Origin of the sequence: Mesorhizobium sp. B2-9-1, from assembly GCF_006439455.1 — a bacterium.
GTDB lineage: Bacteria > Pseudomonadota > Alphaproteobacteria > Rhizobiales > Rhizobiaceae > Mesorhizobium.
Window position 1 is genome coordinate 1 of sequence record NZ_VFTP01000017.1, and the last position, 96,614, is coordinate 96,614.

The 96,614-nt window shown below is 64.2% G+C and carries 93 protein-coding genes and 1 pseudogene; 45 read left to right on the forward strand and 49 right to left on the reverse strand.

Annotated elements, in window-relative coordinates; translation table 11 throughout:
* Window positions 1-301 precede the first annotated feature (301 nt).
* The 5 genes from FJW05_RS22585 to mnmE form a co-directional block, all read right to left on the reverse strand.
* The gene (locus FJW05_RS22585) at window positions 302-1,195 is read right to left on the reverse strand and encodes a ParB/RepB/Spo0J family partition protein (protein WP_140546245.1); all 894 of its coding nucleotides are present in this window, start codon (window positions 1,193-1,195) and stop codon (window positions 302-304) included.
* Window positions 1,196-1,258: 63 nt separating this feature from the next.
* Window positions 1,259-2,056, reverse strand: coding sequence for a ParA family protein (locus tag FJW05_RS22590; protein WP_140635806.1), 798 nt, complete (start codon window positions 2,054-2,056; stop codon window positions 1,259-1,261).
* 17 nt (window positions 2,057-2,073) lie between these two features.
* Window positions 2,074-2,715, reverse strand: coding sequence for a 16S rRNA (guanine(527)-N(7))-methyltransferase RsmG (rsmG, locus tag FJW05_RS22595; RefSeq protein ID WP_140635808.1), 642 nt, complete (start codon window positions 2,713-2,715; stop codon window positions 2,074-2,076).
* Window positions 2,712-4,586, reverse strand: coding sequence for a tRNA uridine-5-carboxymethylaminomethyl(34) synthesis enzyme MnmG (gene mnmG / locus FJW05_RS22600; RefSeq protein WP_140635810.1), 1,875 nt, complete (start codon window positions 4,584-4,586; stop codon window positions 2,712-2,714). The genes rsmG and mnmG overlap by 4 nt, the downstream gene beginning before the upstream one ends.
* Before the next feature lie 368 nt (window positions 4,587-4,954).
* Window positions 4,955-6,262: a tRNA uridine-5-carboxymethylaminomethyl(34) synthesis GTPase MnmE gene (gene mnmE / locus FJW05_RS22605; protein WP_140635812.1), complete on the reverse strand. Its 1,308-nt coding sequence runs from the start codon at window positions 6,260-6,262 to the stop codon at window positions 4,955-4,957.
* A gap of 130 nt (window positions 6,263-6,392) precedes the next feature.
* Here mnmE and FJW05_RS22610 point away from each other — a divergent pair, with 130 nt between their 5' ends.
* Complete coding sequence (locus tag FJW05_RS22610) at window positions 6,393-8,408, forward strand: thioredoxin domain-containing protein (RefSeq protein WP_140635814.1); 2,016 nt, start codon at window positions 6,393-6,395, stop codon at window positions 8,406-8,408.
* A 173-nt stretch (window positions 8,409-8,581) separates the two neighbouring features.
* Here the strand turns inward: FJW05_RS22610 and rho are convergent, their stop codons facing one another.
* The 3 genes from rho to hemE form a co-directional block, all read right to left on the reverse strand.
* Window positions 8,582-9,847: a transcription termination factor Rho gene (rho, locus tag FJW05_RS22620; RefSeq protein ID WP_095769513.1), complete on the reverse strand. Its 1,266-nt coding sequence runs from the start codon at window positions 9,845-9,847 to the stop codon at window positions 8,582-8,584.
* A 179-nt stretch (window positions 9,848-10,026) separates the two neighbouring features.
* Entirely contained in the window at window positions 10,027-10,581 is a 555-nt protein-coding gene (gene hemJ / locus FJW05_RS22625) for a protoporphyrinogen oxidase HemJ (protein ID WP_140635818.1), read from the reverse strand.
* On the reverse strand, window positions 10,578-11,606 hold the full coding sequence (gene hemE, locus FJW05_RS22630; RefSeq protein ID WP_140635820.1) for a uroporphyrinogen decarboxylase: 1,029 nt from the start codon (window positions 11,604-11,606) through the stop codon (window positions 10,578-10,580). The genes hemJ and hemE overlap by 4 nt, the downstream gene beginning before the upstream one ends.
* 401 nt (window positions 11,607-12,007) lie before the next feature.
* On the opposite strand from hemE, the gene FJW05_RS22635 reads away from it, so the two are divergent.
* The 7 genes from FJW05_RS22635 (at window position 12,008) to yihA (ending at window position 17,535) form a co-directional block, all read left to right on the forward strand.
* Entirely contained in the window at window positions 12,008-12,829 is an 822-nt protein-coding gene (locus FJW05_RS22635) for a pyruvate, water dikinase regulatory protein (RefSeq protein WP_140635822.1), read from the forward strand.
* Between the two features lie 242 nt (window positions 12,830-13,071).
* Window positions 13,072-13,671, forward strand: coding sequence for a Maf-like protein (locus FJW05_RS22640; RefSeq protein WP_140635823.1), 600 nt, complete (start codon window positions 13,072-13,074; stop codon window positions 13,669-13,671).
* Complete coding sequence (locus tag FJW05_RS22645; RefSeq protein ID WP_140635825.1) at window positions 13,664-14,497, forward strand: shikimate dehydrogenase; 834 nt, start codon at window positions 13,664-13,666, stop codon at window positions 14,495-14,497. The genes FJW05_RS22640 and FJW05_RS22645 overlap by 8 nt, the downstream gene beginning before the upstream one ends.
* On the forward strand, window positions 14,497-15,102 hold the full coding sequence (gene coaE, locus FJW05_RS22650) for a dephospho-CoA kinase (RefSeq protein WP_140635827.1): 606 nt from the start codon (window positions 14,497-14,499) through the stop codon (window positions 15,100-15,102). The genes FJW05_RS22645 and coaE overlap by 1 nt, the downstream gene beginning before the upstream one ends.
* 183 nt (window positions 15,103-15,285) lie before the next feature.
* Window positions 15,286-15,990, forward strand: a complete 705-nt coding sequence (dnaQ, locus tag FJW05_RS22655; protein ID WP_140635829.1) for a DNA polymerase III subunit epsilon — start codon at window positions 15,286-15,288, stop codon at window positions 15,988-15,990.
* A 223-nt stretch (window positions 15,991-16,213) separates the two neighbouring features.
* Entirely contained in the window at window positions 16,214-16,852 is a 639-nt protein-coding gene (locus FJW05_RS22660; RefSeq protein WP_140635831.1) for a CatB-related O-acetyltransferase, read from the forward strand.
* A gap of 14 nt (window positions 16,853-16,866) precedes the next feature.
* Entirely contained in the window at window positions 16,867-17,535 is a 669-nt protein-coding gene (gene yihA / locus FJW05_RS22665) for a ribosome biogenesis GTP-binding protein YihA/YsxC (protein WP_140545564.1), read from the forward strand.
* Window positions 17,536-17,653: 118 nt separating this feature from the next.
* On the opposite strand, the gene FJW05_RS27815 is transcribed toward yihA, so the two are convergent.
* The gene (locus tag FJW05_RS27815; RefSeq protein WP_246673603.1) at window positions 17,654-19,234 is read right to left on the reverse strand and encodes a DNA translocase FtsK; all 1,581 of its coding nucleotides are present in this window, start codon (window positions 19,232-19,234) and stop codon (window positions 17,654-17,656) included.
* Here FJW05_RS27815 and FJW05_RS27820 point away from each other — a divergent pair.
* Window positions 19,233-19,391: a hypothetical protein gene (locus FJW05_RS27820; protein WP_246673604.1), complete on the forward strand. Its 159-nt coding sequence runs from the start codon at window positions 19,233-19,235 to the stop codon at window positions 19,389-19,391. The two genes, FJW05_RS27815 and FJW05_RS27820, sit on opposite strands and share 2 nt — an antisense overlap.
* 952 nt (window positions 19,392-20,343) lie before the next feature.
* Here FJW05_RS27820 and FJW05_RS22675 read toward each other — a convergent pair.
* On the reverse strand, window positions 20,344-21,042 hold the full coding sequence (locus FJW05_RS22675; RefSeq protein WP_140635835.1) for a TetR/AcrR family transcriptional regulator: 699 nt from the start codon (window positions 21,040-21,042) through the stop codon (window positions 20,344-20,346).
* Between the two features lie 132 nt (window positions 21,043-21,174).
* Between FJW05_RS22675 and FJW05_RS22680 the strand changes: the two genes are divergently transcribed.
* On the forward strand, window positions 21,175-22,368 hold the full coding sequence (locus FJW05_RS22680; RefSeq protein ID WP_140635837.1) for an HlyD family secretion protein: 1,194 nt from the start codon (window positions 21,175-21,177) through the stop codon (window positions 22,366-22,368).
* A 147-nt stretch (window positions 22,369-22,515) separates the two neighbouring features.
* Window positions 22,516-24,099: a DHA2 family efflux MFS transporter permease subunit gene (locus tag FJW05_RS22685; protein WP_246673606.1), complete on the forward strand. Its 1,584-nt coding sequence runs from the start codon at window positions 22,516-22,518 to the stop codon at window positions 24,097-24,099.
* A 239-nt stretch (window positions 24,100-24,338) separates the two neighbouring features.
* Here FJW05_RS22685 and msrB read toward each other — a convergent pair whose 3' ends face one another.
* The 4 genes from msrB to FJW05_RS22705 form a co-directional block, all read right to left on the reverse strand.
* Window positions 24,339-24,842: a peptide-methionine (R)-S-oxide reductase MsrB gene (gene msrB, locus FJW05_RS22690; protein WP_071069177.1), complete on the reverse strand. Its 504-nt coding sequence runs from the start codon at window positions 24,840-24,842 to the stop codon at window positions 24,339-24,341.
* Window positions 24,843-25,073: 231 nt separating this feature from the next.
* Window positions 25,074-25,631 carry a fasciclin domain-containing protein gene (locus tag FJW05_RS22695; RefSeq protein WP_140635841.1) on the reverse strand — a complete coding sequence of 186 codons (558 nt, stop codon included), beginning with the start codon at window positions 25,629-25,631 and terminating at the stop codon, window positions 25,074-25,076.
* A gap of 207 nt (window positions 25,632-25,838) precedes the next feature.
* On the reverse strand, window positions 25,839-26,552 hold the full coding sequence (locus FJW05_RS22700; protein ID WP_140635939.1) for an anti-sigma factor: 714 nt from the start codon (window positions 26,550-26,552) through the stop codon (window positions 25,839-25,841).
* On the reverse strand, window positions 26,549-27,088 hold the full coding sequence (locus tag FJW05_RS22705; RefSeq protein ID WP_140635843.1) for a sigma-70 family RNA polymerase sigma factor: 540 nt from the start codon (window positions 27,086-27,088) through the stop codon (window positions 26,549-26,551). The genes FJW05_RS22700 and FJW05_RS22705 overlap by 4 nt, the downstream gene beginning before the upstream one ends.
* Window positions 27,089-27,646: 558 nt before the next feature.
* On the opposite strand from FJW05_RS22705, the gene FJW05_RS22710 reads away from it, so the two are divergent.
* Window positions 27,647-29,161 (forward strand): amidase, encoded by a 1,515-nt coding sequence (locus FJW05_RS22710; RefSeq protein WP_140635845.1) that lies wholly within the window; start codon window positions 27,647-27,649, stop codon window positions 29,159-29,161.
* 716 nt (window positions 29,162-29,877) lie between these two features.
* Entirely contained in the window at window positions 29,878-30,771 is an 894-nt protein-coding gene (gene argB, locus FJW05_RS22715; RefSeq protein WP_140546855.1) for an acetylglutamate kinase, read from the forward strand.
* Window positions 30,772-30,815: 44 nt separating this feature from the next.
* On the opposite strand, the gene bchE is transcribed toward argB, so the two are convergent.
* Together bchE and FJW05_RS22725 are read right to left on the reverse strand one after the other, a co-directional pair.
* A complete protein-coding gene (gene bchE, locus FJW05_RS22720; RefSeq protein ID WP_140635847.1) occupies window positions 30,816-32,384 on the reverse strand; it encodes a magnesium-protoporphyrin IX monomethyl ester anaerobic oxidative cyclase in 1,569 nt (522 codons plus the stop codon).
* 102 nt (window positions 32,385-32,486) lie between these two features.
* Window positions 32,487-32,963: an Lrp/AsnC family transcriptional regulator gene (locus FJW05_RS22725; RefSeq protein WP_140635848.1), complete on the reverse strand. Its 477-nt coding sequence runs from the start codon at window positions 32,961-32,963 to the stop codon at window positions 32,487-32,489.
* A 135-nt stretch (window positions 32,964-33,098) separates the two neighbouring features.
* Between FJW05_RS22725 and phhA the strand changes: the two genes are divergently transcribed.
* Entirely contained in the window at window positions 33,099-33,935 is an 837-nt protein-coding gene (phhA, locus tag FJW05_RS22730) for a phenylalanine 4-monooxygenase (protein ID WP_140635850.1), read from the forward strand.
* A 640-nt stretch (window positions 33,936-34,575) separates the two neighbouring features.
* Here the strand turns inward: phhA and FJW05_RS22735 are convergent.
* From FJW05_RS22735 to FJW05_RS22740, 3 genes are all read right to left on the reverse strand, one after another.
* Window positions 34,576-36,015 carry a GMC family oxidoreductase gene (locus tag FJW05_RS22735; RefSeq protein ID WP_140635852.1) on the reverse strand — a complete coding sequence of 480 codons (1,440 nt, stop codon included), beginning with the start codon at window positions 36,013-36,015 and terminating at the stop codon, window positions 34,576-34,578.
* The gene (locus tag FJW05_RS27520) at window positions 36,012-36,170 is read right to left on the reverse strand and encodes a hypothetical protein (protein WP_181165043.1); all 159 of its coding nucleotides are present in this window, start codon (window positions 36,168-36,170) and stop codon (window positions 36,012-36,014) included. The genes FJW05_RS22735 and FJW05_RS27520 overlap by 4 nt, the downstream gene beginning before the upstream one ends.
* A gap of 278 nt (window positions 36,171-36,448) precedes the next feature.
* Window positions 36,449-37,210 carry a GGDEF domain-containing protein gene (locus tag FJW05_RS22740; protein WP_140546859.1) on the reverse strand — a complete coding sequence of 254 codons (762 nt, stop codon included), beginning with the start codon at window positions 37,208-37,210 and terminating at the stop codon, window positions 36,449-36,451.
* Between the two features lie 150 nt (window positions 37,211-37,360).
* On the opposite strand from FJW05_RS22740, the gene FJW05_RS22745 reads away from it, so the two are divergent.
* Entirely contained in the window at window positions 37,361-38,068 is a 708-nt protein-coding gene (locus FJW05_RS22745) for a pyrimidine 5'-nucleotidase (protein WP_140635853.1), read from the forward strand.
* A 687-nt stretch (window positions 38,069-38,755) separates the two neighbouring features.
* On the opposite strand, the gene FJW05_RS27525 is transcribed toward FJW05_RS22745, so the two are convergent.
* From FJW05_RS27525 to FJW05_RS27530, 3 genes are all read right to left on the reverse strand, one after another.
* Window positions 38,756-39,217: a hypothetical protein gene (locus FJW05_RS27525; protein WP_181165044.1), complete on the reverse strand. Its 462-nt coding sequence runs from the start codon at window positions 39,215-39,217 to the stop codon at window positions 38,756-38,758.
* Complete coding sequence (locus FJW05_RS22755) at window positions 39,217-39,669, reverse strand: hypothetical protein (protein WP_140547477.1); 453 nt, start codon at window positions 39,667-39,669, stop codon at window positions 39,217-39,219. The genes FJW05_RS27525 and FJW05_RS22755 overlap by 1 nt, the downstream gene beginning before the upstream one ends.
* 193 nt (window positions 39,670-39,862) lie before the next feature.
* Window positions 39,863-40,279, reverse strand: coding sequence for a hypothetical protein (locus FJW05_RS27530; protein ID WP_181165045.1), 417 nt, complete (start codon window positions 40,277-40,279; stop codon window positions 39,863-39,865).
* Window positions 40,280-40,502: 223 nt separating this feature from the next.
* Between FJW05_RS27530 and FJW05_RS22765 the strand changes: the two genes are divergently transcribed.
* Window positions 40,503-41,210, forward strand: a complete 708-nt coding sequence (locus tag FJW05_RS22765) for a sensor histidine kinase (protein WP_140635855.1) — start codon at window positions 40,503-40,505, stop codon at window positions 41,208-41,210.
* A gap of 292 nt (window positions 41,211-41,502) precedes the next feature.
* Window positions 41,503-42,126: a response regulator transcription factor gene (locus FJW05_RS22770; protein ID WP_246673605.1), complete on the forward strand. Its 624-nt coding sequence runs from the start codon at window positions 41,503-41,505 to the stop codon at window positions 42,124-42,126.
* Between the two features lie 137 nt (window positions 42,127-42,263).
* Here the strand turns inward: FJW05_RS22770 and FJW05_RS22775 are convergent, their stop codons facing one another.
* The gene (locus tag FJW05_RS22775; RefSeq protein ID WP_140635857.1) at window positions 42,264-43,109 is read right to left on the reverse strand and encodes an LOG family protein; all 846 of its coding nucleotides are present in this window, start codon (window positions 43,107-43,109) and stop codon (window positions 42,264-42,266) included.
* 144 nt (window positions 43,110-43,253) lie between these two features.
* Here FJW05_RS22775 and dapD point away from each other — a divergent pair, with 144 nt between their 5' ends.
* From dapD to FJW05_RS22790, 3 genes are read left to right on the forward strand one after another with little or no spacing between them, the layout of a single operon-like run.
* A complete protein-coding gene (dapD, locus tag FJW05_RS22780) occupies window positions 43,254-44,108 on the forward strand; it encodes a 2,3,4,5-tetrahydropyridine-2,6-dicarboxylate N-succinyltransferase (RefSeq protein ID WP_140635859.1) in 855 nt (284 codons plus the stop codon).
* Between the two features lie 24 nt (window positions 44,109-44,132).
* A complete protein-coding gene (locus tag FJW05_RS22785) occupies window positions 44,133-44,504 on the forward strand; it encodes a DUF805 domain-containing protein (RefSeq protein ID WP_140635861.1) in 372 nt (123 codons plus the stop codon).
* Window positions 44,505-44,510: 6 nt separating this feature from the next.
* Complete coding sequence (locus tag FJW05_RS22790) at window positions 44,511-45,278, forward strand: hypothetical protein (RefSeq protein ID WP_140635863.1); 768 nt, start codon at window positions 44,511-44,513, stop codon at window positions 45,276-45,278.
* Here the strand turns inward: FJW05_RS22790 and FJW05_RS22795 are convergent.
* Window positions 45,187-46,221, reverse strand: a complete 1,035-nt coding sequence (locus tag FJW05_RS22795; protein ID WP_140635865.1) for a 2-dehydropantoate 2-reductase — start codon at window positions 46,219-46,221, stop codon at window positions 45,187-45,189. The two genes, FJW05_RS22790 and FJW05_RS22795, sit on opposite strands and share 92 nt — an antisense overlap.
* Before the next feature lie 173 nt (window positions 46,222-46,394).
* Between FJW05_RS22795 and dapE the strand changes: the two genes are divergently transcribed.
* The 4 genes from dapE to FJW05_RS22815 all read left to right on the forward strand — a co-directional run bounded on the left by dapE (window position 46,395) and on the right by FJW05_RS22815 (window position 48,881).
* Window positions 46,395-47,594 (forward strand): succinyl-diaminopimelate desuccinylase, encoded by a 1,200-nt coding sequence (gene dapE / locus FJW05_RS22800; protein ID WP_140635867.1) that lies wholly within the window; start codon window positions 46,395-46,397, stop codon window positions 47,592-47,594.
* A 2-nt stretch (window positions 47,595-47,596) separates the two neighbouring features.
* Complete coding sequence (locus FJW05_RS22805) at window positions 47,597-48,202, forward strand: transporter (RefSeq protein WP_140635941.1); 606 nt, start codon at window positions 47,597-47,599, stop codon at window positions 48,200-48,202.
* Window positions 48,203-48,285: 83 nt separating this feature from the next.
* Window positions 48,286-48,567, forward strand: a complete 282-nt coding sequence (locus tag FJW05_RS22810) for a type II toxin-antitoxin system ParD family antitoxin (RefSeq protein WP_140544848.1) — start codon at window positions 48,286-48,288, stop codon at window positions 48,565-48,567.
* Entirely contained in the window at window positions 48,564-48,881 is a 318-nt protein-coding gene (locus tag FJW05_RS22815; protein WP_140544846.1) for a type II toxin-antitoxin system RelE/ParE family toxin, read from the forward strand. Before FJW05_RS22810 ends, FJW05_RS22815 begins: the two co-directional genes overlap by 4 nt.
* A 12-nt stretch (window positions 48,882-48,893) precedes the next feature.
* On the opposite strand, the gene truA is transcribed toward FJW05_RS22815, so the two are convergent.
* From truA to def, 6 genes and pseudogenes are all read right to left on the reverse strand, one after another.
* On the reverse strand, window positions 48,894-49,649 hold the full coding sequence (gene truA, locus FJW05_RS22820; RefSeq protein ID WP_140635869.1) for a tRNA pseudouridine(38-40) synthase TruA: 756 nt from the start codon (window positions 49,647-49,649) through the stop codon (window positions 48,894-48,896).
* 23 nt (window positions 49,650-49,672) lie between these two features.
* Window positions 49,673-50,179 carry an N-acetyltransferase gene (locus FJW05_RS22825; protein ID WP_140544842.1) on the reverse strand — a complete coding sequence of 169 codons (507 nt, stop codon included), beginning with the start codon at window positions 50,177-50,179 and terminating at the stop codon, window positions 49,673-49,675.
* On the reverse strand, window positions 50,176-51,111 hold the full coding sequence (gene fmt, locus FJW05_RS22830; RefSeq protein ID WP_140635871.1) for a methionyl-tRNA formyltransferase: 936 nt from the start codon (window positions 51,109-51,111) through the stop codon (window positions 50,176-50,178). Before fmt ends, FJW05_RS22825 begins: the two co-directional genes overlap by 4 nt.
* Before the next feature lie 49 nt (window positions 51,112-51,160).
* A pseudogene (locus tag FJW05_RS22835) lies at window positions 51,161-51,580 on the reverse strand (type II toxin-antitoxin system VapC family toxin); the annotation flags it as partial.
* Window positions 51,577-51,864 (reverse strand): plasmid stabilization protein, encoded by a 288-nt coding sequence (locus tag FJW05_RS22840; protein WP_140544836.1) that lies wholly within the window; start codon window positions 51,862-51,864, stop codon window positions 51,577-51,579. The pseudogene FJW05_RS22835 and the gene FJW05_RS22840, both read right to left, overlap by 4 nt.
* A 76-nt stretch (window positions 51,865-51,940) precedes the next feature.
* On the reverse strand, window positions 51,941-52,471 hold the full coding sequence (gene def / locus FJW05_RS22845) for a peptide deformylase (RefSeq protein WP_140635875.1): 531 nt from the start codon (window positions 52,469-52,471) through the stop codon (window positions 51,941-51,943).
* Between the two features lie 103 nt (window positions 52,472-52,574).
* Here def and FJW05_RS22850 point away from each other — a divergent pair, with 103 nt between their 5' ends.
* On the forward strand, window positions 52,575-53,828 hold the full coding sequence (locus FJW05_RS22850) for a DNA recombination protein RmuC (RefSeq protein ID WP_140635877.1): 1,254 nt from the start codon (window positions 52,575-52,577) through the stop codon (window positions 53,826-53,828).
* 302 nt (window positions 53,829-54,130) lie between these two features.
* On the opposite strand, the gene FJW05_RS22855 is transcribed toward FJW05_RS22850, so the two are convergent.
* Together FJW05_RS22855 and FJW05_RS22860 are read right to left on the reverse strand one after the other, a co-directional pair.
* Window positions 54,131-54,535, reverse strand: a complete 405-nt coding sequence (locus FJW05_RS22855) for a GFA family protein (RefSeq protein ID WP_140635879.1) — start codon at window positions 54,533-54,535, stop codon at window positions 54,131-54,133.
* Window positions 54,536-54,570: 35 nt separating this feature from the next.
* Complete coding sequence (locus tag FJW05_RS22860; RefSeq protein WP_140635881.1) at window positions 54,571-55,530, reverse strand: cation diffusion facilitator family transporter; 960 nt, start codon at window positions 55,528-55,530, stop codon at window positions 54,571-54,573.
* Between the two features lie 182 nt (window positions 55,531-55,712).
* Between FJW05_RS22860 and FJW05_RS27945 the strand changes: the two genes are divergently transcribed.
* Both FJW05_RS27945 and sugE read left to right on the forward strand, forming a co-directional pair.
* On the forward strand, window positions 55,713-55,838 hold the full coding sequence (locus tag FJW05_RS27945) for a hypothetical protein (RefSeq protein ID WP_095769470.1): 126 nt from the start codon (window positions 55,713-55,715) through the stop codon (window positions 55,836-55,838).
* A 186-nt stretch (window positions 55,839-56,024) separates the two neighbouring features.
* Window positions 56,025-56,339: a quaternary ammonium compound efflux SMR transporter SugE gene (gene sugE, locus FJW05_RS22870; RefSeq protein WP_140635883.1), complete on the forward strand. Its 315-nt coding sequence runs from the start codon at window positions 56,025-56,027 to the stop codon at window positions 56,337-56,339.
* A gap of 74 nt (window positions 56,340-56,413) precedes the next feature.
* Here the strand turns inward: sugE and FJW05_RS22875 are convergent, their stop codons facing one another.
* Window positions 56,414-56,842: a DUF6481 family protein gene (locus FJW05_RS22875; protein WP_140635884.1), complete on the reverse strand. Its 429-nt coding sequence runs from the start codon at window positions 56,840-56,842 to the stop codon at window positions 56,414-56,416.
* A gap of 228 nt (window positions 56,843-57,070) precedes the next feature.
* Between FJW05_RS22875 and FJW05_RS22880 the strand changes: the two genes are divergently transcribed.
* From FJW05_RS22880 to FJW05_RS22900, 5 genes are all read left to right on the forward strand, one after another.
* The gene (locus tag FJW05_RS22880) at window positions 57,071-58,132 is read left to right on the forward strand and encodes an LLM class flavin-dependent oxidoreductase (protein ID WP_140635886.1); all 1,062 of its coding nucleotides are present in this window, start codon (window positions 57,071-57,073) and stop codon (window positions 58,130-58,132) included.
* A 157-nt stretch (window positions 58,133-58,289) separates the two neighbouring features.
* The gene (locus tag FJW05_RS22885; RefSeq protein WP_140635888.1) at window positions 58,290-59,456 is read left to right on the forward strand and encodes an AI-2E family transporter; all 1,167 of its coding nucleotides are present in this window, start codon (window positions 58,290-58,292) and stop codon (window positions 59,454-59,456) included.
* A gap of 608 nt (window positions 59,457-60,064) precedes the next feature.
* Window positions 60,065-60,886, forward strand: a complete 822-nt coding sequence (locus tag FJW05_RS22890) for an arylamine N-acetyltransferase (protein WP_140635890.1) — start codon at window positions 60,065-60,067, stop codon at window positions 60,884-60,886.
* 3 nt (window positions 60,887-60,889) lie between these two features.
* Entirely contained in the window at window positions 60,890-61,888 is a 999-nt protein-coding gene (locus FJW05_RS22895; RefSeq protein WP_140635891.1) for an LLM class flavin-dependent oxidoreductase, read from the forward strand.
* Window positions 61,889-61,955: 67 nt separating this feature from the next.
* Complete coding sequence (locus tag FJW05_RS22900; protein ID WP_140635893.1) at window positions 61,956-62,756, forward strand: inositol monophosphatase family protein; 801 nt, start codon at window positions 61,956-61,958, stop codon at window positions 62,754-62,756.
* On the opposite strand, the gene FJW05_RS22905 is transcribed toward FJW05_RS22900, so the two are convergent.
* Window positions 62,746-63,765: a LacI family DNA-binding transcriptional regulator gene (locus FJW05_RS22905; protein ID WP_140635895.1), complete on the reverse strand. Its 1,020-nt coding sequence runs from the start codon at window positions 63,763-63,765 to the stop codon at window positions 62,746-62,748. The two genes, FJW05_RS22900 and FJW05_RS22905, sit on opposite strands and share 11 nt — an antisense overlap.
* Window positions 63,766-63,982: 217 nt before the next feature.
* On the opposite strand from FJW05_RS22905, the gene FJW05_RS22910 reads away from it, so the two are divergent.
* The 9 genes from FJW05_RS22910 to FJW05_RS22950 all read left to right on the forward strand — a co-directional run bounded on the left by FJW05_RS22910 (window position 63,983) and on the right by FJW05_RS22950 (window position 74,091).
* Complete coding sequence (locus tag FJW05_RS22910; protein WP_140635896.1) at window positions 63,983-65,578, forward strand: sugar ABC transporter ATP-binding protein; 1,596 nt, start codon at window positions 63,983-63,985, stop codon at window positions 65,576-65,578.
* Window positions 65,575-66,870 carry an ABC transporter permease gene (locus tag FJW05_RS22915; protein WP_140635898.1) on the forward strand — a complete coding sequence of 432 codons (1,296 nt, stop codon included), beginning with the start codon at window positions 65,575-65,577 and terminating at the stop codon, window positions 66,868-66,870. The genes FJW05_RS22910 and FJW05_RS22915 overlap by 4 nt, the downstream gene beginning before the upstream one ends.
* 18 nt (window positions 66,871-66,888) lie before the next feature.
* Window positions 66,889-67,857, forward strand: a complete 969-nt coding sequence (locus FJW05_RS22920) for a substrate-binding domain-containing protein (RefSeq protein WP_140635901.1) — start codon at window positions 66,889-66,891, stop codon at window positions 67,855-67,857.
* 522 nt (window positions 67,858-68,379) lie between these two features.
* A complete protein-coding gene (gene dnaK / locus FJW05_RS22925) occupies window positions 68,380-70,296 on the forward strand; it encodes a molecular chaperone DnaK (RefSeq protein ID WP_140544804.1) in 1,917 nt (638 codons plus the stop codon).
* 201 nt (window positions 70,297-70,497) lie between these two features.
* On the forward strand, window positions 70,498-71,625 hold the full coding sequence (dnaJ, locus tag FJW05_RS22930) for a molecular chaperone DnaJ (RefSeq protein WP_140544802.1): 1,128 nt from the start codon (window positions 70,498-70,500) through the stop codon (window positions 71,623-71,625).
* Between the two features lie 148 nt (window positions 71,626-71,773).
* A complete protein-coding gene (gene pmtA / locus FJW05_RS22935; RefSeq protein ID WP_140635903.1) occupies window positions 71,774-72,376 on the forward strand; it encodes a phospholipid N-methyltransferase PmtA in 603 nt (200 codons plus the stop codon).
* 86 nt (window positions 72,377-72,462) lie between these two features.
* The gene (locus FJW05_RS22940) at window positions 72,463-73,059 is read left to right on the forward strand and encodes an NADPH-dependent FMN reductase (protein ID WP_140635905.1); all 597 of its coding nucleotides are present in this window, start codon (window positions 72,463-72,465) and stop codon (window positions 73,057-73,059) included.
* Window positions 73,060-73,082: 23 nt separating this feature from the next.
* Window positions 73,083-73,766: an orotidine-5'-phosphate decarboxylase gene (gene pyrF / locus FJW05_RS22945; RefSeq protein WP_140635943.1), complete on the forward strand. Its 684-nt coding sequence runs from the start codon at window positions 73,083-73,085 to the stop codon at window positions 73,764-73,766.
* Between the two features lie 37 nt (window positions 73,767-73,803).
* Window positions 73,804-74,091, forward strand: coding sequence for a DUF1330 domain-containing protein (locus tag FJW05_RS22950; protein WP_140635907.1), 288 nt, complete (start codon window positions 73,804-73,806; stop codon window positions 74,089-74,091).
* A 232-nt stretch (window positions 74,092-74,323) separates the two neighbouring features.
* Here the strand turns inward: FJW05_RS22950 and FJW05_RS22955 are convergent, their stop codons facing one another.
* The 7 genes from FJW05_RS22955 to FJW05_RS22985 form a co-directional block, all read right to left on the reverse strand.
* Entirely contained in the window at window positions 74,324-75,376 is a 1,053-nt protein-coding gene (locus FJW05_RS22955) for a D-alanine:D-lactate ligase-like protein (protein WP_140635909.1), read from the reverse strand.
* A gap of 508 nt (window positions 75,377-75,884) precedes the next feature.
* The gene (locus FJW05_RS22960; RefSeq protein WP_140635911.1) at window positions 75,885-76,763 is read right to left on the reverse strand and encodes an SMP-30/gluconolactonase/LRE family protein; all 879 of its coding nucleotides are present in this window, start codon (window positions 76,761-76,763) and stop codon (window positions 75,885-75,887) included.
* Entirely contained in the window at window positions 76,760-77,395 is a 636-nt protein-coding gene (locus FJW05_RS22965; RefSeq protein WP_140635914.1) for a 2-dehydro-3-deoxy-6-phosphogalactonate aldolase, read from the reverse strand. Before FJW05_RS22965 ends, FJW05_RS22960 begins: the two co-directional genes overlap by 4 nt.
* Window positions 77,392-78,327, reverse strand: coding sequence for a 2-dehydro-3-deoxygalactonokinase (locus FJW05_RS22970; RefSeq protein WP_140635916.1), 936 nt, complete (start codon window positions 78,325-78,327; stop codon window positions 77,392-77,394). Before FJW05_RS22970 ends, FJW05_RS22965 begins: the two co-directional genes overlap by 4 nt.
* The gene (locus FJW05_RS22975; protein ID WP_140635918.1) at window positions 78,324-79,091 is read right to left on the reverse strand and encodes an SDR family oxidoreductase; all 768 of its coding nucleotides are present in this window, start codon (window positions 79,089-79,091) and stop codon (window positions 78,324-78,326) included. The genes FJW05_RS22970 and FJW05_RS22975 overlap by 4 nt, the downstream gene beginning before the upstream one ends.
* A gap of 539 nt (window positions 79,092-79,630) precedes the next feature.
* Window positions 79,631-80,980 (reverse strand): EAL domain-containing protein, encoded by a 1,350-nt coding sequence (locus FJW05_RS22980; protein WP_140635945.1) that lies wholly within the window; start codon window positions 80,978-80,980, stop codon window positions 79,631-79,633.
* 245 nt (window positions 80,981-81,225) lie between these two features.
* Window positions 81,226-83,022, reverse strand: coding sequence for a GtrA family protein (locus FJW05_RS22985; RefSeq protein ID WP_140635920.1), 1,797 nt, complete (start codon window positions 83,020-83,022; stop codon window positions 81,226-81,228).
* Between the two features lie 128 nt (window positions 83,023-83,150).
* Here FJW05_RS22985 and FJW05_RS22990 point away from each other — a divergent pair, with 128 nt between their 5' ends.
* The 3 genes from FJW05_RS22990 to gshB all read left to right on the forward strand — a co-directional run bounded on the left by FJW05_RS22990 (window position 83,151) and on the right by gshB (window position 85,796).
* Window positions 83,151-84,155, forward strand: a complete 1,005-nt coding sequence (locus tag FJW05_RS22990) for a glycosyltransferase (protein ID WP_140635922.1) — start codon at window positions 83,151-83,153, stop codon at window positions 84,153-84,155.
* Window positions 84,155-84,529: a GtrA family protein gene (locus FJW05_RS22995; protein WP_140635923.1), complete on the forward strand. Its 375-nt coding sequence runs from the start codon at window positions 84,155-84,157 to the stop codon at window positions 84,527-84,529. The genes FJW05_RS22990 and FJW05_RS22995 overlap by 1 nt, the downstream gene beginning before the upstream one ends.
* A gap of 325 nt (window positions 84,530-84,854) precedes the next feature.
* A complete protein-coding gene (gshB, locus tag FJW05_RS23005) occupies window positions 84,855-85,796 on the forward strand; it encodes a glutathione synthase (protein ID WP_140635925.1) in 942 nt (313 codons plus the stop codon).
* Between the two features lie 797 nt (window positions 85,797-86,593).
* Here gshB and FJW05_RS27535 read toward each other — a convergent pair.
* The 4 genes from FJW05_RS27535 to FJW05_RS23020 all read right to left on the reverse strand — a co-directional run bounded on the left by FJW05_RS27535 (window position 86,594) and on the right by FJW05_RS23020 (window position 89,191).
* Window positions 86,594-86,746: a hypothetical protein gene (locus tag FJW05_RS27535; protein ID WP_181165046.1), complete on the reverse strand. Its 153-nt coding sequence runs from the start codon at window positions 86,744-86,746 to the stop codon at window positions 86,594-86,596.
* Window positions 86,739-87,248 carry a PIN domain-containing protein gene (locus FJW05_RS23010; RefSeq protein ID WP_140635927.1) on the reverse strand — a complete coding sequence of 170 codons (510 nt, stop codon included), beginning with the start codon at window positions 87,246-87,248 and terminating at the stop codon, window positions 86,739-86,741. The genes FJW05_RS27535 and FJW05_RS23010 overlap by 8 nt, the downstream gene beginning before the upstream one ends.
* Window positions 87,249-88,103 carry a hypothetical protein gene (locus tag FJW05_RS23015; RefSeq protein ID WP_140635929.1) on the reverse strand — a complete coding sequence of 285 codons (855 nt, stop codon included), beginning with the start codon at window positions 88,101-88,103 and terminating at the stop codon, window positions 87,249-87,251.
* 149 nt (window positions 88,104-88,252) lie between these two features.
* On the reverse strand, window positions 88,253-89,191 hold the full coding sequence (locus FJW05_RS23020) for an IS1595 family transposase (RefSeq protein ID WP_140635930.1): 939 nt from the start codon (window positions 89,189-89,191) through the stop codon (window positions 88,253-88,255).
* A gap of 153 nt (window positions 89,192-89,344) precedes the next feature.
* On the opposite strand from FJW05_RS23020, the gene FJW05_RS23025 reads away from it, so the two are divergent.
* The gene (locus FJW05_RS23025) at window positions 89,345-90,874 is read left to right on the forward strand and encodes a YifB family Mg chelatase-like AAA ATPase (RefSeq protein ID WP_140635932.1); all 1,530 of its coding nucleotides are present in this window, start codon (window positions 89,345-89,347) and stop codon (window positions 90,872-90,874) included.
* Window positions 90,875-90,903: 29 nt separating this feature from the next.
* Here FJW05_RS23025 and FJW05_RS23030 read toward each other — a convergent pair whose 3' ends face one another.
* The 4 genes from FJW05_RS23030 to FJW05_RS23045 form a co-directional block, all read right to left on the reverse strand.
* Window positions 90,904-91,491 (reverse strand): TetR/AcrR family transcriptional regulator, encoded by a 588-nt coding sequence (locus tag FJW05_RS23030; protein WP_140543910.1) that lies wholly within the window; start codon window positions 91,489-91,491, stop codon window positions 90,904-90,906.
* A 13-nt stretch (window positions 91,492-91,504) separates the two neighbouring features.
* Complete coding sequence (locus FJW05_RS23035) at window positions 91,505-92,086, reverse strand: DUF308 domain-containing protein (RefSeq protein ID WP_140635934.1); 582 nt, start codon at window positions 92,084-92,086, stop codon at window positions 91,505-91,507.
* A 128-nt stretch (window positions 92,087-92,214) separates the two neighbouring features.
* Window positions 92,215-94,383 (reverse strand): malate synthase G, encoded by a 2,169-nt coding sequence (locus FJW05_RS23040; RefSeq protein ID WP_140635936.1) that lies wholly within the window; start codon window positions 94,381-94,383, stop codon window positions 92,215-92,217.
* A 123-nt stretch (window positions 94,384-94,506) separates the two neighbouring features.
* Window positions 94,507-96,528: a hydantoinase/oxoprolinase family protein gene (locus FJW05_RS23045; RefSeq protein ID WP_140635938.1), complete on the reverse strand. Its 2,022-nt coding sequence runs from the start codon at window positions 96,526-96,528 to the stop codon at window positions 94,507-94,509.
* Window positions 96,529-96,614: the final 86 nt, after the last annotated feature.

Here is a 96,614-nt window from a genome sequence, read left to right on the forward strand (position 1 = left end):
CCTCCGCTGGGGTTTCAACACGGCCAGTTTGGCACATTCGATGCCGCAAGGGGCCGTCCACCCATCATTCTAGGGCGAGCAAGGAGCGAAGCGACGCGCGCAGACCCCAGGATGACGATAGAGGGAACGGCGCTCCTTCACGGCCCGCTCTGCCCTTGCCGCCGCCTTCGCCATTTCAGCACCGCCAACAAAAAGGGCCGGCGCATCGCCAGCCCTTCGTTATCTATCACCGATATATCAGGCGTATCCAGCCTTGAGCTAAAACCTCAGCTACCGCCAAATACCATGGCGCCGCAGTCGCCTACCGCTCGTCCTTCAGCCGCCGGCAGAGCTCGTCGAGCTGTTCCAGCGAGCGATAATTGACCTTGAGCGTGCCGCCCTTGCCCTTGTGCTCGATGCTGACGATCATGCCGATCGTGTCGGTCATCAGCTTCTCGAGCGCCAGCGTGTCGGGGTCCTTGTCCGGAGTGCCGGCCGAGGTCTTGGTCTTGGCCGGCGTCGGGCCGGCGGGCATTTGCGCCAGCGCTTCGGCCTGGCGCACCGAAAGCCCTTCCTTGACGATGCGCTTGGCGAGCCCGGCCGGGTCTTCGGCGGTGACCAGCGTTCGGGCGTGGCCGGCCGACAAATCGCCGTCGACCAGCATGTCGTGAATGACGTTGGGCAGCTTCAACAGCCTCAGCGTGTTGGCGACATGGCTGCGGCTCTTGCCGATCACCTGGCCGAGATCGGCCTGCGTGTAGCCATGCTCGTCGATGAGCTGCTGGTAGCCTTGCGCCTCCTCGACCGGATTGAGGTCGGCGCGCTGGACGTTCTCGATGATCGCCAGTTCCAGCGCGGTGCGGTCGTTGACGTCGCGCACGATGATCGGGATCTCGGTCAGGCCGGCGCGCTGCGCCGCCCGCCAGCGCCGCTCGCCGGCGATGATCTCGTAGCGGCCGGGCTGCGAGGGCGAGGGGCGCGCCACGACCGGCTGCACCACGCCGTGCTCGCGGATCGACTGGGCCAGATCGGTTAGCTCGGCATCGCCGAAATGCCGACGCGGATTCTTCGGGTTCGGGCTGACGAACTCGATCGGCACCTTGCCGTCGGCCGGCACCGCCGCGCCGGGCTTTTCGGGCGCCGCCGGACGGTCGATCTCGCCGATCAGCGCCGCGAGGCCACGGCCCAGTCTTTTTCTCGATTGGTCTTCGCTCATGAGTTTGTCCAGATCGTTTCGGAATCGAATCGGCTAATTAACCAAGCCGTGCGATGATGTAGCTCAAGCGGCGCGAAGCTTGCGCTCGCGGCGGATCACCTCGGAGGCGAGCTGCAGATAGGCCTGGCTGCCCGAGCACTTCAGGTCGTAGAGGATCGCCGGCTTGCCGTAGGACGGCGCCTCCGACACGCGGACGTTGCGTGGGATGATCGTCTCATAGACCTTGTCGCCCATATGGGTGCGCACATCCTGCACCACCTGGTTGGCGAGGTTGTTGCGCCCGTCATACATGGTCAGCACGATACCCTGGATGGTGAGGTCCGGATTGATGGTGTTGCGCACCTGCTCGACGGTCTCCAGCAACTGGCTGAGACCCTCCAGCGCGAAGAACTCGCATTGCAGCGGCACGAGAACGGAATCGGCCGCCGCCATTGAATTCAAAGTCAAAAGATTGAGCGAGGGTGGACAGTCGATCAGCACGTAGCCGAACGGGGCCGAACGCTCGGAGGCGGCGCGCAGCGCATTGCGCAACTTGAGTACACGGTCGGGCGCCGAGGCGATTTCCATCTCGATGCCGAGAAGGTCCAGCGTCGAGGGTATGATGGAGAGGCCAGGCACGGCCGTCGGCACTGCCGCCCGCTCCAGCTCGAGCTCGCCGGTCAGCACGTCATAGGACGAGACCGTGCGATCCTTGCGGTCGATGCCGAGGCCGGTGCTGGCATTGCCCTGCGGGTCGAGGTCGACGATCAGCACGCGCTCGCCGATCGCGGCCAGAGCCGTGGCCAGGTTGATGGCCGTCGTCGTCTTGCCGACCCCGCCTTTCTGGTTGGCGACAGTGATGATACGCGGTCCGGTTTTCATGGATTTATGCCAGTAATTCATTGCTGTTTCGCTGGGCGCAAGTCGGTGATGTCGAGGATGACGCCTTCGGCGTCGGTCATGCTCGAATGTTCTACCAGATCGAAGCCCCAGCGGTGAGTGCTTTCTTCCACCTCGGCGCGGTAATCCCGGCCTTTGTGAAAGAGCGCGCGTGCGCGCTTGGTCAACCAGGTCGCCGAGAGGTCGAGCAGGTCCGGAAGCGCCGCCAGCGCCCTGGCCGTGACGATTTCCGGTGTGGAAACAAGCGCATAGCTATCATCGATGCGCCTGGCCACGACGCGCGCCGGCAAACCGAACTGGCCGATGACGGATTGCAGGAACGACGCCTTTTTGCGGTTGCTTTCGACCAGGGCGATCGATGCGCCGGGGCGCTCCGCCAACAGGAAAGCCAGCACCAGGCCGGGAAAACCGCCGCCCGAGCCGAGATCGACCCAGCGTGTCGCGGTAGGCGCGATTCGCGCAAGCTGGGCGCTGTCCAGGATATGGCGGCGCCAGACATCGTCCAGCGTCGACGGCGCCGCCAGATTGATGCTGCGGTTCCATTTCAGGAACAGCTGTTCGAAGGCCTGCAGCCGCTCGAATGTTTCACGTGAAACCGGACCCGCCGCCTTTTGCAGGTCGGCCCAGGCATCCGCGCTCACGCCACGTCCCTTCGCGCCGCGAACTCGGCGTTGCGGACATGCGCGACAATGATGGCAAGCGCGGCGGGCGTCATGCCTTCCATGCGCTGCGCATCGGCGATCGAACGCGGCTGGCGCGCCTTCATCTTCTGCTTCAGCTCGTTTGAAAGTCCCGGAACGTCCGTGAAATCAAGCGCCTCGGGGATGAGCCGCGATTCCTCATGCCTGATTTGCGCGGCGTCGGCCTGCTGGCGATCGAGGTAAACAGAATATTTCGCCTCCGTTTCGAGCCGCTCGGCCGTCTTGGTGTCCAGTTCGGCAAGGCGCGGCTCGACCCTTGTCAGCCAGGCCATGTCGACGCCCGGATGCGCCAAAAGCGCATAGGCCGAGCGGCGCACGCCGTCCTTGTTGATCTCCAGCCCGTGCCGCGCCGCTTCATTCGGCGTAAGCGTCACGGACTTTGCCAGCGCGCGGGCCTTGTCGAGCTTCTGCGCCATCGCGCCAAAACGCTGCAGCCGCTCCGATGACGCGATGCCGAGTTTTTCCGCCAGCGGCGTCAGCCGCTCGTCGGCGTTGTCGGCGCGCAGCGACAACCGGAACTCCGCGCGCGAGGTGAACATGCGATAGGGCTCCGCGATACCCCGGGTGGTCAGGTCATCGATCATCACGCCGATATAGGCCTCGGTGCGACTGAGCACGAACGGCTCATCGCCAGTTGCCGCCCGCGCGGCGTTGATGCCGGCGAGCAGGCCTTGCGCGCCGGCCTCTTCATAACCGGTCGTGCCGTTGATCTGCCCGGCCAGGAACAGGCCGGCGATTCGCTTCGTCTCCAGCGTCGTCTTCAGCTCGCGCGGATCGACATGGTCGTATTCGATGGCGTAGCCGGGCTGCAGCATCGTCGCCTTCTCCAGCCCCGGAATCGTCTTCAGCATGTCGAGCTGCACGTCCTCGGGCAACGAGGTCGAGATGCCGTTCGGATAGACGGTGTCGTCGTCGAGGCCTTCGGGCTCGAGGAATATCTGATGGCCCTCGCGGTCGCCGAACTTGACGATCTTGTCCTCGATCGACGGACAGTAGCGCGGCCCGATGCCTTCGATCGAGCCGGAATACATCGCCGAACGTCCGAGATTGGCGCGGATCAGCTCATGCGTTGCCGGCATGGTGCGTGTGATGCCGCAATGGATCTGCGGATTGGCGATTTTGTCCGTCATCAGCGAGAACGGCACCGGATCCTCGTCGGCCGCTTGGGCCTCCAGCGACGCCCAGTCGATGGCGCGGCCGTCGAGGCGAGGGGGCGTGCCGGTCTTCAGGCGCCCGAGCTTGAAACCCGCACGTGCCATAGTCGCCGACAGGCCGTGGCTTGCCTGCTCGTTCATGCGGCCGGCGACGATCTTCCTTTCGCCGATATGGATCAAACCGCGCAGGAACGTGCCGGTGGTCAGCACGACGGCACCGCAGGCCAAGCGCCGATCGCCCGAGATCAGCACGGCCGCGACGCGGCCGTCTTCGATCTCGAGATCGAGAACCTCGCCCTCGACCACGTCGAGATTGGCCTGCCCGCGGATCGCGGCCTGCATGGCAAGCCGGTAGAGCTTGCGGTCGGCCTGGGTGCGCGGACCGCGCACGGCCGGCCCCTTGCGGCGGTTGAGCAGGCGAAACTGGATGCCGGCGGCGTCGGCGATGCGGCCCATCAGCCCGTCCATGGCGTCGATCTCGCGCACGAGATGCCCCTTGCCGAGACCGCCGATCGCAGGATTGCACGACATGACGCCGATCGTCTCAAAACGCAGCGTCACCAGCGCGGTCCTGGCGCCGGCGCGCGCGGCAGCACTCGCCGCCTCGCACCCGGCATGGCCGCCGCCCACCACCACCACATCATAGTGATTGGTCATTTTCCAAGAATCCGCTTTCAGAGATTGGGTTGACAGATGTCCCTGCTCTGTCCCGCTGTCAAGTCGGACGGTCGCAATAGGCCGACGCAACGCCGTCATCCTCGGGTAAGCCTGGGACAATCGCATATGGGTTAATCGGCGACGGCCAACACAAGACCGTCATCCTCGGGCTTGCCCCGAGGATCCGCCGTCGCACGCGGATACAGCGTGACCAGTTCAGGGGGCCGGTAGATCCTCGGGACAAGCCCGAGGATGACACCAAGACACGCAGGGCAGGACTCGTTTCACGTGAAACATCGATCCGGTACATGATATTAATGTTTCACGTGAGTCACTGCCGCAAAAGGTGGCGCTATGTTTCACGTGAATCATTTGCCAATGCAGAACTGCGAAAAGATGATGTCGAGCAGATCCTCGACATCGACCGCGCCGGTGATCCGGCCGAGCCGGTCCGCCGCCAATCGCAGATCCTCGGCCCGCAATTCCTGGCTGTGTCCGGCCAGCGCCGCTCGCAGGAAGCCCGTCGTCTCCTTCAGCAATTCGACATGGCGCAACCTTGACGGGAGGACTTCGCTCGCGTCGCCGGCTGCCTTGGCGGCGCGTTCTCCGATCTCGTCGAGAAGCGCGCCGAGGCCGGTGCCGTCCCTGGAAGAGATCACCAAATCATAGTCGCCGGTGCCGGCTCTCGCGATATCCGACTTGGTCCCGATCCGCAGCAGCGGAGCGCCGCTCGCGACCTCGCCGACGGGAACCGGATCGACGATGTCCTCCAGCAACAGGATCAGGTCAGTCTTGCCGGCTTTGGCCATGGCGCGCTCGATGCCGATCGATTCGACCTTGCCCGCGGCGTCGCGCAGCCCGGCCGTATCGACAATGCGCACTTTCAGTCCGTTAAGGTCCATGACGACTTCGAGCAGATCGCGCGTCGTGCCGGGTTCGTCGGTGACGATCGCTGCTTCGCGCCTGGCCAGCGCGTTGAACAGGCTGGACTTGCCGGCATTCGGCGCACCCAGGATCACGACTTCGAAACCGTCGCGGATGATCTCCGCGGCCTTGAACCCTTCGACATGCCGTTCGATTTCGACGATCATCGTAGCGACGTCGGACCAAACCGCCTCCGAAACGGAGCCCGGCACGTCCTCTTCGTCGGCGAAATCGATCTCGGCCTCGATCATGGCTCGCGCATGGATCAGTCGGCGGCGCCAGCTCGAATAAAGCTCGCTCTGCGCGCCATCCGCATTGCGCAAGGCAAAGCGGCGCTGCGCCTCCGTCTCGGCATTGACCAGATCGGCGAGCGCCTCGGTCTCGACCAGGTCGAGCTTGCCGTTGAGAAAGGCGCGCCGGGTGAATTCTCCGGGCTCGGCATGCCGCACCCCATCGAACTGCGTGATCGTCTCCAGCATCTTGGCTGCGACGGCGCGGCTGCCATGGACTTGGAATTCAGCGACGTCCTCGCCGGTGAAACTGCCGGGACCTGGAAAGAACAGGACAAGCCCGTAGTCGATGATCGACCCGTCCGCCGCCCTGAGGGTCCGCAACGTGGTAAACCGATCCTTAATAGACCCCGCAATCGTTTCGACAACGAATCGAGTCTGGGGGCCGGAAACTCGGATGACGGCGATGCCCGCCGGCAAGCGGCCGCTCGACAGCGCAACGATCGAATCCTTCGAAGCCATTGGGGAAATCATTTGCCGGACCTGTCGAACCGCCTAGATTGAAAGAGAGAGCACGGCCGAAGGCCGCTTCACACTTTTCGGCATCATGCTCCAACGTTGATGCATCAGACCCAAAAATGAGCCGCCCATCGTGACCTTACCCGCGCGAAACCTGCTTGCCGAAGAGGCCAGCCCCTATCTGCAGCAGCACAGCGGCAATCCTGTCCATTGGCGCGGCTGGTCGCCTGCGGCCCTTGCCGAAGCGAAGCAGCTCGGGCGGCCGATCCTGCTCTCCATCGGCTACGCCGCCTGCCACTGGTGCCATGTCATGGCCCACGAAAGTTTTGAGAACGACGCCGTGGCCGCCGTCATGAACCGGCTCTACGTGAATATCAAGGTCGATCGCGAGGAGCGGCCCGACATCGACCAGATCTATATGGCCGCGCTCCATGCCATGGGCGAGCAGGGCGGCTGGCCGCTCACCATGTTTCTGACTCCCGACGGCAAGCCTTTCTGGGGCGGCACCTATTTCCCGCACGAGGCGCGTTACGGAAGGCCCGGCTTCATCCAGGTGCTGGAAGCGGTCGACAAGGCCTGGCGCGAGAAGCAGCAGAGCCTCGCCGAAAGCGCCGACGGGCTGACCGCCCATGTCGAGCAGCGGCTTGCCGGAGCCACAGGCAAGGGCGTGCTCGCCCGCGACACGCTGGCCGACCTCGCCACCCGCATCGACGGCATGATCGATCGCGATCTCGGCGGCTTGAAGGGGGCGCCGAAATTCCCCAACGCGTCCTTCATGCACACGCTTTGGCTGTCCTGGCTGCGTGACGGCGAGGCCGCGCATCGCGACGCGGTGCTCGCCAGCCTCGAAAAAATGCTCGCCGGCGGCATCTACGATCATGTCGGCGGCGGTCTCAGCCGCTACTCGACCGACGCCGAATGGCTGGTGCCGCATTTCGAGAAGATGCTTTACGACAACGCCCAGCTCATCCGCCTGTGCAACTGGGCCCACGCGGCCACGGGCAACGACTTGTTCCGGGTACGAATCGAAGAAACCGTCGGCTGGCTGCTGCGCGAGATGATGGTCGAGGGCGGCGCCTTCGCCGCCAGCCTCGATGCCGACAGCGAAGGCGAGGAGGGGCTTTTCTACACGTGGAACCGCGCGGAGATCGAAACCGCGCTCGGCGACGATACGTCGACCTTCTTCCGGTATTTCGAGCTCGCCGCGCCGCATGGCTGGGAAGGCAAGCCGATCATTCGCCAGAGCGAAGCCCAGCAAGCTCAAGGCATCGCCGACTATGCGCAATTGGCGTCTCTGAAGGCAAAGCTGTTGGGCGTCCGCGAAGGCCGGGTCAGGCCGGGCCGCGACGGCAAGGCGCTCACCGACTGGAACGGGCTGATGATCGCAGCGCTCGCCGAGGCGGGCCGCTCGCTTGGGCGGCGTAACTGGATCGACGCCGCCGCAAAAGCCTTCGGCCATATCGTCGAGCCGAGCCAGGACGGGCGCCTCCCGCATTCCATGCTAGGCGCGAAGAGACTTTTCCCGGCGTTGTCGAGCGATTACGCCGCCATGACCAATGCGGCGATCGCGCTGTTCGAGGCGACAGGCGATCCGGCCTATTCCGATCGCGCCCGGCAGTTCATCGACGAGCTCGACCGCTGGCACCTGGATGTACAAAAGAACGGCTACTGGCTGACGGCGTCGGACAGCGGCGACGTTCCGATTCGCATCCGGGGCGATGTGGATGAAGCAATCCCGTCCGCCACCAGCCAGATCGTCGAGGCGCTGGTGCGGCTGTCATCGCTCACCGGCGACCTCGATCTCTGGGAAAAGGCGTGGACCACCGCCGAGCATGCCATGGGCCGCGCCTCGCAGCAGGCCTACGGCCAAGCCGGCATCGTCAACGCCTGTGCCCTGGCGCTCGAGCCGCTGAAGCTCGTCATTATAGACAAGCTAGATTCACCAAGCCTCGTTCCGGTTGCGAATCGGAACCCGGACCCGCGCCGGGTCGATATCGTCGCGCCGATCGGTTCGGAAGCGAATCGACCGTTATTGCCGGGCGGCGCGTTGCCGCCGACGGACAAGGCGGGCGCCTGGTTCTGCAGCGGGCAGGTGTGTCTACCGGTGGTGACGGATGCGGGTGAATTGGAGAAGCTGTTGCGGCGATAGCGCCTTTCCCCTTCTCCCCTTGTGGGAGAAGGTGTCGCCGAAGGCGACGGATGAGGGGTGCTCCAGGGAAAGCCAGCGTCTCATTCCGCTGGAACACCCCTCATCCGTCTCGGCGCTGCGCGCCGATCCACCTTCTCCCACAAGGGGAGAAGGAGGAAGGGCCTCAGCCCCAATCACGTATTCATCGAATCGAAGAAGTCCGCGTTGGTTTTGGTCTGCTTGAGCTTGTCGATGAGGAACTCGATCGCGTCGGTGGTGCCCATCGGCGCCAGGATGCGGCGCAGCACGAAGATCTTCTGCAGGTCCGCGCGCGGCACAAGCAGGTCTTCCTTGCGGGTGCCCGACTTGAGGATGTCCATCGCCGGGTAGATGCGCTTGTCGGCCACCTTGCGGTCGAGCTGGATCTCGCAGTTGCCGGTGCCCTTGAACTCTTCGAAGATGACTTCGTCCATGCGGCTGCCCGTATCGATCAGCGCGGTGGCGATGATGGTCAGCGAGCCGCCTTCCTCGATGTTGCGGGCGGCGCCGAAGAAGCGCTTCGGGCGTTGTAGCGCGTTGGCGTCGACACCGCCGGTCAGCACCTTGCCGGATGACGGCACCACGGTGTTGTAGGCGCGGCCGAGGCGCGTGATCGAATCGAGCAGGATGACGACGTCGCGGCCGTGTTCGACCAGGCGCTTGGCCTTCTCGATCACCATCTCGGCGACCTGCACGTGGCGCGCCGCCGGCTCGTCGAAGGTCGAGGAGATCACCTCGCCCTTCACCGAGCGCTGCATGTCGGTCACTTCCTCCGGACGCTCGTCGATCAGAAGCACGATCAGATAGCATTCCGGATGGTTGGCGGTGATCGAATGGGCGATGTTCTGCATCAGCACCGTCTTGCCGGTGCGCGGCTGCGCGTTGATCAGCGCGCGCTGTCCCTTGCCGATCGGCGCGACAAGGTCGATCACGCGCGGCGAGATGTCCTTGGAGGTCGAATTGTCGATCTCCATCTTCAGCCGCTTGGTCGGGTAGAGCGGCGTCAGATTGTCGAAGTGGATCTTGTGCCGGATCTTCTCCGGGTCGTCGAAATTGATGGTGTTGACCTTGAGCAGCGCGAAGTAGCGCTCGCCCTCTTTCGGGCTGCGGATCGGCCCTTCGACCGTATCGCCGGTCTTGAGCGAAAAGCGCCTTATTTGCGACGGCGAGATATAGATGTCGTCGGGACCTGGCAGGTAGTTTGCGTTGGCCGAGCGCAGGAAGCCGAAACCGTCCTGCAGCACCTCGACCACGCCTTCGCCGATGATCTCGACGTCCTGGGCGGCGAGCTTCTTCAGGATCGCGAACATCAGCTCCTGCTTGCGCATGACGCTGGCGTTCTCCACCTCGAGCGTCTCGGCATAAGCGATCAGCTCTGGCGGCTTCTTGTTCTTGAACTCTGCGAGTTTCATTTCTTGCATTAGATAGACTCTGGGTAGGCTTTGGAGAGGGAAATCGGCTGGATGCGACAAATGTCGGGCGCGGCCGAAAGCGAGTAAAAGGGGCGGCGCATGACGGGAAGGAAGACCCGTCTTGTATCGTCGCTCGACTGAAAGAGCAAGCCGCCTTTTGCGGGGCAGGAACCAGGTCCGGGAAAGCCTCAGAACGGCTTCACGATGACCAGGATGACGATGACGATCATCAGTAATGTGGGGATCTCATTGACGATCCGCCAGTGCCTCGCCGGCTTTTCGTTCTTGTCCTCGGCAAATTTCCTAACCGCGCCGGCGAGATAGCCATGCAGCCCCGACAAAATGAGCACCAGCGCGATCTTGGCGTGCAGCCAGCCGCCCTGGAATCCAAAGCCTTTCCAGGCAAGCCAAAGCCCGAACACCCAAGTCGCGGTCATCGCCGGGTTGATGATCCCTCTGAGCAGCCGGCGCTCCATCACCTTGAAGGTTTCGGACTGCACCGAGCCCCTTTCGGCATCGACATGGTAGACGAAGAGACGCGGCAAATAGAGCATGCCGGCCATCCAGGAAATGACCGCAATCACATGGATCGCCTTGGCCCACGGATAAAGACTGTCGGGTGCCGCGAGATAGAGCAGCGCCGTCAGCACGACGAGCAGGGCAATGCCGATCGCCATGCGCTTCATACCCTGGCCAGTGCTGTTTTCGCTGCTCGCGCTGTTCTCGTTGCTCACATCGTTCATTGCCGGCTTCTCACCATTTTCACCATCGCCTCGACATGCGCCACCGGCGTTTCCGGCGTGATGCCGTGGCCTAGATTGAAGATCAGCGGCCCGTCACCCAAAGTCCTCAGGATTGCCTCGACGCCGTCAGCCAGCGCCTTGCCGCCGGCCACCAGGCGCAACGGATCGAGATTGCCTTGCACCGCTCCGTCGCGCTGCAGCTCCTTCGCCATCGACAGCGGCACGGTCCAGTCGAGACCGAGACCGGCAATGCCGGTCTTTCTCCTGTAGTCGCGATAGCGTTCGCCAGCACCCTTCGGAAAGCCGATCACCGGCACATCGGGGTAAACCGCCTTCACTTGGGCGACGATCTCGGCCACCGGCTCGACGCAGAAGGCCTCAAAGGACGGCTCGTCCAGCACGCCCGACCACGAATCGAAAATCTGCACCGCATCGGCGCCGGCCTCGATCTGGCGGATAAGATAGGCGGCCGAATGGTCGGCCAAAATCTTCAGAAGCCGCGCGAAGGCCTCGGGCTCGCGATAGGCGAATAGCCGGGCAGGGCCCTGGTCGGGCGTGCCATGCCCGGCGATCATATAAGTCGCCACCGTCCAGGGCGCGCCGCAGAAGCCGAGCAGCGTCGTCTCGTCGGGCAGTTTCGCCCGCAGCCGGCGCACGGTCTCGTAGACCGGTTCGAGATTCACGTGAAACATGTCGCCGTTCAGCGCCGCAATCTCGGCCGCCGAGATCGGCTTCAGGACCGGTCCGCGGCCCTCCTCGAAGCGAACGTCGCGCCCCAGGGCATTGGGCACGACGAGAATGTCGGAGAACAGGATCGAGGCGTCGAAGCCGAAGCGTTCGATCGGCTGCAGCGTCACCTCGACGGCAAGGTCCGGATCGTAGCAGAGATCGAGGAAGGATCCCGCCCGCTTCCTGGTCTCGCGATATTCGGGAAGATAGCGGCCCGCCTGGCGCATCATCCAGAGCGGCGGCGGTGAAACCGGCTCGCCCTTGAGGACGTCGAGCATGATCCGTTTCCCAGCCATCCAGGCTCGTCCTCTCCGCTTCTCTTAAATCAAATATCTATTTTAAAAGAGTCTTCTGATTCTAAGAGTCTGTTGGTTGTGATGGTTGCGACCTGTCCAGCGTCCGAGCCGAAAAGGCCAGTCAGCATATTGTCGCGTACTCGCTTTCGCAATTTGGAGGGTTCTGGGGACGAAGCGGATTCCAGCTTTGGAGTCAAAAGCTTGGGCTTTCCGTTCCGAACTTCCCCCTGTGGACGAGATCGGCAAGGAAAACTTGATCCCCGGTTTTGTCCCCAACGCCGCGACAAAGCCTACAGCGGATCGAATTGTGGACAAGCGGCCATCTGATACAGTCGCTTCCTTGCCCAAGGCTTGCCCATCCAGCCTTGTCCACAATTGCCCACAGCCTGGACCCATCCCCTGTGAACAAACCTCAGAGCTTCTTCCATCTGCATCTGATCTCCGACGCCACGGGCGAGACGCTGCTGGCTGCCGGCCGCGCGGCGTCCGCCCAATACAAAGATGCGCGCGCCATCGAGCACATCTATCCGCTGATCCGCACGGAAAAGCAGATAGCCAAGGTCTTCGAGGACATCGAGGAGGAGCCCGGCATTATTCTCTATACGGTGGTCGACCAGAAGCTGGCGCGCTCGATCGATGAGCGCTGCGCGGCCATGGGCCTGCCTTGCGTCTCGGTGCTGGAACCGGTGCTGACCGTCTTCCAGTCCTATCTCGGCACGCCGGCCGGTCGCCGCGTCGGCGCCCAGCATGTGCTCGACGCCGAGTATTTCCGCCGCATCGATGCGCTGAACTTCACCATGGAGCATGATGACGGCCAGCTGCCGGCCAATATGGACGATGCCGACATCGTGCTGATCGGCATTTCGCGAACCTCGAAGACGCCGACCAGCATCTATCTCGCCAATCGCGGCATCAAGACCGCCAATATCCCGATCGTGCTCGGTGTGCCGCTGCCCGAAAGCCTGATCGCCGCCAAGACGCCTTTGGTCGTCGGCCTGGTCGCCACGGCCGAGCGCATCTCGCATGTGAGGCAAAACCGCATCCTCGGCAGCAGCGCCGCCTTCGTGTCGACCGACTATGTCGACCGCGCCGCGATCAACGAGGAGCTCGCCTATGCCCGCCAGCTTTGCACGCGGCATGGCTGGCCGATGATCGACGTCAGCCGCCGCTCCATCGAGGAAACGGCCGCCGCCATCGTTGCCCTGCGGGGCAAGACGCGCTAGGGCAAGCGACATAAGTGAGCACTCCGTCCAGCACCCCTCATCCGACCGAGCTTCGCTCGGCCACCTTCTCCCACAAGGGGAGAAGGAAGAACGCGGCGCCAGCGTCCTGTGATTGCCGCTAGGCGGCGATTTGCGGTGACGTTGGACTTTCCTTCTCCCCTTGTGGGAGAAGGTGGATCGGCGCGATAGCGCCGAGACGGATGAGGGGTGCTGGACGGATCGCAACCGTTGGATGAACCATCATGCCCGAAAAGATCATCCTCGCCTCCGGCAGCCCATTCCGAAAAGCCATGCTCGTCAGCGCCGGCCTCGACATCGAGGCGGTGCCGGCAAATGTCGACGAGCGCGCGCTCGAGGCTCCGCTGAAGGACAGCGGTGTTTCACCGGAGGATGTCGCGTCGATCCTGGCCGAGGCCAAGGCGACCGAGGTCAGCGAGCGCAAGCCTGGCGCCCTGGTGCTCGGCTGCGACCAGACCCTGTCGCTCGGCGACGAGATCTTTCACAAGCCCGCCGACATGGAAGGCGCCCGCCGCCATCTCCTGGCCTTGTCCGGCAAGACGCATCAGTTGAACAGCGCCGCCGTGCTTTGCCGCGACGGCGAGGTGCTGTGGCGGCATGTCGGCGTCGCCAGCCTCACTATGCGCGAGCTCGACCCCGGCTTCATCGGCAGGCACCTGGCCCGCGTCGGCGCCAAGGCGCTGTCCAGTGTCGGCGCCTATCAGATCGAAGGCGAAGGCATTCAGCTGTTCGAGAAGATCGAGGGCGACTATTTCACCATCGTCGGCCTGCCGCTGCTGCCGGTGCTGAAAGAGCTGCGCGCATTGGGAGCCATCGATGGCTGAGAAAAAGGCCTTCGTCACGGGACATCCGATCGCACATTCGCGCTCGCCGAAGATCCACGGCTACTGGCTGGCGAAATACGGCATCCACGGCAGCTACCAGGCGATCGATGTCGCGCCGGCGGATTTCGCCGCCTTTCTCAAATCTCTCGGCGAGAACGGCTACCGCGGCGGCAACGTCACCATCCCGCACAAGGAGGCGGCCTTTGCCGGCGTCGCCCGCCGCGACCATGCGGCCGATGAAATCGGCGCGGTCAACACGTTGTGGTTCAAGGATGGCCTTCTGTGGGGCGGCAACACCGACGGCTACGGTTTCGCCGCCAATCTCGACGAGCATGCGCCGGGCTGGGCGGTCAATGGGCCGGCCGTGATTCTGGGCGCCGGCGGTGCTTCCCGCGCGGTCATCCATGCGCTGAAAGAGCGTGGCATCAAGGATATCCGAATCGCCAATCGGACGCTCGCGAGAGCCGAGGAACTCAGCCGCCACTTCGGCGCCGGAGTCTCGGCGCATGGCGCGGGCGCGCTCAGTGAGCTGCTTGCCGATGCCGGCCTGCTCGTCAACACCACCTCGCTCGGCATGCATGGTGACGCGACGCTCTCCGCCGATCCGGCAGGCTTGCCCGGCCACGCCATCGTCACCGACATTGTCTATGTGCCGTTGGAAACACCTTTGCTTGCCGCCGCCAGGGCGCGCGGCCTGAAGACGGTCGATGGTCTCGGCATGCTGCTGCATCAGGCTGTGCCCGGTTTCGAACGCTGGTTCGGCAGGAAACCCGAAGTGACGCCCGAATTGCGGCGCATGATCGTCGCCGACATCGAGGGCCGTTGATGATCTTGCTCGGCCTCACCGGATCGATCGGCATGGGCAAGTCCACCACGGCGAAAATGTTCGCCGAGGCCGGCGTGCCGGTGCATGATTCCGACGAGACCGTGCATCGCCTTTATTCCGGCAAGGCAGCCCCCCTGGTCGAGGCGGCCTTTCCGGGCACGACGAAAGCGGGCGCGGTCGATCGGGTCAAGCTCGCCGAAAAAGTGCTCGCCGATCCGGCCGCGCTGAAGCGGCTCGAGGCAATCATTCACCCGCTGGTGCGCGCGGACGCCGACGCGTTTCTCGCAACGCATCGCGCCGCCGCCGCGCCGCTCGCCGTGCTCGACATCCCGCTGCTGTTCGAAACCGGCGGCCGCAGCCGCGTCGACAAGGTCGTGGTCGTCACCGCGTCGCCCGAAGTCCAGCGCGCGCGCGTGCTTGCGAGGCCGGGCATGAGCGAGGAGAAGTTTTCATCCATCCTCGCCAGGCAGGTGCCCGACGCCGAAAAGCGCCGCCAGGCCGATTTCATCATCGATACCGGCCACGGCTTCGACGCCGCTCGAAAGGCGGTCGAGGCGATCGTCGCCGAACTCTCAGGGGAAAAGTCCGGCAAAGCCGGCTCCTGACATTACAGCGCCGCGCGTCCGTTCGGACGCACAAAGGACGCTGTAACGCTTTGATTTTGCGCATGATCCTTTTCCGAAAATCGATTCCGATTTTCGCAGGCCATGCGTCAAGCCGTCACCAGTCCCCATTGCCATTTTGTTCCGGTGTATGATTCTGCTCGTTTGGGAAGCGAACTGATTCGAATGCGTGAGATCATCTTCGATACGGAAACCACTGGCCTCGATTTGCGCGACGACCGCATCATCGAGCTTGGCGGCGTCGAGCTGGTCAACCGCTTCCCGACAGGCCGCACCTTCCACAGATTCATCAATCCGCAGGGGCGCGCGATCCATGCCGAGGCGCAGGCCGTGCACGGCATCAGCGCCGCCGACCTGGTCGGCAAGCCGACCTTCGCCGAAATCGCGCAGGAATGGCTGGACTTCACCGACGGCGCCCGGCTGATCGCCCACAACGCCACTTTCGATATCGGCTTCCTCAACCTCGAATTCAGCCGGCTCGAGCAAGCTGCCATCGATCCCGGCCGCGTGGTCGACACGCTGGCGCTGGCGCGCCGCAAGCATCCGATGGGACCGAACTCGTTGGACGCGCTCTGCCGGCGCTACGGCATCGACAACGCCCGCCGCACCAAGCACGGCGCGCTGCTCGACTCCGAATTGCTGGCCGAGGTCTATATCGAGCTCATCGGCGGCAAGCAGGCGGCGCTGGTGCTGGAGTCCGTGGCGGTCCACATGAACGGTGCCGGCGAGGTCGCCGATATCGACATCTCGATCGGCGCCCGACCGATCGCCCTGCCGCCGCGGCTCAGTGAGACGGATCGGGCGGCGCATGCGGGGCTGGTCGCGACGCTCGGCGAAAAGGCGCTGTGGCTGAAAGTGGCGGTGGGTTGAGGGCGCTATTGGCGCTGACGTTGGAGATCGGCCAAAACCTCCGTGACGTCGTCATACTCGGCCTCGTGTTGGCCTTCGCCGATAAACCTCATATGCGATTGCCCCTTGCTAATCCGTTCGCGATCTGTCGCGGCAAGCCATTGAACGGTTGGTGCTGTCGAAGGATCGCGTTAGTTTGATCGCGCGGGGCTACCGCGCCCAAACCCGCCTGCAAAGGACCGCGATGACCGGACCCAATCCCAACGTCAAGCATCCGATTGCGATGCATCCGCGCGTCGGCTTCCTGAAGGGATTGGTGACGTCGCCCAACATCGAGATCGGCGACTTCACCTACTATGACGACCCCGACGGTCCCGACAAATTCGCCGAGAAATGCGTGCTGCATCACTACGACTTCATCGGCGACAAGCTGATCATCGGCAAGTTCTGCGCCATCGCCGAAGGCGCGCGTTTTATCATGAACGGCGCCAACCACGCCATGTCGGGCTTCTCGACCTATCCGTTCAACATCTTCGGCCATGGCTGGGAGGAAGGCTTTGACCCGCAGACCTGGTCGAAGGAGATCCGCGGCGACACCACGATCCGCAATGACGTGTGGATCGGCATGGATGCGGTGATCATGCCGGGCGTGACGGTGGGCGACGGCGCCATTGTCGCCGCGAAATCGGTTGTCACGCACGACGTGCCGCCTTATGCGATCGTGGCCGGCAATGCGGCCAGGGTGGTGAAGATGCGCTTCGACGAATTCACGGTGCGGCGGCTGCTCAAGGCGGCCTGGTGGGACTGGCCGGTCGACAAGATCAGCCGCAACCTCAACGCCATTCGCGGCGCCGACATTTCAAGGCTGGAGGCAGCGGTTTGAACGCGCCCGAAAAAATGACAAACGACAAGACCCCGAACGAAACGGCGATCAGCCCGGAGCTGTTCACCCGTGGCTGGGTCTTCATCCGCGGCGTGCCGTCGATGAAGTTCCTGCCGCCGGAAGGCCCGCCGGAGATCGCCTTCGCCGGTCGTTCCAATGTCGGCAAATCGTCGCTGATCAACGCGCTGGTCGGGCACAAGGGCCTGGCGCGCACCTCGAACACGCCGGGGCGCACGCAGGAGCTCAATTATTTCGTGCCCGACGGCTTTTCCGGCGAGGGCGCCGACCTGCCGCCGATGGCGTTGGTCGACATGCCGGGCTACGGCTATGCCAGCGCGCCGAAGGACAAGGTCGATGAGTGGACCAAGCTGATCTACGAATATCTGCAGGGCCGCGTGACGCTGAAGCGCGTCTATGTGCTGATCGACGCGCGCCACGGCATCAAGGCCAAGGACGAGGAAGTGCTGACCCTGCTCGACAAGGCGGCAGTGTCCTACCAGGTGGTGCTGACCAAGACCGACAAGATCAAGGCCGCCGGCGTGCCGAGGCTGGTCGAGGAGACGCTGGCCAAGATCAAGAAGCGGCCGGCGGCGTTTCCACTGGTGCTGGCCACCTCGTCGGAAAAAGCCGAGGGCTTGGACGAGCTGCGTGCCGCCATCGCTTTGGTGGCGAACGGCGGCTGACGCCGTTATTGCCGTTGAGCGAGCCTGCCGCGTAGGCACTCCCCCCCACCCAGCCTCCGCTTGGCTCGGCCTGCCTCCCCCGAGGGGAGAGGATATGGCCGGCGCTGGCGCGCCTCGCTCAATCCATCTCGTCGCGTTCCGGCTCGCGATCGCGCCGGCCGCTGAGGATCTCGCGCTTGCCGACATGGTTGGGGGCGCCGACCAGGCCTTCCTTTTCCATGCGCTCGACCAATGAGGCGGCGCGGTTGTAGCCGACGCCGAGGCGGCGCTGGATGTAGGAGGTCGAGCACTTCTTGTCGCGCTTGACCACTTTGACGGCTTCCTCATAGAGCGCGTCGCCATCCTCCTCGGCCATCGCGCTTTTATCGAAGACCGGGCCGGTGTCGGCTGCTTCCTGTTCCTCTTCCTCGTCGGCGGTGACGGTGTCGAGATATTCGGGACGTCCCTGCGCTTTCAGATGCGCCACGACATGCTCGACCTCGACATCGGAAACGAAGGGGCCGTGCACGCGCGAAATGCGCCCGCCGCCGGCCATGTGCAGCATGTCGCCCTGGCCAAGCAACTGCTCGGCGCCCTGCTCGCCGAGGATGGTGCGGCTGTCGATCTTCGACGTCACCTGGAAGGAGATGCGGGTGGGGAAATTGGCCTTGATCGTGCCGGTGATGACGTCGACGGACGGGCGTTGCGTCGCCATGATCAGATGGATTCCGGCGGCGCGCGCCATCTGCGCCAGCCGCTGGATGGCGCCTTCGATCTCCTTGCCGGCCACCATCATCAGGTCGGCCATCTCGTCGACGATGATGACGATATAGGGCATGGGCGCGAGGTCGATCGCGCGCTCCTCGAACAGCGGCTCGCCCGTGCCTCTCTCGAAGCCGGCCTGCACCTGCATGGTCACGACCTCGCCTTTGTCGCGGGCGCCGGCCGCGCGCTGGTTGTAGCCGTCGATGTTGCGCACGCCGAGGCGCGCCATCTTGCGATAGCGGTCTTCCATCTCGCGCACCGCCCATTTCAGCGCCGTGACGGCCTTCTTCGGATCGGTGACGACCGGCGTCAAAAGATGCGGGATGCCGTCATAGACGGAGAGCTCCAGCATCTTGGGGTCGACCATGATGAGACGGCATTCCTGCGGTTTCATCCTGAAGAGCAGCGACAGGATCATGGTGTTGATGGCGACCGACTTGCCGGAGCCGGTGGTGCCCGCCACCAAGAGATGCGGCATCTTGGCGAGCTCGGCGATGACCGGCTCGCCGCCGATGGTCTTGCCGAGGCCGAGCGCCAGCTTGCAGGAGGTGTTGCGGAAGCCGGCCGAGCCGATCAGCTCGCGGAAATAGACCGTCTCCCGCGTCTCGTTGGGCAGCTCGATGCCGATGACATTGCGGCCCGGCACCACGGCCACACGCGCCGAGACGGCCGACATGGAGCGGGCGATATCGTCGGCGAGCCCGATGACGCGGCTGGATTTCACGCCCGGCGCCGGCTCGAACTCGTAGAGCGTGACGACCGGCCCCGGCCGGACATGGATGATCTCGCCCTTGACGCCGAAATCCTCCAGCACGCTTTCGAGCAGGTCGGCATTCTGCTCCATCCGCTCCTGCGACATGTAGAAGCCTTGGCCCTCGGGCGGCATCTGCAGAAGCTCTTCCGAAGGAAGCTCGTAGCCGGCGGACTCTGGCAGCGGCACGACTTCGCCGGCCATGGGCAACGATGATACCTGCCTGGCTTTCCTTGCGCTTACCGGGGCGGAGATCGGCATGGGCTTGGCAGGCGCCGGTTGGGCGGCCGCCGGAGCCGGCACGGGCGCCAAGATCGGACTTGCCTCAACCGCGTTGGAGCGCCATTCGATGACCCGGTAAAATGACGTCGCTTCGCCCAGGAAGGCGGCACGGGGCTGGACCGGTTGCGCGGCCGGACGTTGCGCCGGCATCGGCCGCATCAGTGGCTTCGCCGGAACGGCAGGCGCCTGCGCGGCCTCAGTCAGACGCGCCCGCGCCAGGCGCTCGGCCAGGAAGGGCATGCCGAACTCGAAAAAGGCATGATCGGAAAGATAGGACCAGCGCAGTCCGCTCGGGCGCGGTTTTGGCGTCGCAGCAGCGGCAGCCTGGCTCGGCGCGGTCGGAGAGCTCGGGACGGCGGCTGGGGCAACAGTGGCTGGTGCGCGGACCGGCTGGGTTTGCATCGGCGCCGTGGCGGGAGCGGCCGAACTTTTCCGGACCGGAGCGGCTGGCGGCGGAGCCGGCGGCGCAGGCCGTACGGGCTCGCGCGCGGTAGTCTTGGCCGGCGCATCCTCCGGCGGGGCGGCCCGCCTGGCGAGGTCGGTGTCCGGCGTGCGCGTGAAACGCACATTGGGCGCAAGGAAGAAATAGTTCTGCCAGGCGGGGAGGCCGAAATCGTCGCCGGCCGATTCGGACGATGCGTTACGAGCTGCGCTCGATTCGGCCCCGGGCAGGACTCGCAGCGGCACGACCTGCCCTGCTTGCGGGACCGCGCCATGGCGCCCGGTTTCCCGCGGATTGCGATGTTCGTCGTCGCTGTTGTGGGCTGAGGCGCCGGGATGAGTGGCACGGGGGAAACGCATGGATGTCATACTCGAGACTCGCCGATTGAACGTCTCCCGAGACATAGGAAGCGATGGTTAACAGGTCCTTCCGAAAGCGCCTGCCGGACGATGCCGATCGATATTTTGAGAGGGGGGTCTTCAGGCCGGTCTTCGCGGCCGAGGCAGACCGCGCCGATGGACTTCGCAAAGACGCCTCGCGACCCCTTCAGCTTCGCCCTTTGCGCTCCGGGATCCGCATGCCCGAACGGTCAGGCCGATTGCAGCGCCCTTTCCTCGGCGAGGAATTTTTCCGTGCCGTAGGCCTTGAGGAAGACATCGACACCGGAGGTCACGATGTGCTCGATCTCCGCCTGGCTCGGCGCCTTGGTGCGGTAGGAAAAGATGCACTGCCGGAACAGGCCGGCGAGACAGAGCTCGGTGAACTGATAGGCGGCAAGGTCGACATCGTCGATCTTGAGCAGGCCGCGTTCGACGGCTTCATTGAGGAAGGCCATGACCCTGTCGTGGCCGCGCTTCGGGCCGCGCTCGTAAAACCGCGCGCCGAGCTCGGGTATCCTGTCGGACGCCCCGACCACCGTGCGCTGGGCCTGGATGACCTTGGCCGAGGTGATCTTGACGGAAAGCACGGTGCCAAATTTCACCAGCGTCTTGCGCAGGTCGTCGAAATGGTCGAGCACCTCATACATGTTCTTGAAGATGGTGCCGCGCTCTTCCTCAATCAGAGCCTCGAACAGCTCTTCCTTGTTCTCGAAATAGACGTAGATCGTGCCTTTGGAGACGCCGGCCTCGCGCGTGATGTCGTTCATCGAGGCCGCTTCAAAACCCTTATCTATAAAGACGCGGCGGGCGCCCTCGATGATCTGGGCCCGTTTTACGGGATCCTGCCCGGCCGCCGGGCGGCCCTTGCGTAAGTCGAGCAGATCGCTATCGGCTGTCGTGTCGACCATGGAAGTCGTTCCTTGAAAAATATTTCGAACCGCTCGGTTCGATTTCCTCTTGATATGGTCCTCTTTCCGCGCTATGTCAATCTCCAATTCGAACCGAACGGTTCAGTCTGACTGACATCCAGAGAGATCGCTATGTCCTCGAACGCGCCCGCCACCGCCGAAGTCCGCTCTTTTCCCAACGCCAAGGTCCAGCCTTCGACCGAAGCGCCGGAAGTTCCTGTCCAGCCCGCCGCTCCCGTTGCGACGCCGGCGGCTGAAGCACCCGCCAAGAAGAAGCGCTCTGTCCGCTCTTTCCTGTTACCGATCATCGGGCTTGCCCTGCTCGGCGCCGGTTCCTGGTATGGGTATAACTATTGGACCGACGGCCGGTTCATGATCTCCACCGACGACGCCTATGTCCAGGCCGATATGTCGTTCGTCTCGCCGAAAATATCCGGTTATATCGACAAGGTGCTGGTGAGCGAGAATCAGCGGGTGAAGGCCGGCGATCCGCTGTTCGTCATCGACAATGGCGACTACAAGATCGCCGTCGCCCAGGCCGAGGCGCAGATCGCCACCTTGGCGAAGACGCTCGACCGCATCGAGGCCCAGACCAAGGCGGCCCAGGCCTCGCTGTCGCAGGCCCAGGCGCAGAAGGTCGCGGACCAGGCCGCTGCCGACAATGCGGCGCGCGCCCAGGTGCGGGCGGCGCAACTCGTCAAGACCCATGTCGGCACGCAGGCCCAGCTCGACGACGCCCAGACCGCGCTCGACCAGGCCAAGGCGGCGCTTGTCGGCGCCGATGCGCAGATCGCCGCGGCGCAAGCCAATATCGGCGTTCTGGAAGCCCAGCGCGCGGAGCAGGCCTCGACGCTCGCGTCGCTGCAGCTCACCCGCGACAAGGCCCAGCGCGACCTGTCCTTCACCGTGCTGAAGGCGCCCTATGACGGCGTCGTCGGCAATCGCTCGGTCGAGCAGGGCGATCTCGTCAGCCCCGGCCAGAAGCTCGCCGTCGTCGTGCCGATGGACAAGCTCTACATCGTCGGCAACTTCAAGGAGACGCAGCTCGGCCGGATGGTGCCCGGCGAGAAGGTCCGCATCACAGTCGACGCCATTGACGGCCAGACCTTCGAAGGCACGGTTTCCTCACTGGCGCCGGCTTCGGGCGCGGTGTTCTCGCTGCTGCCGCCGGAAAACGCCACCGGCAACTTCACCAAGGTGGTGCAGCGCGTGCCCGTGCGCATCGACGTGCCGGCCGACGTGCTGAAGGCCGGCAAGCTGCGCGCCGGGCTGAGCGTCGTCGTCGCGGTCGACAGCCGCACCGCGCCGGCCTCGACGACCAACTGATTGGGGGGCGGCCTGGCGGCCGATTGAGCGCCGGGCCGTCCAGCCTGCCTTATCGTTTTCGACGCAGTCCGGGACCGCCACGCGCTCGTCCCAGGAATTGCCCAGGGAGGCCATGACATGGCAACCGCAACCATCACCGCAGGATCAATGCCCGGACGTCCGGTCGCCGCCGCGCCGGCCCTGCCCGCGGACCATATGCCGGTGCGCCGCGTCGTCGCCTTCCTGGCGATGGTGTTCGGCATGTTCATGGCGATCCTCGACATCCAGATCGTCTCGGCCTCGCTCTCGGAAATCCAGGCGGGCCTGAGCGCCAGCTCCGACGAGATCCCGTGGGTGCAGACCGCCTACCTGATCGCCGAGGTGGTGATGATCCCGCTGTCCGGCTTTCTCAGCCGCATGCTGTCGACGCGCGTGCTGTTCACCACCGCGGCGGCCGGCTTCACCGCGGCCAGCGCGCTCGCCGCCACCGCCACCAATATCGACCAGATGATCGTCTACCGCGCCATCCAGGGCTTTATCGGCGGCGGTATGATCCCCAGCGTCTTCGCGGCCGCCTTCACCATCTTTCCGCCCTCCAAGCGCGCCATCGTCTCGCCGATGATCGGCCTGGTGGCGACGCTGGCGCCGACGATCGGCCCGACGGTGGGCGGCTATATCAGCCACGCCATGTCCTGGCACTGGCTGTTCCTGATCAATGTCGTGCCCGGCATCCTGGTGGCGACGGCAGCCTGGTCGCTGATCGACTTCGACAAGCCCAACCTGAAACTGTTCTCGAAGTTCGACTGGTGGGGCCTGATCGGCATGGCCGCTTTCCTCGGCTGCATGGAATATGTGCTGGAGGAAGGCCCGAACCACGACTGGCTGCAGGAGCCGGCGGTGTTCGCCTGCGCCATCATCATGACCATCGGCGGCGTCATCTTCTTCTGGCGCGTCTTCACCGCCGAGGAGCCGATCGTCGACCTCAGGGCCTTCAGCAACATCAACTTCGCCTTCGGCTCGCTGTTCTCCTTCGTCGTCGGCATCGGCCTCTACGGGCTCACCTATCTCTATCCGGTGTTCCTGGGGCGTATCCGCGGCTACGATTCGATGATGATCGGTGAGGCGCTGTTCGTCAGCGGCCTGGCGATGTTCTTCACCGCGCCCGTTGCCGGCATCCTGTCGAACAAGATCGACCTCAGGCTGATGATGATGATCGGCTTCGTCGGCTTCGCCACCGGCACCTGGTGGATGACGCATCTTACCGCCGACTGGGATTTCTATGAGCTGTTGATCCCGCAGATCCTGCGCGGCTGCTCGATGATGTTGTGCATGGTGCCGATCAACAACATCGCGCTCGGCACGCTGCCGCCGGAAAGGCTGAAGAACGCGTCGGGCCTGTTCAACCTGACCCGCAACCTCGGCGGCGCCGTCGGCCTCGCGGTGATCAACACGGTGCTGATCGACCGCAACGCCTTCCACTATGCGCGGCTCTCCGAGCATGTGCAGTGGGGCAGCGAGACCGCGCAGACCAGGCTGCAGAACATGACGCAGAATTTCGAGCAGACCGCCGGTCTCGACGCAGCAAGCGCTGCGATCTCGAAGCTGTCCGGCATGGTGCACCAGCAGGCGGCGCTTTTGTCCTTCATGGACGTGTTCGTGATGCTGACGGTGCTGTTCGCCTCGCTCGGATTTTTCGTGCTGTTCATCAACAAGCCGGCCCCGCAGGGCGGCGGTGGCGGCGGAGGCCATTGAGGAGCCGGAACCCCCGCCTGGCGTCCTCAACGCGTGACCCCGGAAATCGGTGACGATTTCCGGGGTCATTCTCTTTGGAGAGATTGAAAGCGACTGCAAGGTGGGTTGAGATTCAGGTCAGGCCGAGTCGAAAATGGTGGGTTCCGAGAACCGGAGCGGAGCGTACTTAACGTACGTGAGCACCGGAAGCGCAGGAAACCGCCATTTGCAGGCCGGCCTCACCTGAACATCAACCCACCTCAGGCTGAAGCCGGCTTGAAGCTTAGCGCCACGCCGTTGATGCAGTGGCGCAGGCCGGTGGGCGGCGGGCCGTCGTCGAAGACATGACCGAGATGGCCTCCGCAGCGCCGGCAGTGGACCTCGGTGCGGGTCATGCCGAGAGAATTGTCCACGGTCTTGCCGATGGAATTGGCGATCTCCTGGTAGAAGCTCGGCCAGCCGGTGCCGGAATCGAATTTCGTCTCGGACGAATAGACCGGCAGGTCGCAGCCGGCACAGGCGAAGATGCCCTTGCGATGCTCGTTGAGCAGCGGGCTGGTACCTGGATATTCGGTGCCTTGCTTGCGCAGCACGTCGAAGGCCTCGTCCGACAGAATGGCGTGCCATTCGGCATCGGTCTTGGTGACTTCGAACGTCTCGGCGGCGAGAGCGGGTTTCGGTCCGCCGGCACGCAGCATCGCTGCGGATCCGACGATGAGAGCGGTGGCGGCGGCCCCGCTCCAGAGAAAATCGCGACGGTTCATGGCCGTTCCTCCTGACGCATTTTGCCAAGATAGAGCCCGGGCCGGAAATCAAAAGCCGGTGACGCCCCATCTCCTCGTTCGAGCAATTCCGGACAGAACCTTCCTGGAACGTTCCGGATGCTGCTCCGCGCCGCCCTTGCGGGATGGTGCGGAGCAATCCTTGCCGGCGGCGCGGATCTTGGATGTCGCGGCCGGCGCTCAGCCATGTCTTCGCCGGCCGGGTCCGCTTTGTTACATCTTCGGCAAGAGAACCTTGTCGATGACGTGGATGACGCCGTTCGACTGGCGGACATCGGCGATGGTGACATGGGCGACATTGCCGTTCTCGTCGGTGACGGTGACCTTGCCCTTCTCCGCCTTCAGCGTCAGCTCGCAACCGCCGACGGTCTTGACCTGATGGGCGCCGCCATCGGCCTTGGCCATCTTGGCGACGTCGGCCGCCAGCGCCTTGGCGGCGACGACGTGGCAGGTCAGCACCTTGGTCAGCTTGTCCTTGTTCTCGGGCTTGAGCAGCGTGTCGACCGTGCCGGCGGGCAGCGCCGCAAAGGCCTCGTTGGTCGGCGCGAAGACGGTGAACGGACCGGCGCCCTGCAGCGTGTCGACCAGGCCGGCGGCCTTGACGGCGGCGACCAGCGTGGTGTGGTCCTTCGAATTGACGGCGTTCTCAATGATGTTCTTCTTGGCATACATCGGCGCGCCGCCGACCATCGGATTGGCAGCGTAGGCAACGGCGCCGAGCGCCGAAAGGCCAAGTGTAGAGGCAAGCAAAAGGGTGGCGAGCTTACGCATGGTGTCAGTCTCCTCGGGTTGTTTCTTCCCATCCTTGGGAACGCGAGGAGATACGAGTCCGAAAAACGTTAGTTTCATGAAGGGCGCGCGATTTTTTATTCCAGTGCTTTATTGCGTCTGCGTCGCCTATGGCGACAGAGAACTTGTCTCGCCTGGCAAAGGCAGGATATAGACTTCAGTTAGTCTTCGATAACCGGCTGACCAGGGTCAGATGCCCTTCAGGTCACCCGCGGCGACGACCGGACCGGTCGGCTGGCCGGTCGGCGAACCGCCAGAGGGCTCGAGGCTGACGGCGAGCACGGCGCCTTGCGCCAGCTTCTGCTGGACGGCGGGCGTCACCGCCATGCGCGCGGTCGGCCCGGCGGGGATGACGCCCATCGAAACCGGCGCGTTCTTGCCCTCGATCATCCACAGCTCGAAGTCCTTGCCGGCGCCGCGGTCGCCGGAGACCAGCGACAGGCCGACCTCATGGCGGGTGGCGTCATAGACGGCAAGATATTTGACGTTGCTGTTGTCGGCGGCCAGAGAGGCGACCAGCCTGGTCTCGGGCGGCTGGACTGGCGGGTTGACGTAAGGCAGGGCGACATAGACGGCCAAAGCGGCGATGGCCGCTGCGGCGAGGCCGCGCCAGAAGGCAAGGCTCGCCCACAGGCCGCCGCTGGGCGTGGACGCGGACGACGCGAACAGGCGGCGGTCGATTGCCACTTTCACGGAATCCGGCGGCTCGACCGCGGCATAGGCGGTGGCCATGGGCGCGAAATGGGCTTCCCAGGCATCGACCAGGCGGGCGAACGCCGCCTCGGCATCGATGCGACGGGAAGCGATCTGGCGCTCGTCGGCTGCCAGAACGCCGAGAACGTACTCGGCGGCGAGCAGATCGTCGCCTCCACGTTCCGGTCCGTTGTCCTCTGCCAGCGTCATCTTTCCAGGCATTCTCTCAGTTTCAGCAGGCTTCGCCGCAGCCAGGTCCGCATCGTGTTCAGCGGAACCTTGAAGCGCTCCGCCAGCTCGGCATAGCTTTCGCCGCCCAGATAGGCGCCCCGGACGGCCGCCGCCCGGTCTTGTTCCAGTTCGTCGAGGCAATGGTAGATGCGTTCGGCCTCGCCGCCCGCCACAGCCATGGCCTCGGGTCCCGGCGCCGGATCGGCGACGTCGAGGGCCATATCAATGTTGGCGGAAGGACTGCGCCGCGACCGGATGCGATCGATCGCATGGTTGCGCGCAACGGCCACCAGCCAGGAAATCGGGCTCAGATCGGAAACCGCGAAACGATCCGCCTTCATCCAGATTTTGACGAAGACCTCCTGCAGCGCTTCTTCCGCATCTCCCCTGTCCCGCAATACACGAAGGCAGACACCGAAAAGTTTCGCGCTGGTCTGCTTGTAGAGCAGATCGAACGCCGCCCGGTCCTTCATCGAAGTCCGGACGATCAGCTTGCTGATATCCTGCGGCGCCATGCAGGCAAATTAGAAGATTGCGATTTAATTGCAACGGCGGCGGAAGCGTTGTCCACCAGCGCCGCGGGCCGATCCTAGTAGCACTGCACAGGGATTTTGACCGGTCGGCTCAGGCGGAGATTGGCCGAAACGCGCAACCCCGTCGTCATTCCTGGGCGGAGCAGGAGCGAAGCTCCGTCGCGAAGACCCTGGAATCCATTCCGTTACCTTCGCCAAGGTGTGCAACGGAGCAGAATTCTGCCCCGTGGCGACGCTTCCAAGTCGTGGAATGCATTCTATGGTCTGCGCGCGTCGCTTCGCTCCTTGCTCCGCCATAGAATGACGAGGTTGGGGCGGCTTCAACCAATCCCCGGCGTTTGCGTTGATTGCACGGAAATGAATGGAAAATCTTGCACCAACGGCAACCTTTCAAAATCCCTGTGTCGGGGAACTAGGCGTCTCGACACTGGATCGTTGCCAAGCAAATCCCTGCCCCTTGCCCGACGCAATTCCAAACGGAAAACAGCTCACACTTTTCCTGGAATTGCTCTAGCCTCTCGAAAAACCGGGGGGATGCGGATGTCGATCGAACGCGTGCTTTGGGAGCAGGATGCGACCGGCCTTGCCGAGCTCGTCCACAAAGGGGAAATCGCGCCGCAGGAGCTGGTCGATGCGGCGATCGCGCGCGCCGAAGCGACAAGCCCAGATATCAACGCGATTGCCACGCCGCTTTACGACGCCGCGCGGGCACGGGCCAAGACCGTCGACCGCACGCTGCCGCTGGCCGGTGTGCCCTTCGCGCTCAAGGATCTCGGCATCGGCATCAAGGGCGTGCCGATCCATGGCGGCAGCCGCATCCCGCCCTTCACCGCCGATTTCGACTCGGTGATGGTCGAGCGCTATTTGGCCGCCGGCTTGATCCCGATCGTCACCAGCACCTCGCCCGAGCATGGGCTCAGGTTGATGACGGAGTCGGCCCGCTTCGGCATCACCCGCAATCCCTGGAATACTGGGCATACGACCGGTGGTTCCTCCGGCGGCTCGGCGGCGCTCGTCGCCGCGGGCGTTGTGCCGGCGGCGCATGCTTCCGACGGCGGCGGCTCGATCCGCGTGCCTTCGGCCTGCAGCGGGCTGGTCGGCTTGAAGACCTCGCGCGGCCGCGTGCCGCTGACGCCGCTCGTCAGCGAAAGCTGGTACGGCATGGTCGTCGACCATGCCGTCAGCCGCTCGGTGCGCGATACCGCGCTGCTGCTCGACCTCACACATGGCGCCGATCCGCTCTCGCCCTATGCTGCCCGCGCGCCGAAAGGCTCGTTTGCCGCAGCCGCGGCGCGCGAGCCCGGCAAGCTCAGCCTCGCCGTCTACCGCAAGTCGCCGCTCGGCCTGCCGATCTCGGCCGAAACGCTTGCGGCGCTCGACACCGCGGTGGCGCTGGCGCGCGAAGGCGGCCACACGGTGGAGGAGATCGACCTGCCTTTCATCGGCCGCGATTTCATTTCCGATTTCTGCAAGAGTGTCGCCGCGGCCGTTGCCGGCACGATGCGGGCCGAGGCGCAGCGCGTCGGCCGCCCGGTGACCGGCGAGGTCGAGCGCGCAACGCGCGTGCTCACCCGTCTCGGTGAAATGTTGTCGGCCGGCGAGGTTTACGAGGGCGTGCAGCGCCTCAATGCCACGGCGCGGCGGCTGATTGAAGAGACCGCGCGCTACGACGCGGTGCTGATGCCACTGATCGCGCATCCGCCTTTGGCCTGCGGTTCGATGGACCCCAAGGGCGCCGACGAATTCATCGAGAACCTGCTCGACAAACTGCATCTCACCCGCCTGCTCAAGGTCAAGGCGGTGTTCGGCCAGCTGATGGACAAGAGCCTGTGGTTCACCCATTGGCCGGCGATCCAGAACGTCAGCGGGCAGCCGTCGATCGCGCTGCCGGTGCATGTCACGGCGGACGGCCTGCCGCTCGGCATCCAGGCCGCCGGCCGGCCCGGCGACGAGGAGACGCTTTTGTCCTTCGCGGCGCAGATGGAGAAGCTTTCGGGATGGCTGAAGCGGCGGGCGCCGCTCAAGGTGCCCGGCGGTTCTGCGCAGGGATTTTGAAAACTGCCGGTTCAGCCTCGTCATTCCAGGGCGGAGCAGCCGCTAAGCGGCGTCGCGCAGACCCTGGAATCCATGCCGTGACGTTGGTCAAAGAGTGCAGCGGAGCAGAATTCTGCATCGTGGTAGCGCTCATGTGTCACGGAATGGATCCTCGGGTCTGCGCGCTTCGCTTCGCTCCTTTCTCCGCCCGTGGATGACGACTGGCTGGGCGTTTCGGCCAATCTCCAGCCATGCCAACTGCCAACACGAACACGGCCCGCCCGGGCAAAATTACTGTGCTGGCGAACTAAGCAGATTTCGTCATTGTGTCCGTGAAATCAGCGCAAACGCTGGCGATTGGCTGAAGGCTCCCAACCTCGTCATTCCAGGGCGAAGCAGCCGCCAAGCGGCGTCGCGCGGACCTTGGAATCCATTCCGTGACCTTGATCAACGTGCAGCGGAGCAGAATTCTGCATCGTGGTAGCGCTCATGTGTCACGGAATGGATCCTCGGGTCTGCGCGCGTCGCTTCGCTCCTTGCTCCGCCCGTGGATGACGAGGTTGGGCCGTTTCGGCCAATCTCCAAGGCATGCCACCTGCCAACACAAACACGGCCGCCGGTCGAATTCCCTGTGCTGGGGAACTGGCAGATATCGTTATTGTGACCGCAAAGCCGTTTGCGGCCTGCGGCAATTCCAGCTAAGAGGCCGCCATTCACGCTAGCTGGGATCGACACCGATGACGGACATCGCCGCCACCGCCGAAATGCAGGCCGCGCTGCTCTCGCGCGCGCTGCCTTATATGCAGCGCTACGAGAACAAGACCGTGGTGGTGAAATATGGCGGGCATGCCATGGGCGATACCGAACTCGGCAAGGCGTTCGCCCGCGATATCGCGCTGTTGAAACAATCCGGCGTCAATCCGATTGTCGTGCATGGCGGCGGGCCGCAGATCGGCGCGATGCTCACCAAGATGGGCATCGAATCCAAATTCGAAGGGGGCCTGCGCGTCACCGACCAGAAGACGGTCGAGATCGTCGAGATGGTGCTGGCGGGCTCGATCAACAAGGAGATCGTTGCGCTGATCAACGCCGAGGGCGAGTGGGCGATCGGGCTCTGCGGCAAGGACGGCAACATGGTGTTCGCCGAAAAGGCGCGCAAGACCATGGTCGATCCGGATTCCAACATCGAGCGGGTGCTCGATCTCGGCTTCGTCGGCGAGCCGGTCGAGGTCGACCGCACACTGCTCGACCTTCTGGCGCGCTCGGAAATGATCCCGGTGCTGGCGCCGGTGGCGCCGGGCCGCGACGGCCACACCTACAACATCAACGCCGACACCTTTGCCGGGGCCATCGCCGGCGCCTGCCGCGCCTCGCGCCTGCTCTTCCTCACCGACGTGCCCGGCGTGCTCGACAAGAACAAGAAGCTGATCGACGAGCTGACGGTCGCCGAGGCCAGGACGCTGATCAAGGACGGCACGGTTTCGGGCGGCATGATCCCGAAGGTCGAGACCTGCATCGAGGCGATCGAGCGCGGCGTCGAGGGCGTCGTCATCCTCAACGGCAAGACGCCGCATTCGGTGCTGCTGGAGCTGTTTACCGAGCACGGCGCCGGCACGCTGATCGTTCCGTAAGGAAGGCAAGTTCACCGTTTCAATGGAACGGTGAACCGTCATATTCAGCCGGCTAACTTTCTTGCGGCCGGCGCGCGTCGATCTTCAATGATCGGCGCGGCGGATTTGCGTGGCTGGCGCCCGACGATCATCGATTCCTCCTCGGCGTCCTGCGGCGCGCCCCAGAATTCGGCTAATGTCGGCCCATCCGCGACGCGGCCGTCGCAGACGAGAAACCCCCAGACCTCGCGGAACCAGACGCGGCGCCCCATCCTGGTGTACCAGCGCATCGAATGGCGCTGCTCCGGATCGGGGTGGAACAGGATGCGCGCCAGCGCCTTCGGCCGCGACTGCACCGCCACCTCGATCAGCTTGACCGCCAAGAACAGCATCCAGGGTTTCAGCCTGGTCATGTGCAGAACCTGGTGCTTGTAGTCCCACAGGCGCATGTCTTTCTGGATCACCTTGCGGTCCTTGGCGATGCGGAAGAACGGCGTCCAGCGATGCGGCGTGACATAGAGCGCCTGGATCTGGTCCGGATCGTAGGCGATGAGCTGGCGAAAGCCGCGCCAGAGATCGCGCAAGGTCTCGTCCTCGAAGCCGGCCACCCAGGTCGCCATCGACAGGATGCCGTGCCGGCGCAGCAGCCGGATCGCCTCGCGGTCGGATTTTGTGCTGCCGCCCTTGCGGATCAGCGACAGCGTCTGCTCGTCGGTGTTCTCCATGCCGAGCAGCCAGCGGATGACGCCGGCCTTGCGGTAAAGATGCAGGATATCGGCATCGCGCACTATGTCGTCGGCGCGCGTCGAGCCGACGATCAGCACCGGCACGTTCTCGGCGATCATGGCTTCGAGAAAGGCGCGCCAGGCCTTTTTCGAGGAAGTCGGGTTCTCGTCGGCCAGATTGATCAGCTCGACGCCGTGCTCGCGGTGCAGCCAGGCGATCTCCCTGGCGAATTTGACCGGATCGCGATGGCGCCAGCGGGTCCAGAAGCCGCGCTGGCCGCAATAGTTGCACAGATGCGGGCAGCCGCGCGAGAACTGCATGACCACCGCCCGCTTGCCGCCCCAATAGGAGTAGCGGCGGTGATCGATCAGCTCCCAGCCGACGCGCCAGGCATCGAGGTCGGCTATGGTCATCGCCGCCTGCGTCGCGACAGGACGGCCGAAATCGTCGCGATAGGCGATGCCGGCGACGCTCGCCACCGGCTGGCGCATCTCGATCGCCTCGACCAGCGCCGTCGCGGTCGCCTCGCCCTCGCCGCGCACGATGAAGTCGAAGACGTCGGTCGCAGCGAGAATGTCGCGCCAGTGATAGGTCGGGAAGACGCCGCCATAGATGACGGCGACACCCGGCGCGCGGGCCTTGATCATCTCGGCGATCTTGAAGGCCGTCGGATGCGCCGAGGTCGAGCCGGAATGGCCGATCAGCACGAAATCCGGATCGCCGCGCAGCGCCTCGTCGACCAGCGTGCCAAGCGGCATCGGCCCGAACTCGGCGTCGACCAGGCGCACCTGATGGCCGGAATCGATCAGCGGCCCGCCGATCGCCAAAAGACCGAGCGGCGGCAGGTGGTCGTCGGGCACACGGCTGCCGATGGCGGTGTGCGGCGGATTGATCAGCACGATGTTCAAGGCGGACCTCCATGTTGGTCCGCTTGTGCTAGTCGCCTATGTCGAAGCCGCCTTGGCGCGGTTCAGCAGTTTCCACGCAGCTTTTCGCCAGATTTGACCGGATCAGCGCCGCAGATGGCTGAGCGGCACGTGGCCGGGTCCCTTGATGTTCTGCAGCACCAGTTGCGTGTGGACGTCGCGCACGCCGGGCAGACGCATCAGCCGGTGCATGACGAAGGCGTTCAAGTCGTCCACCGACGGCACCAAGACATGCAGCAGGAAATCGTAGTCGCCTGTCATCGTCCAGCAGGACGAGACCTCGTCCATGCGCTGCACGGCGGCGATGAAGCTTTCGGGCGAGCCGTCGCTGTGGCTGACCAGCCGCACCTGGATGAACACCTCCACGGTCAGGCCTACGGCGCGGCGGCTGAGCACCGCGGCGAAGCCCTTGATGATACCGGCTTCCTGCAACGCCTCGAAGCGGCGCGCGCAAGGCGTGGTCGACAGGCCGATCTCCTGCGCCAGCTCCGAGACCGGCTTGCGGCCGTCGTGCTGCAGGATGTCGAGCATCCTTATTTCGAAATCGTCGAATTGAGGCATTTTGTCTCAGTCTCGCGTTGATCTGAGCGCTTTTATCTCCAAATCAGCTGGCGTGCCATAAACAAAGCTGATTTGCCTCAGCGGTCGCTTCTAAACTCCCCTTCAGGATCCGCGGATCACGATCTTGAGGAGGATATGATGACGATCAGCGTTGCCGATTATGCCGCCGAATGCGCGGCGCAGGGCCTTCGCGGCGACTATTCGGTCTGCCGCAGCGATTTCACCGTGGCGCAGGGCTACGGCTACTCCGCCGAGGAACAGGCGGTGTGGCGCATGCTCTGCGATCGCCAGACGAAGCTGACGCGGAAGCTCGCGCACCGCTCATATCTCGACGGCGTCGCCGCGCTCGGCCTGCTCGACAGGATTCCGGATTTCGACGAAGTGAGCGAAAAGCTCGCCAGGCTGACGGGCTGGGAGATCGTGGCGGTGCCCGGCCTCATTCCGGCCGGCCCCTTCTTCGATCATCTCGCCAATCGGCGCTTTCCGGTGACCAATTGGCTGCGGACGAAGAAAGAACTCGACTACATCGTCGAGCCGGACATGTTCCACGACTTCTTCGGCCATGTGCCGATCCTGACCCAGCCGGTGTTCGCCGATTTCATGCAGATGTATGGCCGGAAGGCGGAAGATCTGATCGCGCTCGGCGGCGACGAGATGATCACGAGGCTCTACTGGTACAGCGCCGAATACGGCGTCATCCAGGAAGCCGGCCAGCCGTTGAAAGCTTTCGGCGCCGGGCTGATGTCGTCCTTCACCGAGCTGCAATTTGCGGTCGAGAGCAAGGACGCCCACCACGTGCCGTTCGATCTCGAGACGGTGATGCGCACCGGCTATGAGATCGACAAGTTCCAGCGCGCCTATTTCGTGCTGCCGTCCTTCGATGCGCTGCGCGACGCTTTCGCCAATGGCGACCTCGCCGGCATCGTGGCGCGGTTCAAGGACCAGCCGGCGCTCGACCCGGCGACGGTCTGAGTGTTGTTTGCGCAATTCCGGACGGAGGCTACGGCGAAGTCGCCGAGCCCAAACCGCAACGCACTTTTCCTGGAATTGCTCTGAGGTCGGTTCTCGCCCAACCGACATTCAGGGCGGTTCAGCTGCCGACAGGCTGCTGAGCCGCTTTGTGCTTTTTGCAATTAGTTCCCCAGCACAGGGATTTTGACCGGTTGGCCATGTTTGCGTTGGCAGATGCCATGCCTTGGCGGTTAGCCGAAACGCCCACCCAGTCGTCATCCACGGGGCGGAGCAAGGAGCGAAGCGACGCGCGCAGACCCGAGGATCCATTCCGTGTCGCATGAGCGCTGCCGCGGTGCAGAATTCTGCTCAGCGGCACTCTTTGATCAGAGTCAAGGAATGGATTCCAGGGCCTCCGCGACGCCGCTTCGCGGCTGCTCCGCCCTGGAATGACGAGGTTGGAAGGCTTCCGCCAATCGCCAGCGTCTGCGCTGATTTCACCGAAAGGAACGGTGAAAATCGTACCCGTCGACAAACGGCAATTTTTCAAAATCCTGCGCTGACCCTCTGACCATGCCTTGTCCGGCTCGGCCTTGATCCTGGCCAACTGCTCGCTCTGCAGGGCGTGTGCCGCATTGATGAATGCGCAGCACGGTCGAGATCAGACGACGATCACCTTGCCCAGATGCTCGCCCAGGCGGCAGGCAAGCGCGGTGATGGTCGTCGTCGGGTTGCACTGGCCCGACGTGCAGAACACCGAGGAGCCTCCGACATAGAGATTGTCCATACCGTGCACCTTGCAATTGGTGTCGACGACGCTTTTCAAGACGTCGGTGCCCATACGGGTGCCGCCCATATGGTGGTGGCCGGCCGTTTCCTCATTTGTCGGGTAATCGCCGCCATTGCCGATCCAATCGTCGATGCGGACGCGGCCGAGATTCTTCTGCGCCATGGTCGTGCCGAAAAGTCTGAGGCCCTCAAGCAGCGTGCGGCGCTCGAGCGGCGACTTCTTCCAGTGCAATTCGATGCGCGGCACGCCGGCGTGGTCGACATCGGCCTTCGACAGCGCGATCTGGTTGGAGGCAAGCGGCGCCTGTTCCCAGGCGACGTAAAGCTGGGCGGCGCAGTGCAGCCTCTGGTCCAGCTGGGAAGACATCCATTCCGCCATATTGGGCGCCGTGCAGGCGAGATCGGCGATCAATTTCTTGACATTGGGATAGGGCGACTCGATCAGGCGGATCCCGAAATTCATGATCTGCAGCCGCTCCATCGCGGCAAGCGTCGGCGAGAAGAAGGCTTCGTTAGAGGCGTCGACCTCGAACTCCGAATAATTGGCGAGGATGGCATTGCCGCCCTGGAAGGTCGGATGCTCCATCCAATAGCGGCCGAGCGCCGCCGCGTTCGGCACCACGCCGCCATTCGAGCGCTCATTCGACCACAACAGCAGCCGCGAGTTCTCCAGCCCGCCGGTGCAGGTGACGAAATAGTCCGCCGTAAAGGTGCCGGCGTCCTGCCCGTTCGACCAGAGCTTCGCGCTGGTGACGCGCTTGCCGTCGCCGGTGAGCTCGGTCGCGTAGGTGTTGAGCACGACGGCGATGTTCCTGCTCTTGTCGAGCTCGTCGGCGAACTTCTCGCCGAAGCGAACCGCCGGGCTCTTGATCAACTGCACCCAGCGGATGTCGTCCGAAACCGGGACGTCGGGACGGAAGGCTGGAAGCTCAAGGATATCGTGGACCTCGCCAAGATGGGGCTCGATGTCGGCGCGGCCGATCGGCCAGCCGGTGTCCGGCGCCCAGGCCTTGGGCTCGAAGTCTTGGCTGTCGAGCACGCGGCACCAGCCGGCCCAGTGATTGGACGAGCCGCCCATGAAGCGCAGCCTGGTGATGTCGAGGTCGAAATAGAAATCGCCGACCGTCTTGCCGCGGTAGAAATCCTGCGACTCGTCGCTGAACTCGCGCGAACCCGCTTCGAGGACGACGACCGGGATGCCGGCTGAGCCGAGCTTCCTGGCGATCGTCGTGCCGGCCGGGCCGGAGCCGAGGATGCAGGCCTTCGGTTTGAAGCCGGCCTGCTTGTAGGCCTCGTAGCTGTCGAAGATCATGCGAGGTCGCTCCGCCGCAGGATCCATCCATTGATCTCGACGATGTCGTCGGCATCGACCACGGGTTGCTGGCTGCGGAACAGCGACAGGGCGGGCAGCGCGATCAGCGCCTGCACGATCGCGCGGCGCGACATTTTTCTCATGAACCTGCTCATGACACGTCTCTCGACAGGGGCCTCGACCCACGCATGCCGTTCCTGGACGGCACATATGCCGCCTGGGAGGCCAATTCCGTGCCAGACCCAGGTGAAAACGGCGTTACACCAGGAAGATTAGCGCGGTTGAATATGGACATGGTTAGGGCATTCCTAAAGCGCGTCGCGCTGAACCCGATTCAGGCGCCGCGCTTTTTGAATTTTTGTTTTGATGCATGTCGTTGTCCCAAAACCGCTACGCACTTTTGGGCGACATGCATGACGCTTGCGGCGAGGCTTCATGCCGCCTCGGGCAGTTCGCGGTCGAGGATCGAAAGATTGCGGCCGCGGTTCTTTGCCGCGTAAAGCCTGCGGTCGGCGGCGCGCATCAAATCCGAAACCGTCGCGCTCTCGCCGCAGCAGACGCCGCCGATCGACACCGTGAGCGGCACGGTCCGCTCGTCGACCGGGCGGAAACGGATCAGCTCGACCTCGCGGCGGATGCGTTCGGCGATATGCTTGGCTTCCGGTTCGCTGGCGCCAACCAGGAAAGCCGCGAATTCCTCGCCGCCAATGCGGCCGAGCACGTCGCCGCTGCGAATGCCGCGTTCGATGGCGCCGGCAATCAAAAGCAGCGCTTCGTCTCCGGTCAGATGACCGTAGCTGTCATTGATCCTCTTGAAATGATCGGCGTCGATGATGAGCAGCGCGCCGCGATCGCTCTTGCGCCGCGAACCGTCGAGCGCGGCGAAAAAGGTCTCGCGGTTGAGCATGCCGGTCATGTCGTCGCGGCTTGCCTTCTCCGACAGGCGCCTGTGCGCCGCCGCGAGCTGCGCATGGGCCCGGGCAAGCTCGCGATGGGCATTCTTCAGCCGACCGCTCTGCCAGAAGCTGCTGGCGCTGGCGGCCCAGGCGAGCACGAGCGGGCAAACCGTCGAGGCCAGCCAGACGGTGCGGCTCATCGGAAAGCCCATTGCCGGAACCACAATAAGCGTCAACAACAGCGAGACGGCGACCGAAGCGAACGCCACGGCAGCGGCCCTCAGAAATATGCGACTCATCACTTGCTCCCAACGGAAAGCTTCTGTGCCAGCAAGCGTTAAAGGCGACCTTTCCGGGACTTTTAAAATTTGAAGCGACACGCCATTTTGGCAATTCGTGACGCGTATAAGTTGTGGATAAACTCCTGGCCGGCATGCCATAAGAAATCCATGACAACGACACCCGATCCCGCCCGCTTTGCCCATGTCACGGACTGGGTGTTCGACCTCGACAACACGCTCTATCCGCATCACTCGAACCTGTTCGCGCAGATCGACGTGAAGATGACCGCCTATGTCGGCGAGCTGCTGACGCTTTCGCGCGACGATGCGCGCAAGCTGCAGAAGGAGCTCTACCTGGAATACGGCACGACGCTGAACGGGCTGATGAAGCGGCACGGCATCGATCCCGACGATTTCCTCGAGAAGGTGCACGACATCGACTATTCGCGGCTGGTGCCGGATCCGGTGCTGGGCGCGGCGATCCGCCAGCTTCCCGGGCGCAAGTTCATCTTCACCAATGGCGACCGCAGGCACGCCGAACGCACCGCGCGCCAGCTCGGCATACTGGAACATTTCGACGCCATCTTCGACATCGTCGCGGCGGGGCTGAACCCCAAGCCGGAGCGCCAGACCTATGAGCGCTTTGCCGAACTGCACTCGGTGACCGGACACAATGCGGTGATGTTCGAGGATCTGGCGCGCAATCTGGCCGTGCCGAAAACGCTCGGCATGACGACGGTGCTGGTGGTGCCGCGCAATTTCGAGCCGACCTTCTCGGAGATCTGGGAACGCGACCCCACAAACGAGGACGACGTCGATTTCGTCACCGACGACCTCGCGGGTTTCCTGACCGCGATCGTCGACGTCGTGGCCTGAACGGTGTTTGCGTGCCAGGCGGCATGCGTCGGAGATTGGCCGAAACAGTCCGGCCTCGTCATCCACGGGCGGAGCAAGGAGCGAAGCGACGCGCGCAGACCCGAGGATCCATTCCGTGACGCATGAGCGTTGCCGTGGTGCAGAATTCTGCTCCGCGGCATTCCACGCCCCAGGTCACGGAATGGATTCCAGAGTCTCCGCGACGCCGCTTCGCGGCTGCTCCGCCCTGGAATGACGAGGCTGGGGGCTTCAGCCAATCCTCAGCGTTTGTGCCGACTTCACGGACAAGACGGGCGATGATCTCGCACTGCCGCCGGGCCTGCTGTCACAGGAATTTTGACCGGTCGGCTCTGTTTGCGTTGGCAGGTGGCATGCGTTGGAGATTGGCCGAAACGGTCCGGCCTCGTCATCCACGGGCGGAGCAAGGAGCGTAGCGACGCGCGCAGACCCGAGGATCCATTCCGTGACACATGAGCGTTGCCGCGGTGCAGAATTCTGCTCCGCTCCACTCTTTGATCAAGGTCACGGAATGGATTCCAGGGTCTCCGCGACGCCGCTTCGCGGCTGCTCCGCCCTGGAATGACGAGGTTGAGAGGCTTCAGCCAATCGCCAGCGTTTGCGCTGATTTCATCGAATGAGCAGTGAACATCTGGCCTATCGATAGTCCTGCGACCTTGTATCGAGGACCTAATCGAAATCCGGAATCGTGCCGGGCGGCAGTCCCAGTCGGCCGTTCAGCTCGTTCAAAAACCGGCACAGGTCCGGATTGCCCGCTGCTCTCGTGCCGTTGCCATTGCCGTCCGACGCGTGGCCGTTCCCATGGCCGTTGCTGCAATTGGCGTTGCCATTGAAGTTGCCGCCATTGAAGTTGCCGCTGAAACTTCCGGCATTGCCGTTGCCGTTGAAATTGCCGCTGTTGCCATTGCCGTTGAAGTTGCCGGAATTTCCGTTGCCGTTGAAATTTCCGATATTGCCAAGACCGTTGGCGACACCGGCGCCGATTGGAAGGTCGGCAATCCTGACAAGGGTCGAGGCATCGGCGGCCAGCAACGCGGCAAGCAGCGTGCCGAGCGCGAGGCCGTTGCCGTCAAGCAGCCTCGCCGCCACCCGGCGCCTGCGAGGCCGGGTGGATGTGCTCAAGCCGGTCATCAGCGGTTTCCCCGGCCGTTGGAGTTGCCGTTGAAGGCGCCGACATTGCCGTTTCCGTTGAAGTTGCCGCCGTTGAAGTTGCCATTGCCGGCACCGATGTTGCTGTTGCCGTTATATTGCCCGGTGTTGGAGTTGCCGTTGAAGGCGCCAATGTTGCCGTTGCCGCTTGTCGGCGAGGTGTTGGAGTTGCCGTTGAAAGCGCCGACATTGCCGGTGCCGCTGTTGAAGGCGCCGACATTGCCCGTACCGCTGTTCTTGTAGCCGACATTGCCGCCGAAATTGCCGAGCGGGTTCATGCCCCTGACGTTCGCGCCGATGGATTGGCCGTATTTGCCGACCGCTCCCTGGACGGCCGACATGCCGAAGGCCTGGCTGCCCGTCGTGGTGTCAGCCTTCGCCGCGGTTGCGCTCAACAACCCTAGGCACAGCGCCGGTATGACGTAGCGTTTCATCTGCGAGCTCCTTCCATGGCTTAGCTTTTGAAATCGGGATTCTGTTTCAAAAAGGATTGGGCGAAAAAGACTGGGACCGCCGGCGACATGTCGCGGTAGCCTTGCGCGGGGGACGGGCGCTTGGCTCGACGGTCCCAGAGCCATCAGCGTCTTTCCAAACTGAAGCTTGGCGACGCCGGCGGTTGGGCGGGGACTAGTGGTTCCCGTTGCCGTTGCCGTTGCCGTTGCCGAGACCGGCGTTGCCGTTGCCGTTGGCGCTTCCGTTTCCGACGCCCCAGTTCCCGTTGCCGTTCAGGTTGCCGTTGCCGAAGCCGAAATTGCCGTTGCCGTTGCCATTGCCGTTGGCGGCGCCGGCATTGAGATTGCCGTTATAGTTGCCGTTGAAGGCGCCCATATTGGCGTTGCCGTTCCCGTTGCCGTTGCCGAAGCCGAAATTGCCGTTGCCGTTGAAGTTGCCGTTGAAGGCGCCGGTGTTGGCGTTGCCGTTGCCATTGCCGTTTCCGACGCCGACATTGCCGTTGCCGTTGCCATTGCCGCTACCGACCGAAAATGCGGATGCCGAACCGGTCAGAGCCGACAGCACGGCCGCGGCCAGGATGATCTTTCTCATGACGTTCTCCTTGGTTGGTGTTGAGCTTCCCGGCCAGTTCAAGATGACCGGGAGGACGCTCTAAGGATGCACGCGGAAATAGCGCCCATGAATTCGGGCTGATCGGCAGGAGCGGCCGGTTTTTCTGCTGACGCCCGTGTCAGGAAAAGTTGAAGCAATCGGGAAAAAACTGACAGGCATAAAGGCATATGCCGGGTGTATATTGCGCGCAGCATCAACCCTTGTGCCTCTTCTCGCGGGCGCGGCGTTGACGGTGGAGGGTGGCATCGACACCGGCAAAGGTGAAAGCTCGGGAAAGCGCCGTGGTCTGGCGCGGCATCTGGTTGCCGTGCAGGAAGAGCAGCGCCTGCGCCTGTCGCGCGAGCTGCATGACGATCTTGGCCAGCTGCTCGCCAGCGTCGCGCTCGAATTGCACATCGTTCGCGCCGGCTCGCCGGAGATGGACGCCCGCCTTGAGCGCGCCGCGACGCTTGTCGACCAGCTGAGCGCCAGGGTGCATGACGCCGCCTGGAGCCTGCGACCCGCGGACCTCGATCGCCAAGGCCTCAGAGCTTCGGTCGAGGACCTGGCTACCATGCTTTGCAGTCAACTCGGCATTGCATGCGAGATGGATCTTGAAGCCCTGTCGAGCCCGCCGCCTGCCGAGATCGCGCTCACTTTGTACCGCATTGCGCAGGAAGCGCTCACCAATATCGGCAAGCATGCCGCGCCGAGCCGCGTAAGCGTCACGGCGCACATCCAGGACGATCGGATACGCCTGACGATCGAGGATGACGGCCGCGGCTTCGACGCCGGCGCCGAACCCGGTCCGGGCCATTTGGGCCTTGCCGGAATGAGGGAGCGGCTGGCGCTGGTCGGTGGCAAATTGTCGGTTGAAACGGCCAGGGGCAAGGGGACCACCATTTACGCCGATGTGCCTCTGGCCGGCTGATCGACGGTCCGGCCGACAACGCGCGAACAAGTCTGAAACGGCATCTTCGGCGTCAGGTGGGGTTACGTGAAGCGCTGCACATCCCGGACATTAGCGGTGGCTTACAGTCCGGCTTCATTGGGTTAGGCGGGGGATGGCTTACCCGTTGCGGCCGTTCAGGCCGCCAGAACAGACGGGCGTCCCGCGCCAGGCGGGCCAGTTGCCTAGACCATCAAGGACAAGAGGACCCTTTCCGCGTGACAGGGCCTTTGGCAGACTGATGGAGGTTAAGGTGTGCTGCAGGCGCATATTCGTGGTCGATGACCATCCGATCATCCTGTCGGGGGTCGGCGCGATGATCGACAGCCAGGACGATCTGACGATCGTCGGACTGGCCGGAAATGCCGAGGATGCCCTTGAAGGGATCGGCAAGACGCTACCCGATGTCGCCGTGGTCGACATATCGCTTCCCGGCGTCAACGGGGTCACGCTGATCGAACGGCTTGGCGAACGCTTTCCCGAGGTCAGCTGCATAGCGCTGACGGCGCATGAGGACCCAGGCTGTCTGCGCCAGGTGCTTGCGGCCGGCGGACGCGGCTTCGTGGTCAAGCGGTCGACGGCGACGGACCTGCTGCAGGCCATCCGCTGCGTGTTGGCCGGCGACAACTATGTCGATCCGGCGCTCGCCGCGCGCATATTGAGCCCGCGCGGCGCCACCCAGGGCGATCCCGGCAATCTCAGCGAACGGGAACGGTCGGTCATCCAGCTGGTGGCGCTCGGCTACAGCAACAAGGAAATCTCGTCCAGGCTCAACCTCAGCATAAAGACGATCGAGACCTACCGCACCAGGGCAACCGAGAAGCTCGCGCTGCACTCACGGGCGGCCATCGTGCGTTTCGCGCACTCGAATGGCTGGCTGGTCGAGCTGCCGGTGTAGGCGGACCGGGCCGGGATGCCGTCCCGGGGTAGAGGAATTGGAGAACTGAGGAATTGAAGAACTGGAGAACTGGAGAACAGACGAACGATCCGGAGGTCATTTTTCCCCAATTCTTCAGTTCTTCAATTCATCAGTTCCTACTCCCCCAACTTGTAGAAGCGGCGGATGATCTCCCAGGCCTCTTCGGCCGTGTCGACGAAATCGATGATGTCCTGGTCGCCGGGCGAGATCGTGCCCTGCTCGGCGAGGAAATCGAGATCGATCGCCCTTTGCCAGAACGCCTTGCCGAACAGGATGACCGGGACGCGCTCCATGCGTCCCGTCTGGATGAGTGTCAGCGTCTCGAAGAACTCGTCCATCGTGCCGAAGCCGCCCGGAAACACCGCGACCGCCTTGGCGCGCATGACGAAATGCATCTTGCGGACGGCGAAATAGTGGAAATTGAAGCAGAGCTCCGGCGTGACATAGGCGTTGGGCGCCTGCTCGTGCGGCAGCACGATGTTCAAGCCGATCGACGGCGCGCCGACATCGTCGGCGCCGCGGTTGCCCGCTTCCATGACGCCGGGCCCGCCGCCGGTGACGACGACATATTCACGATAATAGGAGGTGGCCGACTGCTGCGAGCACAGGCGGGCGAATCTGCGCGCTTCCTCGTAATATTTGCTGTTCGCCTCGAGGTTCTTCTTCTGCGTCTCGTTCTTGGCCGCCCAGGCTTCGCCGCCGGGTTCCGGCAGGCGGGCGCCGCCGAACAGGATGACGGTCGAATGAATGCCGCGCTCGGCCAGGATCATTTCCGGCTTCAGAAGCTCGAGCTGCAGCCGCACGGCACGCAATTCGCGACGCGTCATGAACTCGGGATCGTTCCAGGCCAGCCGGTAGGTCTCGGCACGCGTCTGCGGGGTATCCGGCACGCCTTTCGAGCGCTCCAGATCCTCGTCCGAATGCGGCAGCGGCGTCCAGCCCGCCTTTTCCATGGGAGTCATCGAATCCACCCGTCCAATTCCTTCACTTGCGCCGTCCCGTGCCGCAGGCGCGATTGACCCCCATTGAGCCTTAACATAGGGTCCGCGCGACTTTTAAACAGGTTAAGGCGTGGCCCCTTAACAGCTTGGTAATGGAGCGAAATCATGTCAAAGCCCGATCTGGCGAGCCTCGAAAAGACCATCGAGAAGGCCTTCGAGGAGCGCGACACGATTTCGACCGCGACGCGCGGCGAGACGCGCGACGCCATCCAGTCGGCGCTCGACCTGCTCGACCGCGGCGTCGCCCGCGTCGCCGAACGGCAGGACGACGGCAAGTGGCACGTCAACCAGTGGCTGAAGAAGGCGGTGCTGCTCTCCTTCCGGCTGAACCCGATGGAGATCATCAAGGGCGGTCCCGGCCAGGCCGTGTGGTGGGACAAGGTGCCGTCCAAGTTCGACGGCTGGAGCGCCGTCGACTTCGAGAATGCAGGCTTCCGCGCCGTGCCGTCCTCGATCGTGCGCCGGTCGGCCTATGTCGCGCCGGGCGCCGTGCTGATGCCGTCCTTCGTCAACGTCGGGGCCTATGTCGATACCGGCACCATGGTCGACACCTGGGCTTCGGTCGGCTCCTGCGCCCAGATCGGCAAGAACGTGCATCTTTCCGGCGGCGTCGGCATCGGCGGCGTGCTGGAGCCGATGCAGGCCGGCCCGACCATCATCGAGGACAATTGCTTTATCGGCGCGCGCTCCGAAGTGGTCGAAGGCTGCATCGTGCGCGAAGGCTCGGTGCTCGGCATGGGCGTGTTCATCGGCCAGTCGACCAAGATCGTCGACCGCGCCACCGGCGAGGTTTTTTACGGCGAGGTGCCGCCGAACTCGGTGGTCGTCGCCGGATCACTGCCAGGCAAGCCGCTGCCCAATGGCGAGCCGGGCCCGAGCCTCTACTGCGCCGTCATCGTCAAGCGCGTCGACGCCAAGACCCGCTCCAAGACCTCGATCAACGAATTGCTGCGCGATTGATCCTCCACGACGGAGCGGACGCCATTGGCTGAAAGATCGCAATTCCTGTGGCTGTTCTTCAGCCTTTCGGGGCGGCTGAGCCCGGTCGCCTATGCGCTGGCCGGGATTTTGCTGGTGCTTGTCCAGTTTTTCCCGTTCTACCAGTTCGCGCGGGTGGAGCTGAACACGACCGCCAGCCAGAATTGGGCCATGATATGCTGGGGCGTGTTGCTGATCTCGGCCTGGGCCACCTTCGCGGTGACGGCGAAGCGCTTCCATGATTTCGGCAAGCCGACCTATTTTGCGCTGATCTCGCTCATCATCGGTCCCATCCTGCTCATCATCCTCGCCTGTTTCCGCAGCGATCCCGGACCGAACCGCTACGGCAGGCGCACCAACGCGCCGGGCGATAGCTGAGGTCGCATGCGCTATCGCACGCTCGATCCGACGCGGATCATCGAGACCGCTCAAAGGCTGGAGGAGCGCGTCGCGGAGCGTTTCCCGGAAAGGGGCCTGCGCGCCGTTGCCGCCGAACTGGTGTCGCTGTCGCGAGACCTCGCCAAGGCCGCCAAGGAACTGGAAGCGCCGATCTGGTGGCTGCGCGGTGTCATCGTCGCGGCCTTCGTCGCCGGCGTGGCGATGTTCCTGTTCGTCGGCACCATCCTGCCGCTCGACCGCATTTCGGGCGCCGACGATGCCGTGCAGTCGATGCAAGGCATCGAGGCGACGATCAACACGGTCATCCTGGCAGTGCTCGGGCTGCTGGCGCTGATCCGCACCGAGGAGCGGATCAAGCGCAAGAAGGTTTTCCGGCAGCTGCACGGGCTGCGCTCGCTGATCCATGTCATCGACATGCATCAATTGACCAAGGATCCGGCGACCTTGTCGGCCGATTTCAAGCCAACCTCGCACTCGCCCGCCCGCATCACCGATGCGGCCGACCTGGCGCGCTATCTCGACTATTGCTCCGAAATGCTGTCGATCGCCGGCAAGGTCGCGGCGCTGTTCGCGCAATCGGTCAATGACGATGTCGTCGTCAACGCCGTCAACGATATCGAGAACCTGAGCTCCAACCTGTCGCGCAAGATCTGGCAGAAGATCACGCTGATCGAGGACCGCCGCCGACCGCTTCCGGCCCGAGACCGGGCGGACCGCGCTTTTCCGCTTCCGCCTGACGCACCAGCGCGGTGACGCGTTGGTTGATCGGCGTCGGGGTGCCCGTTTGCCTGGCCAGGCGAATGACGGCGCCCTGCAATTCGTCGATCTCGGTCGGGCGGCCGCGTTTCAGGTCGTCCCACATCGACGAGCGCGCTTGAGGGTCGATCGCCAGCATGCGGCGAGCCAGAAGCCCGAACAGCCAGTCGGGCAGCCGCAGCACTTTCGGCAGCAGCGACGACGGCAGGCCGGTGATGCGCGCCGGCGCTATGCCCGCCGCTCGCATCGCGGCGAGCGCCTCGTCGATCTGGCCGGCCAGGATGACGCGCCAGCTTCGGTCGGCCAATTGCTTCGCCAGCGGCAGGTCGGAAAGCGCGACGAGGGCATTGTTGAGGTTCATCAGCAATTTGCCCCACTGCACCGCCTTCATGTCGGCGCGCGCTTCGACGGCAAGCCCGTCGACGTCGAGCAGATCGACGAGGCCGTCGACGCCGTCGTCGATCATCACCTCGCCCTGGCTGGCGCGGTGCGCACGCAACGGCGCCTCGCCATCGGGCGACAGGACGACGTTGAACATCACCATGCCGGTCAGCACCCGCCGTCCAGGAAGCGCGGCGCGCAGCCTGTCCGCGTTGTCGACGCCGTTCTGCAGGCTGACCACCACGGCATCGGCGCGCGCGTGCGCGGCGACCAGCCCGGCCATCTCCCCGGTCGCGCCGCTCTTCACCGTCACCAGGATGACGTCCGCGTCGGAGAGCGCTGCTGCCGGATCGTCGGAGGCTGAAATCGCTTGCGCTTCGATGCGGCGTTCGCGGCCGTCAAGATCGCTGACGCGCAGCCCGCTTTCGCGCATGGCCGCGACGACGCGGCCGCGGCCGAGGAAGACGACCTTGCGCCCGGCGAGCGCCAGGCAGCCGCCGACATAGCAGCCGATGCTGCCGGCGCCGGCTATCGCGATCGTTCTCGTTTCACTGGCCATGCACTCGTCCTCGCTTGGCCGGCACCTTACTATTATGCATGTCGTTCTCCCAGAACCGCCGCACACTTGCGGGCGGCATGCATTTACCGTCATGAAAACCATATTGTCGGCGGCATGAGCGGCGATCATCTGCCATCGTGACACGACAAACGCTTTCGACTATCGCTTTGCCCATGACATTGCCTACCGACCCCGCCGCGAATCTTGCCGCCCTGATCCGCTGCCCGTCCGTGACGCCCGCCGAGGGTGGCGCGCTTGCCGCGCTGCAAGACATGCTGAAGCCGCTCGGCTTCTCGGTCGAGCGTCCGATCTTCTCGGAAGACGGCACACCGGACATCGAAAACCTCTATGCGCGGCGCTCGGGCAACGGCCCGCATCTGATGTTTGCCGGCCATACCGATGTGGTGCCGGTGGGCGATGAAGCGGCCTGGACGCATCCGCCCTTCGCCGCCGAAATCGCCAATGGCGAGATGTATGGCCGCGGCGCCGTCGACATGAAGGGCGGCATCGCCTGCTTCGTCGCCGCGGTGGCGCGCCAGGTCGCGAAGAATGGCGGCCCGAAAGGCTCGGTGTCGCTGCTGATCACCGGCGACGAGGAAGGACCGGCCATCAACGGCACCACCAAGCTGCTCGACTGGGCAGCGGCCAAGGGCGAGAAGTGGGACTCCTCGATCGTCGGCGAGCCGACGAATCCGGATGCGCTCGGCGACATGATCAAGATCGGCCGGCGCGGCTCGCTCTCCGGCAGCGTGACCGTCAACGGTCGCCAAGGCCACGCCGCCTATCCGCAGCTTGCCGACAATCCGGTGCGTGGCCTGATCAGCCTTGTCGATGCGCTGCTCCATCCGGTGTTCGACAAGGGCACGAAGGATTTCCAGCCGACCAACCTCGAAGTGACGTCGATCGACGTCGGCAACGCGGCGACCAACGTCATCCCGGCGAAGGCGACGGCCACTTTCAACATCCGCTTCAACGACACCTGGGACGCCGAATCGGTCCAGGCCGAGATCCACAACAGGCTCGACCAGGCCGCGGGGCGCAAGAAATACCGGCCGGGCAAGAAGGCGCCGGTCGACTACGACCTTGTCTGGCGCGACCGGCCGAGCCATGTCTTCCTCACCCGCGACGACAAGCTCATCGATACGCTGAGCGGTTCGGTCAAGGCGGTGGTCGGCAAGAGGCCGGCGCTCTCCACCTCCGGCGGCACGTCGGACGCGCGCTTCATCAAGGATTATTGCCCGGTGGTCGAGTTCGGGCTGGTCGGCAAGACCATGCATATGGTGGACGAGCGCGTCGCGCTAGCCGACCTAGAGACGCTGACGCAAATCTACGAACGCTTTATCGAAGACTGGTTCGGACAAGGCCTTTCGTGACCATGCTTTCGACGGACGAAACCTATGCTTCGCTGACCGGCGCCTGGCGGCTGATGTTCGGCAGGGCCGACGGCCTGCGCCTGCTCGACCTTTCGGCCGACGGTTTCTGGAATTCCTTCTTTGCCATCGTCGTGGCGGCGCCGGCGCTGATCGTCGGCTGGGTCGGGATAGCCAATGAGGTCGGCGACCCCAGTGCCTTCGCCGGGCGCCTCGGCATGCTGATAAGGCTGGCGACCGTCGATATCGGCTCCTGGGTGCTGCCGCTGGTGGCGCTTGCGCTGGTGGCGCCGCGCGCCGGCATCGGCGGCCGCTTCGTCCACTATGTCGTCGCGTCCAACTGGGCGTCGGCGATCATCGCCTGGCTGATGCTGCCCTCGGCGCTGCTCCGGCTCTTCCTCCCCTCCAGCAGCGAGATCGCCAGCCTGTTGTCGCTGGCGCTGTTCGCCCTGTCGATGGTGCTGACCTGGCGCATGACCAATACAACCATCGGCAAAGGCGCCGCGGTGGGCACGGCCGTGTTCGTCGGCATGTTCATCGCCTCGCTGCTCGTCCTGTTCGGCCTGCAGGCGCTGCTCGGCATCGACATACCAGACGGCACGACGGGTTGATCCTGCCCGACTGACAAGGTCTTTCAATTTACGGGGCAGAATGGTATGATAATTTCATACCGTTCTCTTCGTGGAGGGAATCTATGTCCGCCACCGAAAAACGCACCTTCAGCCTGCCGGCGGAGCAAGCCGCCTTCATCGATCAACTCGTCCGCTCGGGCACCTATGCGACCAGCAGCGAAGTCATCCGCGCGGGGCTTCGCGCCCTTCAGGAGCGCGACGCCGCGGTGGAGCGCTGGCTCCGCGAGGAAGTCGCACCGACCTATGATGCGTTGAAGACAAACCCTGGCAAAGTCATTTCGCCTGCGGAAATGGCCCAACGGGCGCGCAAGCGCCACGAGACCCACTCGCAGAAGAAACCGTGAAGCGCCGCGCCGTCGTCTACTCGCTTGATGCCGGCGACGATCTCGATCGTATTTATACTATTGTTGCTGAGGCCAGCAGCCCCATCACGGCGGATCGCTATGATCGTCGCATACGGACGTTCTGCGAGCGTCTCGATCATGGCTCCGAACGAGGCACGCTTCGTGATGACGTGCGGCCGGGGCTTCGTGTTGTCGGGTTTGAACGCCGGATCACCGTTGCCTTCGTGGTGGAACCTGAGCGGGTCGTGATTCTGCGACTGTTCTATGGCGGAGCCAATTGGTCTGGCGAACTCGCCGGGGTCGACGCCGGCTGATCGAGACCGCGCTCAGACGCCCTCCGGATAATCCACCCCGACGAGAAACAGCCCGTCCGGCGGCGCTACTTGGCCGCAGGCGGCGCGATCGCGTGCTTCGAGCGCCGCCTTGAGATCGGCGGCGCTCCAGGAGCCGTCGCCGACGCGCTTCAGCGAGCCGACCATAGAGCGAACCTGGTTGTGCAGAAAAGAGCGCGCCGAGCTGCGCAGCTCGATGAAGTCGCCATTGCGGCTGACGTCGAGGCGGTCAAGCGTGCGGACCGGGCTTTCGGCCTGGCATTGGGTGGAGCGGAAGGTGGTGAAGTCATGCTTTCCGAGCAGCACCTTGGCCGCCTCATGCATGGCCTCGGCGTCGAGCCGCTTCGGCACCCACCAGACCTTGCCCTTTTCCAGCGCCGCCGGTGCCCGGCGGTTGAGGATGCGATAGAGATAGTGGCGGCCGGTGGCCGAAAACCGCGCGTCGAAACCATTGGCCACGACCGCCGCCTTGAGGATAGCGACACGCGTGCCGGCCGCATGCAGATGCGCGTTGACGGCGTCGCGCACCTTGTCGCCCGACCACGCTTTGGCCAGGTCGACATGGGCGACCTGCGCGGTGGCGTGCACGCCGGCATCGGTGCGGCCGGCGGCACGTATTCTTACCTCTTCACCGCAGAATTTCTCGATCGCCTGCTCGATCGCCTGCTGCACCGAGGGCTGGTCGGCCTGATGCTGCCAGCCGGCGAATTGGCTGCCGTCATATTCGATATCGAGCCGAAAACGCGGCATGTCCTGCGGCGCTTGCCGCTCGCCTAGGCGGCTAAGGCGGTGAAGGCGGAAGCGTAGACCAGCCTGCCGGTCTCGGGCGCGTCGCCCCAGGCCAGCGCCTGCAGCGCCTCGCCCTGGTACTCGCTCTCGAACTTCCCGGCGCGGGCATGGCTGTAGCCGAAGCGGCCATAATAGGTCGGATCGCCCAGCACCACGGCCAGCGTCTCGCCGGCTTCCTTGAGCCGTACATGCGCCTCGCGGATCAGCGCGCCGCCGATGCCGGTGCCGTGGAAGGAGGGTTCGACCGCCAGCGGCGCCAGCGCGACGGCGGCGAACTGCTTGGTGCCGCTCTGAACGAACAGCCGCGAGAAAAGAATATGGCCGACGACCTGCCCGTCTTCCTCTGCAACCAGCTCGACGACGGCATCGCCGCCGGTGACAAGCGCGTCGACCAGGCCGGCTTCCGCCTGCTGGCCAAAGGCATGTTCTTCGACGAGGCGGATCGCCTCGCGATCCCGCGGCGTCGCCGCGCGTATCGACATCATGCTCATGTGAGTTTCGTTCCTTTTTCGATCTTGGCTCCGCGCAAAAACTCCTGCGCGGCGGCGGGCTTTCCGCCCGCCCGTTGAACTTCGACCAGCCTGACCGCGCCTGTCCCGCAGGCGACCGTCAGCCGGTCATCGAGAATTCCTCCCGACTCGCCGACGCCATCCGAAAGCGTCGAGCGAAGCAGTTTCAGCCGCTCCATGCGGCCGCCAATGTCGACCTCGCACCACGCGCCCGGAAAGGGCGAGAGGCCGCGAATGTGATTGTGGACTTCGCCAGAAGGCCGCGTCCAGTCTACGCGTGTCTCCCATTTATCGATCTTTCGGGCGTAGGTCACCCCTGCCATTGCCTGTTGGGTAAATGTCAGACAATTTATCCCCAACTGCGCAAGCGCCTGAACCATCAGCGAAGCGCCTTGAACCATCAGGCGGTCATGCAATTCGCCGGCCGTCATGTCGGGCGCGATGGCGACTTTTTCAACCATCGCCACCGGCCCGGTGTCCAGACCCTCTTCCATCTTCATGACCATCATGCCGGTCTCGGTGTCGCCGGCCATGATGGCGCGCTGGATGGGAGCAGCACCACGCCAGCGTGGCAAAAGCGAGGCATGGCCGTTGAGGCAGCCCAGCCTTGGCGCGTCCAAAACGGCTTTCGGCAGCAGCAACCCGTAGGCGACGACCACCGCGACATCGGCCCGCAAGGCGGCGAAGGCCTGCTGCTCGGCCTCGCTTTTCAGCGATGCCGGCGTGCGCACCTCGAGCGCCAGCCGCTCCGCCTCGCGCTGCACCGGCGAGGGCGTCAGCTCCAGCCCGCGCCGGCCGGCGGCGCGCGGCGGCTGGGTGTAGACGGCTGCGATCTCATGGCCGGCCTCGGCGATGGCGCGCAAGGTCGGCACGGAGAAATCCGGCGTGCCCATGAAGATGACGCGAAGCGGCATGACGTCCTGCGATCCTGTTTTGGGGCCCGAAATGCCAGCTGGCCCAGGCGCCCGCTTCAAAAGGGTTTACGAGCTTCAGGTCAAGCCCGTCGAAGTCAGGGATATTGCGGGTCGCCAGGGTTGCATCTTGCGCGAGACAAATCGCGGCGATCATGGCGTCGGGCAGGCTCATCGGACGGCCCATTCGCTCACGCATGGCCCGCAACTTGCCGGCAAGACGAGGGGTTGAGCCCGCAAACTCCACCACGCGACCGGCAAACTGATGTGAGATCAGATGATCCAGGGCACGGATATAGCGATCCGATCCAGTCCTGTTCAAAAATCTTTCCGCGCCAAAGGATTGCTCCATGATAACCGGGCCGCAGAGGTAGAGTTCCAGGACATCCTGTTTGTTAAACCATTCGGCAACGATCGGATTTGGCACCGGCTTGCCGGCTTCGGAAATGACGTTGGTGTCGAGGACGATCACTCGAAATCCTCGACCGGACGACCAAAGTCACGTTTCCTTTCCGCTTCGATTTCGTCCATTATCTCTGCGAACGTCTCGTCAGTAGCGTTTTCAGCAACGAATGCCGAGCGAATCGCATCCCAGGCCGAAACGCCCCGCTCCGGCTTGGCCTCTTTTTCCGCAACGATACCTTTGCGCAGAAGATCGATGGCTTTGCTCGACAGGCTGTGGCCACCCCTGCGAGCAGCTTGCTCAATTTCATGCTTCAAAGGCTCGGGAATGCCTCGAATTAACATATCGCCCATCGGCGTTTCTCCACTCTGATATCATCGATATCATAATGGGAGCCTGCGCTCAAGGCAGTGGGTTCCAAGGCGGACGTCAGCCCACCATCTTGCCCGGCGCCTTGTCCTTGGCGAGCTTCTTGAACTTCCGCACCACCATGTCGCGCTTGAGCTTCGAGATGTGGTCGATGAACAAAACGCCGTTGAGATGGTCGATCTCGTGCTGCAGGCATGTGGCCATCAGGCCTTCCGCCTGCATCTCCTGCAGCTTGCCGTCGCGGTCGAGATACTTCACCCGCACCGAAGCCGGGCGCTCGACCTCGGCGTAATAGTCGGGGATCGACAGGCAGCCTTCCTCATAGACGGACCGCTGGTCGGAACTTTCGAGCACTTCCGGATTGATGAAGACATGCGGCGCCGGCGGCTCGCCTTCTTTGGCGAGGTCGATGACCAGCAGCCGCCGCGGCTCGCCGACCTGGATCGCCGCGAGGCCGATGCCCGGCGCGTCATACATGGTCTCCAGCATGTCGTCGGCGAGCTTGCGCAAATCGGCATCGACGCGCTCGATCGGCTTGGAAACCTGGCGCAGGACGGGATCGGGAAGGATGATGAGCGGCTTGATCGACATGGCGTCTCACCTAAGACCTCGCTTGAAAAGCGTCAACCGGGGCATCTTTGACCTGTTCACGTTTTGATCTGTGCCAAGGGGCCGAATCGGTTATGCTGCCCAAATGAACGACATGACCTCCGTCCTTTCCGAGCCCATCGCGCGGCTCGGCGCCACGACCGTCACGCTTGGCCAGGCGCTGGCTTTCGGCGCGATCCTTCTGCTTGCGCTTTCCGTGGCGCTCGTCGTCGCCTTGTGGCGCGCGGCCGGGGCACGCGCAACCGCGGCCGCCGAAGCCGCCGACCATGCCCGCGATGCCGAGGCGAGGATGGCCGACATCATGCAAGCGCAGGCAGAGATGCAGGGGCGCATGGGGGCGATCGCCGAGGTGTTCGGGGCGCGGCAGGCCGAGCTCACCCAGTCGCTCGGACAACGGCTCGACGCCATGACCGGGCGTCTCGGCCAGACCATGGCCGAGCAGACCAAGTCGACGCATGAGAGCCTGGCCAAGCTGCAGGAGCGGCTGGCGGTGATCGACACCGCGCAAGGCAACATCCAGTCCTTGGCCGGCCAGGTCGTGCAGCTGCAGGCGATCCTCTCCAACAAGCAGACGCGCGGCGCCTTCGGCCAGTCGCGCATGGAAGCGATCGTCGCCGACGGCCTGCCGCATGGCGCCTACGAGTTCCAGGCCAGCCTCTCCAACGGCAGCCGGCCCGATTGCCTCGTGCGGATGCCCAACGGCGCGCCGATGCTCGCCATCGACGCCAAGTTTCCGCTGGAGGCGTGGAACGCCATCCGCGCCGCCGAGGGCGAGGCCATGCAGAAGGCGGCTGCGCAGGCTTTCCGGCGCGACATCGAGGTGCACATCCGCGATATCGCCGAAAAATACCTGATCCAGCGCGAGACACAGGACACCGCCTTCATGTTCGTGCCGTCGGAATCGGTGTTCGCCGAGATCCACGAGAATTTCGAGGCGGTGGTGCAGAAGGCGCATCGCGCCCGCGTCGTCATCGTCTCGCCCTCGCTGCTGATGCTGTCGATCCAGGTGATCCAGGCGATCCTCAAGGACGCCCGCATGCGCGAGCAGGCGCATCTGATCCAGGGCGAGGTCATCCGCCTGATGGAGGATGTGGGGCGGGTCGACGAGCGGGTGCGGCGGCTGCAGACGCATTTCGGCCAGGCGGCGCGGGACATCGACGACATCCTGGTGTCGACGTCGAAGGTGACCAAGCGCGGCCAGAAGATCGAGGCGCTGGAATTCGCGGAAGGCGAGACCGAGGCCGCGCGAAGCGCAGCGCCAAAGGCCGACGCCGGCGCGCGGGTGGCGGACTCCAAGACGGGACAGCTCAGGCTGCGCGTCGTCGAGGGCGACGAGTAGTCGCTCGACGCCGACGTTGGAACGACCGATTCTTCCTTCGCTGCCGAGGTCGCATTCCTTGGAGATTGGCTGGAACGCCGATCACTTCGTCATTCCAGGGCGGAGCAAGGAGCGAAGCGACGCGCGCAGACCCTGGAATCCATGCCGTGACGCTAAGGCATTGAGACGGTTAAGAATTTTGCTCCGCCGAGCCCCTCACATCGGTCACGGCATGGATCCTCGGGTCAAGCCCGAGGATGACGCAGGCGCGAAAGATTCAGCCAATCGCCGAGGCTTCCGCCAACGGGGCCGATCCGACAGTGCTACTGCTCCTCGATTGTCGCCATGCCTTCAAACTCCGGCAGCCAGTGCAAGGCCGAACGGTGCCAGACCTGTTTTTTCGGGACGAGTTCCTCGCGCTGACGCGCCGTGCCGACCCTGATGCCATAGATCTTAGGCCCATCTCCCACCGACGTGGCGTAGAGGTGCGATCCGCACTCGCCGCAAAAGCCTTGCGCCCGCCTGGCGCCGCTCGACCCGACCTTGATATAGACCTTCGGCGCGCCCCTGGTGATCCGGTAGTCGCTTTCCGGCGCCGGAACCGTCACGCGAAAGGCCGTGCCGGTCAGCTGCTGGCAGTCGGTGCAGTGGCAGATCGAGGTCTTTTCCGGATCGACCTCCGCCTCATAGGCGATCGCGCCGCAATGACATCCGCCGTCGATCTTCATCGGCCTTCCTCCTGACAAATTCGCTTTATCAAAGCCTATCCCTCCTCCGAGGCCTCGGCCATGGCCTTGCGCCGCCGCTCCCATGTGCCAGTGGCTTGCGGCTTGACGAAGAGCCTCGTTATTTGCGGCATTTCCTCTTTCAGCCTTGCTTCCAGGCGCTCGACGCAGGCCTCGATATCGGGCGCGCTGAGATGATCCTCGAATTCGATGCTCAAGCCCGCGACGATTTCCTCCGGCCCGATATGGACGCTCAGGATTCCGTTCGCGCGCTGCACCGCCGGATCGTCCTGAACGATCGCCAGCACCTTCTTCTGCACTTCGGATGAGGCAGGTTCACCCAGCAGCAGCCCTTTGCTCTCGCGCGCCAGGAAGATGGCGGTCGCGCCGAGGATGATGGCGATGCCGATCGAGCCGAGGCCGTCGAGCTCGGGGATTCCCAGAAGCTGGGCCGACAGGATGCCGGCGAAAGCGACTGCAAGCCCGAGCAGCGCGGCGCTGTCCTCGAACAGTACCGTATAGACGCTGGGATCCTTGCTCGATTGCACGGCCTGCAGCCAGCCTTGCTTGCCCTTCTGCTGCCGGAACTCCTTCAGCGCTAACAGCCATGAGCTGCCCTCGAACAGGAAGGAAAGGGCGAGCACGATGTAGTTGACCTTGGCGTTGACGAACGGCTCGGGCGCCATGATGTGGATGACGCCTTCATAGAATGAGACGCCGGCGCCGAGCGCGAACACCAGAAGCGCCACGATAAAGCTCCAGAAATAGAGCTCGCGTCCGTGGCCGAGCGGGTGGGTGCGGTCGGGCGGCCGCGCGGCGCGGTGCATGCCGTGGAGGAGCAGCGCGCCGTTGCCGGTGTCGACCAGCGAATGCACACCTTCCGACAGCATGGCGGACGAACCGGTGAGCGCTGCCGCCGTGAATTTGGTCGCCGCGATCGCCAAATTGCCGGCGAGCGCGGCGTAGATCACCCGTCTCGAGCCGCTATGTCCTGCCATCCGATCTCCGAGCTGCCCCGCGCCCGAGCTTGACGGCCCGCCTCACAGACAATGCACCAGCCCGTGCGAGGTTTCGGAAATCGGTTGACAGCCGGTCGACCGGCTTCGCAAAGCGGCACAGCCTCTTGCAGCCGGGCATTTCTCTTGTTTCACTCGCACGTCCACAATCGGAGGAGCGAATCATGGCTAAAGGTGCGATGAAGGCGGGCAAGGAAGCCCGCAAGCCGAAGAAGGACGCCAAGAAGCCCGCGGCGGCCCCGGCTCCGAAGGCGCCGCCGGTCAAGGCGTTGCGCATCAAGGAAAAGTAAGCGGCCGAATTCGGTCGATCCGGCTCAATGCTGACTTTGAACCGGCGGCATGACGATGCTGCCGGTGTTTTGTTGATCGAGGCCACCCCATATCAAAGGGCGAGGACGACCTCGCTTTCGAAAAACCGGCCGGGACGACCCGCCACCAAGCATCTGAGGCGATGCTGGAACGACGGAGTGTCTTCGATGTCCTGGATTTTTCTTTTCTTCGCCGGCCTGTTCGAGATCGGCTGGGCGATCGGCCTCAAATATACCGACGGCTTCTCCAAGCCGCTGCCGACCCTTCTCACCATTGCCTCGATGATCGTCAGCCTCGGCCTGCTCGGCCTGGCGCTGAAGACGCTGCCCGTCGGCACGGCCTATGCGGTGTGGACCGGCATCGGCACCGTCGGCACGACGCTGCTCGGCATCTGGCTGCTCGGCGAGCCGGCGACAACCGTCCGGCTCGCCTGTATTGGCCTGATCGTCTGCGGCATCGTCGGGCTGAAACTGGTCGCCTAGCTCGCTATCCACAGCACAAACGCGTTCAGGGCCGCTTTCGGCGACCCTGACTTAATTTTCCAACAAATCCGAACCTAGCGGGCGGAGAAGCCCGGAGGCGTGCGCCCGACGCGAGACTTGCGGGCGGCGTAGCGTGCATCACGCTTGGCCTTGCGCGCGGCCTCATCGGCAAGCTCGAAAGCGATGCGCTCGGATTCCTCGGCCTCGCGGCGCTTGGCCTCTTCGGCCGCCGCCGCTTCCGCCGCAAGACGCGCCGCTTCGGCGATCGCCTCGCGCTCGGCCTTCTCGGCCGCTTCGCGCGCCAACTTTTCCTGCTTCAGCCTTGCCTTTTCCGCCTCGCGGATGGCGCGGGCCTCAAGGATAGCCTTGCGTTCGGCCTGGCGAGCCAGCACTGTCGGATCATCCGCCGCCGGCTTTGCCTTGAAGCGCTCGAGCAGCGCCTTCTTTGCCTCGTTCGCGGCATTGCGCCGCTCGAAAATGTCTTTTTCCCTGTAGATAGCCAAGTGCACTTCCCTGCAGTGTATTCGCGACGCTTACATACGCGTGAAAGCGGCAAGTTCAAGCGCCAAAACGGTATGGCAGCCATGAAAAATTCGGGCTTGTTGCCGCAGGGATACGGCCCGGCAGCGCGATGCACTGTTCACAGATCGCGCGTCTGGCGGGCAGAACGGTGGATGGTTACCTCTAGCGCCGACGACAAACGCCGACATGAACATTGAGGACGCAACCAGATGGAACTCGGTCTCTACACTTTCGCCGATGTCAGCCCGGAGCCGGGCCCCGGCGCCATCGGCCCGCATGAACGGCTGCGCAACCTCATCGAGGAAATCGAGCTGGCCGACCAGGTCGGCCTCGACGTGTTCGGCCTCGGCGAGCATCACCGTCCCGACTATGCCGCCTCGGCGCCGGTAGTGGCGCTGGCCGCGGCGGCCGAGCGCACGAAGCGCATCCGCCTGACCAGCGCGGTCACGGTGCTTTCCTCCGACGACCCGGTGCGCGTCTTCCAGCAATTCGCGACGCTCGACCTTCTGTCCGGCGGCCGCGCTGAGATCATGGCCGGGCGCGGTTCCTTCATCGAATCGTTCCCGCTGTTCGGCTACAATCTGGAGGACTATGACGAGCTGTTCGCCGAGAAGCTCGACCTGCTTTTAGCCATCCGAGACCAGGCGAAGGTGACGTGGCAGGGCAAGCTGCGCGCGCCGATCAACGGCCGCGGCGTCTACCCGCGTCCATTGCAGGAAAAACTGCCGGTCTGGATCGCCATCGGCGGCACGCCGCAATCCGCCGCCCGCGCCGGCGTGCTCGGCCTGCCGCTGACGCTGGCCATCATCGGCGGCGAGCCGGCCCGTTTTGCGCCGTTGTTCGATATCTATCGCGAGGCGGCGCGGCGCGGCGGCAACGAACCGGCCAGCCTCGCCACCAGCATCAACGTGCACGGCTTCATCGCCGAGACGCCCGAACAGGCGGCCGACGATTTCTACGGACCGCAGGCCGAGGTGATGAACCGCATCGGCCGCGAGCGCGGCTGGGGCCCGACCTCGCGCGCGCATTTCGATCACGCGCGGGGTCCCAGTGGGGCCCTCTTCGTCGGCAATCCTGAAGCCGTGGCGGAAAAGATCGTCGCCCAGCACAAGATCTTCGGCAACGACCGCTTCCTGCTGCAGATGGCGATCGGCACCATGCCGCACGCCAAGATCATGAAGGCGATCGAGCTTTACGGCACCAGGGTGGCGCCGATCGTGCGCAAGGAGACGGCCAAAACCGCGCCCGCCATCGTGGCGCCGGCCGGCTAAGCGGAGGCCCGTTCGCGAAGACTGGCCGACCCGTAGCGCGACCGCGGGAGCGATGCCGCGGAAAGCCGGCTCATGGAACCTTGCCCGGAACTCCAGCGTTTCGCGCAGAAGCCTGCCATGCATTCATTGTTTGGGTGGCGGGCTTGCAAGGGAACCGATGAAAGCCGAACCGATCGCTTCGGGCGCGAGCGTTGCCGAAAGCCCTGATCCGCGTGCCAACGCCCGGGCGGACATGCGCCTGACGCGCTCGCTGGTGATCGGGATTTTCATTCTGCTGACGATCGCAGCGCTCTATTTCGCCCGTGATTTCTTCATGCCGGTAATCCTCGCCTTCCTGCTGGCGCTGACGCTGACGCCGATCGTGCGCTTCCTGCGCAAGCACGGCGTACCGGAAGTGGTTTCGGCGACGTTGCTGGTGCTGCTTTCAATCTTTGTTTTCGTCGTTGCAGGCTATCTGCTCAGCGGTCCGGTCATCGACCTCATCAACAACAGCTATTCGATCGGCCAGCAGCTCACCGAGCGGCTGGCGCCGTTCAAGCGGCCGCTCGAACGGGTGATGGATCTCGCGCATCAGCTGGAAGCGCTGACCGAGACCTCGCAGGAGCCGGGGGTGCAGCGGGTCGCGGTGGCGCCTTCCGGCGTTCTGTCCACGGCGGCCAGCAATCTCCTGGAAGCCGGCACCTCGATCACCATCGTCTTCGTGCTGTCGCTGTTTCTGCTCGCCTCGGGCACGCTGTTCTACGAGAAGATCGTGCAGTCGTTCACCAGCATGACCCAGAAGAAGCGGGCGCTGCGCGTGGTCTATGACGTCGAGCACGAAATCTCGCACTATCTGCTTACCGTTGCCCTGATCAATGCCGGCCTCGGCACGATGATCGGGCTGGGCCTCTGGGGGCTCGGCATGCCCACCCCGTTGGTGTGGGGCGCGGCGGCGGCGCTGCTCAATTTCCTGCCCTATGTCGGCGCGCTGATGACCGTCCTGCTCGTCGCCATCATCGCGCTGATCAGCTTCGACACGATCGCCTATGCGCTGCTGGCGCCGGCTTTCGTGGTGTTGTGCGATATCGTCGAAGGCCAGTTCGTGACGCCGACGGTGGTCGGACGGCGCCTCGAGATCAACGCCGTGGCAATCTTGATCGCCATCGCCTTCTGGTCATGGCTATGGGGCTTCGTCGGCGCGCTGATGGCGGTGCCGTTGCTGGTCGTCATCAAGGTCTTCTGCGACCATTTCGAGGGCTTGAGCCATGTCGGCAACTTCCTGGCGGCGCAGCAGTCCATGGCCATCGAGGAAGAGCCCGCCGAAAACAATCACAAACCGGCCTAAGTGCACTGCACAGGGATTTTGACCGGTCGGCTCAGGCGGTATACTTTGGAGATTGGCCGAAACGCGCAACCCCGTCGTCATTCCTGGGCGGAGCAGGAGCGAAGCTCCGTCGCGAAGACCCTGGAATCCATTCCGTTACCTTCGCCAAGGTGTGCAACGGAGCAGAATTCTGCACCGTGGCGACGCTTCCAAGTCGCGGAATGCATTCTATGGTCTGCGCGCGTCGCTTCGCTCCTTGCTCCGCCATAGAATGACGAGGTTGGGGCGGCTTCAACCAATCCCCGGCGTTTGCGTTGATTGCACGGAAATGAATGGAAAATCTTGCACCAACGGCAACCTTTCAAAATCCCTGTGTCGGGGAACTAAGGCGCGTCGCCCTGAATTGGATTCAGACGACGCGCTCCAGGGGCTTTGTTTCGCCGTGGTCCCAGAACCGTGCGCACTTCTGGGCGACATGCTCCTGTTTTGATGCATGTCGTTGTCCCAGAACCATGCACATTTCTGGGCGACATGCATTGGCATGTGGTCCAATCGCAAAGCGTGGCCGTTATTTGCAGCGTTGGCGGGCAGTGCCTATATCGGGCCGGTCAAGCGGGACCTGCCCCTGAATGAGCGACTTCGATCTCGATGGCTATTTCGCCCGCACAGGCTATGACGGGCCAACCGACGTTTCGCTGGCCACGCTGCAGGCGCTGCACGCAACCCATCCGCAGGCGATCCCGTTCGAGAATATCGACGCCTTGATGGGCGTTTCCGTCGGGCTCGACATCGCCTCGCTGCAGGACAAGATTCTTGGCCAGGGCCGCGGCGGCTATTGCTTCGAGCACAATCTCATCTTCATGCATGCGCTGAAGGCGCTCGGCTTCACCGCCAGCGGGCTGGCGGCGCGCGTGTTGTGGGGCCAGCCGGATGATGCCGTCACCGCGCGCAGCCACATGCTGCTGCGCGTCGAGCTCGGCGGCCGCACCTACATTGCCGATGTCGGCTTCGGCGGCCTGACGCTGACGGCGCCGCTGCTTTTGCAACCTGGGCTTGAGCAGCAGACGCCGCACGAGGCCTTCCGCATCGTCGAAACCGGCGACCATCTTCGCCTGCAAGCCGGCATTGGCGGCGATTGGCGCACGCTCTACCGCTTCGACATAAGCCAGGCCTATGAGGTCGATTATCAGGTCGGCAGCCATTTCCTGTCGACGCATCCGAGCTCGCATTTCCTGACCACGCTGGTTGCCGCGCTCGCCTTGCCCGACCGGCGCTATGCGCTGCGCAACAACCGGCTGTCGACACATCATGCCGGCGGTCGCAGCGAGCAGCGCGAGATCGCGACCGCCACCGAGCTCGCCGGCGTGCTGGAGAACCAGCTCGCCATCGTCATTCCCGACCGCGCCGCCTTCGAGGCGAGGCTGCGGGAAAAACGCATCGTGGAGACCTGACCAATGACGGCCCTTTCGGTTCTCGACCTGTCGCCGATCACGCAAGGCAGCACGGCCTCGCAGTCGCTTGCCAATTCGCTCGACCTTGCCCGCCATGCCGAGCGGCTGGGCTACAGGCGCTACTGGCTGGCCGAGCACCACAACATGCCGGGCATCGCGAGCGCCGCGACCTCCGTCGTGATCGCGCATGTCGCTGGCGGCACCAAGTCGATCCGCGTCGGCGCCGGCGGCATCATGCTGCCCAACCATGCGCCGCTGGTGATCGCCGAGCAGTTCGGCACACTGGCGGCGCTTTTCCCTGGCCGCATCGATCTCGGCCTCGGCCGCGCGCCGGGCACCGACATGCTGACCGCGCGGGCGCTGCGGCGGAATCTCGAAAGAGCCGACAATTTCCCGCAGGACGTCGTCGAGCTGATGGGCTATTTCCAGCCGGCCGAGGAAGGCCAGCGCATTCGCGCCGTGCCCGGCGAGGGCCAGAGCGTGCCGGTCTGGATCCTGGGCTCCAGCCTCTATGGTGCGCAGCTCGCAGCCCTTCTCGGCCTGCCTTACGCCTTCGCCTCGCATTTCGCCCCGGCTGAGCTCGATCATGCGCTGGAGGTTTATCGCACGCGCTTCCAGCCGTCGGCGCAACTCGAAAAACCGTATGTCATGCTCGGCCTCAATGTCTTCGCCGCGCCGTCGGACGCCGAGGCGAAGCTTCTGTTCAGCTCGCTGCAACAGGCCTTCGTCAATCTGCGCAGCGGCCGCCCCGGCCAATTGCCGCCGCCGGTCGAGAATTACGACCGCGACCTCGACCCCGCGGCGAAAACCATGCTTGCCCAGGCGCTGTCCTGCGCCGTCGTCGGCTCGCCGGAGACGGTGCGCCAGGGCATCGACGCCTTCATAAGCCGCACCGGCGCCGATGAATTGATGGTGACGGCGCAGTGCTTCGACCATGCGGCGCGCGTGCGCTCCTTTGAGATCCTCGCCGACGTGCACAAATCGATGTCGAAGGCGGCCTGACGGCGCCATGGCTTCTGACATGCTCATCTGTTAAGGGCAGGCTCCCCGCCAAAGCGCGAGCCTGCCCATGACCCATGATCTCGACGACCGCATGCATTTTGCCATCGACCTGGCGCGGCGCGCCGGCGAGCTGGGGCTGAAATATTTTCGCGACCTCGACAGTCTGACGATCGAGAGCAAGGGCCATCAGGACCTGGTTTCAGAAGCCGACCGCGAGGTCGAGCTGTTCATCCGTGCGGCCATCGCCGAGGCCTACCCGCAAGACGGCATCGTCGGTGAGGAGCACGCGGCGATCACCGGAACAACCGGTCATGTCTGGGTGATCGACCCGATCGACGGCACCGCCAATTTCGTGCGCGGCATTCCCGCCTGGTGCGTGGTGATCGCCTGCGCCAGGAACGGCGAGACGATCGTGGGCGTCATCCACGAACCCTCGACCGACGAGACGTTCTACGCCCGTCTTGGCGGCGGCGCCTTCCTCAACGGCAAGCCGATCAGGGCCAGCAACGCGTCATCGCTTTCCGAAGGCTCGGTCGGCACCGGGCTCTCCAACCGCGCCTCGACCACGAATGTCGTCATTCTCATCGGCCTGATCATGGGCGAGGGCGGCGTCTTCTACCGCAATGCTTCCGGAGCGCTCATGCTTGCCTATGCGGCGGCCGGCCGGCTGCTCGGCTATCTCGAGGAGCACATGAACGCCTGGGATTGCCTGGCCGGCATGCTGCTGGTCGAAGAGGCCGGCGGCACGGTGCTGAAAGCGGACCCCAAGACGGTGATCGGCAAAGGTGCCCGGGTGGTCGCCGGCGGCCGGCGCATCTTTCCGAGGCTGCAACTGCTCGGCGAGAGCTCCTTCGGATTTACGCGCTGACGCTCTGCGCGAGCGCGCCGAGCGGCCGGCAGGAATTGCGGATCATCAGCCGGCCTTTCAGCACGAGCTTGCGCGGCGGCGCCTCGCGGTTGCCGGCCAGCCGGTCGAGCAGGAGGTTCGCCGCCTGCTCGCCGATCGCCTGCACCGGCTGCGCCACGGTCGTCAGCTGCGGCACGAACACGTCCGACCAGGGAAAATCGTCGAAGCAGGCGACCGAAATGTCCTCGGGACAGCTGAGACCGATGTCGCGGATCGCCTTCATGGTGCCGATCACCATCGGATTGTTGGCCGAGAAGATCGCGCTCGGCCGGTCGTGCAGCGAAAGCAGCTGCATGGTGGCGTTATAGCCGTCGATCTCGTGGAAATTGCCGGAGCGTATGAGCTCCTCCGCCACGGGCAGGCCGGCGGCCTGCAGCGCCTCGCGGTAGCCGATCATGCGGTCATGCATGGGGGATATGTCGGATGCGCCGGTGATATAGCCGATGCGGCGATGGCCGAGATGGATCAGATAGGTAACGGCGTCGAACACGGCGCGCTGGTTGTCCAGCACCACCGCATCGGTGTCGACGCCGTCGCAGAGGCGATCGAGCAGCACCACCGGCACGTTGGCGTCCCCGACGATGCCCTTCAGGATGCCGCCGTCGCCGACACGCGCCACGATCAGCCCGTCGACCATGCGGTCGAGCAGCAGCCGGATCTGGTCGTCCTGCGTGTTCAGGTCCTCGTCCGTGCAGCACAGCATGACGGCATAGCCGGCGCGGTCGAACGCCTGCTGGATGACCGAAACGACATCGGTGAAGAACGGGTTGGTGATATGCGGCACGGTCAGGCCGATGGTCCGCGTGGTGCCCATCTTGAGGCTGCGGGCAATGGCGTTGCGCTTGTAGCCGATGTCGCGGATCGCCTGCTCGATGCGCTGGGTAAGCTCCGGACTGACGGTGGCGGTGCCGTTGAGCACTGCCGACACGGTGGCCACGGACACACGCGCCGCCTCAGCCACATGCAGCATGGTCGGCGCCGTGGATTTCCGCTGTTTTTTCCGCCCAGACACCGTCATTTCGAAACGTTTAGCCGCCCCTATTTGGCTAAACCTACGCAAACCCGGCATTTTTCGCAAGAATTGAAATACATCAATCCTCAGAAACCAGATATGCGCTTGACACATTCGAAACGTTTAGATTAGCGTTCAAACAATCGAAGACGACGGAGGGAGGCCGTCCTTTGCCATGCAGCGCATTGATTCCACCACGACTGGCAATGCGGCCGCCGACGGTCCCGCCGTCGTCCTGAGCGCGACGGGCATTTCCAAGCGCTTCGGCGGCATCGCCGCGCTGTCGGATGTGAGCCTGGACCTCCGGCCCGGCGAGGTGCATGCGCTGATGGGCGAGAACGGCGCCGGCAAGTCGACGCTGATGAAGATCCTGTCGGGCGTCTATACCGACTACGAAGGCGCCGTGGCCATCGACGGCCGGACAATTCGTTTCACCGGCGTCCGCGACGCCGAGGACGCCGGCATCGCCATCATCCACCAGGAGCTCAACCTCGTCCCCGAGCTCAGCGTCGCCGACAACATCTTCCTCGGCCGCGAAAAGCTGATCGCCGGGCTGGTCGTCGACCGCAAGGCGAGCAGCCGCACTGCCAGCGCGCTGCTGCAGCGTCTCGGCATCGAGCTCGATCCCGAGGCGCGTGTCGGCACGCTCAGGGTCGGCGAGCAGCAACTGGTGGAGATCGCCAAGGCGCTGTCGAAGTCGGCGCGCATCCTGATCATGGACGAGCCGACCTCGGCGCTGTCGCCGGCCGAGTGCCAGAGACTGTTCCGCATCATCGGCCAGCTCGCGGCAAGCGGCGTTGCGATCGTCTACATCTCGCATCGCATCGACGAGGTCATGCATCTGGCCAGCCGGGTGACGGTGCTGCGCGACGGACGCCACGTGCTGACGCGGGACATGGCAAGGCTGGACGAAGACGCCATCATCTCCGCCATGGTCGGGCGCGACCTTCTCGCCTCCTCCGATCATGAGCGCGGCCCCGGCGGCGAAGCGGTGCTCTCGGTCAGGGACCTGTCGCTGTCGAAGCCCGACCGGCATGGCTGGCGCACGATGATCGACGGCGTCAGCTTCGACCTTGCCGCCGGCGAGATCCTCGGCATCGGCGGGCTGCTGGGTTCCGGCCGCACCGAGATCCTGGAGGCGATCTTCGGCTCCAGCGACGGCCGCACCGGCGGCGAGATTCGGCTCGACGGCGTGCCGGTCGAGATCGGCTCGCCGCGCGAGGCCCGCCGGCTCGGCATCGCTTTGGTGACCGAGGACCGCAAGACGCAAGGCCTGCATCTCCAAGCCTCGATCACCGACAATGTCGCGCTGCCCCTGGTCGGCGCGCTGGCGCGCTTCGGCCTGCGCTCGCGCTCCGGCGAGCGCGGCCTGGCACGCGACGCGGTCGGCGCGCTCGGCATACGCTGCGAAAGCATCGAGCAGGCTGCCGGCACGCTGTCCGGCGGCAACCAGCAGAAGGTGGTGATCGGCAAATGGCTGGCGACCCGGCCGCGCGTGCTTCTGCTCGACGAGCCGACGCGCGGCATCGATGTCGGCGCCAAGCGCGAAATCTACGACCTCGTCTTCAAGCTGGCCGGCGAGGGGCTGGCGATTGCCGTGATCAGCTCCGAACTGCCCGAGCTTCTGCATCTGGCCGACCGCATCCTGGTCATGGCCGAGGGCCGCCAGCGCGGAATCCTGTCCCGCACTGATGCCAGCGAGGAGGCGATCATGCGGCTTGCCGCGCCAAGACTTGCCACACCAAGACGGGCAGCGAGACCAGCCGCATGAACCTCATCAGCCTTGTCTCCCGCACCAAGCTTTACTGGGGGCTGATCGCCATCTTCCTGATCGGCGTGTTCGGCTCGCCGATCAGCTCCAAGGGCAACAACATCTTCCTGTCCTACGGCAACCTGCTCGACGTGCTGCGCCAGGTGTCGACCACCGGCCTCATCGCCACCGGCATGACGGCGGTGATCCTGACCGGCGGCATCGATCTTTCCGTCGGCTCGCTGATGGCGATCTGCTCGGTCGTCTGCGCCATGCTGCTCACCGTGCCGGGCGTCACGCCGTCGGCGGCGCTCGGCGTGCCGACGACCGCGCTGGCGGCGCTTTGCCTCGGCGTGCTGGCCACCCGCTTCATCCTGCTCAACATCGAGAAATCCCGCGCCGGGGCGGAAGCCGGGCGCGACGCGCGACTGGACAAGGCGCGCGGGCTGATCATTCCGGGGGTCGTCGGCGTGGTGCTGTGCTGCCTTTCGCTGTGGTACCTGCTGCCGCAGGTCGAGACCAAGTTTGGCGTGCTCGGCGTGCTGCTGGTGGCGCCTTGCGTCGGCCTTCTGTTCGGCACCATCAACGGCTTCATCATCGTCGCCGGCCGGCTGCAGCCGTTCATCGTCACGCTGGCGATGATGGTGACGGCGCTCGGCATCGCCAGGCTCACCGCCGGCCAGAACAACGCGGTGCTGCCGGTCTATACCGGCTCCAACGCCACCGCCGATTTCGAGATCCTGCGCTCGCTGGTGTTCGGCATCGTGCCGATGCCAGGTCTGTTCTTCCTCGGCGCGATCGTGATCTACGGCGCGGTGCTGCGCTTCACGCCTTTCGGCCGCTATGTCTACGCCATCGGCGGCAATGAGGAGGCGGCGCGGCTTTCCGGCATCGCCGCCGGGCGCGTCAAGATAGCCACCTATGCGGTGTCGGGCCTGCTCGCCGGCATCGCGGCGGTGCTCTACGTGGCCCAATACCGCCAAGGCAAGCCCGATGCCGGCGCCGGGCTGGAGCTCGACGCCATCGCCGCCGTGGTCATCGGCGGCACCAGCCTGATGGGCGGGCGCGGCAGCCTGGTCGGCACCTTCTGCGGCGTGCTGATCTTCGGCCTGTTGTCCAACATCTTGCAGCTGCACAACATCAATTCGAACCTTCAGCTGGTGCTGAAGGGGGCGATCATCATCGGCACCGTGCTCGTGCAGGAGCGCAACGCCGGCGATCTTCTCAGCTATCTGCGCCTGCCCGGCGGACGGGCGGCGCAAAAGGAAACGGCCGCAGCCAAGCGGCCGTCACAGGAGACCTCGTCTCTATAATCCGGAGGAAACAGGACCATGAAACGACGTGATATGCTGAAGCTCGCCACCTTCGCGGCGGCGCTTGTGACGACCACCGCGCTCTTTTCCGGCAACCATGCCTTTGCCCAGGACAAGAAGTGGAAGATCGGCTTCTCGCAGGTGACGACCATCGAACCCTGGCGCGCCCAGTTCAACAAGGACATCATCGCGGAAGCCGCCAAGCACCCGGACGTCGAGCTGATCATCACCGACGGCGAGGACAAGACCGAAAAGCAGGTCGCCGACGTCGAGAACCTGATCCGCCAGGAGGTCGACGCGCTGCTGGTCTCGCCGAAGGAATCGGCCGGCCTGACCGGCGTGGTGCAGCAGGCGATCGACGCCAAGATCCCGGTCTTCGTGCTCGACCGCAATGTCGAAACCAAGGACTACACGCAGTTCGTCGGCGGCGACAACAAGCTGATCGGCCGGGCGGCTGGCGAATATGCCGTCGAGCTCCTGGGCGGCAAGGGCAAGGCGGCCGGCAACGTCGTCGAGATCTGGGGCGGCATGGGCACGCAGCCGGCGCATGACCGCCATGACGGCTTCCATGAATTCACCGACAAGGAGCCGGGCATCAAGTACCTGCTCGACCAGCAGTCGGGCGACTGGAAGCAGGACCAGGCCTATAACATCATGGCCAACGCGCTGAAGACCAACGAGAAGATCGATCTCGTCTACGGCCACAACGATCCGATGGCCTACGGCGCCTATCTTGCTGCCAAGGACGTCGGGCGCGAGAAGGACATCAAGTTCATCGGCATCGACGGCCTGCCCAACGAAGGCGTGCAGATGGTGAACAAGGGCGAGCTGACGGCGACCTTCACCTATGTCACGCCGGGCGCCGAGGGCCTGCGCCAGGCGATCAAGTTCCTGAAAGGGGAGAAGGTCGAGAAGACCATCACCCTGCCGACGGAAAAGATCACCAAGGACAACGCCGCCAAAATCCTGAAGGACAACGGGCTTTAGGTTCTGTTTTGACGCAATTCCAAACGGAAAACCGCTGCGGCTTTTCCTGGAATTGCTTGAAGTCCGCAACCCCCTGCCGGGCCACGCGCCCGGCAGGGCTTTGCCCGAGCGCCAGGCGCTCCCCACAGCTTGCCGCCGGGCGCCAAATGCACGCCGCAATACTGTTTTTCCGCTCTTTCGCGACCGAAAGTCACGCCCGAAACAGCAAGTCCTGACCTTGGCGGTCAGCAGATTTGCGTGCCCTAAGCGGCGCCGCTTTAAAAAAACCAAGCCGGAACAGTGAGATAGATCGACTTCAGACCGGCTCGGGCGCAGAGCGCGGCGGGTCTCTTCCGGGTCGCTGCCGAGACGACGGACAGCTTGCGCAGGATGCTTGCGCCTTGTGTCGCCTGTTCTTATATACGCGCCAGCCGTCCAGCCCTAAAAAGCGGGGACCATGACGGGATTTCTTGTGAACAGGGGCTTTCGTCGGAACGCCTTTTGAAGGGTCCAGAGAGCCTGCTTAGAGGAGAGATTAGAACAATGGCAAAAGTTATCGGTATCGATCTCGGCACCACCAACTCGTGTATCGCCATCATGGATGGCAAGGACCCCAAGGTGATCGAGAATGCTGAAGGCGCGCGCACGACGCCTTCCATCGTCGCCATTTCGAGCGACGGCGAACGTCTCGTCGGCCAGCCGGCCAAGCGCCAGGCGGTCACCAATCCGGAAAACACCATCTTCGCGGTCAAGCGCCTGATCGGCCGCCGCTATGACGACCCGGTGACGGAGAAGGACAAGAAGCTTGTCCCTTACAAGATCGTCAAGGGCGACAATGGCGACGCCTGGGTCGAGGCCGGCGGCAAGAAGCAGTCGCCCAGCCAGATCTCGGCCATGATCCTGCAGAAGATGAAGGAGACGGCGGAAGCCTATCTCGGCGAGAAGGTCGAGAAGGCGGTCATCACCGTTCCAGCCTATTTCAACGACGCCCAGCGCCAAGCGACCAAGGACGCCGGCAGGATCGCCGGCCTCGAGGTGCTGCGCATCATCAACGAGCCGACGGCCGCGGCGCTTGCCTATGGCCTGGAGAAGAAGGACGGCAAGACCATCGCCGTCTATGACCTTGGCGGCGGCACCTTCGATATTTCCGTGCTCGAAATCGGCGACGGCGTCTTCGAGGTGAAGTCGACCAATGGCGACACCTTCCTCGGCGGCGAGGACTTCGACATGCGCCTCGTCGAGTATCTGGCGGCGGAGTTCAAGAAGGAGCAGGGCATCGACCTCAAGGCCGACAAGCTCGCGCTGCAGCGCCTCAAGGAAGCCGCGGAAAAGGCCAAGATCGAGCTGTCCTCGACGACGCAGACCGAGATCAACCTGCCCTTCATCACCGCCGACGCCAGCGGCCCGAAACACCTGACGATGAAGCTCACCCGGGCGAAGTTCGAAAGCCTGGTCGAGGATCTCGTGCAGCGCACGATCGAGCCCTGCAAGGCGGCGCTCAAGGATGCCGGCCTGAAGGCCGGCGAGATCGACGAAGTGGTCCTGGTCGGCGGCATGACCCGCATGCCCAAGATCCAGGAGATCGTGAAGCAGTTCTTCGGCAAGGAGCCGCACAAGGGCGTCAACCCGGATGAGGTCGTGGCGCTTGGCGCCGCCATCCAGGCCGGCGTGCTGCAGGGCGACGTCAAGGACGTGCTGCTGCTCGACGTGACGCCGCTGTCGCTGGGCATCGAGACGCTGGGTGGCGTGTTCACCAGGCTGATCGAGCGCAACACCACGATCCCGACCAAGAAGAGCCAGACTTTCTCGACCGCCGAGGATTCGCAGTCGGCGGTGACGATCCGCGTCTTCCAGGGCGAGCGCGAAATGGCGGCCGACAACAAGATGCTCGGTCAGTTCGACCTCGTCGGCATCCCGCCGGCCCCGCGCGGCGTGCCGCAGATCGAGGTCACGTTCGACATCGACGCCAACGGCATCGTCAACGTCTCGGCCAAGGACAAGGGCACCGGCAAGGAGCACCAGATCCGCATCCAGGCTTCGGGCGGCCTGTCCGACGCCGACATCGAGAAGATGGTGAAGGACGCCGAGGCCAATGCCGACGCGGACAAGAAGCGTCGAGCCCTCGTCGAGGCCCGCAACCAGGCCGAGGCGCTCGTGCATTCGTCCGAGAAGTCGCTGAAGGACTATGGCGACAAGGTCTCGGAGGCTGACCGCACCGCGATCTCGGACGCGATCGCCGCGCTGAAGACCGCAGCCGAGGGCGACGACCCGGCCGATATCGAGGCCAAATCGCAGTCGCTCGCCGAAGTATCGATGAAGCTCGGCCAGGCCATGTACGAGGCCTCGCAGAAGGAAGCGGCCGAAGCCGACGCCAAGGCGGACGCCGCCAAGGATTCGGACGTGGTCGATGCCGATTTCGAGGAAATCGACGAAGACGACGAGAAGAAGAAGTCGGCCTGAGCCGGCTGACGGCGGATCATGCGAAAAGCCCGGCGGAAGGCCGGGCTTTTTTGCAGCCTCAGTCGAAAAAGTGACAGAAAAGCCCGAAGCGGCCCGGCTTAGTACTAGCATCCGGGAAACATCGCTCCTAAATCCAAGAACGTGCCGGCAAACGTCGCCAACAATGCTTGAAGACATTGAGCATCCGGACAGCGGGAAAAAATGAAAGCTGATTTCTACGAAACGCTGGGCGTGCAAAAAGGCGCCGACGACAAGGAACTCAAGAGCGCTTTCCGCAAGCTCGCCATGCAGTTCCATCCCGACCGCAATCCCGGCGACCATGCCTGCGAGCACAAGTTCAAGGAGATCAACGAAGCCTACGAGACGCTGAAGGACCCGCAGAAGCGCGCCGCCTATGACCGTTTCGGCCACGCCGCCTTCGAGGGCGGCATGAACGGCGCCGCGCACGGTTTCGGCGCCGGCGGCTTCGCCGACATCTTCGAGGATATTTTCGGCGACATGATGGGCGGCCGCCAGCGCCGTTCGTCGGGCGGCCGCGAGCGCGGCGCCGACCTGCGCTACAATATGGAAATCACGCTGGAAGAAGCCTTTTCCGGCAAGACGGCGCAGATCCGCGTGCCGGCCTCGATCTCCTGCTCGGAATGCTCCGGCAGCGGCGCCAAGCCCGGCACGCAGCCGGTGACATGCTCGATGTGCCACGGCCACGGCAAGGTGCGCGCCACCCAGGGCTTCTTCTCGATCGAGCGCACCTGCCCGCAGTGCCAGGGCCGCGGCCAGACGATCAAGGACCCCTGCCCGAAATGCGCCGGCCAGGGCCGCGTCACCGAGGAGCGCTCGCTGTCGGTCAACATCCCGGCCGGCATCGAGGACGGCACCCGCATCCGGCTGGCCAATGAGGGCGAGGCCGGCCTGCGCGGCGGACCGTCCGGCGATCTCTACATCTTCCTGGCGGTCAAGCCGCACGAATTCTTCCAGCGCGACGGTGCCGATCTCTATTGCAAGGTGCCGATCTCGATGACGACGGCAGCCCTTGGCGGCTCCTTCGAGGTGACCACACTCGATGGCACCCAGACCAAGGTCAAGGTGACGGAAGGCACGCAGAACGGGCGCCAGTTCCGCTTGAAGGGCAAGGGCATGCCGGTGCTGCGCCAGCCCAATGTCGGCGACCTCTATATCCAGACGGCGGTCGAGACGCCGCAGAACCTGACGCGCCGCCAGCGCGAATTGCTGGAAGAGTTCGAGCAGATCTCCTCGAAGGACAATTCGCCCCAGTCGAGCGGCTTTTTCGCGCGCATGAAGGACTTCTTCGAGTCGTTCGGCGAAAACTGATTGCCGCAGCCCCGCATTTCGCACGGCATCGGAAGGGCGATCCGGTGCCCAAGCGTCATCAACACCTTATGCCAGCTTGACGCCTTGCCTTGTTCCACCCACCTGCTAAGTAGCGGATCGGGGGGCTGAGCATTGAGGAGAGCTCGTGATGGCACGTAGTCCCGGGTTGCGCAAAGCGCTGGCCGAAAAATTCGACGACGAGCTGAAGTTCTTCAAAGGCTGGATCGACAAGCCGAAAACGGTCGGCTCGATCGTTCCCACCAGTTCCATCACCGCCCGCAAGATGGCGTCCATCGTCAATCCGAGATCGGGCCTGCCGGTGCTCGAGGTCGGGCCCGGCACGGGTGTCATCACCCGCGCCATCCTGGCTCAAGGCGTGAAGCCCGAAAATCTCTACGCGGTCGAATATTCGACGGACTTCGTGCGCCATCTGCGCGGGCTCTATCCCGGCGTCAACGTGATCGAGGGCGACGCCTTCAATCTCAATGCCACGCTCGGCGACAAGCGCGACATGGTGTTCGATTCGGTCGTCTCCGGCGTGCCGCTGCTCAATTTCCCGGTCGCCCAGCGCATCGCCTACATCGAAAGCCTGCTCGACCGCATTCCCGCCGGACGACCGATCGTGCAGCTGACCTATGGCCCGCTGTCGCCGATCCCGGCCGGGCGCGGCGACTACACGGTCGAGCATTTCGATTTTATCTTCCGCAACATCCCGCCGACGCAGCTGTGGATCTACCGAAGGGAGGGATAAGGCAGTAGGCAGTAGGGAATAGTCAGGAAACCACTCGCCTAATGCCTAATGCCTATTCCCCACTGCCTACTGCCTTTTGCGAAGCAATGTCCGTGATCCCAAGAATCCTCGTCTTCGCCGGCTCGGCCCGCAGCGGCGCGTTCAGCGGCCGGACTGCCGATGTGGCGCAGAAGGAACTGGCCTTGCAGGGCGCGGAGGTGACGCGCATCTCGCTCGGCGACTATCCGCTGCCGATCATGGACGAGGACCTGGAAAAGGAAAAAGGCATCCCCGAAAACGCCATCAAGCTCGGCCGGCAGATCGCCGCGCATGACGGGCTTCTGATCGCGACGCCCGAATATAACGGCTCGATCCCGCCATTGCTCAAGAACTCGATCGACTGGGTGAGCCGGGTACGGCGCGAGGGCAGCCATACGTTCAGGCCGCTTGCCGGCAAACCGGTCGGGCTCTGCTCGTCCTCCGGGGGCAAGTTCGCCGGCATACGTTGCATCAACCATTTGCGCGCGGTGCTGGTGCGCTGCCAGATGGAGGTGATCACGCCCGAATGCTCGGTCTCCGAGGCAGGCGAAGCCTTCGCCGAGGACGGACAATTCAGGGACGCCAGACTACAGCAATCGATGGAGCGCCTATGCCGTACACTGATCGAAACCTCGCGCATGCTGTCCACCCGGATCGAGGCGTGATCAATTTCGCGGAGGCCGACACCATGCGAGACAGGCTGATCGTTGGGCTGGACCTGCCGACGCTGAAGGAGGCCGAGAGTGCGGTGAGCGAACTCGAAGGCGCCGTTTCCTTCTACAAAATCGGCTACCAGCTCGCCTTCGCCGGCGGATTGGACTTCGCGCGGGAGCTGGCCAGCGGCGGCACGAAGGTGTTTCTCGACATGAAGCTGCTCGACATCGACAACACGGTCGCCAAGGGCGTCGAGAACATCGTCAAGATGGGCGTGACGATGCTGACGCTGCATGCCTATCCCAAGACGATGAGAGCGGCGGTCGAGGCGGCCAAGGGCAGCGAGCTCTGCCTGCTCGGCGTGACGGTGCTGACCTCGATGGACGAGCAGGACGTGATCGACGCCGGCTATGAATACGACCCGCACACGCTGGTGCTCAGGCGCTCCGAACAGGCGCTGCATGCCGGCATGGGCGGTATCGTCTGCTCGGCGGAGGAGGCCGAGGCGGTGCGCCGCATCGTCGGACCCGACCTGGCGGTGGTGACGCCGGGCATCCGGCCGGCGGGCAGCGGCCATGGCGACCAGAAACGCGTGGTGACGCCGGCGCAGGCGATCCGCAATGGCTCCAGCCACCTGGTCGTCGGCAGGCCGATCGTCGCGGCGCCGGACCGGCGCGCTGCGGCCGAGGCGATACTCGCCGAAATGCAATCCGCCTGAGGACCAGTCCTCGCTCGGGCACGAATGGAGAAAAAGAATGCCGAAGGGATATTGGATCGCCCGTGTCGATGTGCGCGACGCCGAGGGTTACAAGGACTATGTAGCCGCCGCGAAGCTCGCCTTCGACCGCTTCGGCGCGAAATTCCTGGCGCGCGGCGGCGAGCACGAAAAAGCCGAAGGGCCGGGCCGCGCCCGCAACGTCATCATCGAGTTCGAATCGCTGGCCATGGCGCATGACTGCTACCACTCGCCGGAATACCAGCGCGCCGTCGCCATCCGCCAGAAAGTGGCCGACGGCGAGATCGTGCTGGTCGAGGGCGTCTAATTCGCGAAACGCCCATCTTGTCGTCATCCACGGGCGGAACAAGGAGCGTAGCGACGCAGCGCAGACCCGAGGATCCATGCCGTGACTTCGAGGCGCCGCTACGATCCAGAATTCTGCTCCGCTGCATTCCGTGGCCAAGGTAACGGCATGGATTCCAGGGTCTGCGCGCGTCGCTACGCTCCTTGCTCCGCCCTGGAATGACGAAGTTGTTAGGCCTCGGCCGCTCTGCAGGTCACGACATCAACCTAATGGCAGCCGTCTGCGCCATAGCGTCCGCGAGGCTCAGGCCCCACTGCTTGCGGCAATAGTCGCGGAAATCGAAGCAAGGCAGGCCGGGGCAGACTTCGAATTCGATGAGATGGACGGTGTCGTCGGCCTCGACCCTGAAGTCGACGGAAAAGACATCTTTCAGGCCGAGACCGCTTATCAGTTTCTGCGCGATGGCGCGGATTTTTCGGTCCGCCTCCGGCTGACTCGCGCCGACGGCCTCGAGCTCCGGCTCGGCATAGGTGCCGGCATCCTTCGCAGCCTGGCCGGTCCCGCCATAGAGCGCCATCGAATCGGCCATGGTCTGGAAATCGCCGCCGGAATCGACGAAGACGATGCCGAGCGCTTCCATGCCGGTTTCCTGTCTGAGCCCAAGGAAGCTCGCCCGCACGTTGCGGCCGGCGACATAGGGCTGGACGACGACATCGTCGCGATAATGCGAAAAAACGCGCCGGCTAAGCTCCAGCGCATGGCCGAGATCGCTGACGCGCGAATCCGGCCAGATGCCGATCTTGGCGCCGAGCCGGTTGGGTTTCACGAACCAGCCCTTGGGCGAAGCGGGCGGCTCGACCAGCCATTCGCCGTTGCGCGCCAGGCCAGCCTGTGGCGCCGGCAGGCCGAGCGCGCCGAGCACGGCGCCGGAGCGCAATTTGTCCTGGCAGAGCGCGAACAGCGAATCGTCGGCGCCGATGGTGCGCAGCCCGTTCAGCCGCGCCAGCGCCGGCGCTGCGCCGCCACGGAAGTAGGCGATACCGTCGGTCAGCGTCCAGACCAGCGTCATTGCCGGATCGGCCTCCGCCAGAACCGGTGCGGCGTCGTCGAGCTCGACAGGCTTGAAGGCGAGGCCGCGCCTTTCGCAGGCCTCGGCAAGCTGGTTGAATTCCGGCGCAAGGTCGGTCGACTGCGCCAGATAGGAGGAAATCTCGATAGCGCGCTCTGCCGGATGACCTTGGGCGACCAGCCGGTCGAAACAGGCCTTTTCCGGTTCATAGACAAGGATCAAGGTCGGCTGCGGCATCGAAAGCTCCGGGAAATCAGGCGCGTACCATCGCATGCCCGAAGTGGCCGGCTTGCGGGAAACCGACCGAACCGAGGCGATTGCGCGACAGTAAGCCGACGGCGAAGACGCCGAACCGTTCTCACGCTTTCCTGCAATTGCTCCAGTTCCCAGCGCAGGGATTTTGTTTGCTTTGGGGAGCGGCATGCCTCGGATATCGGCCGAAGCCCCTCAACTTCGTCATTCTAGGGCGGAGCAAGGAGCGAAGCGACGCGCGCAGACCCGAGAATCCATTCCGTGACTTCCGAGCGCTGCCGCGGTGCAGAATTCTGCTTCCGCAGCACTCTCGATCAAGGTCACGGAATGGATTCCAGGGTCTCCGCGACGCCGCTTCGCGGCTGCTCCGCCCTGGAATGACGAGGTTGGGAGGTTTCGGCCAATCTCCAGCATTTGTGCTGATTTCATGGAACGAGCGGGAAAGCCTCGCCCTCGTCAAACGGCGAGCTTTCAAAACCCCTGTGTCGAGGAACTATGCGATCAGCACGCGCGGCTCGAAGCGGCCCCGGACCGGAATGTCGAGCAGGAAGGTCATGCCGGCCTGCGGGTCGAGCGCGCGCTGCTTCTCGTCCTTGCCTTTCCAGGCGGAGGTCACCGCCAGCCGCTCGGCTTTCTGGCCGACAAAGGCGGGGCAGGAAGCCTGCGTCACCGGCATGGCAATCTCGCGCAGCAGCGTGCCGTCTGGCGCATAGGCCTTCACCGCCTTGCCGCCCCAGACGGCATTCCACAGCACGCCGTCGCGGTCGACGACCGAACCGTCGACATAGCCCTTCGAGGAACGATGATCGACGAACACTTTCACTTCGCCGGCCGGCAGGCCGGTCGCCGGATCGCAGGCGACGCGCATCAGAAGCCCGGTCGCCGTGTCGGTGTAATAGGCGATTTTGCCGTCCTCCGAGAAGCAGATGGAATTCGAGACTGTGATGCCCGAAAACAGCCGGCGCAATTCGCCCTTGAAGAACCAGTAGATCGAGCCGGCGCCCTTCTGCTCGTCCTTGCCCATCGTGCCGGTCCACAAGGCGCCGCAGGGATGAACGCGCGAATCGTTGGAGCGCGTCAGCGGATTGTCGGCCTCGATCGGCGTGTGCAGCGTCAGTCTGCCGGTCTTGACGTCCCGAACTTGCAGGCCGATCTCGGTGGCAATGAGCTGCCGGTCGGCGTCGATGACCGCGATGGCGCTGGCCATGATGCCGAGATCATGCACTTTCAGCGCGCCGGCGAGCGGCTTTTCCAGAAGCTTGCCGTTGACGATGTCGAACCAGAACAGCGTGTCGGTGGCGGGATCGTAGCTCGGGCCCTCGCCGAGCTCGCAGATATGGTCGGAAAAAACCGAAACGCCGTCCATTGTCATCCTCCGAAGGCTTCGTCCCAGGCGGCGACCGCGGCGCGGGCGCGCTGCGCGACGTCCTCGACGCTCGCACCCGGCTTATAGAGGCTCGATCCCAGCCCGAAGACGCTGACGCCGACCGCCTTGTAGCCGGCGAAATCCTTGTCGGAAATGCCGCCGACGGCGCCGACAAGCGTCGTTGCCGGCAGCACCGCGCGGATCGCCGCGATGCCGCTCGATCCAAGCACGCTTGCCGGGAAGAATTTCAGCGCCGAGGCGCCGAGCCGGATCGCCTGGAACGCTTCGGTCGGCGTGAACACGCCAGGCATCGTCACCATGCCGTATTGCATGGCGCGGCCCATGACCTCGGCATCGATGTTGGGGCTGACCAGCAATCTGCCGCCGGCCTTGTGCAAGGCGTCGACGTCCGTCGCCGTCAGCACCGTGCCGGCGCCGATCAGCGCGCTTTGCGGCAGCGCCTTGACCAGATCGGCGATGGAGACGAACGGCTCCGGCGAATTGAGCGGCACTTCGATCGCCTCGATGCCGGCGTCGTGGACCGCGCGGCCGATCGCCACCGCCTCGGCAGGCTTCAGGCCACGCAGGATGGCGACAAGGCCGCGCTTCAGTTTCGGGAAGGGTGCGGTCTGGCTCATGAAGCGCCTCCAATCATGCCGTTCTCGCGCGCGGCCTCGACGAGGCCGGCGCGCACCGCTTCATCGGCGTCCACGGTGCGAAAGGCAAGGCCGGCTAGGCCCAGCGCCGCGCCATAAAGCTCGGCCAGCGCGCCGGAAGCGATCAGCGCCACCGGCGCATCGCTGGCGCCATAGCGGCGCCTTGCCGAGGCGATCTCGCCGCCGATCAGAAGGCCGGACAGGCAGGCCGCCGCGTCATTGGGCTGCAGATCCTGCAGAAGCCCGGCGGCGCGGATGGCAAACAATTTCGAGGTGACGTCGCCGCCTTCGCCCAAAGCCCGCTCGCACCATTGCCGGAAGAACGGGCTGCCCGCGACAACCGGAGCGGGATGCTCGCCCAGCGAATGTTTCAGGATCGAGTGCGTGGCCAGCACGGAGAACAATTCGCCGGTCGGCCAGGTGCCGAAGCCCGTGACCGCGCCGTCTGCGACCGCGACCCATTTCGAATGCGTGCCGGGCATGCAGACGAGGTGGCGCCCCTTTGCCGGCAAACCGGCGCCGGCAAGCTGGGTTTCCTCGCCGCGCATGACGTCGGGCGCGTCGGCCAGGCGCTGGGCGAGACCGGGCACGATGCGGATGTCGCGGCTCGAGCCATCGATGCGGGCGGCGCCGCGCAAGATCGCGCCGATCGGCGCCGGCACGGTGACGTAGGGCGCCTCGATCCAGCCCTGTCGCGAGCCGGCCATGCCGCAGATGATGACCGGCAACATGTCCGGCGCGCCCATCGCGGCAAGATGGCCTTCCAGCACGTTCGAAAAGCCCTTTTCGCGGGCGGTGATCAGCCCGTCGTCGCCGCGCCGCTCGGCTAGCATCTTGCCCGAGCCGTCGAGCAGCCAGGCCCTGAGCCTGGTCGTTCCCCAGTCGAGCGCAGCGACCGCTGGTGCCGGGCTCACAGGAAACCTCCATCGACGATCAGCATCTGGGCTGTCAGCATGCGCGAGGCGTCCGACGCCAGGAACAGCACCGTGCCCACCATGTCGTCGGGCTGCATGACATCCTTGATGCACTGCTTGGCGACATGGGCGGCGAGCGCCTCGTCAGTGACCCAGAGCTCGCGCTGGCGTTCGGTAATGACCCAGCCTGGCGCCACCGCGTTGACGCGGATGCGGTCCTGGCCAAGCTTGCCGGCGAGGCCCTTGGTCAGGCCGAGTATGCCTGCCTTGGCCGCGGTGTAGGCTGGCATGTCGGGATGGTTGATCAGATAGGAGGTGGAGGTGAAGTTGATGATCGAGCCGCCGCCGGCCCGCTTCATGCCGGGCGCCACGGCCTGCGCGGTGAAGAAATGCGGGCGCAGGTTGATCGCAAGATTGTTGTCCCAGAATTCGACAGTGACGTCTTCCACTGCGTGACGCTCGTCGAGCGCGGCATTGTTGACGAGCGTCGTCACATCGCCATGCGCCTCGGCCGCCTTCGCGGCGGCGGCGCGCAGCGCCTTGATGTCGCGCAGGTCGGCGCTGAGGTAGAGCGGGCGGCAGCCGAGCTCCTTCTCCAGCCGGTCGGCAAGGGCGGTGCTTGGCTTGTCGGCGATGTCGATGAAAGCGACGTTGGCGCCCTGCCGCATAAAACCTTCGGTGAGCGCAGCACCAATGCCGGAACCGCCGCCGGTGATCAGCACCGACGCGCCGTCGAGGTCGGCGAAACGCGCCGATGGCATCATGATCCGTTCTCCCGTTTGGCCGGCGCGCATCCTAGCCAGACAAAGCGCGGGAGCAAGCGGGAAACGTCGGATTTCCGGCGTTATGTCTGACAAATGATCGGCACACCGCCAAAGCAGCGCCGGCCGGTCTTCCGAACAGCCGGAAAGCTCTAGTTCCCCGACACAGGGATTTTGAAAGGTTGGCGTTTGTCTTGGTGCAAGATTTTCCGTTCATTTGCGTGAAATCAGCGCAGACGCCGGAGATTGGTTGAAGCCGCCCCCAACCTCGTCATTCTATGGCGGAGCAAGGAGCGAAGCGACGCGGCGCAGACCATAGAATCCTGTTCCGTGACTTGGAAGCGCCGCCACGGTGCAGAATTTTGCTCCGTTGCACGCCTTGGCGAAGGTAACGGCATGGATTCCAGGTCTTCGCGACGGAGCTTCGCTCCTGCTCCGCCCTGGAATGACGATCGCGGTTGGCGTTTCGGCCAATCTCCAACGCATGCCGCCTGCCAACGCAAACAGAGCCGACGGCCAAAATCCCTGTACCGGGGAACTAGTCAGATTGCCTTGGCATGCAGCGCTCCGCGATAGGAATCGCGCAGATAGCCGAGCGTGGCGTCGGCATCGGCCGGCTTGCCGAACAGGTAGCCCTGCCCGCCGGCGCAGCCGAACTGGACGAGGCGGTCGGCCTGCGCTTCGTCCTCGATGCCTTCGGCGACGACATCCATGCCGAGCCCTTCGCACATTGCGAGGATGGCTCGGATGATGTGCTCCGAGGGCCGGTCGTCGAGGATGGAGGAGACGAAGGCGCGGTCGATCTTGAGCTTGTCGAAATGGAACTCGCGCAGGCGGCCGAGCGACGACTGGCCGGTGCCGAAATCGTCGAGCGAGACGCGGATGCCGACGCGGCGCAGGTCCTCGACGATCTTCTCGGCCGAGGCCGGATCGTTCATCAGGCCAGTCTCGGTGATCTCGATCTCAAGCCGGCGTGGATCGAAGCCGGTGCGGTCGAGGATGGCCAGGATATGCAGGCCGGTGTTCTGGTCGACGAGCTGCGAGGGCGACAGGTTGAAGGACAAGAACAGTTCCTTCGGCCAGCTGCGCGCCGCCTCGGCCGCCTTGCGCAGCACCAGCTGCGACAGCGGGCCGATGATGCCGCGCTCCTCGGCGATCGGGATGAAGACGGATGGCGGCACGACGCCGAGGTCGCGGTCGGTCCAGCGCGCCAGCGTCTCGAAGCCGATGGTGCGGCGGCTGCTCAAATCGACGATCGGCTGGAAATGCGGTTCGACCTCGCCGGCCGAGACGGCGCGGCGCAGCGCCTGCTCGATGCGGGTGACGCGCTTGGCCGCCTCTTCCATCTCGCGGGTGTAGACGACGACGCGGCCGCGGCCCGAACGCTTGGCGTGATAGAGCGCAGTCTCGGCCTTGTTGAGGAGGATCTCGGTGGTCTCGTCGCCGGAATAGAACAGCGAGCAGCCGACCGAGGCCGAAAGCCTTGCGGTGCGCTCGCCGACATCATAAGGCGCCGACAATATCTCGATCAGCATGCGCGACGTCTCGGCCGCCTGCTCCTCCGAGAACACCATCGGATAGAGGTAGGCGAACTCGTCGGCGCCGATGCGGCAGACGGTGGAATAGCCGTCCATCGAAGCGCGCAACCGCATCGCCACCTGGATCAGGATGTCGTCGCCGGCCTTGTGGCCGAACAGGTCGTTGATCGGCTTGAAGCCGTCGAGGTCGAGGATGCCGACGGTAAAGGGCGCGGGATCGTCGGCGCGGTCGCTGATCAGGCGATCGACCTTGTCGAAGAAGCGACGATGGTTGCCGAGCCCGGTCAACGAATCCGTAAAGGCCAGATCCGTGTTTTCCTTGCCTGGCTGGCCGGTGCCAAACGTCGTTTGCATCATGCCTCTGTTCTGATGTCGGTATTTATGGCCAGAGTGGCAGCAAAGCGTTTAGGAAAAGTATCGGAAAATCGATTTTCCATCGCCCAGAAGCTGCTTGGCTCGCCGGCGGCTCAGCTTTGGACAAGAAATGGTAACCCAACCTCCAATATTCGTTTATGCATAACTTCTAATAGAAGTATCGAACGGTCTCTTGTGGAATGCAATTGCGCAGCGAAGGCCGTTTCGCACCTTCGGGAATTGCTTTAGCCAGCTTGCTTAATGCGATAGAGCTCGATCGGGCTGCCCTTCTCGCCAACCGGCTCGAGCCAGTCCGGCACGGAGCCGCGCAGCAGGCCGGCAAGGAAACCCTGCGGCGCCTTCCGGGTCAGGATCAGGGTCTCGACATTGCCGGGGCAGATGGCGACGAGGCCGACGCGATGCGCCTCGACGATTGCCCGCGCGTCATCGGCCGAGCCGAGAAAGGCGTCCAGCGCCACGAGATTGCCGGCGACGTTGCGGTGATAGGGGCCGGCGAAGACGCGATGGCCGCTATAGGCGAGCACCGGCGCTCCGAGATTGGAGATCGTCAGCACGGTTGTATCGGCCATGCCGCCGAGCGGCGCAAAACTGGCCTTCTTCTGGCAAGTCCTGTCCGAGGCGCCGCCGTCGGCGACGGCCTTGCCTTTCTCGAACGCCACCGAGGCGGCCGCGGCGACGCCCGTCCAGACCGGGTTGATCGAGACCAGCCAGACGGCCGCAAGGCGCAGCGCCACGCCGAGCGAGGAGCTGGTTTCGGCCCGCGCCCGCCATTTGGCGATCCAGGCCGACAGCGGAACGACGGCAAAGGCGATCGAGAAGGTGGTGCCGCGCACCTGCCAGGCGCCGACCGCGAAGGCGACGACGAGCAGTGCCGCAACGAGGCTGTCCTGCCGCCGCCAGCCGCCGCGGCGCAAGTGCCCTGCCATCAGGACGATCGCGACCAGCGGCGTCGCGTAACGCGCCGCCACGCGCGCCGGATCGCGGACAAGCAGCGCGAACAGCGACTGGGCCTCGTCGATATGGTCGAGCCACAGTTCCTTGAGGCGCGGATCGAGGGAGGCATAAGGCGCGGAGAGGCATTGCGGGAACAGCACCGCCACGACCACGCCGAGCACGACCCCCAGAAGGGCAAGCGACCCCAGCCTGCGCGGCCAGCTGCCGGCGGCGGGCTCGACGGAGGCGATTGCGGCAAGTCCCACGCCGGCAATGGCCGCGACGACGAACTGCGCGACCGAGAAGGCGTCGCACTGCGCCACGCCCCATGCGGAAGGCGGAACGGTGACGGCGAAGACAAGCACTGCAACACCGGCAAAGCCGAGGCCGAAATCCCGCGCGATCGCCCGTTCGCCGCCTGGATCGGCGACGAACAGCAGCGCCACGCAAACACCGATGGTGGCGACGTAGGGCACGGTTTCCATGCCGACGGCGAGCGTCAGCGCGGCGCAGAAGCCGGACAAAAATGCGGCCCAGCGCCGGGAAGGCGCCTCGAGCAGCAAAGCGAGGCTCGCCATGGTTAGCATCAGCTGGGCGTTGTGGTGGTCGAGCGCGCCGGGGTCATAGATGCCGATGAAATAATAGCCGGCGGCGCCGATCAGGATGGCCGGCAGCACCGCGCCGCCACCGCCGAAGCTGCGCGCGGCGCGGGCGGTGAAGAACAAGGTCGACCAAAAGAGCAGCGCCGGCCACAGCACCTGCGCCACGTCCTCGCCAAGCGGCCTGCTGCCGGTGAGCGCCGAGGCGGCAAATGCGATGGCGGCGATCGGCGCGTCGACCAGCCGCGACCAGTGCATGACGAAGCCGCCTTCCAGCCCCATCCGGTATTGGTGCAGGTCGAACCAGCCCTGGCCGGCCAGCAGGTCGCGGACCTCGACGAGGCGCAGCAGGTTGTCGTTGTCGCCGCCGGCATCGGTCAGTTGGCCAAAACCGGCCCATGCATCGACGGCGAATGCGAGCAGGGCCGCAAGCAGCGCCAGCGCCAGATCGGACTTCCAGGCGGCGGCGCCGGTCTCGGCTGTGCCCATTGCGGTGGCCTTTGAAGGGAGAGGATCGGTTTTAAACCTAGCCTTAACGGCTTCAATAAATAGTAAAACGGCTCGACGGGGCCGGCATGAGGACGGCCGGAGGCTGGATCGGGCGTCCGGAGACAGACATGCCCCATGCAGTCCGCCACGAGCCGGTCATCGCCGTGCTCCTGCCTTGCTACAATGAGGAGCTGACGATCGGCGAGGTCGTGCGGCGCTTCCGCGAGACGCTGCCGTCGGCCGCGATCTATGTCTACGACAACAATTCCAAGGACCTTACCGCGTTGAAAGCCCGCGCCGCCGGCGCCGTCGTCGTGCGCGAGCCGCGCCAGGGCAAGGGCAATGTGGTGCGGCGCATGTTCGCCGACATCGACGCGGATATCTATGTGATGGCCGACGGCGACGGCACCTATGCGCCGGAGGATGCGCCGCAGCTGATCAACGTCCTGCAGACCGAGCGCTCCGACATGGTGGTGGGCACCAGGCGCGGCGTGACCGACGATGCCGGCCGCAACGGCCACGCTTTCGGCAACCGCCTCTTCAACCGCCTCTACAAGGGTCTGTTCGGGACCGACTTCACCGATATCTTCTCCGGCTACCGGGTGTTTTCGCGCCGCTTCGTCAAAAGCTTTCCGGCCGTTTCCGGCGGCTTTGAGATCGAGACCGAGATGTCGGTGCATGCCTCGCAGCTCAAGCTGCCGGTGAGCGAGATCGCGCTCGATTACGGCCGCCGCCCTGAAGGCTCGTCGTCGAAGCTGTCGACCTTCCGCGACGGCGCCAGGATCCTGTGGATGTTCGCCATGCTGGTGAAGGAGACGCAGCCGCTGCGCTTCTTCGGCACGTTCGCGCTGTTCTTCCTCGCGGCCAGCATCGGCCTGATGATCCCGGTGCTGGTCGAGTTCGCGCAGACGGGGCTGGTGCCGCGCATGCCGACCTGGGTGCTGTCGATCGGCATGCTGCTGTTGGCCATGCTGTCAATGATGACCGGGCTGATCCTCGATTCGGTGTCGCGCGGCCGGGCCGAGCAGAAGCGCATCTTCTATCTGTCGATTTCCTCCGGCCGCGCCGATCGCGGGGTGTCCGGGCAGGCCTCGCCCAAGGGCGAGGCGGGCAAGGCCTCGCGGGCGGCATAGTGGATCGCCTCGTCCGCTTCGCCCTTGCCGGCGGCATCGGCTTCGTCGCCGACGCCGCGGCGCTCTGGCTGCTGCTTGCCGCCACGCCGCTCGGCCCGATGGCGGCGCGCCTGCTGTCGATCGGTTTCGCGCTCTGCGTCACCTGGCAGATCAACCGCCATCTGACCTTCGCGCCGTCGAGCCGGGGCATCGCGCAGGAAGGCGTGCGTTATGGCGGCGTCGGCATCGCCATCGGCATCGTCAACTATCTGGTCTATTGCGCCGTCCTGTTCGCCCTGCCCGCCCTGCCGCCGCTGGCGGCGTTGGCCTTTGCCTCGATCGTCGCGATGGCGCTGTCCTTCCTCGGCTACTCGCGCCTAGTCTTCGACCGCTGAGACCGTTTGGAAATTCTACTCTGGCGGCCATCTGATGGCGTTTTCTGCGCTACTGCAGCGCCGCGCGTCCTCTTGGACGCGCAAAGGACGCTGCAGCAATTTTACTTGGCGCATGATCCTTTCCGAAAATCGATTTCGATTTTCGGGGTCATGCGTAGGCTCACGGACCCAAATGTCTGCTCCGCTCCGGTTTTCGAAACCACCACCATATGACTCGCCAGAGCAAATTTCGAAACAGTCTCTGAGCTTCTGCACCAAGCGAGCACGATTGGCAGGCGCCGCCGATTTCCTTATATCGGGCGTCTGAGTTCCCCGGAGACCGCAAATGCCGCTGAAGATCGCCGTCCAGATGGACCATGTCTCCACCGTGTCGATTGCCGGCGACACCTCCTTTGCGCTGTCGCTGGAGGCGCAGCGGCGCGGCCACAAGCTTTTCCACTACACGCCCGACCGGCTGTCGATGCTGGGCGGCAAGGTGTTCGCGCGCCTCGAGGGGATGCAGGTGCGCGACGAGAAGGGCAACCATTACGCGCTGGGCGAGAAAGTGCGCACCGACCTCTCAGAGATGGACGTCGTGCTGCTCAGGCAGGACCCGCCCTTCGACATGAACTACATCACCACCACGCACATATTGGAGCGCATCCATCCGAAGACGCTGGTGGTCAACGACCCAGCCTGGGTGCGCAACAGCCCGGAGAAGATCTTCGTCACCGAATTCCCGGACCTGATGCCGGAGACGCTGATCACCAAGGACCCGCAGGAAGTAGCGGCCTTCCGCAAGGAGTTCGGCGACATCATCGTCAAGCCGCTCTACGGCAATGGCGGCGCCGGCATCTTCCATCTGCACGAGGCCGACCGCAATCTCGCCTCGCTGCTCGAAATGTTCGGCCAGCTGTTCCGCGAGCCCTATATCGTGCAGCGTTACCTGAAGGACGTGCGCAAGGGCGACAAGCGCATCATCCTGATCGACGGCGAGCCTGTCGGCGCCATCAACCGCGTGCCGGCCGAGCACGATTCGCGCTCCAACATGCATGTCGGCGGCCGCGCCGAGAAGACGGAGCTGACCGAGCGCGAGCGCGAGATCTGCGCCCGCATAGGACCGGCGCTCAGGGAGCGGGGCTTCATCCTCGTCGGCATCGACGTGATCGGCGACTACATGACCGAGATCAACGTGACCTCGCCGACCGGCGTGCGCGAAGTGCAGCGCTTCGGCGGCGCCGACATCGCCAGCCTGTTCTGGGATTGCGTTGAAGGGAAGCGAGGGTAATTCTTCGCGGCGGCGCCGTCGGAAACGCGCGACGTGCGATGTTCCCGTAATGTTCTTGCCTAAGCCGGGCGATTATATATTTGACAGACCCAGCATAAAGTGTTACAAAGTTACAACGTCGCGACCACGGCCCGCCCTTCCATAAGGCGGGCCGTTTGCGTTATGACTTGGTTCCTACCTGGGGAGGGGACTTGCTGTGGCTTTGACAGCCTTTGTGCTCATTGTTCTGGTATTCCCGATAACCATCGCATTTACGGTGTGCTGGTTATTGCGAAAGAGACGCATCACGTTTGTTTGGTTCGCTCGAATATTTTTTATGACCATGTCGGTGATGGTCTTGCTAGGAATTCAGATATTGAACGCCCTTGGCATGTAAGGCTAATCGGCCGCCCGCTGCACCGGCCCCGTCCCATTCCCTGTGGGAATAGCGGCTTGTTTGAGTCGTCTCGCACATTCGAATCGACTAATGGTTGATTTGGCCTACTCCAGACCGGCCACGGAACGCGCCCTTTGAGGCGGGGCGCAATCCCGCGTTTCCGGTCAACCGGGGGTTAACCCGGCGGAGGACACGAACATGATCGCATGTTCATGGCCTAAGGCGGTTTACGTCACCTACTACGTGCGTATCCGCAACGGACGACTGGAATTCGTCCGCGAGCATTGCAGGAGCTATCCGTCGCGTTAAGGCGGAAACACTCCCAAGGTGCAACTGGCCCCGCTTCTGCGGGGTCTTTTTTTGACCAGCGAATCTTGACTGAATTCGCGGGCTTTTGCAAATCGTTTCGACACCGTTCCGGTTACTTTTTGCCGGTCTTCTTGTCATCCTTCGGCGGCGGTGACTTCGCTACTCTCCTAAGTGCTTCGTTCAACGGCTCTTCGGAATCGACGGTTTCAATCTCGCGCGCAAGATCGCGGAACTTGTCGATTTGTTTTTTCTTCTCGTCAGCCATTGCCTCTTGTCTCCGCAAACAGCGGGCCGTCAGTCGCATCATCCGGATAGCAGATTTTCAAAGGCTCCCCGTCCTTGCGCCTAAGGACACCGGACAGCCGAAGCAAATCCGCACGGTCATAGGTGTGCATGGCCTCGACGGGCCATCTCAAAGCAGATGCCAGATGGATCGCGTCACCTATGTTTCTCATGCCTGGCGTCGAGCGAATGATATTTCGGGCACGTCGACCGGTCTCCAAGTCAACCGGTACCAACTTCACAAACGGCTGCTCCAAAAGGTTGGCTATCGTATCCTCGTTTTCTGCCGGATAAGGCTTGTGAGTGCCGCTCTCGGAAGCCAGACGCGAAACCTCGACAAGCGAAACGGTTGATGTCCAGATTTCAATCTCGCTACGCTTCGCAGCATTGTACAAGATCTCAAGCTCGCGGCGCTTGTTGGCCTCTCCGTTTAGGAGGCCCAACCATGCACATGAATCCCAATAATATCGACGAATTTTGGCCATTCAGGAGGCCCACTGGCGATCTAGAAAATCGGACACCGTCAGTCCGTCGAGCAGATCGATCCGTCGAGCTTCGCTCAAATTAACTTCGACTTCCTCGATCACTTCGATATCGAAGGCTGTGACTTTGCGTATAAACCCGTCCCGATCATGGTGAAGTTCGCCATGAATGAGAACGCGGCGCCCAGCCCATACTTCGAACCAGTTATGCTGACTGCCAATCCGAAACGCGAGTTCGGGCGGGAAAACGCTGATTACCTTTTCTCCTGTTAGTCGGTGCTTGACGACTAAGGACGGGCTGTTGTGGAACATCCCCGCAGAAATGATTTCACCCTCAAATGAGCCGTATTCTGTCCGCGTCAAATCGGGGACCAAACTCTCTTTGGCCAGCCGATCGCGCTCGATTGCCAAATGAGCTGCCTGCGCGGTCGCATGCACGATTATCGCGGGCGAAATGTCGTCACCAAAATCTATATCTGTGCGGCCAATGCCGTTTAGATTCCGCTCCAACAAGCGGGACAGAGGCTTTGCCATCTCGGCATCAAAGGTGACGATTGGATTCACAACCTCGACAAGATTACTAAGCGCCGATCTAACCGTTTCCTTGGCCATGCGAGCCTTCGCGGCAACCGAGATAACCGGGTCCCTGGAGGTCGCTTCGGCTCCGATTTCAAATGGCGAGTTCGTGGTTGCGTATGCTAGCCGCCAAATAATCTTGTCTGGCGCGCCAGACTCCGCCGGGTCCGCTTTTTCGAGCAGCTCTATAAAATCAAGCACCTGACGCATTGCGTCGGCCACCGTCAGCATGTCTGACGATGTTCCTGATGGGTGAACCTTTATCTTAATTTTTTCAGCCACTCAAACCACCCTTCGCATTCGGCTGAAGCGTCAGCGAACGTAGCATGGTTTTCACTAAGAATCAAGGTTTGTAACGCTTCCGAAACGGTTCTCCTTTCCAGAGTGGAAGCTTCAACTGGATCGGTTTGCGGTAATGTTCCTTCTTGGCGTCAAGCAGGTTGCCGGTAGGTGAGGCGCTTACCCTTGGCGCCTTTCAAGGCAATGAGCGAGCGAACGTTGTCGTCAATGCCCATCGCAACGCGGTTGCTGTAACGGAAATCGAACTCGGCCAGATAGCGGTGCAGATGGTGTTCGGCGCAATGCTGGTAAACGCCCTTCATGCCGCGCTTGAAGATCGAATAGTAGCCTTCGACCGTATTGGTGTGGACGATGCCGCGAACGTATTCCTCGCGACCGTGGTTGACCGTGCCGTGCGCTGCGAACTCGGGGCCGATGTTGTCATACAGGCGGGCTTCGTCCGACATGAACACGCTTTCCTTGTGGATGTTGGCGTTCACGATCGGCAGGACGCGGGCAACGGTCGCGCTGTCCACATGGAATGAGCGGGCAATGCCGCCGCGCTCGACAAGCGTAAGGACGGTGTTCTTCGTGCCAGAGCCTTTGAGGTTGCCAACGCCGCTCATGCGACCGATGTAGGTTTCGTCCACTTCAACGAACTTGCCGGCGCCGCCCATCGGCGTGAAGTCATTCGAGCGCATGGCCTCACGAATGCGATGGCACATAAACCAGGCTGACTTGTAGGTAATTTCCAGCGCGCGGTGCAGTTGATGAGCCGAGACGCCTTTCTTGCTGGCGCACATGGCATGCAACGCCTGTAGCCAAATGTGCAGCGGCAAATGGCTTTCCTCGAAGATGGTGCCCATACGGACGGTGAACTTCTTGCGGCAATCGCGGCACTTGTAGAGGCCATGGATTTCGACGCCGTTCGGGTTCTTCTTGGAAGGCTTGGTGCGACCGCCCTTCAAGGCGTAGTGCTTTTCCATCGAACCGCAATGGTGGCAGACCGGACCCTGCGGCCATAACATGCCCTCGACATGCTCAAATGCGGCGGCTTCGTCATGGAAGTAGGGGCGGGACAAAACGGACATGGCGATAACTCCTTGGATTCGTTATCGCATGTCTCGTTGGGTCTGTCAAATATATAATCGCCCTAAGCCGCAAATCTGTGGTTGTCTGGCGTGAGGTCTTGCGCGGCCTGATCGCAGCGCCGCGCGGGAGCCGGCATCCGGGGGCTTGAAAAGATGGTGGCGCGGGTTCGCACGGTGGCTTTCCAGGGCATCGAGGCTTTGCCGGTCGATGTCCAGGTGATGGTTGGGCCGGGCAAGGTCGGCATGCAGATCGTCGGCCTGCCGGACAAGGCGGTGGCCGAAAGCCGCGAGCGCGTGCAGGCCGCACTCCATGCGTCGGGCCTGTCGATGCCGTCGAAGAAGGTGACGGTGAACCTCGCGCCGGCCGACCTGCCCAAGGAAGGCAGCCATTACGACCTGCCGATCGCGCTCGGCCTGATGGCGGCGCTCGGCGCCATCCCGGGCGATATGCTCGCTGGTTACGTGGTGCTTGGCGAATTGTCGCTCGACGGCACGATCACGGGCGTCGCCGGCGCGCTGCCGGCGGCGATCGGCGCCAATGCCGAAGGCAAGGGCCTGATCTGCCCCTTCGCCTGCGGCCCGGAAGCGGCCTGGGCGGGCAAGGATTTCGATATCCTTGCGCCGCGCAGCCTGATTGCCGTCGCCAACCATTTTCGCGGCACGCAGGTGCTGTCGCGGCCCGAAGCCGACATCCAGCTTGCCGCGCGCGACCTGCCGGATCTCGCCGACATCAAGGGCCAGGAGAGCGCCAAGCGGGCGGTCGAAGTGGCTGCCGCCGGCGGCCACAACCTTCTCATGGTCGGGCCGCCCGGCTCGGGCAAGTCGATGCTGGCGCAGCGCCTGCCCTCGATCCTGCCGCCGCTGGCGCCGAAAGAGCTGCTCGAAGTGTCGATGATCGCTTCCGTCGCCGGCGAGCTCGGCGAAGGCAAGCTGACCGACCGGCGGCCGTTTCGCGCCCCGCATCATTCGGCCTCGATGGCGGCGATGGTGGGCGGCGGGCTGCGCGCACGTCCGGGTGAGGTCTCGCTCGCCCATCACGGTGTGCTGTTCCTCGACGAGTTGCCGGAATTCACGCCGCAGACCTTGGATGCGCTGCGCCAGCCGCTGGAAACCGGCGACTGCATGATCGCGCGCGCCAACCACCGCGTCACCTATCCGGCGCGCATCCAGCTAGTGGCGGCAATGAATCCGTGCCGCTGCGGCATGTCGGGCGAACCCGGCTATCGCTGCCTGCGCGGCGACCGCTGCCGCACCGAATATCAGGCGCGCATTTCCGGCCCGCTGCTCGACCGTATCGACCTCAGGATCGAGGTGCCGGCGGTCTCGGCGAGCGACCTCATCCGGCCGGACAAGGCCGAGACGAGTGCGGCGGTGGCGCAGCGCGTGGCGCGTGCGCGCGCCATGCAGCGCGAGCGGTTGGAAAGACTGGGCGCGGGCGCCACCACCAACGCGCACTGCCCGCCCTCGATCGTCGAGGAGATCGCCAAGCCCGATAGCGCCGGGCTGACGCTGCTCAAGGACGCCAGCGAAAAGCTCGGCTTTTCGGCGCGGGCCTATCACCGCGTGCTGAAGGTGGCCCGCACGCTGGCCGACCTCGACGCCAGCGAAACCGTCGGCCGCATCCATCTTGCCGAGGCGATCTCCTATCGCATGAGCGCGGAGCGGATGGCGCAGGCGGCGTGACCGCAAGCGAGCCTGGCTTTCGTCCCTCTTCAATCTCGAGCCGGGATCAGCTTCTGCAGCGTCGGCGCCAGGATCATGCTGAAGGTCAGGACATCGCCATAGGCCCGCGCCGAAATCATCGCCCCGTGCACGGTCGCCATGAAGGCCTCCGCTTCGACGCGCGGCGCGGCGGCGATCGTCAATGTGCCTTGCGCGGCGCCGCGCTCGATGACGCCGGTCAGCCACCCCGAGAGAAATTGAAAATAGGCTCGGACCTCCGCAGCCACCTCAGGCGGAAGGGCCGGAAGCTCGCTGGCAAGCAGCGCGCAGACGCAAATCGGCCTGCTCGCGTCCTCGATACACTGCGCCCAGAAGCCGGCATAGGTGCGCAGCAACTGAGGCGGCGCAGGCACATTGCGCTCTAGCTCCGTCATGCCTGTCACGGCATCCTCGAGGTAGCGCTTGACCAGGGTTCGCACCAAGTCGACCTTGCTCGGGAAATGATGATGGATGCTGGCTTTGCGGATACCGACCACGTCGGCGATATCGGCGTAGCTGAACCCGTTATAGCCGCCGGCGACGATGAAGCTTCGCGCGGCGGCCAGTATGTCATCGGCGGTGTTGGAGGGCTTGTCCATGGACATGCCTACCTCAACTCGCGACCCGCCGCGACTTGCGAAGAATATCGCCGACAGAAAGCCACACGGCGGACACCAGGAAGTAGAAGGCACCGAAGGCGGCATAGGGCGCGACATTGGCGATGCTGATGGCATCGGCGCCGCCCGCCATCTTGACGAAGAAGAGGCCGGCTAGCGCCGACTGGGCGCCGCTCAGGATCATCGCCCATTGGGCGCCGTTGCTCTTCCAGCGACGCACCGCGGTGAGGAGCTGAAACGCGCCGGAGACGACCGCCCAGACCCCATAGACCGCGAGCACCGCGTTCATGCTGCGGCCAAGCGCGATAGCGACCGCGATCGCGGTGAGAATGCTGACGGCGAAATTGAGGAGCTGCGACTTGTTGCGGCCCAAGCCGCCGCTGCGCTGCGCGTCGACATAGTTCGCGAGCGCGTCCCATAGGGGATAGGCAACCAGCATGACCGCGGCGAGCGCCGGAACCGACCTGGCGATGGTGAAGGCTACCGCGACCCAGGCCGCCGATACGGCAAACCGCAGATAGTAATAGCTTTTGAGCCAGCCGTTTGAGGACTGGGCATGGTTCATTCGTGCAGGCATGACGGTTCCTTTCATTCACTGCCTACCAACTAGTAGGTAGATTGGAAATCGTCAATGCTTTGCAGGCCGGTCGTCGATCACCTCGATATCTCGTTTACGTGATCGGCCCGATTGCGCCCGCGGACGCGTTACTGCTCGCGCGCCTTCAACTCCAGCCGCCGGGCGTGCAGCACCGGCTCCGTATAACCGTTCGGCTGCACCGCCCCCTTGAACACCAGGTCGCAGGCGGCCTGGAAGGCGATGGAATTATCGAAGTCCGGCGCCATCGGCCGGTAGAGCGGGTCGCCGACATTCTGTCGGTCGACGATGGCCGCCATGCGTTGCAGCGAGTCCCTCACCTGGATTTCCGAGCAGACCTTGTGGCGCAGCCAGTTGGCGATGTGCTGCGAGGAGATGCGCAGCGTGGCGCGGTCCTCCATCAGGCCGACATCGTTGATATCGGGCACTTTGGAGCAGCCGACGCCCTGGTCGATCCAGCGCACGACGTAACCCAGGATGCCCTGCGCGTTGTTGTCGAGCTCGCGCTGGATCTCGTCCGGCGTCCAGTTCGGCCGCACCGCTACCGGCACCGACAGGATGTCGTCGAGCTTCGCCTTCGGCCGGCTCCTCAGCGCCGCCTGCACGGCGTGCACGTCGACCTTGTGGTAGTGCGTGGCGTGCAGCGTGGCGGCCGTCGGCGACGGCACCCAGGCGGTGTTGGCGCCGGCCTTGGGATGCGCGATCTTCTCAACCAGCATCGCCGCCATCAGATCCGGCATCGCCCACATGCCTTTGCCGATCTGGGCGTGGCCGGCGAGCCCGCACTCCAGGCCGGTATCGACATTCCAGGCCTCATAGGCGGAAATCCAGGCGGCCTGCTTCATGTCGCCCTTGCGGATCATCGGGCCGGCTTCCATCGAGGTGTGGATCTCGTCGCCGGTGCGGTCGAGGAAGCCGGTGTTGATGAACACCACGCGCTCTCTTGCGGCGCGGATCGCTTCCTTGAGGTTGACAGTGGTGCGCCGCTCCTCGTCCATGATGCCCATCTTGATGGTGTTCTTCGCCATGCCCAGCAGCGCTTCGACGCGATCAAAAATCTCGACGGCGAAGGCGACCTCTTCCGGCCCGTGCATCTTCGGCTTCACCACATACATCGACCCGGCGCGGGAATTCATCCGCCGGCCGTTCGGGCCGACATCGTGCAGCGCTATCAGCGCGGTGAGCGCCGCATCCATGATGCCTTCCGGCACCTCGTTGCCGTCACGATCCAGGATCGCCGGATTGGTCATCAGGTGGCCGACATTGCGCACCAGCATCAGCGAGCGGCCGGGCAAGGTGATGGTGCCGCCCGCGCGTGAAATGTAGCTCCGGTCGGCATTGAGCTTGCGGACGAAGGTCTTGCCGCCCTTCGTGATCTCTTCCGCGAGGTCGCCCTTCATCAGGCCAAGCCAGTTGCGGTAGACGACGACCTTGTCCTGCGCATCCACGGCGGCGACCGAATCCTCGCAGTCCTGGATGGTGGTCAACGCGGCTTCGAGGAGGACGTCGGCGATGCCCGCCGGATCGGTCCTGCCGATCTGGTTGGCGCGGTCGATCACGATTTCGATATGCAACCCATTCTTGACCAGAAGCACCGCTTCCGGCGTGGCGGCATCGCCGCGATAGCCGACGAACTGCCTTGGATCGGCGAGCGTCGTGGCGCCGGCGCCCTCGCCGGCTTTCAGCGCGCCATTCGCCACCGACAGCCCATTGACGCCCGCCCATTTGCCGGTGGTCAGCGGCACCGACTGGTCGAGGAAATCCTTCGCCCAGGCGATCACCTTGGCGCCGCGCGCCGGATTGAAGCCCTTGCCCTTCTCGGCGCCGCCGGCCTCGGCAATGGCGTCGGTGCCATAGAGCGCGTCATAGAGCGACCCCCAGCGCGCATTGGCGGCGTTGAGCGCATAGCGCGCATTCATCACCGGCACGACGAGCTGCGGCCCGGCAACGACCGCGATCTCGGGATCGACGTGCTCGGTCGAGACGCTGAAGGCCGGCCCTTCCGGCACAAGGTAGCCGATCTCCTTGAGGAAGGTCTTGTAGGCCTCCATGTCGAGCGGCGCGCCGTTTTCGCGATACCAGCCGTCGAGCTTCTCCTGCATGGCGTCGCGTTCCGCCAGCAGCGCGCGGTTCTTCGGCGCAAGGTCGTGGACGATCGCCGAAAAGCCGGTCCAGAATTTTTCCGGGTCGATGCCGGTGCCGGGCGTGGCCTCCGCGGCCACGAAGTCATGGAGCTCCCGGGCAATCCGCAACCCGGCGATCTCGATGCGGTCGGTCATCTGCACGTCTCCAGATAGGTGGCTTGCCGGGCGTTTGGCATGTTTGGGGTTGCGGGGTCAATTCAGCTTAGGGTGTAGGGGCGCGGCCTTTTCCTTCTCCCACAAGGGGAGAAGGAAAAGGCGCTACACCGCGATCCGCGGCCGTCCCGACGCCACGGCCAACACATGCGCCTCGATGAACATGCGCTGGCCCTCGATGGTCGAGACCTTGAACTCGGTGGAAACGTGGATCTCGGCGCTGTCGGTGCCTGCGTCCTTGGCGCGATCGGCGGCGAGCGCCCGCACATCGGCTTGCGCCGCTTCGATCGCCTTGTCCTCCTCCGTGAAGTCGCGCACCGTCTGGCCCGAGGCGAGGCGGAACAGGCCTTCCTTGGGCTGGCTGACGCGGGCCTCGGCCGAGACGCGCACCTGGCCGACGACGGCGCCGAGCGCGTTGGCGACATCGGTGTCTTCCGGCACGATGCAGCCATTGCCGACCAGCGGCGGCAGGCCGGCATAATGCAGCGGCGCCGAGGCGCCGAGGCCGATCACCGGGCGGTCGAGCGCGACGGTGAAGCGGGCGATGCCGGGATGGGCGTCGACCGCGCGCTGCACCAGCGCATGCGCGACGGTGGCCGCGCCGTCCAGCCCGTCCTCGGCAAAGGCGGTTTCCAAAATGTATTCGGCCGACCAGCGGGTCAGCGTGACGAGCACACGATCGGAAATCTCCTCCGGCGTCGCCGCGATCGTCTGGCCGCGGCCGTCGCGGCGGCGGGCGAAAAGCTCAGCGCCGAGGCGGGCGGTGGCGGTGTCCCAGTTGGCCTGTTTTCCCAGCACATGGGCGGCATCCGAAGGCGTAAAGCCCGAGATGTGGACAAGGCCCCGCGCGACCAGCCGGTTCAGCGTGGCGTTTTGCGCATTCGAAGCGAGCAGCCTGTCGAGCGCCAGCGGCGTGGCGCCGATCGTCTCGTAGAGCTTCGCTTCCGGACCGGTGAGGCCGGCGGCGAGCCGCTCCGGCACGCCGGTGCGCAGGGCAAAGCGCCCGTCCATGCGGCCCGGATTGGGCGCTCGCAGCTGGCGCTCCAGCTCGGTGGTGACCGCCTCGCCATGCACCAAGCCCGCCAGCGCCAGCGGCACCAGGCGGCGCGGCCCTAGCAGGATTTTTGGATCGAGCGCGCCGTCTTCCAGCGTCACTTCGGAGTCGCCGCCAAGGCCGAAGGTGCGCATGGCGACGGCTTCGACCATGGTGCGGAAGCCGCCGACGGTGGCGCCTTCCGGATCAAGCCGCGGCCGGCCGCCATCGAGCACGGCGACGTCTGTTGTCGTGCCGCCGATATCCGAGACCATGGCATCATCCAGCCCGGTCATGTGGCGGGCGCCGACAAGACTGGCGGCCGGGCCGGACAGAATCGTCTCGATCGGCCGCTGGCGGGCAAAGGCCGCCGAGACCAGCGCGCCGTCGCCGCGTACCACCATCAGCGGTGCTGCGATGCCACGCTTGGCCAGAAAACCTTCGGTCGCCGCCACCAGCCGGTCGATCATCGAGATTAGGCGCGCGTTGAGCAAGGTGGTGAGCGCGCGGCGTGGGCCGCCGAGCTTGGCCGAAAGCTCGTGGCTGGCGGTGACCGGCAGGCCGGTCTTGTCGCGGATCAGGTCGCGGGCCGCCAGCTCATGCGCCGGGTTGCGGGTGGCGAAATAGGCGCAGACGGCAAAGCCCGACACCGAACGCCCAAGTTCCGGCAGCGCCGCCTCGAGCCCGGAAAGGTCGAGTTTTGCCGCATTGCCATGCACGTCATGCCCGCCGGGCAAGAATACCACCGGATCGGTGCCAAGCGCCGTCTTCAGCCCGTCGCGCGCGAGGTCGGCTTCGGAAAAGCCGATCATCACCAGCGCCACGCGCCCGCCTTGGCCCTCGACCAGCGCGTTGGTGGCCAAGGTCGTCGACATCGAGACCAGTTTGATCGAGACCGGATCGGTCCTGGATTGTTCCAGCACCGCGTCCACCGCGCCGGAAATGCCGACGGCAAGGTCGTGGCGCGTGGTCAGCGACTTCGCCTTGGCCAGCACCTTGCCCTTCGGGCCGCCTTCCTCCGACCACAGCACCGCATCGGTGTAGGTGCCGCCGGTGTCGATGCCGAGGAAGAGAGGGTGAGGCTTGGCGGTCATTTCTGTGAGGCGGTCCGGGGTGGAGGGCTTTGTTGGGAAGCCCTTAGCCGATACGCGCTGACGGATAAAGACGGGAGGGATGGGCC

What these genes read in the sequence shown, in the direction of transcription:
- FJW05_RS22585 (WP_140546245.1), bottom strand. Translation starts at nt 1,195, where the DNA reads ATGAGCGAAGACCAATCGAGAAAAAGACTGGGCCGTGGCCTCGCGGCG.
- FJW05_RS22590 (WP_140635806.1), bottom strand. Translation starts at nt 2,056, where the DNA reads ATGAAAACCGGACCGCGTATCATCACTGTCGCCAACCAGAAAGGCGGG.
- mnmG (WP_140635810.1), bottom strand. Translation starts at nt 4,586, where the DNA reads ATGACCAATCACTATGATGTGGTGGTGGTGGGCGGCGGCCATGCCGGG.
- mnmE (WP_140635812.1), bottom strand. Translation starts at nt 6,262, where the DNA reads ATGGCTTCGAAGGATTCGATCGTTGCGCTGTCGAGCGGCCGCTTGCCG.
- rho (WP_095769513.1), bottom strand. Translation starts at nt 9,847, where the DNA reads ATGCAAGAAATGAAACTCGCAGAGTTCAAGAACAAGAAGCCGCCAGAG.
- hemJ (WP_140635818.1), bottom strand. Translation starts at nt 10,581, where the DNA reads ATGAACGATGTGAGCAACGAGAACAGCGCGAGCAGCGAAAACAGCACT.
- hemE (WP_140635820.1), bottom strand. Translation starts at nt 11,606, where the DNA reads ATGGCTGGGAAACGGATCATGCTCGACGTCCTCAAGGGCGAGCCGGTT.
- FJW05_RS22640 (WP_140635823.1), top strand. Translation starts at nt 13,072, where the DNA reads ATGCCCGAAAAGATCATCCTCGCCTCCGGCAGCCCATTCCGAAAAGCC.
- FJW05_RS22645 (WP_140635825.1), top strand. Translation starts at nt 13,664, where the DNA reads ATGGCTGAGAAAAAGGCCTTCGTCACGGGACATCCGATCGCACATTCG.
- coaE (WP_140635827.1), top strand. Translation starts at nt 14,497, where the DNA reads ATGATCTTGCTCGGCCTCACCGGATCGATCGGCATGGGCAAGTCCACC.
- dnaQ (WP_140635829.1), top strand. Translation starts at nt 15,286, where the DNA reads ATGCGTGAGATCATCTTCGATACGGAAACCACTGGCCTCGATTTGCGC.
- FJW05_RS22660 (WP_140635831.1), top strand. Translation starts at nt 16,214, where the DNA reads ATGACCGGACCCAATCCCAACGTCAAGCATCCGATTGCGATGCATCCG.
- yihA (WP_140545564.1), top strand. Translation starts at nt 16,867, where the DNA reads ATGACAAACGACAAGACCCCGAACGAAACGGCGATCAGCCCGGAGCTG.
- FJW05_RS27820 (WP_246673604.1), top strand. Translation starts at nt 19,233, where the DNA reads ATGGGCAACGATGATACCTGCCTGGCTTTCCTTGCGCTTACCGGGGCG.
- FJW05_RS27815 (WP_246673603.1), bottom strand. Translation starts at nt 19,234, where the DNA reads ATGGCCGGCGAAGTCGTGCCGCTGCCAGAGTCCGCCGGCTACGAGCTT.
- FJW05_RS22675 (WP_140635835.1), bottom strand. Translation starts at nt 21,042, where the DNA reads ATGGTCGACACGACAGCCGATAGCGATCTGCTCGACTTACGCAAGGGC.
- FJW05_RS22680 (WP_140635837.1), top strand. Translation starts at nt 21,175, where the DNA reads ATGTCCTCGAACGCGCCCGCCACCGCCGAAGTCCGCTCTTTTCCCAAC.
- FJW05_RS22685 (WP_246673606.1), top strand. Translation starts at nt 22,516, where the DNA reads ATGCCCGGACGTCCGGTCGCCGCCGCGCCGGCCCTGCCCGCGGACCAT.
- msrB (WP_071069177.1), bottom strand. Translation starts at nt 24,842, where the DNA reads ATGAACCGTCGCGATTTTCTCTGGAGCGGGGCCGCCGCCACCGCTCTC.
- FJW05_RS22695 (WP_140635841.1), bottom strand. Translation starts at nt 25,631, where the DNA reads ATGCGTAAGCTCGCCACCCTTTTGCTTGCCTCTACACTTGGCCTTTCG.
- FJW05_RS22700 (WP_140635939.1), bottom strand. Translation starts at nt 26,552, where the DNA reads ATGACGCTGGCAGAGGACAACGGACCGGAACGTGGAGGCGACGATCTG.
- FJW05_RS22705 (WP_140635843.1), bottom strand. Translation starts at nt 27,088, where the DNA reads ATGGCGCCGCAGGATATCAGCAAGCTGATCGTCCGGACTTCGATGAAG.
- FJW05_RS22710 (WP_140635845.1), top strand. Translation starts at nt 27,647, where the DNA reads ATGTCGATCGAACGCGTGCTTTGGGAGCAGGATGCGACCGGCCTTGCC.
- argB (WP_140546855.1), top strand. Translation starts at nt 29,878, where the DNA reads ATGACGGACATCGCCGCCACCGCCGAAATGCAGGCCGCGCTGCTCTCG.
- FJW05_RS22725 (WP_140635848.1), bottom strand. Translation starts at nt 32,963, where the DNA reads ATGCCTCAATTCGACGATTTCGAAATAAGGATGCTCGACATCCTGCAG.
- phhA (WP_140635850.1), top strand. Translation starts at nt 33,099, where the DNA reads ATGATGACGATCAGCGTTGCCGATTATGCCGCCGAATGCGCGGCGCAG.
- FJW05_RS22735 (WP_140635852.1), bottom strand. Translation starts at nt 36,015, where the DNA reads ATGATCTTCGACAGCTACGAGGCCTACAAGCAGGCCGGCTTCAAACCG.
- FJW05_RS27520 (WP_181165043.1), bottom strand. Translation starts at nt 36,170, where the DNA reads ATGAGCAGGTTCATGAGAAAAATGTCGCGCCGCGCGATCGTGCAGGCG.
- FJW05_RS22740 (WP_140546859.1), bottom strand. Translation starts at nt 37,210, where the DNA reads ATGAGTCGCATATTTCTGAGGGCCGCTGCCGTGGCGTTCGCTTCGGTC.
- FJW05_RS22745 (WP_140635853.1), top strand. Translation starts at nt 37,361, where the DNA reads ATGACAACGACACCCGATCCCGCCCGCTTTGCCCATGTCACGGACTGG.
- FJW05_RS27525 (WP_181165044.1), bottom strand. Translation starts at nt 39,217, where the DNA reads ATGACCGGCTTGAGCACATCCACCCGGCCTCGCAGGCGCCGGGTGGCG.
- FJW05_RS22755 (WP_140547477.1), bottom strand. Translation starts at nt 39,669, where the DNA reads ATGAAACGCTACGTCATACCGGCGCTGTGCCTAGGGTTGTTGAGCGCA.
- FJW05_RS27530 (WP_181165045.1), bottom strand. Translation starts at nt 40,279, where the DNA reads ATGAGAAAGATCATCCTGGCCGCGGCCGTGCTGTCGGCTCTGACCGGT.
- FJW05_RS22775 (WP_140635857.1), bottom strand. Translation starts at nt 43,109, where the DNA reads ATGACTCCCATGGAAAAGGCGGGCTGGACGCCGCTGCCGCATTCGGAC.
- dapD (WP_140635859.1), top strand. Translation starts at nt 43,254, where the DNA reads ATGTCAAAGCCCGATCTGGCGAGCCTCGAAAAGACCATCGAGAAGGCC.
- FJW05_RS22790 (WP_140635863.1), top strand. Translation starts at nt 44,511, where the DNA reads ATGCGCTATCGCACGCTCGATCCGACGCGGATCATCGAGACCGCTCAA.
- FJW05_RS22795 (WP_140635865.1), bottom strand. Translation starts at nt 46,221, where the DNA reads ATGGCCAGTGAAACGAGAACGATCGCGATAGCCGGCGCCGGCAGCATC.
- dapE (WP_140635867.1), top strand. Translation starts at nt 46,395, where the DNA reads ATGACATTGCCTACCGACCCCGCCGCGAATCTTGCCGCCCTGATCCGC.
- FJW05_RS22805 (WP_140635941.1), top strand. Translation starts at nt 47,597, where the DNA reads ATGCTTTCGACGGACGAAACCTATGCTTCGCTGACCGGCGCCTGGCGG.
- FJW05_RS22810 (WP_140544848.1), top strand. Translation starts at nt 48,286, where the DNA reads ATGTCCGCCACCGAAAAACGCACCTTCAGCCTGCCGGCGGAGCAAGCC.
- truA (WP_140635869.1), bottom strand. Translation starts at nt 49,649, where the DNA reads ATGCCGCGTTTTCGGCTCGATATCGAATATGACGGCAGCCAATTCGCC.
- FJW05_RS22825 (WP_140544842.1), bottom strand. Translation starts at nt 50,179, where the DNA reads ATGAGCATGATGTCGATACGCGCGGCGACGCCGCGGGATCGCGAGGCG.
- fmt (WP_140635871.1), bottom strand. Translation starts at nt 51,111, where the DNA reads ATGCCGCTTCGCGTCATCTTCATGGGCACGCCGGATTTCTCCGTGCCG.
- FJW05_RS22840 (WP_140544836.1), bottom strand. Translation starts at nt 51,864, where the DNA reads ATGGGCGATATGTTAATTCGAGGCATTCCCGAGCCTTTGAAGCATGAA.
- def (WP_140635875.1), bottom strand. Translation starts at nt 52,471, where the DNA reads ATGTCGATCAAGCCGCTCATCATCCTTCCCGATCCCGTCCTGCGCCAG.
- FJW05_RS22850 (WP_140635877.1), top strand. Translation starts at nt 52,575, where the DNA reads ATGAACGACATGACCTCCGTCCTTTCCGAGCCCATCGCGCGGCTCGGC.
- FJW05_RS22855 (WP_140635879.1), bottom strand. Translation starts at nt 54,535, where the DNA reads ATGAAGATCGACGGCGGATGTCATTGCGGCGCGATCGCCTATGAGGCG.
- FJW05_RS22860 (WP_140635881.1), bottom strand. Translation starts at nt 55,530, where the DNA reads ATGGCAGGACATAGCGGCTCGAGACGGGTGATCTACGCCGCGCTCGCC.
- FJW05_RS27945 (WP_095769470.1), top strand. Translation starts at nt 55,713, where the DNA reads ATGGCTAAAGGTGCGATGAAGGCGGGCAAGGAAGCCCGCAAGCCGAAG.
- sugE (WP_140635883.1), top strand. Translation starts at nt 56,025, where the DNA reads ATGTCCTGGATTTTTCTTTTCTTCGCCGGCCTGTTCGAGATCGGCTGG.
- FJW05_RS22880 (WP_140635886.1), top strand. Translation starts at nt 57,071, where the DNA reads ATGGAACTCGGTCTCTACACTTTCGCCGATGTCAGCCCGGAGCCGGGC.
- FJW05_RS22885 (WP_140635888.1), top strand. Translation starts at nt 58,290, where the DNA reads ATGAAAGCCGAACCGATCGCTTCGGGCGCGAGCGTTGCCGAAAGCCCT.
- FJW05_RS22890 (WP_140635890.1), top strand. Translation starts at nt 60,065, where the DNA reads ATGAGCGACTTCGATCTCGATGGCTATTTCGCCCGCACAGGCTATGAC.
- FJW05_RS22895 (WP_140635891.1), top strand. Translation starts at nt 60,890, where the DNA reads ATGACGGCCCTTTCGGTTCTCGACCTGTCGCCGATCACGCAAGGCAGC.
- FJW05_RS22900 (WP_140635893.1), top strand. Translation starts at nt 61,956, where the DNA reads ATGACCCATGATCTCGACGACCGCATGCATTTTGCCATCGACCTGGCG.
- FJW05_RS22905 (WP_140635895.1), bottom strand. Translation starts at nt 63,765, where the DNA reads ATGCTGCATGTGGCTGAGGCGGCGCGTGTGTCCGTGGCCACCGTGTCG.
- FJW05_RS22910 (WP_140635896.1), top strand. Translation starts at nt 63,983, where the DNA reads ATGCAGCGCATTGATTCCACCACGACTGGCAATGCGGCCGCCGACGGT.
- FJW05_RS22915 (WP_140635898.1), top strand. Translation starts at nt 65,575, where the DNA reads ATGAACCTCATCAGCCTTGTCTCCCGCACCAAGCTTTACTGGGGGCTG.
- FJW05_RS22920 (WP_140635901.1), top strand. Translation starts at nt 66,889, where the DNA reads ATGAAACGACGTGATATGCTGAAGCTCGCCACCTTCGCGGCGGCGCTT.
- dnaK (WP_140544804.1), top strand. Translation starts at nt 68,380, where the DNA reads ATGGCAAAAGTTATCGGTATCGATCTCGGCACCACCAACTCGTGTATC.
- dnaJ (WP_140544802.1), top strand. Translation starts at nt 70,498, where the DNA reads ATGAAAGCTGATTTCTACGAAACGCTGGGCGTGCAAAAAGGCGCCGAC.
- pmtA (WP_140635903.1), top strand. Translation starts at nt 71,774, where the DNA reads ATGGCACGTAGTCCCGGGTTGCGCAAAGCGCTGGCCGAAAAATTCGAC.
- FJW05_RS22940 (WP_140635905.1), top strand. Translation starts at nt 72,463, where the DNA reads ATGTCCGTGATCCCAAGAATCCTCGTCTTCGCCGGCTCGGCCCGCAGC.
- pyrF (WP_140635943.1), top strand. Translation starts at nt 73,083, where the DNA reads ATGCGAGACAGGCTGATCGTTGGGCTGGACCTGCCGACGCTGAAGGAG.
- FJW05_RS22950 (WP_140635907.1), top strand. Translation starts at nt 73,804, where the DNA reads ATGCCGAAGGGATATTGGATCGCCCGTGTCGATGTGCGCGACGCCGAG.
- FJW05_RS22955 (WP_140635909.1), bottom strand. Translation starts at nt 75,376, where the DNA reads ATGCCGCAGCCGACCTTGATCCTTGTCTATGAACCGGAAAAGGCCTGT.
- FJW05_RS22960 (WP_140635911.1), bottom strand. Translation starts at nt 76,763, where the DNA reads ATGACAATGGACGGCGTTTCGGTTTTTTCCGACCATATCTGCGAGCTC.
- FJW05_RS22965 (WP_140635914.1), bottom strand. Translation starts at nt 77,395, where the DNA reads ATGAGCCAGACCGCACCCTTCCCGAAACTGAAGCGCGGCCTTGTCGCC.
- FJW05_RS22975 (WP_140635918.1), bottom strand. Translation starts at nt 79,091, where the DNA reads ATGATGCCATCGGCGCGTTTCGCCGACCTCGACGGCGCGTCGGTGCTG.
- FJW05_RS22980 (WP_140635945.1), bottom strand. Translation starts at nt 80,980, where the DNA reads ATGCAAACGACGTTTGGCACCGGCCAGCCAGGCAAGGAAAACACGGAT.
- FJW05_RS22985 (WP_140635920.1), bottom strand. Translation starts at nt 83,022, where the DNA reads ATGGGCACAGCCGAGACCGGCGCCGCCGCCTGGAAGTCCGATCTGGCG.
- FJW05_RS22990 (WP_140635922.1), top strand. Translation starts at nt 83,151, where the DNA reads ATGCCCCATGCAGTCCGCCACGAGCCGGTCATCGCCGTGCTCCTGCCT.
- gshB (WP_140635925.1), top strand. Translation starts at nt 84,855, where the DNA reads ATGCCGCTGAAGATCGCCGTCCAGATGGACCATGTCTCCACCGTGTCG.
- FJW05_RS27535 (WP_181165046.1), bottom strand. Translation starts at nt 86,746, where the DNA reads ATGGCTGACGAGAAGAAAAAACAAATCGACAAGTTCCGCGATCTTGCG.
- FJW05_RS23010 (WP_140635927.1), bottom strand. Translation starts at nt 87,248, where the DNA reads ATGGCCAAAATTCGTCGATATTATTGGGATTCATGTGCATGGTTGGGC.
- FJW05_RS23020 (WP_140635930.1), bottom strand. Translation starts at nt 89,191, where the DNA reads ATGTCCGTTTTGTCCCGCCCCTACTTCCATGACGAAGCCGCCGCATTT.
- FJW05_RS23025 (WP_140635932.1), top strand. Translation starts at nt 89,345, where the DNA reads ATGGTGGCGCGGGTTCGCACGGTGGCTTTCCAGGGCATCGAGGCTTTG.
- FJW05_RS23030 (WP_140543910.1), bottom strand. Translation starts at nt 91,491, where the DNA reads ATGGACAAGCCCTCCAACACCGCCGATGACATACTGGCCGCCGCGCGA.
- FJW05_RS23035 (WP_140635934.1), bottom strand. Translation starts at nt 92,086, where the DNA reads ATGCCTGCACGAATGAACCATGCCCAGTCCTCAAACGGCTGGCTCAAA.
- FJW05_RS23040 (WP_140635936.1), bottom strand. Translation starts at nt 94,383, where the DNA reads ATGACCGACCGCATCGAGATCGCCGGGTTGCGGATTGCCCGGGAGCTC.
- FJW05_RS23045 (WP_140635938.1), bottom strand. Translation starts at nt 96,528, where the DNA reads ATGACCGCCAAGCCTCACCCTCTCTTCCTCGGCATCGACACCGGCGGC.